Below are 82,171 nucleotides of genomic sequence, written 5' to 3'. Positions count from 1 at the left end.
GCGCTGTCTCTGGGGGGCCCCCCCCCCACCCGCGGGGGGGGGGGGCCCGGGGGGGGGGGGGGGCCGCCCCCCCCCCCCCCCCGGGGCGGCGGGGGCCCGCCCCCCCCCCCCCCCCCCGCCGCCCGTCAGGCCTTCTTCGGCGGGACCGCCGGCATTCCCAGGAACGGCAGGTTCAGCGCGCCGAAGGCGTCCGCCGGGACGGCCGGGGACTTCGGGGCGACGGGCGCGAGACGGACGTACGCCTCCCCCTGACGCGGGCGCGGGTCCTCCTCGCCCTTGTTCGGCCAGAAGGACATCGCGCGCTCCGCCTGGGCCGTGATCGTCAGCGAGGGGTTGACCCCGAGGTTGGCGGAGACCGCCGCTCCGTCCACGACCGAGATGCCCGGATGCCCGTAGAGACGGTGGTAGGGGTCGATCACGCCCGTGGCGGCGTCGGCGCCGATCGGGCAGCCGCCCAGGAAGTGCGCCGTCAGCGGGGTGCCCATCAGCTCGCCGATGTTGGAGCCCGCGAAGCCGTTGATCTCCTCCGCCAGCAGGGACGCGGCCCGGGTCGCCTCGGCGATCTGCGTCGGGTTCGGCGCGCCGTGGCCCTGGCGGGCCGTGAGCAGACCCTTCCCGAGACCTCCGGGCTTGCGGTAGGTCGTCAGGGAATTGTCCAGCGACTGCATGACGAGGCCGATGATCGTCCGCTCCGACCAGCGGCGGTTGGAGAGCGCGCGGAGCGCGAGGGACGGGTGCCTGGCCATGCGCAGGAGCCAGTTGCGCACCCGGTGCGCGCCGTAGGGCACCTGGAGGATGGTCATGCCGCCCATGGCGTTGGAGCCCTTGCCGTACCGCACCGGCTCGATGTGGGTGTTCTCGTCCGGGTGGATGGAGGACGTGATCGCCACACCGCGGGTGAAGTCGACCTTGGCCACGCCGTGCCGCTCGCGGTAGCGCCGGTCCGTGGTCTGCGAGCCGACCAGCGCCTCGGAATTGGTCCGGGTCAGCTCGCCGAGCCGGTCCGCGATCCGGGGCAGCAGGCCGGTGTCCTTCATCCGGTGGAGCAGCGTCTGCGTGCCGTACGTCCCGGCCGCGACGACCACCCGCCGGGCCGTGAACGTCCGCCCCTTGCCCCGCTTCTTGTTGTCCGTCGGCAGGGTCTTGACGGCGAAGCCGCCCCGCGAGTCCTCGGTGACCGCGACGACCGAGGTCATCGGGTGGACGACGGCGCCGGCCTTCTCGGCGAGGTGGAGGTAGTTCTCGTTGAGGGTGTTCTTGGCGCCGTGGCGGCAGCCGGTCATGCATTCGCCGCACTCGGCACACGCCTTGCGGGACGGGCCCGCGCCGCCGAAGTAGGGGTCGGGGACCTCCTCGCCCGGCTTGGCCCGCGTCGTCCCGTCCGCGTCGTCCCCGTCCCCGAAGAAGACGCCGACCGGTGCCATGTGGAAGGTGTCGCCGATGCCCATGGCCTCCGCGGTCGCCTTCAGATGCACGTCCGACGGGGTCGTGGTCGGGTTCAGGCGCACGCCGAGCATCCGCTTGGCCTGGTCGTAGTAGGGCGCCAGCTCGTCCCGCCAGTCGGTGATCCCCTTCCACTGCGGGTCGTCGAAGAACGGCGCCGGCGGTACGTAGAGGGTGTTGGCGTAGTTGAGCGAGCCGCCGCCGACCCCCGCGCCCGCGAGCACCATGACGTTGCCCAGCAGATGGATGCGCTGGATGCCGTAGAGGCCGAGGGCCGGGGCCCAGAGGAAGTTCTTCAGGTCCCAGGAGTTCTTGGGCAGCGTCTCGCGCGTGAAGCGGCGGCCCGCCTCCAGGACGCCGACGCGATAGCCCTTCTCCGTCAGCCGCAGGGCCGTGACCGAACCGCCGAAGCCGGAGCCGACGACGACGACGTCGTAGTCGTACAACGAGTCCAGGTCGTCGTCGTCCTGATTCCGGGCAGGGGGTACCGCGGTCATGGCTCTCCTCGTACGTGAAAGGGGCGGGAACGGGCAGGGGGTCAGCGCAGGCGCAGGGCCTTCATCGCCTTGAGGGACGCGCTCATGAGCGCGGCGTACTTCTCGTCGTCCATCCCGAAGGACGGCGCGAGCGGGAGCAGCCGCTGGTGGGCGACGGTCTGGGCCTCGGTGTACTTGAGGATGCCCTCCGATCCGTGGCGCCGCCCGAGACCGGAGTCCTTCATGCCGCCCATCGGGGCCCGGACGCTGCCGTACGCGGGGGCGTACCCCTCGTTGATGTTGACCGTTCCGGTGCGCAGCCGGGTGGCGACGGCGTGACCGCGGCGGGCGTCCTTCGTCCAGACCGAGGAGTTGAGGCCGTACGGCGTGGCGTTGGCGAGCTCGATGACCTCGTCCTCGTCCGTGAAGCGGTAGATCGAGACGACCGGGCCGAAGGTCTCCTCGGTGCAGACGGCCATCGGCGCCTCGACGCCGTCGAGGATGGTCGGCTCGTAGAAGAGGGGGCCGATGTCGGGGCGGGCGACACCGCCCGCGACGAGCTTCGCGCCCTTGGCGACGGCCTCCTCGACGTGCCGGGAGACGGTCTCCAGCTGCCGTTCGCCGACCAGGGAGCCCATGTCGGCGCCGTACGAGAGGGAGTTGCCGAGCCGCATCGCCTTCGTGCGGGCGGCGAACCGGGCGACGAAGTCGTCGGCGACCGACTCGTGGACGTACAGCCGCTCGATGGAGATGCAGAGCTGTCCGGCCGAGGAGAAGCAGGCGCGGACGGCGCCCGCGGCGGCCTTCTCGACGTCGGCGTCCTCCAGGACCAGCATGGCGTTCTTGCCGCCGAGTTCGAGCGTGACGCCGACGAGGCGGGCGGCGGCGCCCTGGGCGACCTCGCGGCCGGTCCGGGTGGAACCGGTGAAGGAGACGTAGTCGGCGTGCCGGACGATCTCCGGCCCGACCACCGGCCCCTCGCCGAGGACGACCTGGAAGACCTCGGCCGGCAGCCCCGCCTCGATCAGCAGGTCACGGGCCCACAGGGCGGTGAGGGCGGTCTCGGTGTCCGGCTTCATCACCAGGGCGTTGCCGGCGACGAAGGCGGGCAGCGCGTCGCCGACGGAGAGCTCCAGGGGGTAGTTCCACGGGGCGATCTGGCCGACGACCCCGCGCGGCTGGCGCAGCTCGGTGACCTTGGTGAGGGTCGGGACGACACCCGTGTGGCGCTTGGGGCGGAGGTAGGAGGGGGCCTTGCGGCCGTAGTGCCGGGCGGCGACGGCGACCGCCAGGACCTCCTCGTGCGCGTGCAGACGCGCCTTGCCGGTCTCCAACTGGATGAGGTCGAGCACCTCGGCCTGCCGCTCCAGGACCAGGTCGTGGAAGCGGAGCAGGACGGCGGCCCGGGCCTTGACGGGGGTCGCGGCCCAGGCGCCCTGGGCCGCGCGGGCGCGCGCGAAGGCCTCCAGGACGTCCTCGGGGGTGGACTCGGGCAGATCGGCCAGCTTCGCCCCGGTGAAGGGGGTGTGGTTCGCGGTACGGCCGGAGCCGATCACTCCGCGGGTGAGCTGGGCGACCACCTCGGGGGTGACCACGTCGGCGGCGGTGCGGGCACCGGCCGGCGAGGGCGCGAGGGGGTTCGTGCCGGTGGCGGCGGTGGCCGGGGCGGTGAGTGCCTGCGAGTCCGTCATGAGGGCGAGAGTAGGCCGCATTCAGTTCTTTGGGTACCCGTCGGTAACGCGTTTTCACCGGGTGCGCACATCGCGCCAGCGATCGCTGGCACATAAGCCCTGATCAGGGGCTTACGGTCGGACACACGGGCGATTTCCGGGATCCGGTGCCGCTCGTCGCCGGATCCGGGACCGCTCAGTCCACCTGCTCACCCGGCGCCCGCCAGTGCCTCAGGACGATGTCGAACTGCTCCCGGGTGACCGCCCAGCTCGACTCCGGCGAGGACATGTACAGGGCGTACTCGGTGCCGTCGTCCGTGAAGTACAACTGGTCGATGGCGTGTCTCGGGCCGGGGAACTCCTGCTTCTCGTACCAGGTGAACTCCCACCGGGCCGAGCGGACCTGGTCACGGTAGGTGTTCTGGTTGAGCTTGATCCGCTGGTACTGCATCCGCCTCTTGAGCGTCTTCTCCAGGTCGAGCACGTGCACGTACGGGTTCTCGAAGTCGGGGGTCGGATCGATGCTGATCCGGATCCGGTGGCGGCCGTTGTCCGGCGTGTAGTCGATGTTGTCGCCGTCGGTCTGCCGCTTCCAGCCGTCGGGGACGAGCAGGCTGAAGCCCTCGGGGTCCTCGACCCGGTGCCAGCCGGCCGGGACGGGGCCGGGGGTCTGCTCCGTCACGGCGGGCACCGTGGCGTCCCGGCCGGTGCTCCCGCCCTCGCCCCCGCCGGAGTACTGCATGGCGGCGAAGACGGCTCCGCCGGCGACCAGACCGGCGAGGACGGCCGCCAGGACCGCCGTACGCCAGCGTCCACGGCCCTTGGCCGCCGGGCCGGCGGGCCGGGGCACCACGGTGGGGGGCTGCGCCGGGGTGTGCGAGGGCGTGGACGCGGGGGTGGCCGTCGGGGTGGTGGTGGACGCGGAGTCGTCCTCGGCCGGCAGCGGGGTGGTGGCGGAGGTCAGCTCCTCCCGTCCCACCCGCTGTGTGGGGACGTACGCCTGGGCCGCCTGCGGCTGCCGGCCCTCCATCGCGTCGAGGAGCATCCGCTCGGCCTCGTCCGCGCGGGGCCGCTGCGCCGGGTCCTTGCGGAGCAGCGCGACGATGACCGAGGTCAGCGCCCCCGCCTTCCGCGGAGGCGCCGGCTCCTCCGTCACCACGGCCTGCATGGTGCCGATCGGGGAGGTCCGGCGGAACGGCGAGGTGCCCTCCACCGCCGTGTACAGCGTCGCGCCCAGCGACCACAGGTCGGAGGCCGGTCCGGGATCGCCGCCCCGTACCCGTTCCGGGGCCAGGTAGTCGATGGAGCCCACGAGTTCACCGGTACGCGTGATCGTCGAGTCGCCCTCGATCGCGGCGATGCCGAAGTCGGTGAGCAGGACCCGTCCGTCGCGGGCCAGCAGGACGTTGCCGGGCTTGACGTCCCGGTGCAGCACGCCCGCCGCGTGGGCCGCGCGCAGGGCGCCGAGGACGTGCAGCCCGATCCTGGCCGCCTCGCGGGGCTCGATCGTGCCCGCCTCCTTGGCGGCGTCGGCGAGCGAGGGCCCGTCGACGTACTGCATGACGATCCAGGGCCGGGCGTCGTGCTCCAGCACGTCGTGCACGGTGACCACGCCGGGGTGCGTGATCCGGGCGGCGGCGCGGGCCTCCTTCTGCGTACGGGCATGCAGCACGAGGCGGTCGGCTTCGGCCACGAACCGACCCGCCGTCAACTCCTTGACGGCCACGATCCGGTGCAGCACCTCGTCATGGGCGCGCCACACCTTGCCCATGCCACCGCGGCCGATGGTCTCGCCCAGCCGGTAGCGTCCGGCCAGCAGGAGGCCCGCTCCCGTGTCCGCTCCGGTCCCGGACCCCGTGTCTGCGCTCTGAGAATGTTCCACTTGCCCCCGCCCGTTCCTTCACAGGCCAGGTTACGGAGAGCACGCGGCCTGGGGAACCTCGGGGCGGGCAACGGAACATGCTTGTGACCGGTTCGGCGGAACCCAAGCCCCGGCGGGCGGGTCCGGGCGGCTGCTCCGGTGGGTGGTGTCCGCGTTGTGGGTGGTGTCCGCTTCGCGGGTGGTCCCGGCCGGTTCAGCGCGTGGCGCGGTAGGCCTTCACGGCCTGGTCGTAGATCCGCGACACCTTGTCCCGTTCGTTCTCCGGACCGATGACCTGCACCACGTGGTACCGACCGGCCTCGATCAGGGCCAGGTTGCGGACGAACACCATCCGGCCGGTGCTGTCCTGCCAGGTGAACTCCCCGACCGCCATGACCTGTCGGCCGACCTCGATGCGGCGCAGCCCGGACGCGCTGGACCAGGAGGAGTCCCGCCAGGGCTGGAGCTCGCGCTCCTTGGTGCGCTGGTACGCCATCGGGTCGGCGCCGCCGGCCTGCACGGTGTCCCGGCCCGGCACGACGATCAGGGTGAAGTCCCCGCCGACATAGCGGACTTGTCCGGCGTCGTTGATGGGGCTGCGCCGCCAGCCGTCGGCGACGCCGACCTGGAAGCCCTCCGGGTCGGTGCGGAGCGTGTACCCGGCCGCCAGTCCGGCGGCGGGCGGCGCCGGCGGGGGCGTGCGCCCGGGCTCGGCGCTGGGCTTCGGGGCGGGCTTCGTGCTCGGGGCGCCGGTCCTCGTCGGGCCGGGATCCGTCGGGGCGGACGGCTCGGCGGACCGCCCACCGGTCTGCCCGGCGGACCGCTGGCCCCCGGCGCCGTCCTTGGGCATGAACATCACGGCGTACGCGACGGCTCCGCCGAGCAGCAGCAGGATCAGCACCAGGAGCGTACGGCCGAGGGAGCGCGGGGAGCGGGGGGCTCCCGACCGCTTCGGGGCCCGGGGCGGCTTGGGGGCGCGCGGCGCCCGCTGCGGCAGCTCCTCGTGGAAACCCTCCTGCGCGGAGGCCCGGCGGGCGGCGGGGCGTGCGGCGCGGGCCGGGCCCTGCGGCTCGTGGGCACGGGCCGGCTGCTTGCCCTTCCGGTGGCGGTGGCGGCCGCCGGCCGCGGCGGCGCGGCGCCTGCGCACCAGCTCGCCGCGACGGCGCACGACGGGCAGCCGGGTGGAGTCGAAGGACGGCAGCGGTATGACGCCGACCCCGGCCTCCGGCTCCGGGGCCGAGCGGACGAGGGACCGGAGCCAGCCGCGCAGCTCCTCGAAGTCGGGGCGCTCGGTGGGGTCCTGGCGGAGCAGGGACTCCACGACGGGCCGCAGCGGCCCGCACTCCTCGGCGAAGGCCGGGGGCTCGGCGCAGACCAGCTGGACGAGTTCGGCGGCGCTGTCCTCCGGGTACGGGGCGTGGCCCTGGACGGCGCGGTAGAGCAGCGCGCCGAGCGCCCAGAGGTCGGTGACGGGGCCGATGGGCGGCGCGAGGCGCCAGTTGGCGTGGACGGGCGCGGCCTGTTCGGGGGCCCAGCGCTCGGTGACGGCGCCGACGACGGCGATCCGGGTCTGGCGGGCCCGTTCGGCGGCGAGCCGGGTGGCGGGGCCGCGGTACAGGTCGGCGGCGCCCGGCCCGTCCGCCGCGGGCTCGTCGTCCCAGCCTCCGGAGCGGTGTACGGGCACGGGGGCGGGGCCCGCGGCGGGGGTGTAGCCGGCGGGCAGGGCGGGGCGGCCCGAGCCGGGGAGCACCTGCCCGGAGCCGGAGCCTGAGCCTGAGCCGGAGTGACCACGGGGGCCGGAGCCGCCGGCGGGAACCGGTCCCGAGGCGTCGCGCGAGGCGTGCGGCCCGTCGCTCCAGGAGCCGGTGAGCAACGCGCGGGGCGGCCGGCCGCCGTCGTTCCCGTGCCCGCCGTGCCGGTCCTCGTCGTCGTCCTCGTCGTCCTCGTCGTCGACGGCCTGGGACCACCACCGCGGCTCGGGGCCGAGACCCTGCGCGGGCACGGGTGTGGGGTACGCCGGCAGTGCGGGGGCGTCGTCGTCCGGGCCGGGGCCTGAGTCGGGGCCGGGGCCGGCTGCGGGGCTCTGGTCGGGGCCGGGGTGCCGTTCGGCCCCGCGGGCGGGGTCGGGGCTGTGGCCGGCGGCGGGGTTCCGGTGGCCTGGGGGGAGCGCGCCGGACTCGCCGATCCGGGCGGCGGCACGGGCTCCCGCCCGGTACGCGGCGATGGCTCCCGCCCGGGCCGCCCGCACGTCCGCGGCCGGACTCGCCGCCGGAGGACCGCCCGGCAGGTCGGCGCCTTCGGCGCCTCGGTGCGGGGGCGCCGGTTCGATCTCCATCGGCCGGCGGGCCCCGGGCACGGCCACGCCCTGCCCCGGACGCTCGGTCGCCGGAAGGGGAAGGTACGGGTCATCGGAGGGCCCGCCCTCCTGCCACCCCGCCTCGCCCACACCATCGGGCTCGTCCGCCACGGGAAGGTAGGGGGCATCGGGGCGTCCCGGCCCGTCCGCGCCCTCAGGATCGGCCGTCCCCGGCAGGTACGGCCCGTCGGAGGGCCCGCCCTCCTGCCACCCCTCGTCATCCGTGGCGTCGGGCTCGGCGTCGTATCCCTGGTCGTCCTCCTCGGGCGACGGCACCGGGGCGTACCCGCAGAGGGCCTCTTCCGCCGCACCTGCGGCGAGGCCGGTCAGGACCACGCGGCCGTCGTCGCAGACGAGCACCGTGCGCGAGGTGATGTTCCGGTGGGTCCAGCCGTGGGCGTGCAGCGCCCGCAGGGCGGTGAGGACGTCCGCGCCGATCTCGGCCGCGCGGTACGGGTTGAGCGGCCCCTCGGCGAGGAGCGCGGCCAGCGGTCTGGCCGCCACCAGTTCGCTCACTATCCACAGCGACCCGGCCTCGGCGAAGACGTCGAAGACCTGGTCGAGCCGGGGGTGGTCGGGGATCTGCGCGGCGGCCTGCGCCGCCTCGACGGCCCGCCGCACGGCCGGATCGGCCGGCCGTCGGGTCGCCCGCCCCTCGCTCCGGTGCGAAGCGAAGGGGCCGCCGTGGCCCCGGCTGCCGTCGCCCCCGGTCTCGCCGTCCAGGAACTCGGCGTCGACCACCTCGGGCAGCGGTACCTGACGGACCAGCACCTCCTGGCCGCTGTAGGTGTCGAAGGCGCGCGTCTCGACCAGGTCGAGGGTGTCCGAGGGCGCGAGCGGCAGGCGGTAGCGGTCGGCGAGCACCCTGCCCGCGTAATCCTCCACGACGCCTCCCCGAGCGCGCTGTCCCCCGGGTCTCCCACGGACCTCCGGCGATCCATCCGGATCCCAAGGTCGCACGAAACCGTCAATTCCGGTCTATTCCTGGACCGTTATCGGCTCTGTCCGAATGCGTACGGTCCACGACCTCTCACGATACGTGCCGCGGGTCAGTCCTTGGGGCTGAACGTGGCGAACGCCGTCTCCCGCAGCGTCTTGCACTCCGCGGCGTCCCAGGCGTCGGCCTTGCAGCTGATCATGATCGAATAGCCGCGCTTGGCGTCCACCTTGAAGCCCCGGTTCAGTATCCGTACCCGGATCCCGCTCTGGTTGCGCTCGAACTCCCAGTCGGCGACCGTCGGATAGCCCTTGTACGAGACGGGCCTGATGCCGATGTGGCGGTAGCCGTTGCTCGTCGCGGACACCCCGGCCACGGCACCGGCCCAGGCGCTGGCCGCGTCGTCCTTCGGGCTGCCGTTGAAGTCGACCTGGACACGGGGGAAGCCACCGCCGGCGTTGAATATCCCGCCGGAGTTCACTCCGGCGATGGCGGTGAGCTTGAAGGACGCCGGCATCGCCATGCTGAAGTGGAAGCGGTCGTTCGTCACCATGACGTAGCCGGCGGGCAGTTGCGCTCCGCCGGTGCCCGGGGTGCCCGTGCCGGGCTTGCCGGACGGCGTGCCGCTCGGCTTGCCCGTCCCGCCCGGCTGGTCGCCGCCCTGCTGACCGGGGTCGCTCGGCGTCTGGCCCTGGCCCTGCCCCTGGGTCTGGGCCTGTTCGTCGCCGTTGCCGGCCGTGGCACCGGCGGAGGTCACCGTGTCGCCGGTTCCCTTGTCGCCGCCCGCGTTCCCCTTGCCGTCGTCGCCGCCGCTCAGCGCGACGGTCAGGATGGTGGCGAGCAGCGCCAGCACCACGACCGCGGCGATGATCACGAGCGTGCGGCGGGGCACCACGTCCGTGAGCGACGCCCGCGGGGAGGCGGGCCTGCCGCCGCCCTGGACGGGGGCCGGCCGGTCGCTGCCGGCCTTCTTCGGATCGGGCTTGGCCACGGCGGCGTTGCGCACGGACTTCAGCGCGCCCCGCATCCGCTCGGCGGCCGCCTCGGTGGACCTGCCGGCGGCGGCCTTGCCGGTGGTGGCGGGGCCGAACGGCGGCTCCGGCGGAGCCGGCGGCAGCGGGACGACCCGGGTCGCCTCCGGCGAGTGCTCGGGCTCGATCACGGGCGCCGGCGCGTCGAGCACGGCCCGCAGCAGCACCCGGGCGCCCGCGTCGTCGAGCCGCTGGGCCGGGTCCTTGGCGAGCAGGCCGTAGATGACCTTCTCCAGCAGCGGCCCCGCGTTCTTCGGCGGGTCGACCGGCTCGGTCATCACGGCGGTGAGGGTCGCGATCGCGGAGCCCTTGTCGTACGGCGGGCTGCCCTCGACGCTCGCGTACAGCAGTCCGCCCAGCGACCACATGTCGGCGGCCGGCCCCGGCTTGTGGCCCCGGGCCCGCTCGGGCGAGATGTAGGAGGGGGCGCCGACGAGCATGCCGGTGGAGGTGATCGAAGGGTCGCCCTCGACCTGGGCGATGCCGAAGTCGGTGAGGACGACCCGGCCGTCGTCGGCGATCAGCACGTTCGACGGCTTCACGTCGCGGTGCAGGATGCCCTCGCGGTGCGCGGAGCGCAGCACGTCGAGGATGGCGAGGCCGACCTCGGCGGCGCGGTGCGGGGTGAGCGTGCCGTCCTCGCGGACGGCGTCGGCGAGGGACTTGCCCTCGATCAGCTCCATGACGATCCACGGCCGGTCGTCCTCGTCGACGACGTCGTAGACGGTCACGGCGCCGTTGTTACGGATCCGGGCGATGGCCTTGGCCTCGCGCAGGGTCCGGGTGATGAGGCGTCGCTTCTCCTCCTCGTCGATGCTGGTCGGGAAGCGCAGCTCCTTGACGGCGACGGTCCGCCCGAGGGTCTCGTCGACCGCCCGCCAGACCGTGCCCATGCCGCCGCGTCCGAGCACGCCGCCGAGGCGGTACCGCCCGGCCAGCAGGCTGCCCTCGGCCGTCGCGGCCGCGCTCTGCGCCTTCGCGGTCCGCCCGGTCCCGCCGGCCTTCCTGAACCCCTGCCCCGGGCCGGAGGCCTTCGCCGCCGCCGGGGCGACCGGCTCGGCGTCGGCCGGCTTCCGGTCCGTCGGCGAGGCGTCGGTGGGCTTCCGTTCGGAGGACGAGGCGCCGGGCCGCTCCGCGCCGCGCGGTGCGGAGCCCTCGGCACCCGCACGCCCGGCCTCGGCCTCAGCCGCCACCGGCGGAGCTTCGGCCGCCGGGGCCGCGCCCGCCGGGCTCTCGTCCGCCGGCCCGGAGTCCTCGGCCGCCTTCGTCCGCGCGGCGGCTCCCGCCCCGCTCCCGGGCTTCCGGTCGTCCGCGTCCGCACGGGCCGGCGGCGCCGGCACCTTGCCCGCCGCACCCGCACCCGTGGCGGACGCCGATCCCGCGCCGGCACCCGCACCCGTGGCGGGCCTCGGTCCCGCGCCGGCGTCCGTGCCGGCACCCGAGTCCGTCTCCGCACGCGTGGCCGCCGGCACCGACCCCGAGCCCGGCGTCGTGTCCGTAGCGCCGTCCGTGTCCCGCTTCGTGCCCCTGGCCGCGTCCGTGCCCGGCTGTGAACCCGTGTCCGGCTTCGTGTCCGTGCCGGATTCCGTGTCCCGCTTCGCCTCACGCGCCGCTGGAACCACACCCCGGTCGCCGTCGGTTCCGGCACCCGCGCCGGCGTCCCGCCGAGGGTCCCGCGCCGTGCCCCGCGACTGCTCCGCCTCCGACATGCGTCCCCTCTGCGATCCCTGATCTTCGCCCGCGCCTGCCGCTTCCCGCGCGATGCGGTAACCCGCCCTGGAAGAGAGCCCATTGTCTCTCACGCCGGGACCCGTACTGCTCCGGGGTCCGCAGTCCGAGAGGACGGCCCCGGGGAAGGGCACTCCCACCATGCCACCCGACGCCCCGCCGCCGCTCGAAGGTTCCCCGGCCCTGCCGACAGGATGGCGCGCGGGCACCCCAACAGACCAGACCGCGCGCCGCGTTCGCCCTTTCTCCGGACGTTCCGTCAGATCGGGACGATGTCCGGGGCGCCCAGTCGCGCCGCGTCCGCCGTCAGGTCGTCCGGCTGCCGCTGGGACTCGCGCTCCGCCTCCACCCGCTTCTCGTAGTGCTCGACCTCCTTCTCGATCTGGTGGGTGTCCCAGCCCAGGACCGGCGCCATCAGCTCCGCGCACTCGCGGGCGCTGCGGGTCCCCCGGTCGAAGGTCTCGATGGAGATCCGGGTGCGCCGGGTCAGGACGTCGTCCAGGTGCCGGGCCCCCTCGTGCGAGGCGGCGTACACGATCTCGGCGCGCAGATAGTCGTCGGCCGCCGCCAGCGGCTCCCCGAGGCCGGGGTCGGCGGCGATCAGGTCCAGGATTTCTTCCGTCAGGGAGCCGTAGCGGTTGAGCAGGTGCTCGACCCGCACCACATGGAGCCCGGTCCGGGCGGCGATCCTGGCCCGGGCGTTCCACAGCGCTTTGTAGCCCTCGGCGCCGAGGAGCGGGATGTCCTCGGTGACGCAGGCGGCGACCCGCTGGTCGAGCGCGTGCACGGCCTCGTCCACGGCGTCCTTCGCCATCACGCGGTAGGTGGTGTACTTGCCGCCGGCCACGACGACCAGCCCGGGGACCGGGTGGGCGACGGTGTGCTCCCGCGAGAGCTTGCTGGTGGCGTCCGACTCCCCGGCGAGGAGGGGGCGCAGACCGGCGTACACCCCCTGGACGTCGTCGCGGCCGAGCGGGACCGCGAGGACGCTGTTCACGTGTTCGAGGAGATAGTCGATGTCGGCGCTGGAGGCCGCCGGATGGGCCTTGTCCAGGTCCCAGTCGGTGTCCGTGGTGCCCACGATCCAGTGCCGTCCCCACGGGATCACGAAGAGGACCGACTTCTCGGTCCGCAGGATCAGTCCGCTGGTCGAGTGGATCCGGTCCTTGGGGACCACCAGATGGATGCCCTTGGACGCCCGCACGTGGAACTGCCCCCGCTCGCCGATGAGCGCCTGGGTGTCGTCCGTCCACACCCCGGTGGCGTTCACGATCTGCTTGGCGCGGATCGCGTACTCGCCGCCGCCTTCGACGTCCTTCACGCGGGCGCCGACCACGCGCTCGCCCTCCCGCAGGAAGCCGATCACCCGCGCCCGGCTCGCCGCCTTCGCGCCGTAGCCCGCCGCGGTCCGCACCAGGGTGGCGACGAAGCGGGCGTCGTCCATCTGGGCGTCGTAGTACTGCAGCGCCCCGACCAGGGAGTCCTTCTTCAGGCAGGGGGCCACCCGCAGGGCGTTGCGGCGCGAGAGGTGGCGGTGGACGGGGAGGCCCCGGCCATGGCCCGACGAGACCGACATCGCGTCGTAGAGCGCGACGCCCGATCCGGCGTAGAACCGCTCCCAGCCCTTGTGGCGCAAGGGGTAGAGGAAGGGCACGGGCTTCACCAGGTGGGGGGCGAGCCGCTCCAGGAGCAGCCCGCGCTCCTTCAGCGCCTCCCGGACCAGCGCGAAGTCGAGCATCTCCAGATACCGCAGGCCGCCGTGGATCAGCTTGCTCGACCGGCTGGACGTGCCGGAGGCCCAGTCGCGCGCCTCCACGATCCCGGTCGACAGGCCTCTCGTGACGGCGTCGAGGGCGGTGCCGGCGCCGACGACACCGGCGCCCACGACCAGTACGTCCAGTTCACGCTCGGCCATCGCCGCGAGCGCTTCCGCGCGCTCGGCGGGCCCCAGTGCCGCTGTCCTCACCGCTGCCTCCCGTCGTCCCCCCGAGTGGTCGGGCTCACAGCCTCGATTCTGTCCCCGCCCCGCGACTTCAGCCACCGCCTGTGGATAACACTCGGCGACCTTCGGTCACCCAATGCCGCATATCGGTCATATTTACGCCTAGTCTGACATTGCACTCGCCCCGTTCTGTCCACCGGGCTTGCGCTTCTCGTCCCCTCCGGCTACTGGGAAGGACGGCCCACCTCCATGCCCGCTGATCTCGCCGTCATCGGCCTCGGCCACCACGGACTCCCCCTCGCCCAGGCCGCCGTCGCCGCCGGCGTCGACACCATCGGCTACGACACCGACCCCCGCCCGGTCGCCGAACTCGCCGCGGGCCGCCCGCCCGTCGACGGCTCGCTCACCGCGTCGGAGATCCGCCGGATGCTCTCGGGGGGCTTCCGGCCCACCACCAACCCCGCGGACCTCGGCCGGGTCCGTACGGCCGTCATCTGCGCCCCCACCCCGCCCGGCCCCGACCGGGCGCTCGACCTGACTGCCGTCGCCGACGCCGCCCGCGCGCTCGCCGCCCGGCTGCGCCCGCACACCACCGTCCTGCTGGAGTCGCCGGTCCCCCCGGGCACCACCGAGGGCCTGCTCCGCGACCTCCTCGAAGAGGGCTCCGGCCTGCGCGCGGGCCGGGACTTCCATCTCGCCCACTCCCCCGGCCGCCTCGACCCCGGCCGCCGCACCCACGGCTTCGCCGGCACCCCCAAGGTCATCGGCGGCCTCACCCCCGCCTGCACCGAGTCCGCCGCCGCCTTCTACGGCCGGCTCACCGACAAGGTGGTACGCGCGCGTGGCCCCCGCGAGGCCGAGACGGTCAAGCTCCTGGAGACCAACTTCCGGCACGTCAACATCGCCCTGGTCAACGAGATGGCGGTCCTCTGCCACGAGCTGGGGGTCGACCTCTGGGACGTCATCCGCTGCGCCGAGACCAAGCCCTTCGGCTTCCAGGCCTTCCGCCCGGGCCCCGGCGTCGGCGGCCACGGCGTCCCCGTCGACACCGTCGGCACCCACCGCCCGCTGCGCATGGTGGAGCTGGCGAGCCAGGTCAACGAACGCATGCCGCAGTACGTCATCCAGCGCTGCGCCACCCTCCTGAACGAGCACGGGAAGTCGGCGCGCGGAGCACGGGTCCTTCTGCTCGGCATCACGTACAAACCCGATCTCGCCGACCAGGAGGGCTCCCCCGCCGACGAGATCGCCCGCCGGCTGATGGACCTGGGAGCCGTGGTGAGCTACCACGACCCGTACGTCCCCGACTGGCGCGTCCGGGACCTGCCGGTCCCCCGCGCGGACTCCCTCTACGAGGCCGCCGCCCACGCCGACCTGACGATCCTTCTCCAGCACCACCGCACCTACGACCTCCAGGGCCTGGCGGTGAAGGCGCAGCTCCTCCTGGACACCCGCGGCGCCACCCCGGCGGGCGCCGCCCACCGCCTCTGACGGGCGCCGCGACGGAGAGCCCGGACAGCATTCGGCCCGGCACGCGCAGGGGCCCCGCACCACCCGGTGCGGGGCCCCTGTCCGTCGGCGGCGGCCGGTGGCCGCTCCGCTCAGCGCTTGTGCTGCGCGTCCGCGACCGTGACCTCGACGCGCTGGAACTCCTTGAGCTCGCTGTAGCCCGTGGTGGCCATGGCGCGGCGCAGGGCGCCGAAGAAGTTCATCGAGCCGTCCGGGCTGTGCGACGGGCCCGCGAGGATCTCCTCGGTGGTGCCGACGATGCCCAGGTCGACCAGCTTGCCGCGCGGCACGTCCTCGTGGACGGCCTCCATGCCCCAGTGGTGCCCCTTGCCGGGCGCGTCCGTGGCGCGCGCCAGCGGAGAGCCGATCATGACCGAGTCGGCGCCGCAGGCGATCGCCTTCGGCAGGTCGCCCGACCAGCCCACGCCGCCGTCGGCGATGACGTGGACGTACCGGCCGCCGGACTCGTCCATGTAGTCCCGGCGGGCCGCGGCCACGTCGGCGACCGCGGTCGCCATCGGGACCTGGATGCCGAGGACGTTGCGCGTGGTGTGCGCCGCGCCGCCGCCGAAGCCGACGAGGACACCGGCCGCGCCGGTGCGCATCAGGTGCAGGGCCGCGGTGTACGTGGCGCAGCCGCCGACGATGACCGGGACGTCCAGCTCGTAGATGAACTGCTTGAGGTTCAGCGGCTCGGCCGCGCCCGAGACGTGCTCGGCGGAGACCGTCGTACCGCGGATGACGAAGATGTCCACACCGGCGTCGACGACGGCCTTGGAGAACTGCGCGGTGCGCTGCGGGGAGAGCGCGGCGGCGGTGACCACACCCGAGTCGCGCACCTCCTTGATCCGCTGCCCGATCAGCTCTTCCTTGATCGGGGCGGCGTAGATCTCCTGGAGCCGGCGGGTCGCGGTGGACTCGTCCATCTCCGCGATCTCGTCCAGCAGCGGCTGCGGGTCTTCGTACCGGGTCCACAGACCCTCGAGGTTGAGCACGCCCAGGCCGCCCAGCTCGCCGATGCGGATGGCGGTCTGCGGCGACACGACCGAGTCCATCGGAGCGGCCAGGAAGGGGAGCTCGAAGCGGTAGGCGTCGATCTGCCAGGCGATCGAGACCTCCTTCGGGTCCCGGGTGCGCCGGCTCGGTACGACGGCGATGTCGTCGAACGCGTACGCCCTGCGGCCGCGCTTGCCGCGCCCGATCTCGATCTCAGTCACGATGTGTGGCCTTTCCCTCTACGTCTGCGCCTACCAGTATCCCCGACACAAGCGGGAGGGGCGGTTCCGGCCACATACCGGAACCGCCCCTCATCCACCCGTGCGGTTACTTCCTGCTGTAGTTCGGCGCCTCGACCGTCATCTGGATGTCGTGCGGGTGGCTCTCCTTGAGTCCCGCCGAGGTGATCCGGACGAACCGGCCCTTCGACTCCATCTCCGCGACAGTGGCGGCACCGACGTAGCCCATGGTCTGGCGGAGACCGCCGACGAGCTGGTGCAGGACGTTCGAGAGCGGGCCGCGGTAGGGCACCTGACCCTCGACGCCCTCGGGGACGAGCTTGTCGTCGGAGGCGACCTCGGCCTGGAAGTAGCGGTCCTTCGAATACGACCTGCCCTGGCCGCGGGACTGCATGGCGCCGAGCGAGCCCATGCCGCGGTACGACTTGAACTGCTTGCCGTTGATGAAGAGCAGCTCGCCGGGGGACTCCTCACAGCCCGCCAGGAGGCTGCCGAGCATGACGGTGTCGGCGCCGGCCGCGAGGGCCTTGCCGATGTCGCCGGAGTACTGCAGTCCGCCGTCGCCGATCAGCGGGACACCGGCGGAGCGGGCCGCGAGGGAGGCTTCGTAGATGGCGGTGACCTGCGGGACGCCGATGCCGGCGACCACGCGGGTGGTGCAGATCGAGCCGGGGCCCACGCCCACCTTGATGCCGTCGACACCGGCGTCGATCAGCGCCTGCGCGCCGTCACGCGTGGCGACGTTGCCGCCGATCACGTCGACGTCCACGGCCGACTTGATCTTCGCCATCCAGCTCAGCGCGTTGCTGTTGTGGCCGTGCGAGGTGTCCACGACGAGGAAGTCCACCCCGGCGGCGGCGAGCGCCTGGGCGCGCTCCAGCGCCTCCGGGCTCGCACCCACGGCGGCGCCGACGAGCAGCCGGCCCTCGGCGTCCTTGGCGGCGTTCGGGTACTTCTCCGCCTTGACGAAGTCCTTGACGGTGATCAGGCCCTTGAGGACGCCCTCGTCGTCGACCAGCGGCAGCTTCTCGATCTTGTGGCGGCGCAGCAGCTCCATGGCGTCGACGCCGGAGATGCCGACCTTGCCCGTGACCAGCGGCATCGGGGTCATGACCTCGCGCACCTGGCGGCTGCGGTCCGACTCGAAGGCCATGTCGCGGTTGGTCACGATGCCCAGCAGCTTGCCGTCCGGCTTGGTGACGGGGACGCCGCTGATGCGGAACTTGGCGCACAGGGCGTCCGCCTCGGCGAGCGTCGCCTCCGGGTGCACCGTGATCGGGTCGGTGACCATGCCGGACTCGGAGCGCTTGACGAGGTCGACCTGGTTGACCTGGTCCTCGACGGAGAGGTTCCGGTGCAGCACGCCGACGCCGCCCAGCCGGGCCATCGCGATCGCCATGCGGGACTCGGTCACCTTGTCCATCGCCGCCGAGAGCAGCGGGATGTTGACCCGGACGTTGCGGGAGATGCGGGACGAGGTGTCGACCGCGTTGGGGAGCACCTCGGAGGCGCCCGGCAGCAACAGCACATCGTCGTAGGTCAACCCGAGTGTCGCGAATTTCTCGGGCACTCCGTCGATGTTGGTCATGACACCTTCCCCAATAACCTTGATCGGTGCGGATGTCCATGCTAACGGCCTGCGGCGGTGTCTCATTCCACGGGCAAGATCACCCGGAAGCTTTGGACGTTCCTACGTGTACGGGAGGCGGGGGTCCGCGTGGGACACGGCGCCCCCGGCGGCGCCTACTGCTCGGCCAGCGCGCGGAGCCGGCTGAGGGCGCGGTGCTGCGCGACCCGTACGGCACCTGGGGACATGCCCAGCATCTGGCCGGTCTCCTCGGCCGTCAGGCCGACCGCCACGCGCAGGACCAGCAGCTCGCGCTGGTTCTCCGGGAGGTTGGCGAGGAGCTTCTTGGCCCATTCGGCGTCGTCGCTGAGGAGCGCGCGCTCTTCGGGGCCGAGGGAGTCGTCGGGCCGCTCCGGCATCTCGTCGGAGGGCACGGCCGTGGAGCCCGGGTGCCGCATGGCGGCCCGCTGCAGGTCGGCGACCTTGTGTCCGGCGATCGCGAAGACGAAGGCCTCGAACGGCCTGCCGGTGTCCTTGTAGCGCGGCAGCGCCATCAGGACGGCGACGCAGACCTCCTGCGCGAGGTCCTCCACGAAGTGGCGGGCGTCACCGGGCAGCCGGTTGAGCCGGGTGCGGCAGTAGCGCAGGGCCAGCGGGTGCACACGGGCCAGCAGGTCGTGCGTCGCCTGCTGGTCGCCGTCGACGGCGCGGTGGACGAGTGCACCGATCTCCCCCTGCCCTGCGGGCATGGGTGACCCCACGGTCTCGTCGTCGCGCATCGCTCCATGGTGCCTTGACGCCTGAGGATCCGTGGCACCGCGTCCGTAGTTGTGCACCGAAGCGTTATGAGCAGGTGCGCCGGCACTCATCTCCTGCGCCCTCCCCTCCCGCTCGATCGACTCGTCCCCGAGGAACTCCACATCTCAAGGATGCGGCATCCCGCGCGTTACTGACACAAGCCGCCCCGTCCGCCGGTGGCGGACGGGGCATGCGACCGGCCCGTGCCTGCCCGGAGCGTGTCTCGAAACACGCCCTAACGAACCAGGCCCCAGCGGAAGCCGAGGGCTACCGCGTGCGCCCGGTCGGAGGCGCCCAGCTTCTTGAACAGGCGCCGCGCGTGGGTCTTGACCGTGTCCTCGGAGAGGAAGAGCTCGCGCCCGATCTCGGCGTTGGACCGTCCGTGGCTCATGCCTTCGAGCACTTGGATCTCACGCGCGGTGAGCGTGGGCGCCGCGCCCATCTCGGCCGAGCGCAGCCGGCGCGGGGCGAGCCGCCAGGTCGGGTCGGCGAGGGCCTGGGTGACCGTGGCCCGCAGTTCGGCGCGCGAGGCGTCCTTGTGCAGATAGCCACGGGCACCTGCGGCGACGGCGAGCGCCACGCCGTCCAGGTCCTCGGCGACGGTGAGCATGATGATGCGGGCGCCGGGGTCCGCGGACAGCAGCCGGCGGACGGTCTCCACGCCGCCCAGGCCGGGCATGCGTACGTCCATCAGAATCAGGTCCGAGCGGTCCGCGCCCCAGCGGCGGAGGACTTCCTCGCCGTTGGCGGCGGTGGTCACGCGCTCCACGCCGGGCACGGTCGCGACCGCGCGGCGAAGCGCCTCTCGGGCAAGCGGGGAGTCGTCGCAGACGAGGACGGATGTCATGGCCGCCCTCCGCAGCTGATGCGCGTCACCTTGAGCCTCCAGGGCTGGTACGTATCGTCACCTGTGCGGTTGACGCCCTCGGACACCTGCCCGAGCGCTTGTTCCTTCAACCGCCTCCGCACTCTCAACGATGGTCACTCGAAAGAGTTACGGGTCGGACGGCCGCCTTCGGCACTCTACGTAAGGGCGCGTGCGCGGAGGAGAGTCCCGCAGGTCATCCGTCCTTCGCTGGAAGCTATGCCCCATTTAGCGGGTTTTCTTCCCTTTTTGTGGTGTCTGTGGCTAGATTCGCAATGAGTCATATTTACATCTACTAAGACAGTAGTTGTACGGTCGGATCGAACCCGCGAGAGCGGGTACCCGAGACCCCATGGGGGGCGAAGGGCCCCCGCGCATCAGCCAGCAACCCGCCCACCAATCCGTTCGACACGGTTTCAAGGGGACAAGCGCAATGGCAGATTTCTCCCGCCTTCCCGGACCCAACGCCGATCTGTGGGACTGGCAACTCCTCGCGGCCTGCCGCGGGGTGGACAGTTCCCTGTTCTTCCACCCCGAGGGAGAGCGCGGCGCGGCACGGAGTGCGCGTGAGAACTCGGCGAAAGAGGTCTGCATGCGGTGCCCGGTGCGCGCGGAGTGCGCGGCACACGCACTCGCCGTGCGGGAGCCCTACGGCGTCTGGGGCGGCCTCACCGAGGACGAACGCGAAGAGCTCATGGGACGAGCCCGCAACCGTCTGATCACCACGTCGACGGCATCGGCATCCAGTTCGGCAGGCGTGGGGCACGCCTGAAGGAACGTTTCTGCGGGTACGTGAGGGACCGGTTCGCGCCCCACCGGCCCCCGAGGCCGGTCAGCCTTCTCCGGTCACTCTTCTCCGCGGCCCTCCGGCCCTCCGCCGCGTCACGCGCGCGTGGCGGCGCGGCTCAGCTCGTCCAGGGTCGCCGCGACGGCCGGCACCTGGGCCAGGTCGGGCAAGGTCAGCGCCACGATCTCCCGCTCCACGGCCGGCTCCACGGCCACGGCGCGCGCCCCCTTGGGCCGTACGGACTCCAGGGCGAGCCGCGGCAGGACCGCGACGCCCAGGCCCGCGCCGACCAGGCCCACGACGGCGGGGTAGTCGTCGGTGGCGAAGTCGATGCGCGGGGTGAAGCCCGCCTCCTCGCAGACCTCCACGAGCTGACGGCGGCAGCGCGGACAGCCCGCGATCCAGGACTCCTCGGCCAGTTCGGCGATGCCCACCGACTCCGCACCGGCGAGCCGGTGCGTGTCCGGGACCAGGCCGACCAGGCGGTCGGCGAGCAGGGGGCGGACGACGAGGTCGTCCCATTCGGCGGGGCCCGCGCCGTAGCGGAAGGCCAGGGCCACGTCGCAGTCGCCCTCGCGCAGCATCTCCACGGAGCGCGGCGGTTCGGCCTCGACCAGGGAGACCCGGGTGCCCGGGTGGGCGGCACGCAGGGCGGCCAGGGCGGTGGGGACGAGGGTGGAGCTGCCGCTGGGGAAGGAGACCAGGCGCACCCGCCCGGCGCGCAGCCCGGCGATGGCGGCGACCTCCTCCTCTGCGGCGGTGAGGCCGGCGAGGATGCCGGAGGCGTGCCGTACCAGCGCTTCGCCGGCCTGGGTGAGGCGCATCTCCCGGCCGGTGCGGATCAGCAGCGGGGTCCCCGCGGAGGACTCCAGGGCCTTCATCTGCTGGCTCACCGCGGGCTGCGTGCAGCCCAGTTCGCGCGCGGCGGCGGAGAAGGAGCCGGTCGCGGCGACGGCGCGCAGGACGCGGAGGTGACGGGCCTCGATCATCCTTCGAGCATAAGCGAGTCTTGGAGTGAGTGGCACATCTTCGCGCTTCTCTTTGACAGGGGCGCGGCCTAGGGTTTCCCCATGAAGCTGCTGAGTGTGAACGTCGGACGGGCCAGGGCGGCGGGGTACACCGACTCGCCGACGGGGATGACGGGCATCGACAAGCGTCCGGTGGAGGGTCCCGTACGGGTCGGGGCGCCGGGGCCGCTCGGGGTCGGGGCGAGCGGGGTGGCCGGGGACACGGTGTGCGATCTGCGGTTCCACGGCGGCGACGACCGGGCCGTGTACGCCTTCGCCCGGGAGGACCTGGACCGCTGGGAGCAGGAGCTGGGCCGGCCGCTGGCGAACGGCTCCTTCGGCGAGAACCTCACCACCCTCGGGGTCGAGGTGAACGGCGCGCTGGTCGGCGAGCGCTGGCGGGTCGGCCCGGAGGTGGTGCTCGAGGTGACCGGCGGCCGCATCCCCTGCCGTACGTTCGCCGGGTTCCTCGGCGAGCGTGGCCACGACGTGCGGGGCTGGGTGCGGCGCTTCACCCTGTCGGACGCCGGTCCCGGCGCGATGCTGCGGGTGATCGAACCGGGCGCGTTCACGGTCGGCGATCCGGTGACGGTCGTGCACCGGCCGGACCACGACATCACCGTCTCCTTCCTGCACCGGGCCGCGACGACGGAGCGCGCGCTGCTCCCGCGCACGCTGGTCGCCGCCGCGTGGATGGAGTCGGGGCTGCTGGACCTCGCCCGGACGTACACGGAGAAGTACGGCGAGCGGGACGGTGGGCCGGCCGGGGGTGCGGGACCGGAGAGCGCCTCGCCCTGAGCCGGGGCACTAACGTGCCGCGTATGACGACTGCACTGATTACGGGAGCGACGGCGGGCATCGGGGCCGCGTTCGCGCGGCGACTCGCGGCGGACGGGCACGACGTCGTGCTCGTGGCCCGCGATGTGAAGAGGCTGCGCGAGCAGGCGACCGAGCTGCACGACCGGCACGGGGTGGAGGCGGAGGTCCTCGCCGCCGACCTGGCGGAGGAGAAGGGGATCGCGGCCGTGGAGGCCCGTCTCTCCGACCCGAGACAGCCGGTGGACCTGCTGGTGAACAACGCCGGGTTCGGCAACAAGGGCCGGTTCCTGGAAGTGTCCATGGCCGACGAGTTGAAGATGCTGACGGTGCACTGCGAGGCGGTGCTGCGGCTGACGTCGGCGGCGGCGGAGTCCATGCGGTCCCGGGGCCGGGGCGGGGTGGTGAACGTGGCGTCCGTGGCGGCGTTCGTGCCGCGCGGCACGTACGGGGCGTCGAAGGCGTGGGTCGTGCAGTTCACCCAGGGCGCGGCGCGGGACCTGGCGGGCACGGGGGTGCGGATGATGGCGTTGTGCCCGGGGTTCGTCCGTACGGAGTTCCACGAGCGGGCCGGGATGGGCACGGACAACATCCCGGGCTGGATGTGGCTCGATGCGGACAAGCTGGTGGCGACGGCGCTGGCCGACCTGGCGCGGGGGCGGACGCTGTCCGTCCCCGACCCCCGCTACAAGGCGCTGATGGGCGTGGTGAAGTTGGCGCCCCGCGGGCTGCTCGGCGGGGTGTCCTCCAGGGCGGGCCGCAAGTACGGCCCGAAGTAGCCCGCGGGGGCAGGCGGGCGGCGGCTCAGGGGCGCTCGTCGGGGTCGAGGGTGAGCCGGGTCGTGGTGCCGTCCCGCCAGGTCACCTCGACCGTGCGCCGGCCGGTGACCCGGACGGTCGCGAGGGTGGCGACGGGGGCGGGCCCGGGTTCGGCGGTGAGGGAGGCCAGGGCGACGAAGAGGCTCTCGGCGCCGCCGGTGGTGCCGTGGAGGGCCGTGGTGCGGGTGCGCGAGCCCTGGAGCGTGGGCCCGGTGGCGAGGGCGACGGCTTCGGCGGCGGGCGGGTAGCCGTGCGCCGGGTGGAGCTGTGCGACCGGGCCGTCGGGCGTGGTGGCCCAGCCCGTCTGGCGTACGGGCGTGCCGTCGGGTGCTCCGAGGACGAGATGGGCGCGGACCTCGGCGCGGCCGTGGGCGAGGGTCGCGGAGAGGATCCGGATGCCGGGCCGGGGGGTGTGCAGCGAGGCGGCCCAGCCGGGTCCCGTGCCGTGCGGCGTGGCGGGGCCGCGGTGGGTGAGGCGGCCGTCGACGACCAGGGCGAAGTGGTTGTCGGGATGGTCGGGCGCGGTGGTGGCGCCGGTGCGGGTGGAGTAGGCGTAGCGGGCGTAGCCGGAGTCGTCCTCCGCGGCTTCCCGGCTGGGGGCGTGGTTGCTGCCGTGGTTGTGGAGGCGTACGAGTCCGTCGGCGGCCGTGGAGTGGATGAGGAGCCCCGCCGGGGCCACGGGGCGGACGGTGTCGGCGCGTTCGGCGGGCAGGGGCTCCTCGGCGTCGGTCCAGGCGGGGTGGCCGGCCGGCAGGAGCAGGCCGAGGAACCCCTTGGACGCCCAGTAGGGGGAGCCCGGGCCGGAGTAGTCCTGGAGGACCGGCTCGTGGGGGCCGTGCCAGCCGAGGGTGAGCAGTCCCCGTCCGTCGCGGGCGCCCCGGTCGAGGAAGTAGCGCAGGGTTCCGGAGGCGAGGCGGCGGGTGGCGCCGGGGGTGAGCGGCGTGTGGCCGGTCAGCGCGCCGAGCCAGGGGGCGGCGGCCGCGGCGAAGCGGTAGGTGAGGGAGCGGCCGAACGGCAGGGGCGCGCCGTTGGCGTCGAAGAGGTGGGCGTAGTCGCCGAGGTGGGCGCGCAGCCGGGGGCCGTAGCGGTCGAGGAGCGTCCGGTCGCCGGAGAGGTGGGCGTGCAGCACGGGGTAGAAGTGCAGGGCCCAGGCGTTGTAGTGGTCGAAGGCGCGGTTGTCGCCGTCGCTGTACCAGCCGTCGCCGAGGTACCACTCCTCCACGCGGGCCAGGGAGCGGTCGACGGTGGCGGCGGCCCGGTCGGTCGCGACGCCCGCGTCCTGGAGGAAGCCGGCGACGGTGAGGCCGAAGAGCCACCAGTTGTTGTCGACGGGGGACGGGGCGAGGGCGGGCAGCAGCCAGTCGGCGACCCGTGCGCGGGTGCGGTCGTCGAGGCGGTCCCAGAGCCAGGGGCGGGTCAGGCGCAGTCCGAGGGCGACGGAGGCTGATTCGACGACCGCCTGACGGACGTCGGTCAGCAGCGGCCACGCCTCGGGGCCGTCGGTGCCGGGGGCCTCGGTGCCGGCGGCGAGGCCTTCGGCGTAGCGGGCGAGGTGGCCGTGCGGGTCGTCGCCGTGGGCTCCGGCGACGCGCAGGGCGGCCAGGAGGAAGGTGCGGGCGTGGCCTTCGAGGCCGTCGGAGCGGGTGCCCGACCGGCTGGGCCGGGGACCGGGGAGGTGGACGAGCCCGCCGCGCGGGGTGGCGTAGAGGCGTACGGCGAGGAGGAGCCGGTCGGCGGTGTGCTCCCAGTGGGCGCGGGTCAGGCCGGTGTACTGGCTGAGCTCGCGGTTCTCGGGCGGCGTGGGCATGAGGCTCCCTGGGGATCCGGCCGGGGAAGGCGCGGCGCCCGGCCGATGAGGTGCGCGGCGGCCGGGCCGGGGCCGGGGTGCCCCCGTCGCCGGAATCATGGACAGGCCGGGATCGAGCGTCAAGACGATCGGACCGAATGATCGAAACTTCTGTCGTTCGATCATTCCGCGTGAGAGGGTCTGCCCACGGAGCCGGCGCACCGCCGGACCACCACACCGCGAGGGGATGCGCACGTGCGCGAGAGTGCCGCCGAACGACACGACCGACTGCTGGCCCTGGTGCGCGAGCGGGGCACCGCCCGCGTCTCCGAGCTGGCCGACCGGCTGGGGGTCTCCCCCGTGACCGCCCGCCGAGACGTGGAGGCGCTGGCCTCGAAGGGCCTGCTCGACCGGGTGCACGGCCAGGTGTCCTGGCCGGGGCGTCAGGGCGATGCGGGGGCCGTGCGCCCCGGCGAGGGTCTGGTCCTGGGCCTCCTCGCGCCGTCCGCGACGTACTACTTCGCCGAAGTCATCCGGGGCGCGCACGAGGCGGCGGCGCGGGCCGGCGCCCGGTTGATCCTGCGGATCTCGGACTACCGTCCGGAGGAGGACCGGGCGCGCGCCGAGGGGCTGCTGGCCGCGGGCGCCGAGGGCCTTCTGGTGGCGCCCGGCTGGCGCGGGCCCGAGGACCGGCTCGCGTACGGCGACTGGCCGGCCCAGATGCCCGTGCCGGCCGTGCTCCTGGAGCGCCGCGCCGAACCCGGCACCGCGCTCGACGGCGTGGACCGGGTGGTCTCCGACCACGGCCACGGCGTCCTGCTCGCCCTGCGCCACCTGATCGGGCTCGGCCGGGGCACCCCGCTGCTCGTGGCCCGCGGCGACAGCCCGACGGCGCTCGCGGTGCGCACGGGATACGCGGAGGCGCTGATCACCCTGGGCGCGGCGGCGCCCGGGCCGGTGATCGCCTCCGTACCGGCCGACCAGGACCCGGAGGGGTTCGAGCGCGCGGTACGGGCGCTGCACGAAGCGGTCGTCTCGGGCCGGGCGGGCGCGGCCCTGGTCCACAACGACGTGGACGCGATCCAGATCGTGCAGCGCCTGGCCGAGCTGGGCCTGTCGGTCCCCGGCGACCTGGCCCTCATCGCGTACGACGACGAGGTCGCCGCCCTCGCCGACATCCCCTTGACGGCGGTGGCGCCGCCCAAGCGTCAGGTGGGCCGGTACGCCACCGAGCTGCTGGTGGAGCGGCTGACGGAGGCGCGGGAGGCGCTGGACGAGGAGCCCGCCCGGCGCCATCTGAGCCTGCTGCCCCGGCTGCGGGTGCGGTCCTCGTGCGGCGCTCCCCCGGAGGGGTCCGCCTCCTGACCGCACCGCGCCCGGCGCCCCAGCCCACCTCCTGACCGCACCGCGCCCGGAGCTCCTGCCGGTCCCTGACCGCGCCGTACCCGCAGCTCCTGCCCGGCCCCTGACCGCGCCTCTTCCGCCCCGCCCCGTCCCGCTCCCGTCGCGTGCCCTCTCACGATCGAATCGATCTTTTTTCGATCATTCAATCTTTCGCTCTTGACTTCGGTCATGGACGGTCACAGGATCACGGCCACATCCCCCCGTGCCGCCGTCCCTGGAGCCGCGCCGTGAGCCGTACCCGGAACAGAACCTCCCGTGCCATAGCCGTCGCCGCCGCCGCCCTCGCCGTCCTCACGGCCTGCGGCGGAGGTGGTGACACCGGCACCGACACCGCGAACAAGCCCGTGACCATCACCTTCTGGGGATGGGCCAAGGGGACCAAGGACGTGGTCGACGCCTTCAACGCCTCGCACACGGACATCCGGGTGACCTTCGAGGAGATCCCCTCCGGCACCGCCGGCGGCTACGCCAAGATCTCCAACGCCGTGAAGGCGGGCAACGCCCCCGACCTGGTCTCCATCGAGTACCCCTCGCTCCCCGAGTTCGTCAGCTCCGGCGCCCTGCAGGACATCGGGGGCGAGTTCACCGAGGCCGACCGCGCCAAGCTGCTCCCGCAGGCGGTGGAGCTGACCACCCTCGGCGGCAAGACCTGGGCCGTCCCCTTCGACGCCGCCCCGCAGGCCTTCTACTACCGCAAGGACCTCTTCGCCCGGCACGGCATCGAGGTCCCCCGGACCTGGGACGCCTTCCGAGCCGCCGCCGAGAAGGTGAAGAAGGCCGACCCCAAGGCCCGTATCGGCACCTTCTTCCCGGACGACCCGACGACCTTCGAGGCGATGGCCTGGCAGGCGGGCGCCCAGTGGTTCAAGGCCGAGGACGACACCTGGAAGATCGACACCACCGACCCCGCCACCACCAAGGTCGCCGCCTACTGGCAGGGCCTGCTCGACGCCGACCTCGTCCACAAGAACGCCTCCTTCAGCCCCGAGTGGACCGGCTCGCTCAAGAACGGCACCACCCTCGGCTACCTCGGCGCCTCCTGGGGCGCCGGCGTCCTCAAGGGGACCCTCCCCGAGCAGAGCGGCAAGTGGGCCGTGGCGCCCCTGCCCAGCTGGGACGGCAAGCCCGCCAGCGGCATGCTCGGCGGCTCCACCTTCGCGGTGACCAAGGACAGCGACCACAAGGCGGCGGCCGTCGAGTTCGCCGCATGGATGTCGACCACCGAGGCGGGCGTCAAGGCCCGCATCGCCTCCGGCACCTCCAGCGCCTTCCCCGCCGCCACCGCCCTGCGCCCGGTCGCCAAGCAGGCCTTCGACGCCGGCTTCTACGGCGGCCAGGACATCTACGCCCTCTTCGAGGAGGCCGGTGCCTCCATCGGCCCGAACTGGGCCTGGGGGCCGACCACCGGCACCACCAACACCGCCGTCAAGGACCGGTTCGGCACGATCAGCCGCGGCGGCCCCACCATCGCCGACGCCGTCAAGGCCGGCCACGACGCGACCGTCGCCGAGCTGAGGAAGCGCGGACTGAAGGTCGAGGGCTGACCCGGTGAACGCCCGCACCCGTGCCGCAGCCGTCCTGCTGACCCCGTTCTTCGCCCTGTTCACCGCGGTGATGGTGGTGCCGATCGGCTACGCGGTCTGGCTCAGCCTCTTCACCGAGAAGCAGTCGGGGCTCGGTTTCGGCGGCTCCGAGACCGTCTTCACCGGGCTCGACAACTACACCGCGGCGCTGGGTGACCGGGCCTTCCGCGAGGGCTTCGGCGTCCTGCTCGGATACTGCCTGCTCTACATCCCGCTGCTGCTCGCCGGGGCCCTCGGCCTCGCCCTCCTCCTCGACTCGGCGCTCGCCCGCGCCCGTCGCTTCTTCCAGCTCGCGCTCTTCCTGCCGCACGCCGTCCCCGGCATCATCGCCGCGCTGATCTGGGTCTACCTCTACACCCCGCAACTCAGCCCCGTCGTGCGGGCGATGGAGGCGGGCGGCATCGGCTTCGACTTCTTCTCCCCCGAGGGCGCCCTGCCCTCCGTGGTCAACATCGCGCTCTGGGAGTGGCTCGGCTACAACATGGTGATCTTCTACGCCGCCCTGCAGGCCATCGACCGCTCCGTCCTCGAAGCCGCCACCGTCGACGGCGCCGGAGCCTGGCGCATCGCGTTCGGCATCAAGGTCCCGCTGATCCGCGCCTCGCTCGTGATGGTCGGCCTCTTCACCGTCATCGGCTCGCTGCAGCTGTTCACCGAACCGCTCATCCTCAACAAGGGCACCGGTTCCGCCGTCACCTCGACCTGGACGCCGAACATGTACGCGTACACCGCCGCCTTCGACCGCAACGACTACGGCCTCGCGGCCGCGGCCTCCGTCCTCCTCGCCCTGACCGCCGCCCTGCTCTCCTTCGGCGTCACCCGGCTGACCGGCCGCCGGAAGGAGAAGACGGCGTGAGCAAGCCCCGACCCCGCAGCGTCTGGCTCTCCCGGACCGCCGTCAACGGCGCGCTCGTCCTCGCCGTCGTCTACATGCTCTTCCCGCTCGTCTGGCTGGTCACCGCGGCCACCAAGGACGCCGGCGGCCTGCTCGCCGGGGACGCCTTCTCCTTCGAGGGCTTCGACCTCGGCGGCAACCTCTCCCGGCTCACCGAGTACAACGACGGCATCTACTTCCACTGGTACCTCAACAGCCTCCTCTACGCCGGGATCGGCGCCCTCGCCTGCTCGCTGATCAGCGTCGCCGCCGGGTACGCCTTCGACAAGTACGACTTCCGGGGCAAGGAGAAGCTCTTCGGCGTCGTCCTCCTCGGCGTCCTGGTCCCCACCACCGCGCTCGCCCTGCCCCTGTACCTCCTCGCCAGCGAGGTCGGCGTCGTCAACACCCACGCCGCCGTGCTGATCCCGGTCCTGGTCAACCCCTTCGCGGTCTACCTCTCCCGGGTCTTCAGCGCCGGGTACGTCCCCGACGAGGCGCTGGAGGCCGCCCGCATCGACGGCGCGGGCGAGCTGCGCGCCTTCCGGTCGATCGGACTGCCCATGATGATGCCCGGCTTCGTCACCGTCTTCCTCTTCCAGTTCACCGCGATCTGGAACAATTTCTTCCTGCCCCTGGTGATGCTCTCGGACCAGAGACTGTTCCCGTTGAGCCTCGGCCTGTACGCCTGGAACAGCAACGCCCACGCGGAACCCGACTTCTATCCCCTCGTCGTCACCGGATCCCTCCTCGCCGTCGTCCCGCTCGTCGTCGCCTTCGTCTCCCTCCAGCGCCACTGGAAGGCCGGCCTGACCGCCGGCAGCGTCAAGTGAGGAGCACCCGCCCCGCGATGACCGCCACTCCCCACCCCCGGCCCGCACTCCTGCTCGCCATGGAACCCGGCGTCGCCGGCCGCCTGCTGACCGACGCCCACCGGCGGCGCCTCGCCGCCCTCACCCGTACCGACCCCCACCTCGTCGCCCACGACCTGACCGCGCCCGCGCCCCGGGTCGCCGCCGCCCTCGCCGAGGCCGAGATCCTCCTCACCTGCTGGGGCGCGCCGCCCCTGACCGCCACCGTCCTGGACCGCGCCCCGCGCCTGAAGGCCGTCGTCCACGCGGCCGGATCGGTCAAGCACCACATCACGGACGCCTGCTGGGAACGCGGCCTCGTCGTCTCCTCCGCCGCGGCCGCCAACGCCCTGCCCGTCGCGGAGTACACCCTGGCCGCGATCCTCTTCGCCGGGAAGGGCGTCCTCGACGCGGCCCTGCGGTACGGCCGGGTCCGCGGCGACGAGGCCTGGACGGCCGAGTCGGCGACGACGGGCAACTACCGCCGTACGGTCGGCCTGGTCGGCGCCTCCCGGATCGGCCGCCGGGTCATCGAGCTGCTGCGCCCCTTCGACTTCGAGGTGCTGCTCCACGACCCGTACGTGGACGCGGCGGAGGCGGCGCGGCTGGGAGTGGAGGGGACGGGTCTCGACGACCTGTGCGCGCGCAGCACGATCGTCTCCGTCCACGCGCCCCAACTTCCCGCCACCCACCGGATGATCGGGGCGGCGCAGCTGGCCGCGATGCCGGACGGCGCCACCCTCGTCAACACCGCGCGCGGCTCCCTGGTCGACGAGACGGCGCTCCTGGCGCACCTGCGCACCGGGCGCCTGCGGGCGGTCCTGGACGTGACCGACCCGGAGGTGCCGCCTCCGGACTCGCCGCTGTACACGCTGCCGAACGTGCTCCTCACCCCGCACGTCGCCGGCTCGCTCGGCAACGAGCTGCACCGGATGGCGGACCACGCGCTGGCGGAGGTGGCGCGGTACGGGCGGGGTGAGCCGTTCGCCGAGCGGGTACGGCCCTCGGATCTGACGCGCTCGGCGTGACCGGCCGCCGGGTGGGGGCCGCGCCTAGACTGGAAGGGTCCCACCCGGTCCGGGAGGCGCCATGACTTTCGTACAGATCATCGATTGCAAGACCAGCCGGTTCGACGACCTCAACCGGCTCATGGACAAATGGGTCGAGCAGACCAAGGGCAAGCGGACGGCCACGCACAGCGTCATCGGCAAGGACCGCTCCGACGGGGACCATCTCGTGGAGATCGTCGAGTTCCCCTCGTACGAAGTGGCCATGACCAACTCGCAGCTCCCCGAGACCGACCGCATCTTCCGGGAGATGGTCGCGCTCTGTGACGAGATGCCGACGTTCACGGATCTGGACGTCATGCGGGACGTGCAGATGTACAAGGCCGCCTCCCGCCGGCTCTTCGAGCTGATCGCCACCGAGGGTGAGCTTCCGCCGCTCGACGAGGTCCTCGCGGAGGGGTGCCACGACCACCAGCCGAGCGGGCAGGAGGACGCCCTGGGCATGGACGCGATCCGCCGTGAGGTGGAGGTGTGGCGGGGCGGCTTCGACTTCGCCTTCACCGTCCAGGACCAGATCGCCGAGGGCGACCGGGTGTGCACGCGGTGGACGTGGGTGGGGACGCACACCGGCGATTTCATGGGGCTCCAGCCGACGGGCATGCGGGTCGCCATGACCGGCACGACCATCCACCAGTTCCGGGACGACGGCAAGATCGTCGAGGCGTGGTGGCAGTACGACCTGCTGGGGCTGATGGGGCAGCTCGGCGCCGTCGAGGCCTGAGCGGCCCGGCGCTCGCGCACTGAGGTCCGGCCCTCCGCGCGGCGGCTCACGCACCGAGGCCCGGTGCCCCCGCGACGGGGGCACCGGGCCTCGGTGGTCGTTCAGTCCTTCCGGGCGGTCGGCCCGTCAGGCGTGGTGGTGCCTCAGTGCGAGTGGCCGTGGCCGTGACCGTGGCCCGCGTCCGCCGGCTCCTCTTCCTTCTTCTCCACCACGAGGGTCTCGGTGGTGAGGAGGAGGGAGGCGATCGAGGCGGCGTTCTCCAGCGCGGAGCGCGTCACCTTCACCGGGTCGATGACGCCGGCCTTGACCAGGTCGCCGTACTCGCCGGTGGCGGCGTTGAAGCCCTGGCCCTTGTCGAGCTCCGCCACCTTGGAGGTGATGACGTAGCCCTCGAGGCCGGCGTTCTCCGCGATCCAGCGCAGCGGCTCGACGGCGGCGCGGCGGACGACCGCGACACCCGTGGCCTCGTCGCCGGTCTTGCCGAGGTTGCCCTCGAGGACCTTGACGGCGTGGACCAGAGCGGAGCCACCACCGGAGACGATGCCCTCCTCGACCGCGGCGCGGGTCGCGGAGATGGCGTCCTCCAGACGGTGCTTCTTCTCCTTCAGCTCCACCTCGGTGGCGGCGCCGACCTTGATCACGCACACGCCGCCGGCCAGCTTCGCGAGGCGCTCCTGGAGCTTCTCGCGGTCCCAGTCGGAGTCGGTGGACTCGATCTCGGCCTTGATCTGGTTGACGCGACCGGTGACGTCCTCGGACTTGCCGCCACCGTCGACGATGGTGGTGTCGTCCTTGGTGACGGTCACGCGGCGGGCGGAGCCCAGCACGTCGAGACCGGCCTGGTCGAGCTTGAGGCCGACCTCCTCGGCGATGACGGTGGCACCGGTGAGGGTGGCCATGTCGCCGAGCATCGCCTTGCGGCGGTCGCCGAAGCCGGGGGCCTTGACGGCCACGGCGTTGAAGGTGCCACGGATCTTGTTGACGACCAGGGTCGACAGGGCCTCGCCCTCGACGTCCTCGGCGATGATCAGCAGCGGCTTGGAGGAGCCGGCCTGGATGACCTTCTCGAGGAGCGGCAGCAGGTCCTGGATCGAGGAGATCTTGCCCTGGTGGATCAGGATGTACGGGTCGTCGAGGACGGCCTCCATACGCTCCTGGTCGGTGACCATGTAGGGCGAGAGGTAGCCCTTGTCGAAGGCCATGCCCTCGGTGAAGTCGAGCTCCAGGCCGAAGGTGTTGGACTCCTCGACGGTGATGACACCGTCCTTGCCGACCTTGTCCATCGCCTCGGCGATGAGCTCGCCGACCTGCTGGTCCTGCGCGGAGAGCGCGGCGACGGCGGCGATGTCCGACTTGTCGTCGATCGGGCGCGCGGTGGCGAGCAGCTCGTCGGAGACGGCCTTGACGGCGGCGTCGATGCCCTTCTTCAGGGCGGCCGGGGAGGCGCCGGCGGCGACGTTGCGCAGACCCTCGCGGACCAGGGCCTGGGCGAGCACGGTGGCGGTGGTGGTGCCGTCACCCGCGATGTCGTTGGTCTTGGTCGCCACCTCCTTCACCAGCTGGGCGCCGAGGTTCTCGTACGGGTCGTCGATCTCGACCTCGCGGGCGATCGTGACACCGTCGTTGGTGATGGTGGGGGCGCCGAACTTCTTGTCGATGACGACGTTGCGGCCCTTGGGGCCGATCGTCACCTTCACCGTGTCGGCAAGCTTGTTGACGCCGCGCTCAAGGGCGCGACGGGCGTCCTCGTCGAACTTCAGGATCTTCGCCATGGAGCGATTCAGCCCTCTCGGAATTCGTGGTGAAACTCGTGAAACGAACCGCGCCCCCGGACGCCCAGTGCGGGGTCAAGGGGCGCGGCTCAAAACATCTGGCGTCGGTGAATTACTTCTCGACGATCGCGAGCACGTCGCGAGCCGAGAGGACGAGGTACTCCTCGCCGCTGTACTTCACCTCGGTGCCGCCGTACTTGCTGTACAGCACGATGTCGCCGGTCTTCACGTCGAGCGGCAGGCGCTCGCCGTTCTCGAAGCGGCCCGGGCCCACGGCGAGGACGACGCCCTCCTGGGGCTTCTCCTTCGCCGTGTCCGGGATGACCAGGCCAGAGGCGGTGGTCTGCTCGGCGTCGAGCGGCTGGACCACAATGCGGTCCTCGAGCGGCTTGATGGCAACCTTGGAGCTGGTGGTCGTCACGATCCGACCTCCCCCTTCGGAGATCTCACGGGGTTAACTGTCTGAGGTGGCGACCAGGTGGATCCGTCGTCGCGGGTGCCGGACCTGCCCGTCGCTGTGTTGGCACTCTCCGGTGGGGAGTGCCAGAGCCGAGACTATGACCGCGATTAGCACTCGGTCAAGCGGAGTGCCAATTACGTGCGCGTGGCGGTTCGGTTCCGGTACGGGGAACGGTGCGAAGGACCCGATGGTTCCGGACGGCGGGGGGCGGGTCTCCGGCCGGTGTACGGCGCCGGGGCGGGCCGTCAGCGGCCCGTACGGTCCACGCCGTGGAGCACCCGGGCGGCGGTCCGGGAGAGGGCGCCGTCCGGTGCGGCGACCCGTTCCGCCGCCTTGCGGCCCAGGCGCTCGAAGGGGTCGACGGACGGGGCGCAGGCCGCCGTGGCCAGCAGCGCGCCGGCCAGGGCCAGTCCGGCGACCGGCCGGCGCGCGCCGGTCATACGTAGTCCTCCAGCTTCGCGACCGCGTACCCCTTGTCCGTGATGGTCTTCATCACGCGGCGGATCATGTCGGGCATGGAGCCCTTCCACTCCCCCTTGCCCCGGAAGTGGGTGAGGACGATGTCGCCGGGGTGCAGGTCCCGGTCCCACTCGCGCCACTCCATCCGGTCCGGGAACGCCTCGGCGGCCCACAGCGGGACCGCCTTCACGCCGCACTTCTGCGCCGCGCGCAGGGTGTCCTCGTCGTAGTTGCCGTAGGGCGGGCGGAAGAGCGGCGGCCGCTTGCCGTACTTCTTCTCGATCGTGTCCTGCATCCCGCAGATCTCGCGCTTCTGCTCCGCGTAGGACAGCTTCGGCATGTAGCGGTGGTTGAGGGTGTGGTTGTGCAGGGCGACGCCGGCGTCCTGCATCTTCCGGAAGTAGCCGTAGTCCTCCTTGACCAGGTAGTCGCTGAGGAAGGCGCTGTACGGGATCCCCAGCTCGCTCATCATGCGCAGCAGCTCCGGGTCCTTCTCGGAGCCGTCGTCGATCGTCAGGAAGACGACCTTCTCCTTGGTCGGCACGGTGGTGAAGACCGGGGGCAGGCCCTCGCCGTCGGTCTCGAACCCCTTGCGCGTGGTGATCGTCGGCTTGACGGCGGGCGGAGCGGGGGCCTCCAGCGGAGGCCGGTCGAGGCCCCATCTCTTCGCGGCGAGGGCCCGGGCTGCGCGCCGTTCGCGGAGCTTCGAGACGTACGCGTTGAGGGCGCCGGAGGCGCCCTGCACCTGGCTGCCGGGCTGCCCGGCGGCGGGCCGGGCCGGGGAGCCCGGGGCGCCGCCGGCGCCGTCGCCCGGTCCGGCGCAGGCCGCGCCGAGGGCGGCGACGAGCAGCGCCGCACCGACCGATCGCCACAGGTGACGGGCGCGCCGGGAGCGGCCGGACGGGGGGCGGGCGGACCGGAGGCGGGTACGCCGGGGGCGGTCGTCCCGCGGGGTCATTTGTTCTGTTTGTCGTACTAGCTGCATGGCGCCGCATCCTTTCAGCGGCGAGCCCTCCCGCCCCGGCGACACCGCCGTGCCGCGCGCACCGTCCCCCGGCCGGCCCACACCCGGCCAACCCGCACAATGGGGCGGGTGACCGACCTCGCCGCCTTCACCGCCCTGCTCACCCCGGAGGGCCAGGCCCTGCTCGCCGCCCTGCGGGACCACGACCCCGCCCAGGAGCTGGCGGTCGTCTCCAGGCTCCGCCGCGACCATCCCGCCGAGCTGGTCACGGCCGCCGTCGGGCAGGCCAGGCTGCGGCAGCGCGCGGTGGCGAAGTTCGGCGCGGACGACGCGTACCGGATGTACTTCACGCCCCACGGCGTGGAGCAGTCCACGCGCGCGACGGTCGGCGCCCACCGCGCCCGCCGTCTCGCGGAGCTGGGGGTGCGGTCCGTCGCGGACCTGTGCGGCGGGATCGGCGGCGACGCGATCGCGTTCGCCCGCGCCGGGATCTCCGTCCTCGCCGTGGACCGCGACCCGCTGACGGCGGAGGCGGCCCGCGCCAACGCCGAGGCGCTGGGGCTGGCCGATCTGATCGAGGTGCGCCGCGCGGACGTGACGGAGATCGACACGGCTCCGTACGACGCCGTGTTCGTCGACCCGGCGCGGCGCGGCGGGCGCGGCCGGATCTTCGACCCGGAGGCGTACTCGCCCCCGCTGTCCTGGGCGATCGAGGCCGCCCGCCGGGCCCCGCACGCGGCCCTGAAGATCGCCCCGGGGGTGCCGCACGAGGCCGTCCCGGAGGACGCGGAGGCGGAGTGGATCTCGGACGGGGGCGACGTGAAGGAGGCGGTGCTCTGGTTCGGCACCACGCCCGGCGCGGTCCGCGCCACCCTCCTGCCGTCCGGGACGAGCCTGACCGGCCGCGGCCTGCCCGACCCGGCCGTCCGCCCGGTCGGCCGCTACCTCTACGAGCCGGACGGCGCGGTCATCCGCGCCCACCTGGTGGCCGAGGTGGCCGAGGGGCTCGACGGCGGCGGCCTGATCGACGAGACGATCGCGTACATCACGGCGGACTCCCTGACCCCGACGCCGTTCGCCACCGCGTACGAGATCACCGACCGGCTCCCCTTCAACCTCAAGAAGCTGAAGGCCCTGCTGCGGGAGCGCGAGGTCGGCACCCTGACGGTGAAGAAGCGCGGCTCGGCGGTCGAACCGGAGGAACTCCGCCGCAAACTCAAGCCGAAGGGCCCCCACTCCGCCACGGTCTTCCTCACCCGGACCACGGGCGCCCCGACGATGCTGATCGGGCACCCAGCGCGGTAAAGCTTCCGAAGAGGGTCCGTCAGGCCGGGGGAAGTGTCCGGGCGCGGTCCAATAGGAGGGCGCGTTCGCGAGTGTTGCGGGTCAGGGAGGCCGCGCGTTCGAATTCCGCGCGGGCTTCGGCGGGGCGGCCCAGGCGGGACAGCAGGTCGCCGCGGACGCTCGGCAGCAAGTGGTAGTGCGCCAGGGCCGGTTCGGCGGCGAGGGCGTCGACGAGCGCCAGGCCCGCCGCCGGTCCGTCCGCCATCGAGACGGCGACCGCGCGGTTCAGCTCCACCACCGGGGAGGGCGCCACGGCCGCCAGCCGGGCGTACAGCGCGGCGATGGTCCGCCAGTCCGTCTCCTCGTACGTCACCGCCCGCGCGTGACAGGCGGCGATCGCGGCCTGCAGGGCGTACGGGCCGAAGTCGGCGCCCCGGCCCGCCCGTTCCAGGGCGGCGAAACCGCGCCGGATCAGCAGCCGGTTCCAGCGGCCGCGGTTCTGCGCGGAGAGCAGGACCGGCTCCCCGTCGGGGCCCGTCCGCGCCGCCGTCCGGGACGCCTGGATCTCCAGCAGCGCCGCCAGGCCGTGGACCTCGCCCTCCTCCGGCATCAGGCCGGCAAGGACCCTGGCCAGCCGCAGGGCGTCCTCGCAGAGCGCCGGCCGCAGCAGGTCGTCACCGGCCGTGGCCGCGTACCCCTCGTTGAAGATCAGGTAGATGACCTCCAGGACGGAGCCGAGCCGGGCCGCCCGCTCCTCCCCGTACGGCACCTCGAACTCCACCCCCGCCTTCGCCAGGCTCCGCTTCGCCCGCACGATCCGCTGCGCGACGGTCGGTTCCGGTACGAGGAAGGCGCGGGCGATCTCGTCCGTGCGCAGCCCGCCGACCAGCCGCAGCGTGAGCGCCGCGCGCGCCTCGGCGGAGAGCACGGGATGGCAGGAGGTGAAGATCAGCCGCAGCAGGTCGTCGTCGATGTCCCCGGGGCCGGACGGCTCGGGGTCGTACGTCTCCTCGGTCAGCTCGCGGCCGACCTCGGCGAGCTTGCGGGCGTACGTCTCACGGCGCCGTACGAGGTCCACGGCGCGGTTCTTCGCGGCCGCCGTCAGCCAGGCGCCCGGCCGGTCGGGGACCCCCGTCAAGGGCCACTGTTCGAGGGCGGCGACGAGCGCGTCCTGGGCGATCTCCTCGGCGATGCCGACATCGCGGACGATCCTCGCCGCGGCGGCGATGATCCGCGCCGACTCCATCCGGAAGACCGTCTCGACGCTGCCCGCGGCGTGGTGTGCTGTCACGGCTCACCATGACAGCACACCCGGCCGCCCGGACGTCAGGACTCTTCGATCTGGCGCACCTCGGCGGTGACCTTCCAGCCCGCCGGGTGCAGCTCCAGGAACCGCCGGGTCCACTCCAGCGCCTCGGCCTTGTCCTTGCACTGGCTGAGGGAGTAGCCGCCGACGACCTCCTTGGTCTCGGTGAAGGGGCCGTCGGTGTAGCTGATCTTCCCGTCGGCCCAGGTCACCCGGGTTCCCTCGGAGGTCGGCAGGAGCCCGGCGGTGTCCAGCATGACGCCGGCCTTGGTGATCTCCTCGAAGAGCGCGCCCATGCGCTCGCCGAACTCGGGTCCTGCCTCCTCCATGTCGATGGTGTTCTCCTCGACGCGGATCATCGTCAGGAAGCGCGGCATGGTGACTCCTCGGTGGTGCGGCGGCGGGGCCGTTCCCCGCCTCTCACTCATACGTCGACCGGGGCGACCCCGCATCGACACGTCCGCCGAAGTTTTTTTCCTGAACCGCTCCGGAACCGCGCCGGACCCGCGCCGGACCCGGTCCGGCGGCCTTTCCGGGGGGGGGCTCCGCCGGGCTCAGACGTAGTCCTCCAGGCGGGCCACCGTGAAGCCCTGCTCCTGTATGCGGCGCAGCATCGTCGCCGTCATCTCGGTCATCGTGGTGCCCTTGAGCTCGGCCGGTCCCCGGAAGTGGGCCAGGATGATGTCGCCGGGGTGCAGCTTCCGGTCGCCGCGCTGGTACTGCAGGTTCTTGATCTGCATCGACTCGCGCCACAGCACGATCGCGTCGACCCCGCAGCCGCCCGCCGCGGCCCGCGTGTCCTCGTTCCAGTTGCCGTACGGCGGGCGGAAGAGCCGGGGGGCGGTGCCGTACTTCTCGGCCAGCCGGGTCTGCTGGCCGCAGATCTCGCGCTGCTGGGCGGCCCGGCCGAGGGTGCGCAGGTTGGGGTGGGTGAGCGTGTGGTTGGCGACGCCGTTGCCGAGGGCGGCGAGCGGCTCGAAGTAGGTGTAGTCGGTGCGTATCGCCGAGTCGGTGAGGAACATGGTCACGGGGACCTTGAGCTCCTTCATCAACGCCACGAACTCCGGGTCCTTCTCCGCCCCGTCGTCGATCGTGACGAAGACGACCTTGTCGGTCGTCGGTATCTCGCTGATGACCGGTACGGGTCCGCCGGCCAACCGACGGACCGGCTTGACCTTCGGCGGGGCCGGCGGCGCGGCGAAGGGCTCGAGCCCCCACTTGCGGTACGCGGCGGCGGTCGCCCGCTCCGGTCGCGCCGCCTCCTCGCCGCCCGCCGGGGGCGCCGTGTCCGCCCCTGCGGAGGGCGCCGCCGTCGGGGGCGTCCGGGGGGCCGCGTCGGCTCCCGACGTACACCCCGTCCCGAGCAGAGCCGCCACCGTCAGTACCGCCCACGCCACGATCTTCTTGTCCACGCCGTGTTTGATGCGCGACCGGGTCAGGAGGTTGCGTCCGCGCCAGGCGTGACCGGTGTGAGCCGTGTGACCAGGGCGACCGGCAGTGACCGCGGCGAGCGGTATCGGCTCAGGACGCGGGCCGTGTCGGCTCAGGACGCGGGGACGTCCGAGGAGACCGATTCGAAACGCCAGCGGTGCACCGGCCGGGTGACCATCTCCGCGTCGGGCTCCGGCAGTTCCGGCAGGTCCGCGTCGACGGCGTCCGCCTCCCACCAGGTCAGCACGAGGACCCGGTCCCCCTCGGCGCGGAAGGTCTCCCGGCGCAGCGGCTCGGCCGGCAGCGTCCGCGCCCGCGCCCAGTCGAGGAGCGCCTCGCCCCGGCCCTCGGCCGCCCGCGCCTCCCACATGAGGGTCACGGTCGTCACGAGTACAGGTTCTCCTTGCTGATCTCGTGCACGTGGTCGTGATCGTGCCCGTGGTGGGCGCCCGGCACGTGCGGGTCCGTCACCGGCAGGGACGAGTCCGCCGACAGCTCCAGGTCGGAGGCCGGCCGGTTGCGGGCCACCATCTCCGCGCCGAGCGCCGCGACCATCGCGCCGTTGTCCGTGCACAGCCCGGGGCGCGGCACCCGCAGCCGGATCCCGGCCCGCTCGCACCGCTCCTCGGCCAGCGCCCGCAGCCGCGAGTTGGCCGCCACGCCGCCGCCGATCATCAGGTGGTCGACGCCCTCGTCCTTGCAGGCCCGGACGGCCTTGCGGGTCAGCACGTCGACGACCGCCTCCTGGAAGGACGCCGCCACGTCCCGTACCGGCACCTCCTCGCCCGCCGCCCGCTTGGCCTCGATCCAGCGGGCCACGGCGGTCTTCAGACCGGAGAAGGAGAAGTCGTACGCGGGGTCCCTGGAGCCGCTCAGGCCGCGCGGGAAGGCGATCGCGTTCGGGTCGCCCTCCCGGGCGAGCCGGTCGATCACCGGGCCGCCGGGGAAGCCGAGGTCGAGCACGCGCGCGATCTTGTCGAAGGCCTCACCGGCGGCGTCGTCGATGGTGGCGCCCAGCGGCCGCACGTCGGCGGTGATGTCGGGCGCGAGCAGCAGCGACGAGTGGCCGCCGGAGACCAGCAGCGCCATCGTCGGCTCGGGCAGCGGCCCGTGCTCCAGCTGGTCGACGCAGATGTGCGAGGCCAGGTGGTTCACGCCGTACAGCGGCTTGCCGAGGGCGTAGGCGTACGCCTTGGCCGCCGAGACGCCGACGAGCAGCGCGCCGGCGAGACCCGGCCCGGCGGTGACCGCGATGCCGTCGAGGTCCCGCGCGGAGATCCCGGCGTCCTTCAGGGCGCGCTCGATGGTGGGGACCATCGCCTCCAGATGGGCGCGGGAGGCGATCTCCGGCACCACTCCGCCGAAGCGCGCGTGGGTGTCCACGCTCGACGCGACGGCGTCGGCGAGCAGGGTCGTGCCCCGCACGATGCCGACGCCGGTCTCGTCGCAGGAGGTCTCGATGCCGAGTACGAGCGGTTCGTCAGCAGCCATCAGTCTGTCGTCTCTGTTCCTTGAACGGTCAATCGCATGACAAGCGCGTCCACGTTGCCGGGCTGGTAGTAGCCGCGCCGGAAGCCGATGGGCTCGAAGCCGAAGCGCGCGTACAGCTTCTGGGCCCGGGTGTTGTCCACCCGTACCTCCAGCAGCACCTCCTCGCACTCGAAGGCGGTGGCGTGCTGGAGCAGGTCGGTGAGCAGCCGGGCGCCGAGCCCGGTCCCCCACTGGTCGCGGGCGACGGCGATCGTCTGGACGTCGCCGAGGCCGCCGGCCGCGGCGAGCCCGGCGTAGCCGACGACCCGGCCGTCCGCCGGGTCCTCGGCGGTGACGTAGCGGCGGGTGGCGCCGGGGCCGCGCGCGTGGGCCAGCTCGGACCAGAACATCCCCTCGGACCAGGCGTCCTCGGGGAACAGCTCGTGTTCGAGTGCGAGCACGGGCTCGATGTCCCACCAGCGCATCTCCCGCAGTACGGCGGCGGTGACGGCGGTCACTGGGGAGTGACCACCTTGTAGTTCTTGGGCACCTGCGCGTCGGGGCGGCGCAGGTACATCGGCAGCGGGTCGAGGAAGTCCGTCCCGGCGGCGAGCTTCTCCGCCGCGAGGGCGGCGAGCGCCGCGGCGGACTGGTGCTCGGGGTCGCGGGCGTCGGCGAAGACCTCGGGGTAGAGGCGCGCCCCGGCGCCGACGGCCGGCAGTCCGGTGACGTCCGCGGCGATCTCCGCGGGCCGGTCGACGGCGGCGTCGGTCACCCGCGTGCGGGAGTCGTCGTACCGCGCCCAGTAGACCTCCTTGCGGCGCGCGTCCGTCGCGACGACGAACGGCTCCTCGATCCCGGAGGCGTACGCGAGCCCGTCCAGCGTGCACAGGCCGTGCACCGGCACGCCGAGCGCGGAGGCGAAGGTGGCGGCGGTGACCAGGCCGACCCGCAGTCCGGTGTACGGCCCCGGTCCGACGCCGACGACGACGCCGGTGACGGCGTCGAGCTTGAGCCCGGCCTCCTTGAGGACCCGGTCGACGGCGGGCAGCAGCAGCTCCCCGTGGCGGCGGGCGTCGACCTGGCGGGACTCGGCGACGACGGAGTCGCCGTCGTGGAGGGCGACGGTGACGGCGGGTGTGGCGGTATCCATGGCGAGCAAGAGCACGCAAACAGCCTACGGCTCCCGGCGCCCTGGCACGGCGCCCCGTGCCACCTGCCCGCTGCTGCTACCGTCACCACCGATACATACGTACGGAGGAGGCCACGGTGGCACGGAGCAGCTCGGGATTCGTGGCCGGGCTCACGGCGGCGGCGATCGCCGCGGTCGCCTTCCTCGCCTATCAGGCGTCGGCGAACGCCCCGGCCGACGTGTCGGCGAAGCCCCGGACGCCCCACGCCGCGCCGTCGGCCGCGCCCACCGGCGGGCCGAAGCAGAAGCCCAAGGACCCGCTCGCCGTGCCGGGGAACTCCGGCAGCGGCGCCCGGGTCGTCTACGGGCTGAGCGAGCGCCGGGTCTGGCTGGTCGACGAGAAGGGCCAGGCCACGCACTCCTTCTCGGTGATGCCGAGCACGGTGAATCCGCCGCCGGGGGCGTACAAGGTGACCTCGCGGTCGGGCTCGGTGACCGGCTCCGACGGTGTGCGGATCGAGCACGTGGTGCGGTTCGCGACGGTGCAGGACGTCACGGTCGGCTTCAGCGCTGCCGTCGACGGCTCGCTCCCGGCGCCGGACCCGAAGCGGAAGACCGGCGGCATCCGCATGAAGCGGGCGGACGGCGACGCGATGTGGACGTTCGCCGCGATCGGCGCGAAGGTCGTCGTCGTCGCTTAGCGGGGGCGGAGCGGCGGGTGCGGCGGAGCCCTTACCGTCGGCGCGCGGCCGCCCGTCGAGGTCCCGGCGGCCTCATCACTCGTACGGGTCACGCCTCCGCGGTCGCGACGGCCGGCCGCTTACGCGGCTTCGCGCCGGGCCGGGCCCTCGGGCTCGATGTCCGGGACAGCGGCGGACTCCGGCTGCTCGTCCGGCTCGCGCGGCGGGGTCGAGACCGCGCTCGCCGCGGCACAGGACGCCAGCAGATCGCTCATAGGGATCCGGTCCGCTGCGCGTGCCCGCTCTGGCGTCGCCATGAATGCCTCCCGTAGGTTAGGTACACCTAACCAGCTCGTGCCTCCATGTCACCACGGCTCGTACGACCGACGCAACATCTTCCCGACAGCTTGTCGGAAGCTACGTACGTTCCCCTACCCCGTCACCCCCCGAGGTCAAGCCTCGCGTCCGCCCACCGGTCGCCGATCCCGCGCAGCACGACCGTGCGCCGGTCGTCGTCGGTGGCGCCGACGACCCGGTGGATCAGCACGTGCAGCCGGTCGTCCGTCAGGTCCTCGACCTTGCCGTCGCCCCACTCCACGACCACCACCGACTCGGGCAGCGAGACGTCGAGGTCGAGGTCCTCCATCTCGTCCAGGCCGCCGCCGAGGCGGTACGCGTCGACGTGGACCAGGGCCGGGCCGTCGACCAGGGAGGGGTGGACGCGGGCGATGACGAAGGTCGGCGAGGTGACGGCGCCCCGGACGCCGAGACCCTCCCCCAGGCCACGGGTCAGCGTCGTCTTGCCCGCGCCCAGCTCGCCCGTGAGCATCACAAGGTCGCCGGGGCGCAGGAGGCCGGCGAGGCGGCGGCCGATCTCCCGCATCTCCTCGGCGGAGTCGACATCGAGCGTGGCGGCGTTGTGCGGTGCTTCCATACGGGCCAATTTATCCGTTGCCCGAGCCCGCCTTCGCGCCCGTCGCCGAGGGGACCGCGCCGACCCGGGCGAGGAGGTCCGCCAGCCGGTCGGTGACCGCCTCGGGGTGCTCCAGCATGACCAGGTGCCCGGCGTCGGGGACGATGACCAGCTCGCTCTCCGGCAGCAGGTCGGCGATGGCCTCGGTGTGCGAGCTGGGGGTGACCAGGTCGCGTTCGCCGGCCAGCGCGAGCACCGGCACCTCGCGGAAGACGGGGAGCACCGCCGCCTTGTCGTGCTCGCTGAAGGCCGGATAGAACTCGGCGACCACGTCGATCGGGGTGGCCTCGATCATCCGTTCCGCGAACCGCGCGACCGCCGGATCGACGTCCCGGGAGGAGAACGAGTACTTCTTGATGAGCCCCGCGAACAGGTCGGCGGTGGCCCTGCGGCCGCGTTCGACCAGCTCCGTCTGCGAGCCGAGCGCCTTCAGCACGCCGGGCAGGACACGCCGTATCGCGTTGACCCCGGCGGTCGGGAGCCCGTAGTTCACCTCGCCGAGCCTGCCGCAGGAGGTGCCCACGAAGGCGACCCCGACGACCCGTTCCCGGATCAGCTCGGGGTAGCGGTCGGCGAGCGCCATGATCGTCATGCCGCCCATGGAGTGGCCGACCAGGACCAACGGCCCCTCGGGCGCGGCCGCGTCGATGACCGCCTTCAGGTCGCGGCCCAGCTGGTCGATGGTGACGGGCACGCCGCCTGGTCCGGCCTGGGAGACGCCGCGGGCCGAACGCCCGTGGCTGCGCTGGTCCCAGTGGACGGTACGGACCAGTCCGCGCAGCGCGGCCCGCTGGAAGTGCCAGGAGTCCTGGCCGAGGCAGTACCCGTGGCTGAAGACGACGGTGACGGGGGCGGGCGCCTTGCGCCCGAACAGGCGCCGTTTACGCGGGGCACCGGCCTCCGCGTCGACCTCGTCGGTCTCGTAGTACAGCTCGGTGGTGTCGTCGGCGAGCGCCTTGCCGGGGGTGCCCCGCACGGACCCGTAGGGGGCGGAGGCGTCGAGGGCGAGCCGCGCCTTCTGCCGCATGCCGCGCCCGACGGTGAGCCGTTCGAGGGCGACGCCCGCGGCCGCGCCGGCCGCGAGCACGCCTATCGCGGCACCGGCGAACCCGGCGCGGCGCCAGTGGTCGGTGCTGGACTCGCTCACTCCCGCTCCCTGATGACTCGTATCCGTATCCGTATCCGTGTCCATACCGTGCCCGTGCCCGCATCCTGTCCGGATGCGCGCCCGAGTCGCGGATGTACCCGTTTCCGTACCGGTGCGTTCAGTCCGTCTCGTTCAGAAAGACGCGTGGGACGCGGGCGCCGATGCGGGTGACGATCTCGTACGCGATGGTGCCGGCGGCCACGGCCCAGTCCTCGGCGGTCGGCTCGCCCCGGTCGCCGGGGCCGAAGAGCAGCGCCTCGGCGCCGGGTTCGACGGTGTCGCCGCCCAGGTCGACCACGAACTGGTCCATGGCGACCCGGCCGGCCACCCGGCGGACCGAGTCGCCGACGAGGACGGGCCCGCGGCCGGAGGCGTGGCGGGGGACGCCGTCGGCGTAGCCGAGGGGGACGAGGCCGAGGTGGGTCTCGTCCTCGGTGACGTAGTGGTGTCCGTAGCTGACGCCGTGCCCGGCCGGGACCTGCTTCACCAGCGCGACGCTCGCCTTGAGCGACATCACCGGACGCAGGCCGAAGTCGGCCGGAGTGCCGACCTCGGGGATCGGCGAGACGCCGTACATGGCGATGCCGGGCCGGACGAGGTCGAAGTAGCTCTCGGGGAGGGTGAGGGTGGCCGGGGAGTTGGCGATGTGCCTCACCTCGGGGTCGACGCCCGCCTTCTCGGCGTACTCCAGCACGGTGTGGAAGACGTCGAGCTGGGAGGCGATGGAGGGGTGGCCGGGCTCGTCGGCGCAGGCGAAGTGCGACCAGAGGCCGGTGATCCGCACCAGGCCCTGGCCCTCGGCCTTGAGGGCCTCGCCGACGAGTTGGGGCCAGTCGGCGGGCTGGCAGCCGTTGCGGCCGAGACCGGTGTCGGCCTTGAGCTGGATCCGCGCGGGCCGGCCGGTGGCGCGGGCCGCCTCGACGACCTCCCGCAGGGCCCACAGACCGCTGACGGTCATGTCGAGCCCGGCCTCGATGCCGTCCGCCCACGGGTCGCCGGGGGTCCACAGCCAGCACAGGAGGCGGGCGTCGGCTTCCGTGATCCCGGCCGCGCGCAGGGCCAGCGCCTCGTGCGGGGTGGCGGTGCCGAGCCAGGTGGCACCGGCCTGGAGAGCGGCGCGGGCGCAGGGCACGGCGCCGTGTCCGTACGCGTCCGCCTTGACCACGGCCATGACCTGGGCGTGGGGCGCGACGCGGGCACGGAGCGTGCGGACGTTCGCACGCAGCGCACCGAGGTCGATCTCGGCGCGGGCTCGGCGGGGCGGCGGTGTCTCAGTCATCGCGCCCAGTCTCTCAGGTGTCGGCTCCCGGCCCGCTTTCCCGGCCTGTCGGGCCGGTCACGCGGGGTGGGGGGTGGGGCGGGGGTGGGGCCCTTGGGGCGGGGGGCTCGGGGCGTGGGGGCTCGGGGCCTCGGGGCGGGGGGTCGGGGCTTGGGGCGGCGCGCGGCGAACCGGGTGCGGGCCGGGGCTGATGCCGGGGGCGGCCGGGGAACGGGAGCGCGGGCGGGTGGTGTTGGGGCGGCGCCGACGGTTTCACCCGGCCGGAGTCGCCCGTTCGGCCGGGCGGGACACGCGCTCAGGACCGGTCCGACGGCGCGGGAAAGCCCTCCCCACGCCCCTGACGGCACCGCGCGCGCCCCTGATGGCGATCCCGACGGCACCCGCGCGCCCCTGATGGCGCCCCTGACGGCCGGTGCGCCTACGTCCCGGACTCCGACTCCGCCCCTGACGGTCGGTCCGCCTACGCCCCGGGCTCCGCCCCTGACGAGGTCACGTCGCGCCATGCGCCGGGCAGGGCCTCCGCCACCTCGGCCGCCGTGATCGGGCCGCCGCCGGACGCGCGGCGGGCCGCGAGACCGTGGAGGTACGCCGCCACCGACCCGGCTTCCAGGGCCGGGAGGCCCGCCGCGAGCAGCGAGCCCGCGAGGCCGGACAGGACGTCGCCGCTGCCGGCCGTGGCCAGCCACGACGTCCCCGTCGGGTTGACCCGGACCGGCCCCGCGACCCGCCGCACGTCCCCCCGCGCGCCCGCCCCCGCGGAGCCGGCCGCTCCGGAGGACCCTGCCGGCTCCCGCTCCTCGCCCGGTTCCGCCACCAGCGTCGTCGAGCCCTTGAGCAGCACCGTCGCGCCGAAGCGCCCCGCCAGTTCCCGTACCGCCGCGAGCCGGCCCGACTCGACCTCCTCCCGGGAGACGCCGAGCAGGGCCGCCGCCTCCCCGGCGTGCGGGGTGAGCAGGGTCGGAGCCGTACGCGCGCGCACCACCCCTACGGGAAGGTCCCGCAGCCCGTCCGCGTCGACCAGGACCGGTACGTCCGAGGCGAGGACCTCCTCGACGCCGGGCCCGTCCCCGATCCCCGGGCCGACCACCCACGCCTGGACCCGCCCCGCCTTCCGCGGCGGCCCCGCGTGCACCAGCGTCTCGGGGAAACGGGCGATCACCGCGTCCGCGGCCGGGCCGACGTACCGCACCGCGCCCGCACCGCCCCGCAGCGCCCCCGCCACCGAGAGGACCGCCGCGCCCGGATAGCGCGCGGATCCGGCGACGACGCCCACCACCCCGCGCCGGTACTTGTCGCTCTCCGCACCCGGCACGGGCAGCAGCCGGGACACGTCCTCGTGCTGGAGCGCCTGGAGTTCGGGGAGCGAGGGCAGATGGTCGCCGAGCCCGATGTCGACGAGCCGCAGGGCCCCCGCGTACTCCCGGGCGGGGTCGATCAGCAGCCCCGGCTTGTACGCGCCGAAGGTCACCGTCGCGTCCGCCCGCAGCGCCTCCCCCGCCACCTGACCGGTGTCCGCGTCGACACCGCTCGGCAGGTCGACGGCGACGACGACCGCGTCCGAGCCGCGGGCCGCCCGGGCGACCGGGACGGCGTCCGGCCGCAGCCCCCCGCGCCCGCCGATGCCGGTGATCCCGTCGAGGACGAGATCCGCGACGGCCAGCGGCTCGAACGGATCCTCCGCGACCCGCCCGCCGGCCGCCCGCAGCGCGGCGAGACCGCCTTCGTGGGCGCGGGCGCCCAGCAGCACGGCCGTCACGCCCGCACCTCGCCGCGCGAGCCGCGCACCGGCGTAGAGGGCGTCGCCGCCGTTGTCCCCGCTGCCGACGAGGAGGACGACTCTCGCTCCGTACACCCGTCCGCGCCCCAGGAGCGAGACGCAGGCGGCGGCGAGCCCGGCCGCGGCCCGGTGCATCAGCGCGCCGTCGGGCAGACGGCTCATCAGCTCGGCCTCGGCGGCCCGTACGGTCTCCACGCGGTAAGCGGTACGCATGCCCCGCAGTCTGCTCTGCCGCGCGGCCCGGCCCAAGCCCCGGCCCACGCCCGCGCGCCGCCGCCCCCGCGCGCGGACCACACCACGGGCATGACGGGGCACGTCCGCTCCCCCGCGCGCGGGTGGACCGGCCTCGCTCGAACGGAACGGCCGGCCCCCGCCCGTCACCCTTCCGCGATCACCACCGCCGACGCCACCCCCGCGTCGTGGCTGAGCGAGACGTGCCAGTGCCGCACGCCCAGCTCCGCCGCGCGCGCCGCCACCGTGCCGCGCACCCGCAGCCGGGGTCGGCCGCTCTCCTCGACGTACACCTCCGCGTCCGTCCAGTGCAGACCGGCGGGCGCGCCGAGCGCCTTCGCCAGCGCCTCCTTCGCGGCGAACCGGACCGCAAGCGATGCGGGCCCCCGCCGCTCACCGCTCGGCAGCAGCAGCTCCCGGTCGACGAAGAGGCGCCCGAGGAGCCCCGGGGTCCGCTCCACCGATGCCGCGAAGCGGTCCACCTCGGCCACGTCGATCCCCACCCCGATGATCATTCACTCACTCCACGGTCACGGATTTCGCCAGGTTGCGCGGCTGGTCCACCTCGTTGCCGCGCGCCGTCGCCAGTTCGCAGGCGAAGACCTGGAGCGGCACGGTGGAGACCAGCGGCTGGAGCAGCGTAGGCGTTGCCGGGATGCGGATGAGGTGGTCGGCGTAGGGGGCGACGGCCTCGTCGCCCTCCTCGGCGATCACGATGGTCCGCGCGCCGCGGGCCCGGATCTCCTGGATGTTGGAGACGACCTTGTCGTGGAGGACGGAGCGGCCCTTGGGCGACGGCACCACCACGACGACCGGCAGGTCCTCCTCGATGAGGGCGATCGGCCCGTGCTTGAGCTCCCCGGCGGCGAAGCCCTCGGCGTGCATGTACGCGAGTTCCTTGAGCTTCAGGGCGCCTTCCAGGGCCACGGGGTAGCCGACGTGCCGGCCGAGGAAGAGGACGGTGTTCTTGTGGGCGAGGGAGCGGGCCAGCGCGCGTACCGGCTCCATGGTCTCCAGGACCCGCTCGACCTCGTCGCCGATCCGGGCCAGCTCCCGGATGACGGCGCCGATCTCGTCGCCCCACTTCGTCCCCCGTACCTGCCCCAGGTACAGCGCGACCAGATAGCACGCCACGAGCTGCGTCAGGAACGCCTTGGTGGAGGCGACGGCGACCTCGGGGCCGGCGTGCGTGTAGAGGACGGCGTCCGACTCGCGGGGGATGGTGGAGCCGTTGGTGTTGCAGATGGCGAGCACCTTCGCGCCCTGTTCGCGGGCGTGCCGCAGGGCCATCAGGGTGTCCATGGTCTCGCCGGACTGGGAGATGGCGATGACGAGGGTGCGCCGGTCGAGGATCGGGTCGCGGTAGCGGAACTCGCTGGCCAGCTCCACCTCGCAGGGGATGCGGGTCCAGTGCTCGATGGCGTACTTCGCGATGAGACCGGAGTGGAAGGCGGTGCCGCAGGCGATGATGACGACCTTGTCGGCCTCGCGGAGCACGGTGGCGGGGATGCGCACCTCGTCGAGCCTGAGGCGGCCCTCGGCGTCGATGCGGCCGAGGAGGGTGTCGGCGACGGCCTTCGGCTGCTCGGCGATCTCCTTGAGCATGAAGTAGTCGTAGCCGCCCTTCTCGGCGGCGGAGGCGTCCCAGTCGACGTGGTACGCCCGTACGTCCGCGGGTGCCCCGTCGAAGTCGGTGACGGTGACGCCGTCGCGGCGCAGTTCGACGACCTGGTCCTGGCCGAGCTCGATGGCGGCGCGGGTGTGGGCGATGAAGGCGGCGACGTCCGAGGCGAGGAAGAACTCGCCCTCGCCGACGCCGACGACGAGGGGGGAGTTGCGGCGCGCGCCGACGACCACGTCGGGGTCGTCGGCGTGCACGGCGACCAGCGTGAAGGCCCCGTCGAGGCGGCGGCACACCATGCGCATCGACTCGGCCAGGTCCCCGCAGGAGGAGAACTGCTCGGCGAGGAGGTGGGCCACGACCTCGGTGTCCGTCTCGGACGCGAGGTCGTGGCCGCGCTCCTGCAGCTCGGCGCGGAGGGCGGCGAAGTTCTCGATGATGCCGTTGTGGACGACGGCGACGCGGCCCGCGTTGTCGAGGTGCGGGTGCGCGTTGGCGTCGGTCGGGCCGCCGTGGGTGGCCCACCGGGTGTGCCCGATGCCGGTGGAACCGCTCGGCAGCGGGCGGTCCACGAGTTCCTTCTCCAGATTGACGAGCTTGCCCGCCTTCTTGGCGGCGGCGAGCCCCCCGTCGGAGAGCACCGCGACACCGGCCGAGTCGTAGCCCCGGTACTCGAGCCGCTTGAGACCCGCGATCACCACATCAAGCGCCGACTGCCCGCCGACGTAACCCACGATTCCGCACATGGCGGCAGCCTACGACCGACGGCCGCCGGGGGCCCGTACTCAGCGCAGCTTGGCGGCCTGCGCGTCGACGACGGTCTTCGGGAGTTCCTTGACGGTGCCGGAGAGGCTGAGGGAGGAGAAGGAGGCCAGCGTGTTGCCCTTGCGGAAGACGACGAGCTTGGTGACGAAGGGCTGGCCGTTCATGTCGGCGGTGACGGTCCAGGCGAGCGCTTCGTCACCGGCGGTCAGACCGCTCTCGGGGGCGACCTTGGAGACCTTGGTCTTCGCACCGCTCGCCATGGCGGTGAACCCGCCGGCGCAGTCGGTCCCGGCCGTCTTCAGCGAGGCGAACGCCTTCTCGGCACCCTGCCCGCCGTACGACCCCAGGGTCACATTGGTCACCGGAGCCCCGAGGGCCCCCAGGATGTCGTCGGCGGAGGTCGCCTTGCCCTTCTTCGCCTCGATGGCCTTGCGCTGCACACTGGCGCCCGGGTCACCGGGAGCGACGTGCGACAGGGCCTCGGCGAGCGGCTCGCAGGCGGGCTTGTCGGCGCCGACGTCCCCGGAGTGCAGGATCTCGGCGGCCTTCGGCTTCTGCACCTGGTAGCCCTTGAGGTCGGCCTGCTCGACGATCAGCTTCTCCAGCTCACCGGCGGACAGCGCCTTCACGTCCGGCTTCGCGGCGGCGGAGGCGGACGCGTCGTTCTCGCCCTTCGGCTTCCCGTCGTTCGCGTCCCCGCTGCACGCGGTGAGCAGCAGCGCCAGGGACGCGGCGGTGGCGGCGACGGCGGTGGTACGACGGAGGGCGGTCGACTTCATGGTCCAACTCTCTGCTCAGGCTCGTGAATCTGTGCGAACCCTATGCGCGCGGGCGGCCGTGGGTCCGTTGGGGGTGCGTATCGCCCTCCGCCGCGCCGGGCCCGCTTCGACCCGCACGGTCCACGTCGACCTCGCCCCGGCCCGGGGTGGGTTTTCTCACCCGCCCGGGCCACCTTCGCTCCGCCGCGCCGGGCGACCACAGCGGGCACCCGTGAGCGGTATTCCCGCAATACCGACCAGGAGCTCAAGTCGATCACTCGACTTTACCGATCATCAATCGGCCGGAAAACCCTTCTTTCCCGGGACGTTGGAATCCGATGCCGTTCCACGAATTCCGACCGCGAACGAAACGGCCTCGCAATCCGCGAGAGGGCCGCAAGGGACCGGACACCCGCGACGCGCCCCTCCACCTGGCCGGACATCCGATGAAAATTCCCCTGTGTGCCGATTTGACCGGCGTAGTGCCGTACACCGGCATTACGACAGACGCCGATGTGACGACCCACAGATCTTGTGGCACCGTGACTGGTTCCCGGCACGGAAAAATTTCATTTTGAATCGACCATCGGCCCGGCCGTCGACATTCTCCGCACGGCACGAGGGCTCGCCGACCCTCCATTGGTGATCACGCATCGGGCACCCACGCCTTCTGTCACCTGGAGGCTTTTAGGGGTGCGGAATTTCTACTGTCACTGAAGACCGAGGCCTGTCCGGAGCGGGCACGGCCATAGCGACCGACGCGGTGCGCCCCTCGCGCCCCCGCGAGGAGCGCCGGGCCATGCCCCTCGGCGGCACGCGCGTGGACTCGCTGACCGGACTGCGCTGGTTCGCCGCCCTGGGCGTGTTCTTCTTCCACGCGCGGTGGTACTTCGGCGAATCCGAGGCCCTGCTCCACTTCTCGGCGATCGGCTACGAAGGCGTCCCGTTCTTCTTCATCCTGTCCGGTTTCGTCATGGCCTGGGTCGCCCGCCCCGGGGACACCACCCTCAGCTACTACTGGCGGCGATTCGCCCGCATCTGGCCCCTGCTGGCGGTGACCACGGCCGCGGTGGTCGTGCTGCTGAAGTGGTGGTGGCACCTTCCGGTGTCGAAGGCGGACATCCTCTACACGCTCACCTTCGCCCAGGCGTGGAGCGCGGACCATTTCATCTCGCTGAACGCCGTCACCTGGACCCTGTCCGTCGAGGCGTTCTTCTATCTGTGCTTCCCCCTGCTCTACTGGGTGCTCTCGCGCTGCTCCTCCCGGCTGCTCATGGCCTTCTCGGTGCTCTCCGTCGCCGCCACGGCCGCGACGCGTCTTCTGACGGTGCGCTACGACTTCTCCCCCGAGACCGAGCGCTTCATCGTCGCCTCCCCCCTCTCCATGACCTCGATGTTCGTCATGGGGCTCTGTGCCGCCCTCCTCGTGCGCCGCGGATGGAAGCCTCCGTTCGGCGTCGGCGTGGCGCTCGCACTGACAGCAGGATCGGTTCTGCTGTGCTGGTTCTGGCTCCGCCACCCTGACGCCGTCCCGGGGATCGCCCCCAAGTACGGCGTCTTCGACACCCTCCTGATGCCGGCGTTCACCCTGCTGATCGTGACCACCACGCTGCGCGACGTCCGCGGCGGGCGTTCGCTGCTCCGTTCCCGGCCGCTGGTGAAGCTCGGCGAGTGGTCCTTCGCCTTCTACATCTCCCACGTGGTCGTCCTGCGGGCGCTCAGTCACCTCGGGATGGTGCCGAGCCCCGGACTGCGCCGCGACGCCGTGGAGGTGCTGACCGTGGCCGTCGCCACCGTCGTCGTCGCCGCGATCCTGCACGAGTGCGTCGAGAAGCCGGCCGAGCGGCGGCTGAGGGGTCTGCTGTCCTCCCGTAAAACCGGCTGAGAGCCTCCCCGGCCCCCTTCCGCCACGTGACCCACCCCACCACGCCCCGCCGCCCACAACCGGCCCCGACCCCCGACAATGGCCGTGTGATCACTTCGCCGCCACGAAGCGCCCCCGCCCCCGGAAACGGCCACGGCCACGGCCACGGCCATGGAAAGGGGAACGGCAAGGGGAACGGTGCCGCCGTTCGCCGGGCCGAGGTTTCGCCGTACGTGGATCTGACGCGGGACGAGTGGAGCGCGCTGCGCGACAAGACGCCGCTGCCGCTCTCCGCCGACGAGGTCGAGCGGCTGCGCGGCCTCGGGGACGTCATCGACCTCGACGAGGTGCGGGACGTCTATCTGCCGCTGTCCCGGCTGCTCAACCTGTACGTGCAGGCCACCAGCGGCCTGCGAGGCGCCCTCAACACCTTCCTCGGGGAGAACGCCGAGCAGCGCGGCACGCCCTTCGTCATAGGCGTCGCCGGCTCCGTCGCCGTCGGCAAGTCGACCGTCGCCCGTCTCCTCCAGGCCCTGCTCGCCCGCTGGCCCGAGCACCCCCGCGTCGAGCTGGTCACCACCGACGGCTTCCTGCTGCCGATGGAGGAGCTGAAGGCCCGCGGGCTGCTCTCCCGCAAGGGGTTCCCCGAGTCGTACGACCGCCGGGCGCTCACCCGGTTCGTCGCCGACATCAAGGCCGGGAAGGACGAGGTCACCGCCCCCGTCTACTCCCACCTCATCTACGACATCGTCCCCGGCGAGCGGCTCGTCGTCCGCCGCCCCGACATCCTGATCGTCGAAGGGCTCAACGTCCTCCAGCCGGCGCTCCCCGGCAAGGACGGCCGCACCCGGGTCGGTCTCGCCGACTACTTCGACTTCTCCGTGTACGTCGACGCCCGCCCCGAGGACATCGAGGGCTGGTACCTCAACCGGTTCCGCAAGCTGCGCGAGACCGCCTTCCAGAACCCCTTCTCGTACTTCCAGCGCTACACCCAGGTCTCCGAGGAGGAAGCCCTGGACTACGCCCGCACCATGTGGCGCACCATCAACAAGGTGAACCTGCTGGAGAACGTGGCCCCCACGCGCGGCCGCGCCACCCTCGTCGTCCGCAAGGGCCCCGACCACAAGGTGCAGCGCCTCTCCCTGCGCAAGCTGTGATCCCCCGTTAGGGTGCGGCCATGCTGCATCTGCGGATGATCGTTCCGGCCGATCGTACGGACGCCGTTCTCGCGCTCATCGGTGAGACCGTGGGCACCACCCACGTGGTGGTGGTCGCCGGCGCGGCCCGCGACCCTGCCGGGGACATCGTCCTGTGCGACGTGGCTCGCGAGGCCTGTGACGAACTCCTGCACCGGCTGCGGAGGCTGGGGATCGACCAGGACGGCTCGATCGCGGTCTCGGACATCGACGTGTCCCTCTCCGAGCGGGCCGAACGCGCCGAGAAGGAGGCGCCGGGCGAGGGCGCGGACGCGGTGGTGTGGGCGGAGCTGACCGAGGCGACCCACGAGGAGTCCACCCTCTCCTTCACCTATCTGCTGTTCCTCTGCCTGGCGACGATGATCGCCGCCTGCGGTGTGGTCCTCGACAACGCGGTCCTGATCGTGGGCGCGATGGCCGTCGGCCCGGAGTTCGGCCCGCTCGCCGGGATCTGTACGGGTCTCGTGGGGCGCGCCCCGAGGCTGGCCTGGCGCTCGCTGGTCGCCCTCCTGGTGGGCTTCGCGGTCGCGATCGCGGCGACGACCCTGCTCAGCCTGGCGATGGACGCGGCGGGCCAGTTCGAGGTGTCGATGCTCAACGATCCGCGCCCCAACACGGACTTCATCTGGCAGCCCGACCCGTTCTCCTTCGTCGTCGCCGTGCTCGCCGGGGTGGCCGGCATGCTCTCGCTGACGTCGGCGAAGTCCGGGGCGCTGGTGGGCGTCGCCATCTCGGTGACGACCGTCCCGGCGGCCGCGAACGCGGCGGTGGCCCTCAGCTACGGCGAGCTGGGCCAGATGTGGGGCTCGACCGAGCAGCTGCTCCTGAACCTGCTGGGCATCATCCTCGCCGGGGTCGTCACCCTCGTGCTCTGGAAACTGCTGTGGCGTACCCAGCGGGGACGGATGTCCCGCCCCCCGGGTACGCCACAGGTCACACAGGCTTCTCGCGGGAGGGGCTAGCCGAGCGCCGACTTCACGACGTCCGCCAGTCGGCCCGCCACCGCGCGCGCCTGCTCGATGTCGGCGGCCTCCACCATCACCCGTACCAGCGGCTCGGTGCCGGAGGAGCGCAGCAGGACGCGGCCGGTGGTGCCCAGCTCGCGCTCGGCCTCCGTGACGGCGCCGGCCAGTTCGGCGGAGGTCGTGACGCGGGACTTGTCGACGTCCGGCACGTTGATGAGGACCTGCGGCAGCCGCTCCATCACGGCGGCCAGCTCCGCGAGGGACCGGCCGGTGGCGGCGACCCGGGCCGCCAGCATCAGGCCGGTGAGGGTGCCGTCGCCGGTGGTGGCGTGGTCGAGGACGATCACGTGGCCGGACTGCTCGCCGCCGAGGGCGTAGCCGTGCTCCTTCATGGACTCCAGGACGTACCGGTCGCCGACCGCCGTCTGGACCAGCTGCAGCCCCTCGCGCTCCATGGCGAGTTTGAAGCCGAGGTTGGACATGACCGTGCCGACGACGGTGTCGCCGCGCAGCGTCCCGGCCTCGCGCATGGCGAGGGCGAGCACCGCGAGGATCTGGTCGCCGTCGACCTCCCGGCCCGCGCCGTCGACCGCGAGGCAGCGGTCGGCGTCGCCGTCGTGGGCGATGCCGAGGTCGGCGCCGTGCTCGACGACGGCGGCCTTCAGCAGCTCCAGGTGGGTCGAGCCGCAGCCGTCGTTGATGTTGAGGCCGTCGGGGCTTGCCCCGATGGTGACGACCTCGGCGCCGGCCCGCGAGAACGCCTCGGGCGACACGCGCGCCGCGGCCCCGTGCGCCTCGTCCAGGACGACCTTCAGCCCGTCGAGCCGGTTCGGGAGGACGGCGATGAGGTGGGCGACGTACTTGTCGAAGCCCTCGTCGTAGTCACGGACCCGGCCGACGCCACCGCCGGTCGGGCGGGACCACGGGGCGCCGGTGCGGTGCTCCTCGTAGACGGACTCGATGCGGTCCTCCAGCTCGTCGGCGAGCTTGTGGCCGCCGCGGGCGAAGAACTTGATGCCGTTGTCGGGCATGGCGTTGTGGCTCGCGGAGAGCATGACGCCGAGGTCCGCGCCGAGCGCGCCGGTGAGGTAGGCCACGGCCGGGGTCGGCAGCACGCCGACGCGCAGGACGTCCACGCCCGCGCTGGCCAGGCCCGCCACGACGGCGGCCTCCAGGAACTCTCCCGACGCACGCGGGTCGCGCCCGACCACCGCGGTCGGGCGATGGCCTTCAAAGGTGCCCGCCTCGGCGAGCACATGCGCCGCGGCGACCGACAGGCCGAGCGCGAGCTCCGCCGTCAGATCCGCGTTGGCAACACCGCGCACACCGTCCGTGCCGAAGAGTCGTCCCACCACTGTCCTCCGAACTGCTACGAAAAATTGCGTTCCCATACGGATTCCTTGACGGTCGATGCCCGTTTGACCGCCGAATCCGTCCAGAAGTGCCCGAGGTGATGAAAAGACGTACGCCCCGGCAGCACGGGCAGTGCCGCCGGGGCGTACGTACGAGCAGGCCGAGCAGGCGATTTAGCGCTTGCTGTACTGCGGGGCCTTACGGGCCTTCTTGAGACCGGCCTTCTTGCGCTCGACCGCACGGTCGTCGCGGGAGAGGAAGCCGGCCTTCTTCAGGGCGCCGCGGTTGTTCTCCACGTCCGCCTCGTTCAGCGCGCGGGCCACGCCGAGGCGCAGGGCGCCGGCCTGACCGGACACGCCGCCACCCGCGATGCGGGCGATGACGTCGTAGCGGTTGTCGAGCTCGAGCACCTTGAAGGGCTCGTTGACTTCCTGCTGGTGCACCTTGTTGGGGAAGTAGTCCTCAAGGGTGCGACCGTTGATCTTCCACTTGCCGGTGCCCGGGACGATCCGGACGCGGGCGATGGCGTTCTTGCGACGGCCCAGGCCGGCGGCCGGCTGCGGGTCGCCGAAGCGGGACGCCGCGGACTCCGAGGTGTACTCGCCCTCGACGGGCGCCTCGGACTCGAAGGTGGTGACCTCGGCGTAGGTCTCCTCGCCCTCGATGGGGTTCTCAACAGTGGTCTCGGCCACGATGCTCCTCAGATTTCTTTTCGTCTTAGGGGGTGGCCGGAACTACTGCGCGACCTGGGTGATCTCGAACGGGACCGGCTGCTGAGCAGCGTGCGGGTGGTTCTCGCCCGCGTAGACCTTCAGCTTCGAGAGCATCTGACGGCCCAGGGTGTTCTTGGGGATCATGCCCTTGATGGCCTTCTCGACGGCCTTCTCGGGGTTCTTGGCCAGCAGCTCGTCGTAACGGACGGAGCGCAGACCACCCGGGAAGCCGGAGTGGCGGTAGGCCAGCTTCTGGGTCTTCTTGTTGCCGGACAGGTGAACCTTGTCGGCGTTGATGATGATGACGAAATCGCCCATGTCCATGTGGGGGGCGTAGATCGGCTTGTGCTTGCCTCGGAGGAGGTTCGCAGCCGTGGTCGCCAGACGACCCAGGACAACGTCCCGCGCGTCGATGATGTGCCACTGGCGAGTGACATCGCCGGGCTTAGGGCTGTACGTACGCACTTCGTAGCCTTCGCTTCTTCAGTGGATGGAGTCCAGACACACCTGAAGCGATCATGCAGCTGGGGCCTGCACTGCCGGGACGCACTGCCCGTATGCGAGCCACTGGTAACTGCTCCAGGGAACCTGCGCAAGGGCCCTCGCCGGAGAACGACGAAGCCACTACGCATAACAAACCGCAACAGTACCCGCGGCACCCCGGAGGGGTCAAAACGCGCCGACCTACCGTGCCCGGTCCACCCGCCGCTCGTCCCACACCGGCTCCGTCGACTCGCGTACGACCCCGTCCGAGCCGAAGACCAGGAACCGGTCGAAGGTCTTGGCGAACCACCGGTCGTGCGTGACGGCCAGGACCGTCCCGTCGTACGACTCCAGCCCGTCCTGGAGGGCCTCCGCAGACTCCAGGTCCAGGTTGTCCGTCGGCTCGTCGAGGAGGAGCGCCGTCGTGCCCGACAGCTCCAGGAGCAGGATCTGGAAGCGGGCCTGCTGGCCGCCGGAGAGCTTCTCGAAGGGCTGGTCGCCCTGGCCCTCCAGTTCGTAGCGGCGCAGCACCGACATCGCCCCGCCGCGGTCCTTGGCGTGCTCCGACCAGAGGATGTCCACGAGGGTCCGGCCCTGCAGCTCCGGATGGGCGTGGGTCTGGGCGAAGTGGCCGGGGACGACCCGCGCGCCCAGCTTCCACGTGCCCGTGTGGGCGACCGACGGGTCCCCGGCGAGCAGCCGCAGGAAGTGCGACTTGCCCGAGCCGTTGGAGCCGAGGACGCCGACCCGCTCGCCGTAGAAGATCTCCAGCGAGAACGGCTTCATCAGACCGGTCAGCTCCAGGTTCTCGCAGGTCACCGCGCGCACCCCGGTCCGGCCACCGCGCAGCCGCATCCGGATGTCCTGCTCGCGCGGCGGCTCCGGCGGCGGCCCGGCCTCCTCGAACTTCCGCAGCCGCGTCTGGGCGGCGGCGTAGCGGGAGGCCAGCTCGTGGCTGACCGCGGCCGCCTGCCGCAGGGTGACCACCAGCTTCTTCAGCTGCGCGTGCTTCTCCTCCCAGCGCCGCTTCAGCTCCTCGAACCGGGCGAACCGCTCCCGCCGCGCTTCGTGGAAGGTCGCGAAGCCGCCGCCGTGCACCCAGACGTCCGAGCCGGCCGGTCCCGGCTCGACCGCGACGATCTTCTGGGCGGCCCGGGCGAGCAGCTCCCGGTCGTGGGAGATGAAGAGCACGGTCTTACGGGTCTCCCGCAGCCGCTCCTCCAGCCACCGCTTGCCGGGGACGTCCAGATAGTTGTCCGGCTCGTCGAGGAGCAGCACCTCGTCGGTGCCGCGCAGCAGCGACTCCAGGACCAGCCGCTTCTGCTCGCCGCCGCTGAGGGTGCGCACCTCGCGGAACTGCGCCTTCTCGTACGGGACGCCCAGCGCCGCCGTCGTGCACATGTCCCAGAGGGTCTCGGCCTCGTACCCCTGGACCTCGGCCCAGTCGCTGAGCGCCTGCGCGTACCGCATCTGGGCGGCCTCGTCGTCGACGGTCATGATCAGGTGCTCGGCCTCGTCGACCGCCTTCGCCGCCTCGCGGATCCGCGGCTGGGCCACGGAGACCAGCAGGTCGCGGACCGTGCGTTCGTCGCGGACCGAGCCGACGAACTGCGGCATGACGCCGAGTCCGCCGCTGACGGTGACCGTGCCGCCGTGCGGCTGCAGCTCACCGGCGATCATCCGGAGCAGCGTGGTCTTCCCGGCGCCGTTGGCGCCGACGAGGGCGACCACAGCGCCCTCGCCCACCCGGAAGGAGGCGTCGGCGAGCAGCACCCTCCCGTCCGGAAGGTAGTACTCCAGATGCGCGGCCTCGACATGTCCCATGGAGGGCATTGTCGCCGCCCGTACCGCCGTCTCCCAACCGGTTTAGGATGCGCGGCATGAGCTTTGGGGGGCCGCAGTGGCCGCAGGAACCGCAGGAGCCGCGGCCGCAGCCGTTCGGGCAGCCGTCGCACGGGCAGGACGAGCGGGGACAGGACCCGTACGGACATGATCCGTACGGGCAGCGGCCCTACGGGCAGGACGGGACCGGACACGACCCGTTCGGACAGCAGCCCTACCGGCAGGAGTCGTACGGGCAGCCGTCGTACGGTCAGCGGCCGGACCCGTTCCCGGGGGCCCAGGGCGGGGACACGCCGGACTGGGGCGCCCTCGCCGACGCCTCGGCGGCGCGCGGCCGCCGCAAGCGCCGGCTGATGATCGGCGGCGGCGCGCTGGCGACGCTCGCGGTCGGCGCGATCGTCGCGGCCGCCGTCGTGGGCGGCGGCGGTGACGACACCGCCAAGAACGGCGGCACCACCCCCACCGGCGCCGCGACCGCCGACGGCTCCCCCACGCCGGAGCCGACCTTCTCCTCCGTGGCGCCGCCGCCCCCGCCGGACCCGATGGACTTCATCTCCGACGAGAGGAAGGACAAGGCGCCGCTGAGCGCCGAGGGCCTCTTCCCGGGCAAGAAGTTCACGATGAACGGCCGCGCCTACACCAAGGGCGCGACCTCCTCCACGACCTCGTGCGCGAGCGTCACCCAGGGCGCCCTGGGCTCGGTCCTGAAGAGGAACGGCTGCGACCGCGTGCTGCGCGCCACCTATGTGAAGGACGGGGTCGCCATCACGGTCGGCGTCGCCGTCTTCTCCACCGAGGCGGAGGCGCTGAAGGCGAAGGGGCAGGCCCAGGGCGGCATCGCCCCGCTGGCCGGCTCCGGGGTCGCCGACTTCTGCCGCGCCACCGTCTGCCTGCGCCGCACCAACGCCATCGGCCGGTACGCCTACTTCACGCAGGCCGGCTACACCAGCGGCAAGAAGGTCACCTCGGCGGCGAAGGACAAGGCCATCTACCAGACCAGCGACGACCTGGGCAGCTTCGCCTTCAACCAGATCTACGCCCGCGGCCGCACCCAGGCCGCGGCGGCGGCCGGCGCGCCCGGGGAGTGACGGCGGCGCCCGGGCGACGTCAGCAGCAGCCGCTTCCGGGCAGGGTCCGCTTGTTGCGGGCCTCCAGGTTCCGGGCGGCCAGCAGCTCGTCCGCCGGGTAGCCGACCTCTTCGAGCGTCAGCCCGTGCGGCCGTACGACGTGCACGGCCGAGTCCCGCACCCCCGCCGCGAGCACCTTCGCGGGCCACTCCACCGGCCGGTGCCCGTCGCCCACGAACAGCAGCGCGCCCACCAGCGAACGGACCATGTTGTGGCAGAAGGCGTCCGCCTTCACGGTCGCCTCCAGCACCCCGCCGGGCCGCCGCTCCCAGCGCAGCTCCTGGAGCGTGCGGATGGTCGTGGCGCCCTCGCGCCTCTTGCAGTACGCGGCGAAGTCGTGCTCCCCCACCAGCCGCTCGGCGGCGGCGTTCATGGCGTCCATGTCGAGGGCCCAGTCGTGCCACAGGACATGGCCGCGCAGCAGCGGGTCGACCCCGCCGGGGTTGTCGGTGACGCGGTAGGCGTAGCGGCGCCAGACGGCGGAGAACCGGGCGTTGAACCCGGCGGGCGCCTCGGTGAGCCGCCATACCCGGACGTCGTGCCGCAGCCGTCCGGCGAGCCGGCGCAGCAGCTTCTCCCGGTGCTCGGCCCACAGCTCGACGGGCAGGTCGACATGGGCGACCTGGCCCCGCGCGTGCACTCCGGCGTCGGTGCGGCCGGCGACCGTCAGCTCGTACGTCTCCGTGGAGCGGGTCACCGTCTTCAGGGCCTCCTCGATGTCACCCTGTACGGTCCGCTGCCCCCGGGGCTGCTTGGCCCAGCCGGAGAAGTCCTTGCCGTCGTAGGACAGGTCGAGCCGGATGCGTACGAACCCGGCCTGCACGTCGTCGCTCACGCGCTGCTCCCTCTCGAAACCCTCTGCGTACGGGAGCGGGCCCGTACCCCAGGGGTACGGGCCCGCCCACGAGAAAAACGGAAGAACGCTTACGCGTCCTTCGCCTCCTCGGCCGGAGCCTCGGTGGTGTCCTCGGCCTTGGTCTCCTCGACCTTGGCCTCGTCCTCCTTGACCGCACGCTTGGTGGCGGCCTCGGCCTCGGCGACGGTCGCCTTCTTGGCGATCTCGCCCTCGACCAGCTCGATCACGGCCATCGGGGCGTTGTCGCCACGACGGTTGCCGATCTTGGTGATACGGGTGTAGCCACCCGGGCGCTCGGAGTAGCGCGGCGCGATCTCGGTGAAGAGGGTGTGGACGATGCCCTTGTCGGTGATCGTCTGCAGCACCAGGCGACGGTTGTGGATGTCGCCCTTCTTCGCCTTGGTGATCAGGCGCTCGGCGACCGGACGCAGGCGGCGGGCCTTGGCCTCGGTCGTCGTGATGCGGCCGTGCTCGAAGAGCGACTTCGCCAGGTTGGCGAGGAGCAGACGCTCGTGAGCGGCGCTGCCGCCGAGGCGGGCACCCTTGGTGGGACGCGGCATGGTGTTTCTCCTTGTGATCTGCACCGGCCGTATGAGGTACCGGTGTCAGTGTCCGCGCGGGCGTCTGCCCGACGGAGATCCGGCCGGAGCCGGAGGCCCGGGCCGCGAACGGCCCGGAAGGCGTGTCACCGCGACGAGGCCGGGCCTCCGAGGAGACCCGGCCCGCCGGTGGGGCTGGGCGTGTTTCGAAAGTAGCGTTCCCGGCCAGACGGGACTTTCGAAATACGACCTAGTACTGCTCGGTCTCGACGAAGCCCGCGTCCGCGTCGTCGTCGGCGCCGAAGGCGTCGGCGGCGGCGGTCGGGTCGAATCCGGGCGGGCTGTCCTTGAGGGCCAGGCCCATGCCGGCCAGCTTCGCCTTGACCTCGTCGATCGACTTCGCACCGAAGTTGCGGATGTCGAGCAGGTCGGCCTCGGAGCGCGCCACGAGCTCACCCACGGAGTGGATGCCCTCGCGCTTGAGGCAGTTGTACGAACGAACGGTGAGCTCGAGCTCCTCGATCGGCAGCGCCAGGTCGGCGGCGAGGGCGGCGTCCGTGGGGGACGGGCCCATGTCGATGCCCTCGGCGTCGATGTTGAGCTCGCGCGCCAGACCGAACAGCTCGACCAGGGTCTTGCCGGCGGACGCCATGGCGTCACGCGGCCGCATGGCCTGCTTGGTCTCGACGTCGACGATCAGCTTGTCGAAGTCGGTGCGCTGCTCGACACGGGTCGCCTCGACCTTGTACGTGACCTTGAGCACCGGGGAGTAGATGGAGTCGACCGGGATGCGGCCGATCTCCTGGCCCAGCTGCTTGTTCTGCACGGCGGAGACGTAGCCGCGACCGCGCTCGACGGTCAGCTCCATCTCCAGCTTGCCCTTGCCGTTGAGCGTGGCGAGGACTAGGTCGGGGTTGTGCACCTCGACACCGGCCGGGGGCGCGATGTCGGCGGCGGTGACCAGGCCGGGGCCCTGCTTGCGCAGGTACATCACGACCGGCTCGTCGTGCTCCGAGGAGACGACCAGCTGCTTGATGTTGAGGATGAGGTCGGTGACGTCCTCCTTGACGCCCGGCACGGTGGTGAACTCGTGCAGGACACCGTCGATGCGGATGGACGTGACGGCCGCACCCGGGATCGAGGAGAGGAGCGTACGACGGAGGCTGTTGCCGAGCGTGTAGCCGAAGCCCGGCTCCAGGGGCTCGATGACGAACCGCGAGCGGAATTCGTCGACGACCTCTTCGGTCAGCGAGGGACGCTGAGCGATCAGCATGGTGTGAATCCTTCGGTTGTGGACGCCCACTATTTGACGTCCGACAGATACTGCGTACTGCAAGGGTACGGGCGGTACGTCTCTTGCGAGGCGTACCGCCCGTACTCAGGTCAAGCAGCGGTCGCCGAGATCAGACGCGACGGCGCTTGGGGGGACGGCAGCCGTTGTGCGGCGTCGGGGTGACGTCCTGGATCGAACCGACCTCGAGGCCCGTGGCCTGGAGGGAACGGATCGCGGTCTCGCGGCCGGAGCCCGGACCCTTCACGAAGACGTCGACCTTGCGCATGCCGTGCTCCTGCGCGCGGCGGGCGGCCGACTCGGCGGCCATCTGCGCGGCGAAGGGGGTGGACTTGCGCGAGCCCTTGAAGCCGACGTGGCCGGCGGAGGCCCAGGAGATCACGTTGCCCGAGGGGTCCGTGATCGAGACGATCGTGTTGTTGAACGTGCTCTTGATGTGCGCGTGGCCGTGAGCGACGTTCTTCTTTTCCTTGCGGCGCACCTTCTTGGCAGCGCCCTGACGACCCTTGGGGGGCATCTATATCTCCTACGGGAGGTGGTCGGTCCTACAGCGAAGACCGTGTGGTCAAGCGTCCGCTGAGGACTACTTCTTGCCCGGCTTCTTCTTACCGGCGATGGCGCGACGCGGGCCCTTGCGGGTACGGGCGTTCGTGCTGGTGCGCTGGCCGTGGACCGGAAGGCCACGACGGTGACGCAGACCCTGGTAGCAGCCGATCTCGACCTTGCGGCGGATGTCGGCCTGGATCTCGCGGCGGAGGTCACCCTCGGTCTGGAGGTTGGCGTCCACGTACTCGCGGATCTTGACCAGGTCCTCTTCGGCCAGGTCACGAACGCGGGTGTTCGGGTTCACGCCGGTGGAGGCGAGGATCTCCTTGGACCGGGTGCGCCCGATACCGAAGACGTAGGTGAGTGCGATCTCCACGCGCTTTTCACGCGGGATGTCGACACCGGAAACGCGTGCCATTCAATGGCTCCTGTGTGCTCGGGGGTCTTACACAGAGCCGCTCCCGATCCGCCGACCTCTCTGCTGAGAGGTGGTACGTAACGGGTCCCCGGCCCCCGCCGGAGGTGCCGCCGGCCCTTGCGGGCTGGGCGGGCTCTGCGTATGTACGTTTGCTTGCGTCGCGCGAAGAACTGCGGAGGTGCAGGTCGGTCGGCGTGCGTCAGCCCTGGCGCTGCTTGTGGCGCAGGTTGTCGCAGATGACCATGACCCGGCCGTGACGGCGGATCACCTTGCACTTGTCGCAGATCTTCTTGACGCTCGGCTTGACCTTCATGGGATGTGAGGTTCTCCGGGTCAGTGCCACCACCCGCGCACGGAAGATGCGGGGTGCGGGCAAGATCTACTTGTATCGGTAGACGATCCGGCCACGCGTCAGGTCGTAGGGAGAAAGCTCCACGACGACCCGGTCGTCCGGAAGGATTCGGATGTAGTGCATCCGCATCTTGCCGGAGATGTGCGCGAGGACCTTGTGACCGTTCTGGAGCTCCACCTTGAACATGGCGTTCGGGAGGGACTCGATCACGGTGCCCTCGATTTCGATGGCACCTTGCTTCTTGGCCACGCTTCGCCTTTCGAATCGGCTACCTTGATCGACTCTCGCTCCGGGTGAGGACACACGGGTACACGAGAGCCGACGCATCAGTCTACGACAGCCCCTTGGAAAAGACGAATCCGGGAAGTTTGCCCACCCGGCAAGATCCTTACGCAAGGAGCCACGCCGCAGAATCCCCGGAACCGCGGCGACCATGCAGGCGCTCCGGGCGCCCGCGGGCCCCGGCTACGCCAGCGGGTCGGGCGCCGCGGTCACGCCCAGCGACGCCAGCTTCGCCTTGCCGCCGTCGGGGGCGGTCAGGACGAGCGGGCCCTCCTCCGTCAGGGCGACCGAGTGCTCCCAGTGGGAGGACCAGGTCCCGTCGGTGGTGATGACCGTCCAGTCGTCGCTCAGGACCTCCGTGCGGGGCGTACCCAGGGAGACCATCGGCTCGATCGCCAGACAGAAGCCGGGGACCAGCTTCGGGCCCTTGCCGCGCTTGCGGGCGACGTAGTTCAGCAGGTGGGGGTCCATGTGCATCTCGGTCCCGATGCCGTGGCCGCCGTAGTCCTCGACGATGCCGTACTTGCCGCCGCCGGGCTTCGGCTGGCGGCGGATGTACGTCTCGATGGCGCGCGAGATGTCCACCAGCCGGTTGCCGTTCCGCATGGCGGCGATGCCGGCCCACATCGACTCCTCGGTGACCCGGGAGAGCTCGATCAGCTCCGGGGCGTGCCCCGAGCCCACGAAGGCGGTGTAGGCCGCGTCCCCGTGCCAGCCGTCGATGATCGCGCCGCAGTCGATCGAGATGATGTCCCCGTCCTTCAGGACGGTCTTCTCGTCGGGGATGCCGTGGACGACGACCTCGTTCACCGAGGTGCAGATCGTCGCGGGGAAGCCTCCGTACCCCAGGAAGTTCGACTTCGCGCCGTGGTCCGCGATCACCTTGCGGGCGACCTCGTCCAGGTCCTTCGTCGTGGCGCCCGGAACGGCCGCCTCACGGGTCGCCGCATGGATGGCGGCGACGACCAGCCCCGCCTCGCGCATCTTCGCGATCTGCTCGGGGGTCTTGATCTGCACCATCGTGACGGGGGCCTTTCCATCGAGTACGGGTCGTCGGAACAACGATACGGCCGCGGCGCCCCGAGGGGCACCGCGGCCGTATCGCACGAACCGGGGGTTACTTCTTGAGCGCGGCCATCGCCTTCGCGGTGACCTCGTCCACCTTGCCGAGCGCCGAGATCGTCACGACCAGGTTCTGCGCCCGGTAGTAGTCGATGATCGGCTCGGTCTGCGTGTGGTAGACCTCCAGGCGCCGGCGGACGGTCTCCTCGGAGTCGTCGTCGCGCTGGTAGAGCTCGCCACCGCACACGTCACACACGCCCTCGGCCTTCGGCGGGGTGTACGTGACGTGGAAGACGTGCGCGCTGTCGTTGCGGCAGATGCGGCGGCCCGCGATCCGCTTCACGACCTCGTCCTCGGGGACCTCCAGGTCCAGGACCGCGTCGAGCTGCATGTCCTCGGCCTTCAGGACCACGTCCAGCGCCTCGGCCTGGGCCACGTTGCGCGGGAAGCCGTCGAGCAGGAAGCCGTTGGCGGCGTCCGACTGCTCCATGCGGTCCTTGGCCATCCCGATGGTCACCTCGTCGGGCACGAGGTCGCCGGCGTCCATGAACGCCTTGGCCTTCACGCCCAGCTCCGTGCCCTGACTGATGTTGGCGCGGAACAGGTCACCCGTGGAGATGTGCGGGATGTCCAGGTTCTTGGCAAGGAACGCGGCCTGCGTACCCTTACCGGCCCCGGGCGGTCCGACGAGGACGATTCGCATCAGCGGAGGAACCCTTCGTAATTACGCTGCTGGAGCTGGCTCTCGATCTGCTTCACGGTCTCCAGCCCCACACCCACGATGATGAGGATGCTCGTCCCACCGAAGGGGAAGTTGGCATTGGCGCCACCGAAGCCTGCCAACGCCATCGTCGGCACAAGAGCGATCAGACCCAGATACAGCGAGCCCGGCCAAGTGATCCGGTTGAGCACGTAGCTCAGATACTCGGCAGTAGGTCGACCAGCCCGGATACCCGGGATGAAGCCACCATACTTCTTCATGTTGTCCGCGACTTCCTCGGGGTTGAACGAGATCGCCACGTAGAAGAAGGCGAAGAACACGATCAGGAGGAAGTACGTAGCGATGTAGTAGGGGTGGTCACCCTTGACGAAGTGGGCTTCGATCCAGGTCTTCCACCCCGAGGTGGAGCTCGAGAACTGCGCGACGAGGGCCGGGATGTAGAGCAGCGACGAGGCGAAGATGACAGGAATCACACCTGCCTGGTTCACCTTGAGCGGGATGTATGTGGACGTTCCGCCGTAGGACCTGCGGCCGATCATCCGCTTCGCGTACTGCACCGGGATGCGGCGCTGGGCCTGCTCGACGAAGACGACGAGGGCCACCATCACGAAGCCGATCAGGATGACGGTGCCGAACTCGATCCAGCCCTTGGCGAGCTTGCCGCTCTCCTTGATGGCCCACAGGGCGCCCGGGAAGCCGGCGGCGATCGAGATGAACATCAGGATGGACATGCCGTTGCCGATGCCGCGGTCGGTGATCAGCTCACCGAGCCACATGACGAGGGCGGTACCGGCGGTCATCGTGATGACCATCGTGGCGATGGTGAAGATGGACGGGTCCGGAACGACCTGACTGGCCACCGTGCAGCCGCTGAACAGCGCACCGCTCTTGGCCGTGGCGACGAGGCCGGTGCCCTGGAGGACGGCGAGCGCGATCGTCAGGTACCGCGTGTACTGCGTGATCTTGGCGGTGCCGGACTGTCCCTCCTTCTTGAGGGCCTCGAGCCGCGGGATCACGACGGTCAGCAGCTGCAGGATGATGCTCGCCGTGATGTACGGCATGATGCCGAGCGCGAAGATGGTGATCTGCAGCAGCGCCCCGCCACTGAACATGTTCACCAGGCCGAACAAGGAGTTGTTGCCCTGGCTGGCCTGGTCGACACACTGCTGGACGGCCTCGTAGCTGACGCCGGGGACGGGGATGTGCGCCCCGAGCCGGTACAGCACGATGATGCCGAGCGTGAAGAGCAGCTTCTTGCGCAGGTCGGGCGTCTTGAACGCCCGGGCGAACGCGGTAAGCACGGTGCCTCCTGCGACCCCCGCGTTACGCGCGTGAGGTGACGGTCTTGAGGTTCGACGAATAGGTAACGGTCACGAAATCCGTGCGGGCATACCGCACGGAGCCTAGACAGTGCACGCCACCTTACCGGCGACCATGCCCCCCTAGGAACGACCAACCGGGGATGCCCCTTTTGGGAGGCATCCCCGGTCGGATGTTCAGGCCATCGAGTCGTCTCAGACGAGCTCGGTGACGGTGCCGCCGGCGGCGGCGATCTTCTCCTTGGCGGAGCCGGAGACGGCGTCGACCGTCACCTGCAGCGCCACGGAGACCTCACCGGCGCCGAGCACCTTGACGAGGCTGTTCTTGCGCACCGCGCCCTTGGCGACCAGGTCGGCCACCGTGACCTCTCCACCCTCGGGGTAGAGAGCGCCGAGCTTGTCCAGGTTCACGACCTGGTACTCGGTGCGGAACGGGTTCTTGAAGCCCTTCAGCTTCGGCAGACGCATGTGGAGGGGCATCTGCCCGCCCTCGAAGCGCTGCGGAACCTGGTAACGGGCCTTGGTGCCCTTGGTACCACGACCAGCGGTCTTACCCTTGGACGCCTCACCACGACCCACACGGGTCCTGGCGGTCTTGGCGCCCGGGGCAGGCCGGAGGTTGTGGGCCTTCAGCGGGTTGTTCTCCGCCATGTCAGTCAACCTCCTCAACCGTCACGAGGTGGCGGACGGTGTGCACCATGCCGCGGAACTCGGGGCGGTCCTCCTTGACAACCACGTCGCCCAGGCGCTTGAGCCCGAGCGAACGCAGGGTGTCGCGGTGGTTCTGCTTGCTGCCGATGTACGACTTCGTCTGCGTGACCTTGAGGCGAGCCATTACGCACCCGCCCCAGCACGCGCACGGAGCAGAGCCGCGGGGGCGACGTCCTCGAGGGGCAGACCACGGCGAGCCGCGATCTCCTCGGGACGCTGCAGGCCCTTGAGGGCCGCCACGGTCGCGTGCACGATGTTGATCGCGTTGTCGGAGCCGAGCGACTTCGACAGGATGTCGTGAACGCCGGCGCACTCGAGCACGGCGCGCACCGGGCCACCGGCGATCACACCGGTACCGGGGGAAGCCGGCTTGAGCAGGACGACGCCCGCGGCCTTCTCGCCCTGGATCGGGTGAGGGATGGTGCCCTGGATGCGCGGAACCTTGAAGAAGTTCTTCTTGGCTTCCTCGACACCCTTGGCGATGGCCGCGGGAACTTCCTTGGCCTTGCCGTAACCGACACCTACCGTGCCGTCACCGTCGCCCACCACGACCAGCGCGGTGAAGCTGAAGCGGCGACCACCCTTGACAACCTTGGCGACGCGGTTGATCGCGACAACGCGCTCAACGTACGCGGTCTTCTCGGCGGCAGCGCCACCGTCGCGGCCCTTCCGGTCCCGCCGCTCGCCGCCACCGGCACCGCTTCCGCGGCGCTGGGGTCCAGCCATTGGATTACCTCTCTCTGTTACGTCCGTTAGTCCCGGAACCGGGGCTTAGAACTTCAGCCCGGCTTCGCGGGCGGCGTCAGCCAGAGCGGCAATGCGCCCGGCGTACCTGTTGCCACCACGGTCGAACACGACAGCCTCGACACCGGCGGCCTTGGCGCGCTCGGCGACCAGGGAACCGACCTGCTTGGCCTGCGCGGACTTGTCACCCTCGCCGCCGCGGATCGACGCGTCCAGGGTCGACGCCGACGCAAGGGTGTGACCCTTGAGGTCGTCGATGACCTGAGCGGTGATACCGCGGTTGGAACGCGTCACGACGAGGCGCGGACGCTCCGCCGTACCCGACACGTTCTTGCGGATGCGGATGTGGCGGCGCTTCTTGGCGGCGCCCTTGTAGGCGTCGCCCTTGGCGATCTTCACACCGTATGCCATGGCTTACTTACCAGCCTTTCCGACCTTGCGGCGGATGACCTCACCCGCATACTTCACGCCCTTGGCCTTGTAGGGGTCGGGCTTGCGAAGCTTGCGGATGTTGGCGGCGACTTCGCCGACCTTCTGCTTGTCGATGCCCTCGACCGAGAACTTGGTCGGCGACTCGACCTTGAACGAGATGCCTTCGGGCGCCTCGACCAGGATCGGGTGGCTGTAGCCGAGCTGGAACTCCAGGTTGGAGCCCTTCGCGGCGACGCGGTAACCGACACCGCTGATCTCGAGCGCCTTGATGTATCCCTGGGTCACACCGGTGATCATGTTGGCCACCAGCGTGCGGGACAGGCCGTGGAGGGCCTTGTTCTGACGCTCGTCGTTGGGGCGGGTGACGTTCAGAACGCCGTCCTCACCCTTCACGATCTCGATCGGCGCGGCGACGGTGTGGCTCAGGGTGCCCTTGGAACCCTTCACCGTGACCGTGCGGCCCTCGATGGTGACGTCCACACCGGCGGGAACCTGGATAGGCAGCTTGCCAATACGCGACATTAGCTATTCCTCCGTTCCCGACTACCAGACGTAGGCGAGGACTTCCCCACCTACGCCCTTCTTGCCTGCCTGCTGGCCGGTCAGGAGACCGTGGGACGTGGAGATGATCGCCACGCCCAGGCCGCCGAGGACCTTCGGCAGGTTGGTGGACTTCGCGTAAACACGGAGGCCCGGCTTCGAGATCCGCTTGATGCCCGCGATGGAGCGCTCACGGTTCGGACCGAACTTGAGCTCGAGGACGAGGTTCTTGCCGACTTCGGCGTCCTCGACCTTCCAGCCCGTGATGAAGCCCTCCTGCTGGAGGATTTCCGCGATGTGAGACTTGATCTTGCTGTGCGGCATCGTCACGGTGTCGTGGTATGCCGAGTTCGCGTTACGCAGACGAGTCAGCATGTCCGCGATCGGATCAGTCATGGTCATGAATTGGCCTTCGGCCTCTCTCGCCGGGGTTTCCTGTATGCGCCATCCCTCTCCCCACACAGGGGCGGGACGGGTGCGGCGCGGGGACCTACGGCGTAGTAAGTCGTACGGGCGCAGACGCCCAACCCTCCTAGCCTAAGCCATGGAGAGGTGGGCCTCTGCAACCCTCTGCTTACCGAGAGACTCCGGAATCCCTGATGAAGGGGATTACCAGGAGCTCTTGGTCACGCCCGGCAGCTCGCCACGGTGAGCCATCTCACGAAGGCACACGCGGCACAGGCCGAACTTGCGGTACACGGAGTGGGGACGGCCGCAGCGCTGGCAGCGCGTGTACGCACGCACACCGAACTTGGGCTTGCGGGCAGCCTTCGCGATGAGAGCCTTCTTCGCCATCTCGCTTACGCCTCCTTGAACGGGAAGCCGAGGTGACGGAGAAGGGCACGGCCCTCAGCGTCGTTGGTCGCCGTGGTGACCACGGTGATGTCCATACCCCGGACACGGTCGATCTTGTCCTGGTCGATCTCGTGGAACATGACCTGCTCCGTGAGACCGAAGGTGTAGTTGCCACGCCCGTCGAACTGCTTGGGGGACAGACCACGGAAGTCGCGGATGCGCGGAAGCGCGAGCGACAGGGTGCGGTCCAGGAACTCCCACATGCGGTCGCCACGGAGGGTGACGTGGGCACCGATCGGCTGTCCCTCACGCAGCTTGAACTGCGCGATGGACTTGCGGGCCTTGGTGACGGCCGGCTTCTGACCGGTGATCGTGGTGAGGTCGCGGATGGCGCCATCGATCAGCTTGGAGTCGCGGGCGGCGTCGCCCACACCCATGTTGACCACGATCTTGACGAGGCCGGGAACCTGCATGACGTTCTCGTACGAGAACTCCTCACGCAGCTTGCCCGCGATCTCCTCGCGGTACTTCGTCTTGAGACGCGGAGTGGTGGTGGTAGCCATCAGATGTCCTCACCCGTCCGCTTGGCAACGCGGATCTTGTTGCCCTCGTCGTCGAAGCGGTAACCGACACGCGTGACGACCTTCTTGCCGTCCTTCTCCACGACGAGCTGAACGTTGCTCACGTGGACCGGCGCCTCGGTCGTGACGATGCCACCGGCCTGCTGGGGGCCGGCCTTGGTGTGCTTCTTGACCCGGTTGACACCCTCGACCAGGACACGGTCCTCGCGGGGGAAGGCCGCGATGACCTTGCCCTGCTTGCCCTTGTCCTTACCGGTGATGACCTGGACCAGGTCGCCCTTCTTGATCTTCATGCTTACAGCACCTCCGGCGCGAGCGAGATGATCTTCATGAACTTCTTCTCGCGCAGCTCACGGCCCACCGGGCCGAAGATACGGGTGCCGCGAGGGTCGCCGTCGTTCTTCAGAATGACGGCGGCGTTCTCGTCGAAGCGGATGTACGAGCCGTCCTGGCGGCGGCGCTCCTTGACGGTGCGAACGATGACCGCCTTGACGACGTCACCCTTCTTCACGTTGCCACCGGGGATCGCGTCCTTGACGGTGGCGACGATGACGTCACCGATGCCCGCGTAGCGGCGACCGGAACCACCGAGAACACGGATGCAAAGGATCTCCTTGGCACCAGTGTTGTCGGCGACACGCAGTCGCGACTCCTGCTGGATCACGTCTATCTCCTGTTTGTCTGCCGGTTCCCGGCGAGGGGTCCGTTACCGGAGCCCCTCGCCGAGCCTGGCGGAACTGACCTGAAGGAAACCCCTCAGGTAATTACTTGGCCTTCTCGAGGATCTCGACGACGCGCCAGTGCTTCGAGGCGGACAGCTTCCGGGTCTCCATCAGGAGGACGCGGTCGCCGACGCCGGCAGCGTTCTGCTCGTCGTGAGCCTTGAGCTTGTTCGTACGGCGGATGACCTTGCCGTACAGCGCGTGCTTGACGCGGTCCTCGACGGCGACGACGACGGTCTTGTCCATCTTGTCGCTGACGACCAGGCCCTCGCGGACCTTGCGGGCGTTGCGCTCGGTCTTCTGCTCAGTCACATTGTTCTCGCTCATCAGGCGTTCTCCACCGTCTCGATGCCCAGCTCGCGCTCACGCATCAGGGTGTAGATCCGGGCGATGTCCTTACGGACGGACTTGAGCCGACCGTGGTTCTCGAGCTGGCCCGTCGCCGCCTGGAAGCGGAGGTTGAACAGCTCTTCCTTGGCCTCGCGGAGCTTGTTGAGAAGCTCCTCGTTGCCCAGCTCGCGCAGCTCGGACGCCTTGGTACCGGCCGACATCACAGCTCACCTGCCTCGCGCTTGACGATCTTGCACTTCATCGGCAGCTTGTGGGCGGCACGAGTCAGGGCCTCACGCGCGATCTTCTCGTTCGGGTAGGACAGCTCGAACATCACCCGACCGGGCTTGACGTTCGCGATCCACCACTCCGGCGAACCCTTACCGGAACCCATGCGGGTCTCGGCAGGCTTCTTGGTCAGCGGGCGGTCCGGGTAGATGTTGATCCAGACCTTGCCGCCACGCTTGATGTGGCGGGTCATCGCGATACGGGCCGCCTCGATCTGGCGGTTGGTCACGTACGCCGGCGTGAGGGCCTGAATGCCGTACTCGCCGAACGCAACCTGCGTACCACCCTTGCTCATACCCGAGCGCTTGGGGTGGTGCTGCTTGCGGTGCTTGACCCTACGGGGGATCAGCATTTCGGTCAGGCCTCCGTTCCGGTGCTCTCAGCCGGAGCGGCAGCGGCGGCGGGAGCGTCGGCCTTGGGGGCCTCGGCAGCCGGCGCGGACTGCTGCTGCGGCTTGCGGCCGCGGCCGCCACGCTCGCCACCGCGGCCACCACGGCCGGCGGGACGGTCGCCAGCGCCGGCACCACGGGCCGGGCGGTTACCCGCACGGGCCGCAGCGTTCTCGGCGCGGACCTCGGCGATGTTCTTGACGTCGCCCTTGTAGATCCAGACCTTCACGCCGATGCGACCGAAGGTGGTCTTGGCCTCGAAGAAGCCGTAGTCGACGTTCGCGCGGAGCGTGTGCAGGGGCACACGACCCTCGCGGTAGAACTCCGAGCGGGACATCTCGGCGCCGCCGAGACGGCCGCCGCACTGGATCTTGATGCCCTTGGCGCCGGCCTTCATCGTGCCCTGCATGCTCTTACGCATGGCGCGACGGAAGGAGACGCGGGAGGAGAGCTGCTCGGCAACGGCCTGGGCGACCAGCTGAGCGTCCATCTCGGGGTTCTTGACCTCGAGGATGTTCAGCTGGACCTGCTTGCCCGTGAGCTTCTCGAGGTCGCCGCGGATGCGGTCGGCCTCGGCGCCACGGCGGCCGATGACGATGCCGGGACGCGCGGTGTGGATGTCCACCCGCACGCGGTCACGGGTGCGCTCGATCTCAACCTTCGAGATGCCGGCGCGCTCCATGCCGGACGTCATCATCCGACGGATGGCGACGTCTTCCTTGACGTAGTCCTTGTACAGCTTGTCGGCGTACCAACGGGACTTGAAGTCCGTGGTGATGCCGAGCCGGAACCCATGCGGGTTAACCTTCTGGCCCATTACCGGGTTCCTTCCTTGCTGCTGACGACCACGGTGATGTGGCTGGTCCGCTTACGGATCCGGTAGGCACGGCCCTGGGCACGCGGACGGAACCGCTTCAGGGTCGGGCCCTCATCCACGTACGCCTCGCTGATGACCAGCGAAGAGGCGTCCGTGTGGTCGTAGTTGTGTGCAGCGTTGGCGATGGCGCTGTCCAGCACCTTGCCAACCGGCACGCTCGCGGCCTGCGGGGCGAAACGCAGGACCGCCTGAGCCTCCGTGGCGTCCATGCCACGGATAAGGTCCACCACGCGGCGGGCCTTCATGGGCGTGACGCGGATGTACCGCGCCTGGGCCCTGGCTTCCATGGTTGTCCTTCCAGTGTCTGTCATGGTCATTCCACCCCGCTACTAGCGGCGCTTCGACTTCCGGTCGTCCTTCACGTGACCCCGGAAGGTGCGCGTCGGCGAGAACTCGCCGAGCTTGTGGCCGACCATCGACTCGGTGACAAACACCGGAATGTGGGTCTTGCCGTTGTGCACCGCGATCGTGTGGCCGAGCATGGCCGGGATGATCATCGAGCGACGGGACCAGGTCTTGATGACGTTCTTGGTACCGGCTTCGTTCTGTACGTCCACCTTCTTTACGAGGTGTCCGTCGACGAAGGGTCCCTTCTTGAGACTGCGCGGCATCTAAACCCGCTCCTAGCGCTTCTTGTTCGTCTTGCGGCGGCGGACGATGTACTTGCTCGAAGCCTTCTTCGGCGAGCGAGTACGACCCTCCTTCTGACCCCACGGGGAGACCGGGTGGCGACCACCGGAGGTCTTGCCCTCACCACCACCGTGCGGGTGGTCGACCGGGTTCATCGCCACACCGCGAACGGTCGGGCGAACGCCCAGCCAGCGCTTGCGGCCGGCCTTGCCCCAGTTGATGTTCGACTGCTCGGCGTTGCCGACCTCGCCAACAGTGGCGCGGCAGCGGGCGTCGACCAGACGGATCTCACCGGACGGCATACGAAGGTGGGCCATCGTGCCCTCCTTCGCCAGCAGCTGCACGGAGGCACCCGCGGAACGGGCGAACTTGGCGCCACCGCCGGGACGGAGCTCGATCGCGTGGATCGTGGTACCGACCGGGATGTTACGGAGGGCCAGGTTGTTGCCGGGCTTGATGTCGGCGCCGGGGCCGTTCTCGACCCGGTCACCCTGCGACAGGTTCTTCGGGGCGATGATGTAGCGCTTCTCGCCGTCCGCGTAGTGGAGCAGCGCGATGCGCGCGGTGCGGTTGGGGTCGTACTCGATGTGAGCGACCTTGGCCGGCACGCCGTCCTTGTCGTGACGACGGAAGTCGATCACGCGGTAGGCGCGCTTGTGGCCACCGCCCTGGTGACGGACAGTCACACGACCGGTGTTGTTACGGCCGCCCTTGCTGTGCAGGGGGCGGACCAGCGACTTCTCCGGCGTGGACCGCGTGATCTCGACGAAGTCGGCTACGGAGGAGCCACGGCGGCCCGGCGTAGTCGGCTTGTACTTGCGGATTCCCATTTCTCAGTCCTCGTCCGATTCCGGACGACTCGACCTCCGTCAGGAGGTCGGGCCGCCGAAGATGTCGATACGGTTGCCCTCGGCAAGGGTGACGATGGCGCGCTTGGTGTTGGCGCGCTTACCGAAACCGGTGCGGGTGCGCTTGCGCTTGCCCTGACGGTTGATCGTGTTGACCCCGGTGACCTTGACCGAGAAGACCGCCTCGACGGCCTGCTTGATCTGGGTCTTGTTGGAGCCGGGCGCCACGATGAACGTGTACTTGTTCTCGTCGAGCAGGGCGTAGCTCTTCTCGGAGACAACCGGCTTGACGAGGATGTCACGCGGGTCCGTGAAGGTCTTGCTGGTGATCGTGGCCTCGGACATCAGGCCTCGCTCCCTTCGGTCTCAGCGGTCTGGGGGCCAGACACGAAGGACTCGAAGGCGGCCTTGGTGAAGACCACGTCGTCGGAGACGATCACGTCGTACGTGTTGAGCTGGCCCGGCTCCAGGATGTGAACCTGGGGCAGGTTGCGGGCGGAGAGCCACGCGGCCTCGTCGGCGCGGTCGACGACCAGGAGCAGGTTCTTGCGCTCCGAGATCTTGCCGAACAGCGTCTTCGCGGCCTTGGTGGAGACCTCACCCTCGACCACGCCGGTGACGACGTGGATGCGGGAGTGGCGCGCCCGGTCCGAGAGGGCACCGCGCAGGGCGGCGGCCTTCATCTTCTTCGGGGTGCGCTGCGAGTAGTCACGCGGCACGGGGCCGTGGACGACGCCACCGCCGGCGAACTGCGGCGCACGGGTCGAACCCTGGCGCGCGCGGCCGGTGCCCTTCTGGCGGTAAGGCTTCTTGCCACCACCGCGGACTTCGCCACGGCGCTTGGTCTTGTGCGTGCCCTGACGGGCAGCGGCCAGCTGGGCGACGACGACCTGGTGGATCAGCGGAACGCTGGTCTTGGCGTCGAAGATCTCCGCGGGGAGCTCGACGGTCCCGGCCTTGTCGCCTGCCGGCGAAAGGATGTCAATGGTGCTCATCGGTTCCTCAAACCCCCTTGGCCGCGGTACGGACCAGGACGAGGCCACCGTTCGGGCCGGGGACCGCGCCCTTGATGAGCAGCAGACCCTTCTCCGCGTCAACGGCGTGGACGGTCAGGTTCTGGGTGGTGACCCGCTCGTTGCCCATACGGCCAGCCATCCGGAGGCCCTTGAACACACGGCCCGGAGTGGCGCAGCCACCGATGGAACCGGGGGAGCGGTGCTTGCGCTGCGTGCCGTGACCGGCGCCGAGGCCCTTGAAGTTGTGACGCTTCATGACACCGGCGAAGCCCTTGCCCTTGCTCTTGCCGGTGACGTCGACCTTGACGCCCGACTCGAACACGGCGGCGGTGATCTCCTGGCCGAGCGTGTACTCGCTGGCGTCAGCGGTACGAAGCTCCACCAGGTGGCGGCGCGGGGTGACGTCTGCCTTGGCGAAGTGACCCTTGAGGGGCTTGTTCACCTTGCGCGGGTCGATCTCGCCGAAGGCGATCTGGACCGACTCGTAGCCGTCGATGTCGTTGGTGCGCACCTGGGTGACGACGCACGGCCCGGCCTTGACGACGGTCACCGGGACGACCCGGTTGTTCTCGTCCCAGACCTGGGTCATGCCGAGCTTCTCGCCCAGGACGCCCTTAATGTTCTTTGCCATCTCGCGCGTCACCTCAGAGCTTGATCTCGATGTCGACGCCCGCCGGCAGGTCGAGACGCATGAGCGAGTCGACCGTCTTCGGCGTGGGGTCGAGGATGTCGATGAGGCGCTTGTGCGTGCGCATCTCGAAGTGCTCGCGCGAGTCCTTGTACTTGTGCGGCGACTTGATGACGCAGTACACGTTCTTCTCAGTGGGCAGCGGCACCGGGCCCGCGACCGACGCACCAGTGCGGGTCACCGTCTCGACGATCTTCTTCGCCGAGGAGTCGATGACCTCGTGGTCGTAGGCCTTGAGCCGGATGCGGATCTTCTGTCCCGCCATGGCTACTCAGTAGTCCTGTCTCTCGTAACGCTCTGGAACTCGGGGCTTCTCTTGACTCCGCCTCCGACCCACGCGGTCGGGCGTGTCGCACTCCCTCTACGCAGAAGTCCGTAAGACTTCCCAACCAAGGGGGTGCGGTCCCTGGACCGCGAGCCGGGGGCAGAACACCCGCCGAGTGCCTGGTCGGTACCCCGCTGACGCTTCCCAGAAGATTCCCGTACGTCCGACCCGCGTGGGGTCGACGAGTACTGTGGGACTCGCTTCCGGTCCTCCCGACGGGAGGCGCGCAGCATCGGCACTCAACCGAGCAACCCCGACAGTCTGCCATACGGGGGCATCCGGCCGCCAATCGGGGCGGAAGACTGTACCCCACGTCACGTCTGGCTACACGCAGGGTCGCGGTGGGCGCCGCCCGCCCCGGGCGGTCCGATCAGGTACGGGTGGCGGTGCCGCACTCCCCCGGCAGGTCGTCGAGGCTCTTGCTGCGGTCGTAGGGATCCGTGGCGGGGCCGGAGGGCGCGGGGGCGGGCTGGGCGCGCAGGTCCTCCGGGAACGTCGGGTGGAGGAAGCCGTCCGGCGCGCGGTCGCACGTGCTGTTGCCGATGGACGAGTGCCAGTACGAGATGCCCAGCTTGCCCGGCGTCACGCGGAACCTGCCGGGTTCGGCGAAGCTGAACGTGATCTCGCGGCGGACGATCGTCCGGGCCACCTCGTCGGCGCCCGGCCTGGTCTTCACCAGCGGGTAGACGAAGGTGTAGTCGGTGCGGACCAGCACCGTGCCGGCGTCCTTACCCTTGCCCTCCTCCACGGTCATCCGCCCGCGGAGCTTCACCACGCGGCCCACGAGCCGCACCTCGCTCGGGTCGAAGCGGCTGAAGACCCGCGTGGGGTCCCCCTTCTCCGTGGGGTGGGCCAGCCACGTGTCCACCTCGGACCGGAGACCTCCCTGCTCCGGGTCGAGGAGCGCGAGCGCGGCGGTGGGCTTCCCGCCCTTGATCACGGCCGGATCGAGGTTCGCGGCGACCAGGAAGCCCTTGGCCCGCTTGAGCGCCGCGGCCGTCTGCTTCTTCGACATCCAGCCGACGGCCTTGGCCGGGGGCGGTTCGATGCCCGCGGCCCCGTCCGCCCAGCGCAGGGCCGGGGAGCCCTTGAAGGGCTCCTTCAGGGTCGGGGTGTCGGGGAACGTCTCGGCCGCCGGCGCCGCGGAGGGCGGCGCGGTCTCGGCGGCCAGCGGAGTCGTCTCCGTACCCGGGAGCCAGCCGTCCGGAAGCCGGTCGGTCAGCAGCTCCGGCCGGAACGCCACGAGCCCGAGCGCGACCACCAGCACCATCCCGATGACGCCCTTCACCTGGCGCCGGGCCTTGCCGCGCCCGTTCATCTCCTGCCAGGCGGGCCCGGTACGCCACCCTTCCGGCTGCACCGGCGTCCGTGCGGGCGCGGCCCGCCGCGGAGCACCCGCGCCCCCACGCCGGAACCTCCACCGCCGCACCTTCGGCACCCCCACCCCGACGCCGTCCGCCCGCGCGGCTTCGACGATCGCGGCCCACTCGTCGTCGGAGACCGACGGTTCCTTCTCGCTCATGTTCCCCACCCCTGTCGAACGTTTTCGAACGGGAGAGTCTCACGATCCCCACGGGTCCTCCGCACCGTCTTCGCACCCGCCCGCACCGCATGCCGGGCATGTACGGATAACCCAGGCGCGACTGGTGGCGGCCTCCGGAGCTGTGCCAGGGTGGCGCGGTGATCGATTTCGGGGGCGGCTCGGACACGCCGGTACGGCGGTCTCGGCTCGCTGACTACGCAGGACCGCCTGTCGAACCGCAGGGCCCGCCGACGGGGGCGGCCGGCGCATCCGCGCCGGATCCTTCTCCGGGGGCATGGTCGCCCTCTCCCTGGTCGCCCTCTCCGTGGTCTCCCTCTTCCCCACCTCCCGACGCGCGGGGGGCCGTCCCGTCGTCCGCGCTCTCCGGTGCCCGTCACCCGGACGGGCCGGATGCGCCGCTGGACCCGGGGGCCGAGTCCCGGCGACGCGAGTTCGAGGCGGTCCTGGCGCTCTTCCGTACGACGGCGGTGGTCGTACCGCGCCGGGACCAGGCCTGGCTGACCGTCGATCTCGGCGGCGTGCGGTGGATCCTCGCGTTCTCCGACGAGGCCGCGCTGGTCCGGTACGCCCATGCCCGGGGCGAGGCCGAAACCGAGTGGGAGTACGAGACGGTGCTCGGGTCGCGGCTGCTGGACGTGGCCGTGCCGAGCGCGGGCATGCCGTGCGGGGTGGCCCTGGACGCGGCGGACGGCGCCGAGCACGCGGTGCTGTTCCCGCCCGTGGCCGGAGTCGTACCGGACGGGGCGGCGGTGGATCGGAACGTCACGGGAGCCGAGAAGTGGGGGGCCGCACGGTGAGCGGGGTCGGGGGCGAGGCCGGTGAGGACCTGGCCACGAGCGGGCTGAACGAGATCGCGAACGGCCTGACGCTGGCACTGGGCGAGCTGAAGGAGCTCGGCGCGGACAGCATGGCGGCGGAAGGGCGTGGCTTCGGCGGCATCGCGCTCTCGGGCTTGGCGATGGGCCACGAAGGGTTGACGGGGACGTTCTCGTCGTTCTGCGAGCGCTGGGAGTGGGGGGTGCGTGCCCTGATCAACGAGGGCAACTCGTTCGCCGTCGCCACGGGTCTGTCGGCCGGGAGCTACCACGAGACCGAGCAGTACGTGGAAGGCACGTTCAAGATCGTGACCAATGCGGCCATCGGCAATCCGTACGCCTCCGAGGACGAGGTCACGAAGCAGGGGTGGGGTGACATCGCCTCGTCCGGGGCCTACGGCGGGGTCGACTACAGCCAGGAGTCCTTCGACCAGGCGAGGGCCAATTCGGCCCAGGGCTGGAAGGACGCGGGCCGCGATCTGATGACCTCCCAGACGATCGGCCTGCCCGGCGTGAACCCACAGACCCTGCACTCCTCCGTCGGCGTCTCCGACGCTCAGTACGAGGAGATGCTCGACGACACGTTCGGCCCCTCTCCGGAGGAACGGGCCGCCGCCGCCCAGCAGCAGCAACCACAGCAGGGCGCGACGTCCCCGCAGCAGAGGGGTGACGAGGGCTGATGGGCGGCCTGCTCGACGACATCGGCAACGGTCTCGGTGATCTGGGCAAAGGCATCGAGGACGGGATCAACGAAGGCCTTGGGGCCGTCGAGGACGGCATCGACTCCGGCAAGAAGGCGCTGGGCGAGACCGTCGACTGGGCGAGCGACAGAGCCGGGGAGCGGCTCGACTCCTACGGTCTGCACGGCGCCGCCGACGTGGTCACCGACTGGGGCGACGGTGTCGCGTCGAACCTCGGAGCGACCCCCGGCGAGAAGCAGCTCGGCCAGACCGAGGAGGCGAACGAACTCGTCCGCGGGAACCCCACCACGATCCTCGAGAGCGCGGCGCACCTGAAGGACTTCCGGGCGGCCTTCGAAAAGGTCGGCCAGGGGATGAGGAAGGTCGATTCGTCACGCTGGAAGGGCGTGGGCGGCGACGCCTTCCGCGAGAAGTTCGGGGTGCATCCCACGAAGTGGCTGCACGCGGCGGACGCGTGCGAGGCGGCGGCCGGCGCTCTGGAGGCCTACGCCCACACGGTGAAGTGGGCCCAGGGCGTGGCGTACGACGCCATCGACCTGTACCGCGAGGGAAAGCGCGTCTCGGAGGAGGCCAAGGCGGCCGCGAAGGACAAGGACGCCGGCAACGCCACGACCGAGGACCCCGGAAAGGCGGTCGTCAAGGAGGCGGAGGCCCTGCTCGCCCACGCCCGTGAGCAGCGGAACACCGCCGCGACCGAAGCCCAGGCGAGGGTGGAGAAGGCTCTGGCCCACGCCCCGGCCGAACCTCCGCCGCTCAGCCGTCTGGGCGACGACCTCGTCGACGGATACCAGGCGTACAACACGGAGCTGACCCACGTGGTGGGCGGCGCCCTCAAGGGCACGGCGGGACTGCTCAACTTCGCCCGCGGCCTCAACCCGACCGATCCGTACAACCTGACGCACCCGGCCGCGTACATGCAGAACGTCTCGATGACGCTCTCCGGCCTGGTCTCCACGGTCGCCCACCCCGAGCGCGTGGTGACGGCCGCGGTCGAGGGGTTCAAGAAGGACCCGGCGGAATTCATCGGCCGCCTCATCCCGGAGCTCTTCGGCACGAAGGGCACGGGTTTCGCCGGCGGCGGCCTGCGGGCCGCGGCCCGGGAGGGGCTGGAGGCAGCGGCGTCGAATCCGGCGACGCGGGGTCTGAAGTACGGGGACGACGTCGCACATGCGCCGTCCTCGCCGCCGACGGGGCTGGTGGACGAGGCGGCCCCGCACTGGCCACCGTCCGCGGTGCCCGACAACGGGGTCTCCCAGCTGCCTCCCGGCTGGACGATCGACGACGCCGCCGCACACCCGACTCCGACGGGTCTCGTCGACGACACGGCCGCCGCCAAGGACTGGGACGGCCTGGCCCAGGCCACGGATCACGTGGACCAGGGGGCCGTCCACGCGGATTCGGTGGACGGCCCTACGGCGCAGGAGTTCCTGGACGATCAGTATCCGGAGCTTCAGGGGGTCAACGACGGGCCTGGTGGGCACGCCGACAACGGTTTCACGCATGAGCCGCACGTGTCGGCGGACGAGTTCCATGGGCTCGATGTCGCGCAGAAACACGAGGTCGCGGCAGCGGAGATCAGCGACGGCGCTGTTTCGTTCCCGAACGACGATGCGGCGATCGCGTACG

At 71.4% G+C, this 82,171-nt stretch carries 86 protein-coding genes (1 of these 86 cut by a window edge); 19 read left to right on the top strand and 67 right to left on the bottom strand.

The window, feature by feature from the left end; all coding sequences use genetic code 11:
* Positions 1–125 precede the first annotated feature (125 nt).
* From ACZ6RC_RS07725 to ACZ6RC_RS07700, 6 genes are all read right to left on the bottom strand, one after another.
* Positions 126–1,940, bottom strand: a complete 1,815-nt coding sequence (locus tag ACZ6RC_RS07725; RefSeq protein WP_469579943.1) for a GMC oxidoreductase — start codon at positions 1,938–1,940, stop codon at positions 126–128.
* Positions 1,941–1,981: 41 nt separating this feature from the next.
* Entirely contained in the window at positions 1,982–3,610 is a 1,629-nt protein-coding gene (locus ACZ6RC_RS07720) for a succinic semialdehyde dehydrogenase (RefSeq protein ID WP_469579941.1), read from the bottom strand.
* Positions 3,611–3,785: 175 nt separating this feature from the next.
* The gene (locus ACZ6RC_RS07715; protein ID WP_469579939.1) at positions 3,786–5,471 is read right to left on the bottom strand and encodes a serine/threonine-protein kinase; all 1,686 of its coding nucleotides are present in this window, start codon (positions 5,469–5,471) and stop codon (positions 3,786–3,788) included.
* Positions 5,472–5,664: 193 nt separating this feature from the next.
* Positions 5,665–8,691 carry a protein kinase gene (locus ACZ6RC_RS07710; protein ID WP_469579937.1) on the bottom strand — a complete coding sequence of 1,009 codons (3,027 nt, stop codon included), beginning with the start codon at positions 8,689–8,691 and terminating at the stop codon, positions 5,665–5,667.
* A 164-nt stretch (positions 8,692–8,855) separates the two neighbouring features.
* The gene (locus ACZ6RC_RS07705) at positions 8,856–10,715 is read right to left on the bottom strand and encodes a serine/threonine-protein kinase (RefSeq protein WP_469580786.1); all 1,860 of its coding nucleotides are present in this window, start codon (positions 10,713–10,715) and stop codon (positions 8,856–8,858) included.
* A 1,046-nt stretch (positions 10,716–11,761) separates the two neighbouring features.
* On the bottom strand, positions 11,762–13,468 hold the full coding sequence (locus tag ACZ6RC_RS07700) for a glycerol-3-phosphate dehydrogenase/oxidase (RefSeq protein WP_469579935.1): 1,707 nt from the start codon (positions 13,466–13,468) through the stop codon (positions 11,762–11,764).
* Positions 13,469–13,693: 225 nt separating this feature from the next.
* Between ACZ6RC_RS07700 and ACZ6RC_RS07695 the strand changes: the two genes are divergently transcribed.
* Entirely contained in the window at positions 13,694–14,935 is a 1,242-nt protein-coding gene (locus tag ACZ6RC_RS07695; RefSeq protein WP_469579932.1) for a nucleotide sugar dehydrogenase, read from the top strand.
* A 110-nt stretch (positions 14,936–15,045) separates the two neighbouring features.
* Here the strand turns inward: ACZ6RC_RS07695 and ACZ6RC_RS07690 are convergent, their stop codons facing one another.
* The 4 genes from ACZ6RC_RS07690 to ACZ6RC_RS07675 form a co-directional block, all read right to left on the bottom strand.
* Positions 15,046–16,170, bottom strand: coding sequence for a GuaB3 family IMP dehydrogenase-related protein (locus ACZ6RC_RS07690; RefSeq protein WP_391144317.1), 1,125 nt, complete (start codon positions 16,168–16,170; stop codon positions 15,046–15,048).
* 106 nt (positions 16,171–16,276) lie between these two features.
* Complete coding sequence (gene guaB / locus ACZ6RC_RS07685) at positions 16,277–17,776, bottom strand: IMP dehydrogenase (protein ID WP_391144314.1); 1,500 nt, start codon at positions 17,774–17,776, stop codon at positions 16,277–16,279.
* Positions 17,777–17,931: 155 nt separating this feature from the next.
* The gene (locus tag ACZ6RC_RS07680; RefSeq protein ID WP_391144311.1) at positions 17,932–18,534 is read right to left on the bottom strand and encodes a sigma-70 family RNA polymerase sigma factor; all 603 of its coding nucleotides are present in this window, start codon (positions 18,532–18,534) and stop codon (positions 17,932–17,934) included.
* Positions 18,535–18,788: 254 nt separating this feature from the next.
* Positions 18,789–19,400 carry a response regulator transcription factor gene (locus tag ACZ6RC_RS07675; protein WP_003948568.1) on the bottom strand — a complete coding sequence of 204 codons (612 nt, stop codon included), beginning with the start codon at positions 19,398–19,400 and terminating at the stop codon, positions 18,789–18,791.
* Between the two features lie 451 nt (positions 19,401–19,851).
* Between ACZ6RC_RS07675 and ACZ6RC_RS07670 the strand changes: the two genes are divergently transcribed.
* The gene (locus tag ACZ6RC_RS07670) at positions 19,852–20,190 is read left to right on the top strand and encodes a WhiB family transcriptional regulator (RefSeq protein WP_391144310.1); all 339 of its coding nucleotides are present in this window, start codon (positions 19,852–19,854) and stop codon (positions 20,188–20,190) included.
* Positions 20,191–20,300: 110 nt separating this feature from the next.
* On the opposite strand, the gene ACZ6RC_RS07665 is transcribed toward ACZ6RC_RS07670, so the two are convergent.
* Positions 20,301–21,194, bottom strand: a complete 894-nt coding sequence (locus ACZ6RC_RS07665) for a LysR family transcriptional regulator (RefSeq protein ID WP_469579929.1) — start codon at positions 21,192–21,194, stop codon at positions 20,301–20,303.
* An 81-nt stretch (positions 21,195–21,275) separates the two neighbouring features.
* On the opposite strand from ACZ6RC_RS07665, the gene ACZ6RC_RS07660 reads away from it, so the two are divergent.
* Positions 21,276–22,010 (top strand): MOSC domain-containing protein, encoded by a 735-nt coding sequence (locus ACZ6RC_RS07660; protein ID WP_469579927.1) that lies wholly within the window; start codon positions 21,276–21,278, stop codon positions 22,008–22,010.
* A 23-nt stretch (positions 22,011–22,033) separates the two neighbouring features.
* Entirely contained in the window at positions 22,034–22,807 is a 774-nt protein-coding gene (locus tag ACZ6RC_RS07655) for an SDR family NAD(P)-dependent oxidoreductase (protein ID WP_391144303.1), read from the top strand.
* Between the two features lie 25 nt (positions 22,808–22,832).
* On the opposite strand, the gene ACZ6RC_RS07650 is transcribed toward ACZ6RC_RS07655, so the two are convergent.
* A complete protein-coding gene (locus ACZ6RC_RS07650; protein WP_469579924.1) occupies positions 22,833–24,653 on the bottom strand; it encodes a DUF2264 domain-containing protein in 1,821 nt (606 codons plus the stop codon).
* A 234-nt stretch (positions 24,654–24,887) separates the two neighbouring features.
* On the opposite strand from ACZ6RC_RS07650, the gene ACZ6RC_RS07645 reads away from it, so the two are divergent.
* From ACZ6RC_RS07645 to ACZ6RC_RS07620, 6 genes are all read left to right on the top strand, one after another.
* A complete protein-coding gene (locus tag ACZ6RC_RS07645) occupies positions 24,888–25,997 on the top strand; it encodes a LacI family DNA-binding transcriptional regulator (RefSeq protein WP_469579922.1) in 1,110 nt (369 codons plus the stop codon).
* 266 nt (positions 25,998–26,263) lie between these two features.
* A complete protein-coding gene (locus ACZ6RC_RS07640) occupies positions 26,264–27,580 on the top strand; it encodes an ABC transporter substrate-binding protein (protein ID WP_469579920.1) in 1,317 nt (438 codons plus the stop codon).
* 4 nt (positions 27,581–27,584) lie between these two features.
* The gene (locus ACZ6RC_RS07635) at positions 27,585–28,475 is read left to right on the top strand and encodes a carbohydrate ABC transporter permease (protein ID WP_469579918.1); all 891 of its coding nucleotides are present in this window, start codon (positions 27,585–27,587) and stop codon (positions 28,473–28,475) included.
* A complete protein-coding gene (locus ACZ6RC_RS07630) occupies positions 28,472–29,326 on the top strand; it encodes a carbohydrate ABC transporter permease (RefSeq protein ID WP_469579916.1) in 855 nt (284 codons plus the stop codon). Before ACZ6RC_RS07635 ends, ACZ6RC_RS07630 begins: the two co-directional genes overlap by 4 nt.
* Before the next feature lie 17 nt (positions 29,327–29,343).
* Complete coding sequence (locus ACZ6RC_RS07625) at positions 29,344–30,372, top strand: hydroxyacid dehydrogenase (protein WP_469579914.1); 1,029 nt, start codon at positions 29,344–29,346, stop codon at positions 30,370–30,372.
* Between the two features lie 61 nt (positions 30,373–30,433).
* On the top strand, positions 30,434–31,132 hold the full coding sequence (locus ACZ6RC_RS07620) for an ester cyclase (RefSeq protein WP_391144291.1): 699 nt from the start codon (positions 30,434–30,436) through the stop codon (positions 31,130–31,132).
* Between the two features lie 143 nt (positions 31,133–31,275).
* Here ACZ6RC_RS07620 and groL read toward each other — a convergent pair whose 3' ends face one another.
* From groL to ACZ6RC_RS07600, 4 genes are all read right to left on the bottom strand, one after another.
* Positions 31,276–32,904, bottom strand: coding sequence for a chaperonin GroEL (groL, locus tag ACZ6RC_RS07615; protein WP_391144290.1), 1,629 nt, complete (start codon positions 32,902–32,904; stop codon positions 31,276–31,278).
* Between the two features lie 112 nt (positions 32,905–33,016).
* Positions 33,017–33,325, bottom strand: a complete 309-nt coding sequence (gene groES / locus ACZ6RC_RS07610) for a co-chaperone GroES (RefSeq protein WP_010471835.1) — start codon at positions 33,323–33,325, stop codon at positions 33,017–33,019.
* A 284-nt stretch (positions 33,326–33,609) separates the two neighbouring features.
* Positions 33,610–33,804 (bottom strand): hypothetical protein, encoded by a 195-nt coding sequence (locus ACZ6RC_RS07605; RefSeq protein WP_453612996.1) that lies wholly within the window; start codon positions 33,802–33,804, stop codon positions 33,610–33,612.
* Positions 33,801–34,808 carry a polysaccharide deacetylase family protein gene (locus ACZ6RC_RS07600; RefSeq protein ID WP_469579910.1) on the bottom strand — a complete coding sequence of 336 codons (1,008 nt, stop codon included), beginning with the start codon at positions 34,806–34,808 and terminating at the stop codon, positions 33,801–33,803. The genes ACZ6RC_RS07605 and ACZ6RC_RS07600 overlap by 4 nt, the downstream gene beginning before the upstream one ends.
* 99 nt (positions 34,809–34,907) lie before the next feature.
* Between ACZ6RC_RS07600 and ACZ6RC_RS07595 the strand changes: the two genes are divergently transcribed.
* Positions 34,908–36,092 carry a THUMP-like domain-containing protein gene (locus ACZ6RC_RS07595; protein WP_453612991.1) on the top strand — a complete coding sequence of 395 codons (1,185 nt, stop codon included), beginning with the start codon at positions 34,908–34,910 and terminating at the stop codon, positions 36,090–36,092.
* Positions 36,093–36,111: 19 nt separating this feature from the next.
* Here ACZ6RC_RS07595 and ACZ6RC_RS07590 read toward each other — a convergent pair whose 3' ends face one another.
* From ACZ6RC_RS07590 to tsaB, 7 genes are all read right to left on the bottom strand, one after another.
* Positions 36,112–37,317: an RNA polymerase sigma factor gene (locus ACZ6RC_RS07590; RefSeq protein ID WP_469580783.1), complete on the bottom strand. Its 1,206-nt coding sequence runs from the start codon at positions 37,315–37,317 to the stop codon at positions 36,112–36,114.
* 80 nt (positions 37,318–37,397) lie between these two features.
* Positions 37,398–37,754: a YciI family protein gene (locus ACZ6RC_RS07585; protein WP_391144281.1), complete on the bottom strand. Its 357-nt coding sequence runs from the start codon at positions 37,752–37,754 to the stop codon at positions 37,398–37,400.
* Between the two features lie 177 nt (positions 37,755–37,931).
* Entirely contained in the window at positions 37,932–38,789 is an 858-nt protein-coding gene (locus ACZ6RC_RS07580; protein ID WP_469579907.1) for a polysaccharide deacetylase family protein, read from the bottom strand.
* A gap of 131 nt (positions 38,790–38,920) precedes the next feature.
* Positions 38,921–39,178, bottom strand: a complete 258-nt coding sequence (locus ACZ6RC_RS07575; protein ID WP_469580781.1) for a hypothetical protein — start codon at positions 39,176–39,178, stop codon at positions 38,921–38,923.
* Between the two features lie 14 nt (positions 39,179–39,192).
* Positions 39,193–40,299 (bottom strand): tRNA (adenosine(37)-N6)-threonylcarbamoyltransferase complex transferase subunit TsaD, encoded by a 1,107-nt coding sequence (tsaD, locus tag ACZ6RC_RS07570; protein ID WP_469579905.1) that lies wholly within the window; start codon positions 40,297–40,299, stop codon positions 39,193–39,195.
* The gene (gene rimI, locus ACZ6RC_RS07565; RefSeq protein ID WP_391144412.1) at positions 40,299–40,763 is read right to left on the bottom strand and encodes a ribosomal protein S18-alanine N-acetyltransferase; all 465 of its coding nucleotides are present in this window, start codon (positions 40,761–40,763) and stop codon (positions 40,299–40,301) included. The genes tsaD and rimI overlap by 1 nt, the downstream gene beginning before the upstream one ends.
* Before the next feature lie 29 nt (positions 40,764–40,792).
* On the bottom strand, positions 40,793–41,446 hold the full coding sequence (tsaB, locus tag ACZ6RC_RS07560; protein WP_453612983.1) for a tRNA (adenosine(37)-N6)-threonylcarbamoyltransferase complex dimerization subunit type 1 TsaB: 654 nt from the start codon (positions 41,444–41,446) through the stop codon (positions 40,793–40,795).
* Positions 41,447–41,547: 101 nt separating this feature from the next.
* Between tsaB and ACZ6RC_RS07555 the strand changes: the two genes are divergently transcribed.
* Positions 41,548–42,111 carry a hypothetical protein gene (locus ACZ6RC_RS07555; protein ID WP_391144274.1) on the top strand — a complete coding sequence of 188 codons (564 nt, stop codon included), beginning with the start codon at positions 41,548–41,550 and terminating at the stop codon, positions 42,109–42,111.
* A gap of 119 nt (positions 42,112–42,230) precedes the next feature.
* Here ACZ6RC_RS07555 and ACZ6RC_RS07550 read toward each other — a convergent pair whose 3' ends face one another.
* The 8 genes from ACZ6RC_RS07550 to ACZ6RC_RS07515 form a co-directional block, all read right to left on the bottom strand.
* Positions 42,231–42,365 (bottom strand): hypothetical protein, encoded by a 135-nt coding sequence (locus ACZ6RC_RS07550; protein ID WP_453612980.1) that lies wholly within the window; start codon positions 42,363–42,365, stop codon positions 42,231–42,233.
* Positions 42,366–42,529: 164 nt separating this feature from the next.
* Positions 42,530–43,024, bottom strand: coding sequence for a tRNA (adenosine(37)-N6)-threonylcarbamoyltransferase complex ATPase subunit type 1 TsaE (tsaE, locus tag ACZ6RC_RS07545; protein ID WP_469579902.1), 495 nt, complete (start codon positions 43,022–43,024; stop codon positions 42,530–42,532).
* Between the two features lie 10 nt (positions 43,025–43,034).
* The gene (locus ACZ6RC_RS07540) at positions 43,035–44,210 is read right to left on the bottom strand and encodes an alpha/beta fold hydrolase (RefSeq protein WP_453612978.1); all 1,176 of its coding nucleotides are present in this window, start codon (positions 44,208–44,210) and stop codon (positions 43,035–43,037) included.
* A 118-nt stretch (positions 44,211–44,328) separates the two neighbouring features.
* On the bottom strand, positions 44,329–45,489 hold the full coding sequence (alr, locus tag ACZ6RC_RS07535) for an alanine racemase (protein ID WP_469579899.1): 1,161 nt from the start codon (positions 45,487–45,489) through the stop codon (positions 44,329–44,331).
* Positions 45,490–45,949: 460 nt separating this feature from the next.
* Entirely contained in the window at positions 45,950–47,479 is a 1,530-nt protein-coding gene (locus ACZ6RC_RS07530; RefSeq protein ID WP_469579897.1) for an NAD(P)H-hydrate epimerase, read from the bottom strand.
* A 164-nt stretch (positions 47,480–47,643) separates the two neighbouring features.
* Positions 47,644–48,012 carry a holo-ACP synthase gene (locus ACZ6RC_RS07525; protein ID WP_391144259.1) on the bottom strand — a complete coding sequence of 123 codons (369 nt, stop codon included), beginning with the start codon at positions 48,010–48,012 and terminating at the stop codon, positions 47,644–47,646.
* A gap of 4 nt (positions 48,013–48,016) precedes the next feature.
* A complete protein-coding gene (glmS, locus tag ACZ6RC_RS07520) occupies positions 48,017–49,864 on the bottom strand; it encodes a glutamine--fructose-6-phosphate transaminase (isomerizing) (protein ID WP_469579895.1) in 1,848 nt (615 codons plus the stop codon).
* 39 nt (positions 49,865–49,903) lie between these two features.
* On the bottom strand, positions 49,904–50,662 hold the full coding sequence (locus ACZ6RC_RS07515) for a hypothetical protein (RefSeq protein ID WP_469579893.1): 759 nt from the start codon (positions 50,660–50,662) through the stop codon (positions 49,904–49,906).
* Positions 50,663–51,440: 778 nt separating this feature from the next.
* Here ACZ6RC_RS07515 and ACZ6RC_RS07510 point away from each other — a divergent pair.
* From ACZ6RC_RS07510 to ACZ6RC_RS07500, 3 genes are all read left to right on the top strand, one after another.
* A complete protein-coding gene (locus tag ACZ6RC_RS07510) occupies positions 51,441–52,526 on the top strand; it encodes an acyltransferase family protein (RefSeq protein ID WP_391144242.1) in 1,086 nt (361 codons plus the stop codon).
* Positions 52,527–52,738: 212 nt separating this feature from the next.
* On the top strand, positions 52,739–53,662 hold the full coding sequence (gene coaA, locus ACZ6RC_RS07505) for a type I pantothenate kinase (protein ID WP_391144240.1): 924 nt from the start codon (positions 52,739–52,741) through the stop codon (positions 53,660–53,662).
* Between the two features lie 20 nt (positions 53,663–53,682).
* Complete coding sequence (locus tag ACZ6RC_RS07500; RefSeq protein WP_391144238.1) at positions 53,683–54,663, top strand: DUF389 domain-containing protein; 981 nt, start codon at positions 53,683–53,685, stop codon at positions 54,661–54,663.
* On the opposite strand, the gene glmM is transcribed toward ACZ6RC_RS07500, so the two are convergent.
* From glmM to ACZ6RC_RS07480, 4 genes are all read right to left on the bottom strand, one after another.
* A complete protein-coding gene (gene glmM, locus ACZ6RC_RS07495) occupies positions 54,660–56,018 on the bottom strand; it encodes a phosphoglucosamine mutase (protein ID WP_453612964.1) in 1,359 nt (452 codons plus the stop codon). The two genes, ACZ6RC_RS07500 and glmM, sit on opposite strands and share 4 nt — an antisense overlap.
* Positions 56,019–56,192: 174 nt before the next feature.
* Positions 56,193–56,711: a 30S ribosomal protein S9 gene (gene rpsI, locus ACZ6RC_RS07490; RefSeq protein ID WP_391144234.1), complete on the bottom strand. Its 519-nt coding sequence runs from the start codon at positions 56,709–56,711 to the stop codon at positions 56,193–56,195.
* Positions 56,712–56,753: 42 nt separating this feature from the next.
* Positions 56,754–57,197, bottom strand: coding sequence for a 50S ribosomal protein L13 (rplM, locus tag ACZ6RC_RS07485; protein WP_391144232.1), 444 nt, complete (start codon positions 57,195–57,197; stop codon positions 56,754–56,756).
* 219 nt (positions 57,198–57,416) lie between these two features.
* Positions 57,417–59,039: an ABC-F family ATP-binding cassette domain-containing protein gene (locus ACZ6RC_RS07480; protein ID WP_391144230.1), complete on the bottom strand. Its 1,623-nt coding sequence runs from the start codon at positions 59,037–59,039 to the stop codon at positions 57,417–57,419.
* 56 nt (positions 59,040–59,095) lie between these two features.
* On the opposite strand from ACZ6RC_RS07480, the gene ACZ6RC_RS07475 reads away from it, so the two are divergent.
* Entirely contained in the window at positions 59,096–60,145 is a 1,050-nt protein-coding gene (locus ACZ6RC_RS07475; protein WP_469579889.1) for a hypothetical protein, read from the top strand.
* 19 nt (positions 60,146–60,164) lie between these two features.
* On the opposite strand, the gene truA is transcribed toward ACZ6RC_RS07475, so the two are convergent.
* From truA to ACZ6RC_RS07315, 32 genes are all read right to left on the bottom strand, one after another.
* Positions 60,165–61,019, bottom strand: coding sequence for a tRNA pseudouridine(38-40) synthase TruA (gene truA / locus ACZ6RC_RS07470; protein WP_469579887.1), 855 nt, complete (start codon positions 61,017–61,019; stop codon positions 60,165–60,167).
* A gap of 89 nt (positions 61,020–61,108) precedes the next feature.
* Complete coding sequence (rplQ, locus tag ACZ6RC_RS07465) at positions 61,109–61,600, bottom strand: 50S ribosomal protein L17 (RefSeq protein ID WP_391144222.1); 492 nt, start codon at positions 61,598–61,600, stop codon at positions 61,109–61,111.
* 229 nt (positions 61,601–61,829) lie between these two features.
* On the bottom strand, positions 61,830–62,852 hold the full coding sequence (locus ACZ6RC_RS07460; protein WP_069171149.1) for a DNA-directed RNA polymerase subunit alpha: 1,023 nt from the start codon (positions 62,850–62,852) through the stop codon (positions 61,830–61,832).
* A 130-nt stretch (positions 62,853–62,982) separates the two neighbouring features.
* Entirely contained in the window at positions 62,983–63,387 is a 405-nt protein-coding gene (gene rpsK / locus ACZ6RC_RS07455) for a 30S ribosomal protein S11 (protein ID WP_003956432.1), read from the bottom strand.
* Between the two features lie 66 nt (positions 63,388–63,453).
* Positions 63,454–63,834, bottom strand: coding sequence for a 30S ribosomal protein S13 (gene rpsM / locus ACZ6RC_RS07450; protein WP_365718491.1), 381 nt, complete (start codon positions 63,832–63,834; stop codon positions 63,454–63,456).
* Positions 63,835–64,033: 199 nt separating this feature from the next.
* Positions 64,034–64,147: a 50S ribosomal protein L36 gene (rpmJ, locus tag ACZ6RC_RS07445; RefSeq protein ID WP_003956441.1), complete on the bottom strand. Its 114-nt coding sequence runs from the start codon at positions 64,145–64,147 to the stop codon at positions 64,034–64,036.
* Between the two features lie 66 nt (positions 64,148–64,213).
* Positions 64,214–64,435: a translation initiation factor IF-1 gene (infA, locus tag ACZ6RC_RS07440; RefSeq protein ID WP_003956442.1), complete on the bottom strand. Its 222-nt coding sequence runs from the start codon at positions 64,433–64,435 to the stop codon at positions 64,214–64,216.
* A 216-nt stretch (positions 64,436–64,651) separates the two neighbouring features.
* Entirely contained in the window at positions 64,652–65,488 is an 837-nt protein-coding gene (gene map / locus ACZ6RC_RS07435) for a type I methionyl aminopeptidase (RefSeq protein WP_391144219.1), read from the bottom strand.
* Between the two features lie 97 nt (positions 65,489–65,585).
* Complete coding sequence (locus tag ACZ6RC_RS07430; RefSeq protein WP_391144216.1) at positions 65,586–66,233, bottom strand: adenylate kinase; 648 nt, start codon at positions 66,231–66,233, stop codon at positions 65,586–65,588.
* Positions 66,233–67,552 carry a preprotein translocase subunit SecY gene (gene secY / locus ACZ6RC_RS07425; RefSeq protein WP_391144215.1) on the bottom strand — a complete coding sequence of 440 codons (1,320 nt, stop codon included), beginning with the start codon at positions 67,550–67,552 and terminating at the stop codon, positions 66,233–66,235. Before secY ends, ACZ6RC_RS07430 begins: the two co-directional genes overlap by 1 nt.
* Before the next feature lie 213 nt (positions 67,553–67,765).
* The gene (gene rplO, locus ACZ6RC_RS07420; protein WP_391144213.1) at positions 67,766–68,221 is read right to left on the bottom strand and encodes a 50S ribosomal protein L15; all 456 of its coding nucleotides are present in this window, start codon (positions 68,219–68,221) and stop codon (positions 67,766–67,768) included.
* Position 68,222: 1 nt separating this feature from the next.
* Positions 68,223–68,405 (bottom strand): 50S ribosomal protein L30, encoded by a 183-nt coding sequence (gene rpmD, locus ACZ6RC_RS07415; RefSeq protein WP_041130781.1) that lies wholly within the window; start codon positions 68,403–68,405, stop codon positions 68,223–68,225.
* Entirely contained in the window at positions 68,405–69,007 is a 603-nt protein-coding gene (rpsE, locus tag ACZ6RC_RS07410; RefSeq protein ID WP_017239585.1) for a 30S ribosomal protein S5, read from the bottom strand. The genes rpmD and rpsE overlap by 1 nt, the downstream gene beginning before the upstream one ends.
* 45 nt (positions 69,008–69,052) lie before the next feature.
* The gene (gene rplR, locus ACZ6RC_RS07405) at positions 69,053–69,436 is read right to left on the bottom strand and encodes a 50S ribosomal protein L18 (protein ID WP_056651228.1); all 384 of its coding nucleotides are present in this window, start codon (positions 69,434–69,436) and stop codon (positions 69,053–69,055) included.
* Between the two features lie 3 nt (positions 69,437–69,439).
* On the bottom strand, positions 69,440–69,979 hold the full coding sequence (rplF, locus tag ACZ6RC_RS07400; RefSeq protein WP_391144208.1) for a 50S ribosomal protein L6: 540 nt from the start codon (positions 69,977–69,979) through the stop codon (positions 69,440–69,442).
* A gap of 21 nt (positions 69,980–70,000) precedes the next feature.
* Positions 70,001–70,399, bottom strand: coding sequence for a 30S ribosomal protein S8 (gene rpsH / locus ACZ6RC_RS07395; protein WP_030209003.1), 399 nt, complete (start codon positions 70,397–70,399; stop codon positions 70,001–70,003).
* Positions 70,400–70,606: 207 nt separating this feature from the next.
* Entirely contained in the window at positions 70,607–70,792 is a 186-nt protein-coding gene (locus ACZ6RC_RS07390; protein WP_003956452.1) for a type Z 30S ribosomal protein S14, read from the bottom strand.
* 5 nt (positions 70,793–70,797) lie between these two features.
* Entirely contained in the window at positions 70,798–71,355 is a 558-nt protein-coding gene (gene rplE / locus ACZ6RC_RS07385; RefSeq protein WP_147987686.1) for a 50S ribosomal protein L5, read from the bottom strand.
* A complete protein-coding gene (gene rplX, locus ACZ6RC_RS07380) occupies positions 71,355–71,666 on the bottom strand; it encodes a 50S ribosomal protein L24 (protein WP_391144204.1) in 312 nt (103 codons plus the stop codon). Before rplX ends, rplE begins: the two co-directional genes overlap by 1 nt.
* 2 nt (positions 71,667–71,668) lie before the next feature.
* Positions 71,669–72,037: a 50S ribosomal protein L14 gene (gene rplN / locus ACZ6RC_RS07375; RefSeq protein ID WP_003956455.1), complete on the bottom strand. Its 369-nt coding sequence runs from the start codon at positions 72,035–72,037 to the stop codon at positions 71,669–71,671.
* A 100-nt stretch (positions 72,038–72,137) separates the two neighbouring features.
* A complete protein-coding gene (gene rpsQ / locus ACZ6RC_RS07370; protein ID WP_158989424.1) occupies positions 72,138–72,422 on the bottom strand; it encodes a 30S ribosomal protein S17 in 285 nt (94 codons plus the stop codon).
* Positions 72,422–72,646 carry a 50S ribosomal protein L29 gene (rpmC, locus tag ACZ6RC_RS07365; protein WP_017239580.1) on the bottom strand — a complete coding sequence of 75 codons (225 nt, stop codon included), beginning with the start codon at positions 72,644–72,646 and terminating at the stop codon, positions 72,422–72,424. The genes rpsQ and rpmC overlap by 1 nt, the downstream gene beginning before the upstream one ends.
* Entirely contained in the window at positions 72,646–73,065 is a 420-nt protein-coding gene (gene rplP, locus ACZ6RC_RS07360) for a 50S ribosomal protein L16 (protein ID WP_015035580.1), read from the bottom strand. The genes rpmC and rplP overlap by 1 nt, the downstream gene beginning before the upstream one ends.
* A 5-nt stretch (positions 73,066–73,070) precedes the next feature.
* Positions 73,071–73,919: a 30S ribosomal protein S3 gene (gene rpsC / locus ACZ6RC_RS07355; RefSeq protein WP_017239578.1), complete on the bottom strand. Its 849-nt coding sequence runs from the start codon at positions 73,917–73,919 to the stop codon at positions 73,071–73,073.
* Positions 73,919–74,266: a 50S ribosomal protein L22 gene (gene rplV / locus ACZ6RC_RS07350; RefSeq protein ID WP_004571827.1), complete on the bottom strand. Its 348-nt coding sequence runs from the start codon at positions 74,264–74,266 to the stop codon at positions 73,919–73,921. Before rplV ends, rpsC begins: the two co-directional genes overlap by 1 nt.
* A gap of 42 nt (positions 74,267–74,308) precedes the next feature.
* The gene (gene rpsS, locus ACZ6RC_RS07345; RefSeq protein ID WP_024755409.1) at positions 74,309–74,590 is read right to left on the bottom strand and encodes a 30S ribosomal protein S19; all 282 of its coding nucleotides are present in this window, start codon (positions 74,588–74,590) and stop codon (positions 74,309–74,311) included.
* A gap of 12 nt (positions 74,591–74,602) precedes the next feature.
* On the bottom strand, positions 74,603–75,439 hold the full coding sequence (rplB, locus tag ACZ6RC_RS07340) for a 50S ribosomal protein L2 (RefSeq protein WP_391144198.1): 837 nt from the start codon (positions 75,437–75,439) through the stop codon (positions 74,603–74,605).
* A gap of 39 nt (positions 75,440–75,478) precedes the next feature.
* Positions 75,479–75,802, bottom strand: coding sequence for a 50S ribosomal protein L23 (gene rplW / locus ACZ6RC_RS07335; RefSeq protein ID WP_355105121.1), 324 nt, complete (start codon positions 75,800–75,802; stop codon positions 75,479–75,481).
* Positions 75,802–76,452 (bottom strand): 50S ribosomal protein L4, encoded by a 651-nt coding sequence (rplD, locus tag ACZ6RC_RS07330; protein ID WP_158989419.1) that lies wholly within the window; start codon positions 76,450–76,452, stop codon positions 75,802–75,804. Before rplD ends, rplW begins: the two co-directional genes overlap by 1 nt.
* 7 nt (positions 76,453–76,459) lie before the next feature.
* Positions 76,460–77,104 carry a 50S ribosomal protein L3 gene (rplC, locus tag ACZ6RC_RS07325; protein WP_147980750.1) on the bottom strand — a complete coding sequence of 215 codons (645 nt, stop codon included), beginning with the start codon at positions 77,102–77,104 and terminating at the stop codon, positions 76,460–76,462.
* Positions 77,105–77,117: 13 nt separating this feature from the next.
* Positions 77,118–77,426, bottom strand: a complete 309-nt coding sequence (gene rpsJ / locus ACZ6RC_RS07320) for a 30S ribosomal protein S10 (RefSeq protein WP_003948644.1) — start codon at positions 77,424–77,426, stop codon at positions 77,118–77,120.
* A gap of 430 nt (positions 77,427–77,856) precedes the next feature.
* Positions 77,857–79,008, bottom strand: coding sequence for a hypothetical protein (locus ACZ6RC_RS07315; protein ID WP_469579880.1), 1,152 nt, complete (start codon positions 79,006–79,008; stop codon positions 77,857–77,859).
* Positions 79,009–79,496: 488 nt separating this feature from the next.
* Between ACZ6RC_RS07315 and ACZ6RC_RS07310 the strand changes: the two genes are divergently transcribed.
* The 3 genes in view from ACZ6RC_RS07310 to ACZ6RC_RS07300 are tightly spaced (each overlapping or abutting the next) and all read left to right on the top strand, a layout consistent with a single transcriptional unit that may run on beyond the window.
* Positions 79,497–79,826, top strand: coding sequence for a hypothetical protein (locus tag ACZ6RC_RS07310; RefSeq protein WP_469579878.1), 330 nt, complete (start codon positions 79,497–79,499; stop codon positions 79,824–79,826).
* Positions 79,823–80,524: a hypothetical protein gene (locus tag ACZ6RC_RS07305; RefSeq protein WP_391144188.1), complete on the top strand. Its 702-nt coding sequence runs from the start codon at positions 79,823–79,825 to the stop codon at positions 80,522–80,524. Before ACZ6RC_RS07310 ends, ACZ6RC_RS07305 begins: the two co-directional genes overlap by 4 nt.
* Positions 80,524–82,171: the 5' portion of a putative T7SS-secreted protein gene (locus tag ACZ6RC_RS07300; protein WP_469579876.1), read on the top strand. It continues 539 nt past the right edge of the window; 1,648 of the gene's 2,187 nt are visible here — the first part of the coding sequence; the start codon lies at positions 80,524–80,526; its stop codon lies off the right edge, out of view. Before ACZ6RC_RS07305 ends, ACZ6RC_RS07300 begins: the two co-directional genes overlap by 1 nt.

It is taken from the genome of Streptomyces sp. NPDC048353, assembly GCF_055587165.1.
The sequence above is the reverse complement of the archived record's forward strand: the minus strand, read 5'-3'. Positions and strand labels throughout refer to the sequence as shown.

Bases quoted from the DNA above. Each gene is read 5' to 3' on its own strand.
- ACZ6RC_RS07725 (WP_469579943.1), bottom strand. From the start codon at position 1,940: ATGACCGCGGTACCCCCTGCCCGGAATCAGGACGACGACGACCTGGAC.
- ACZ6RC_RS07720 (WP_469579941.1), bottom strand. From the start codon at position 3,610: ATGACGGACTCGCAGGCACTCACCGCCCCGGCCACCGCCGCCACCGGC.
- ACZ6RC_RS07695 (WP_469579932.1), top strand. From the start codon at position 13,694: ATGCCCGCTGATCTCGCCGTCATCGGCCTCGGCCACCACGGACTCCCC.
- guaB (WP_391144314.1), bottom strand. From the start codon at position 17,776: ATGACCAACATCGACGGAGTGCCCGAGAAATTCGCGACACTCGGGTTG.
- ACZ6RC_RS07680 (WP_391144311.1), bottom strand. From the start codon at position 18,534: ATGCGCGACGACGAGACCGTGGGGTCACCCATGCCCGCAGGGCAGGGG.
- ACZ6RC_RS07675 (WP_003948568.1), bottom strand. From the start codon at position 19,400: ATGACATCCGTCCTCGTCTGCGACGACTCCCCGCTTGCCCGAGAGGCG.
- ACZ6RC_RS07670 (WP_391144310.1), top strand. From the start codon at position 19,852: ATGGCAGATTTCTCCCGCCTTCCCGGACCCAACGCCGATCTGTGGGAC.
- ACZ6RC_RS07665 (WP_469579929.1), bottom strand. From the start codon at position 21,194: ATGATCGAGGCCCGTCACCTCCGCGTCCTGCGCGCCGTCGCCGCGACC.
- ACZ6RC_RS07660 (WP_469579927.1), top strand. From the start codon at position 21,276: ATGAAGCTGCTGAGTGTGAACGTCGGACGGGCCAGGGCGGCGGGGTAC.
- ACZ6RC_RS07655 (WP_391144303.1), top strand. From the start codon at position 22,034: ATGACGACTGCACTGATTACGGGAGCGACGGCGGGCATCGGGGCCGCG.
- ACZ6RC_RS07650 (WP_469579924.1), bottom strand. From the start codon at position 24,653: ATGCCCACGCCGCCCGAGAACCGCGAGCTCAGCCAGTACACCGGCCTG.
- ACZ6RC_RS07625 (WP_469579914.1), top strand. From the start codon at position 29,344: ATGACCGCCACTCCCCACCCCCGGCCCGCACTCCTGCTCGCCATGGAA.
- ACZ6RC_RS07620 (WP_391144291.1), top strand. From the start codon at position 30,434: ATGACTTTCGTACAGATCATCGATTGCAAGACCAGCCGGTTCGACGAC.
- groL (WP_391144290.1), bottom strand. From the start codon at position 32,904: ATGGCGAAGATCCTGAAGTTCGACGAGGACGCCCGTCGCGCCCTTGAG.
- ACZ6RC_RS07605 (WP_453612996.1), bottom strand. From the start codon at position 33,804: ATGACCGGCGCGCGCCGGCCGGTCGCCGGACTGGCCCTGGCCGGCGCG.
- ACZ6RC_RS07600 (WP_469579910.1), bottom strand. From the start codon at position 34,808: ATGCAGCTAGTACGACAAACAGAACAAATGACCCCGCGGGACGACCGC.
- ACZ6RC_RS07595 (WP_453612991.1), top strand. From the start codon at position 34,908: ATGGGGCGGGTGACCGACCTCGCCGCCTTCACCGCCCTGCTCACCCCG.
- ACZ6RC_RS07590 (WP_469580783.1), bottom strand. From the start codon at position 37,317: ATGGAGTCGGCGCGGATCATCGCCGCCGCGGCGAGGATCGTCCGCGAT.
- ACZ6RC_RS07585 (WP_391144281.1), bottom strand. From the start codon at position 37,754: ATGCCGCGCTTCCTGACGATGATCCGCGTCGAGGAGAACACCATCGAC.
- ACZ6RC_RS07575 (WP_469580781.1), bottom strand. From the start codon at position 39,178: ATGTGGGAGGCGCGGGCGGCCGAGGGCCGGGGCGAGGCGCTCCTCGAC.
- tsaD (WP_469579905.1), bottom strand. From the start codon at position 40,299: ATGGCTGCTGACGAACCGCTCGTACTCGGCATCGAGACCTCCTGCGAC.
- rimI (WP_391144412.1), bottom strand. From the start codon at position 40,763: ATGCGCTGGTGGGACATCGAGCCCGTGCTCGCACTCGAACACGAGCTG.
- ACZ6RC_RS07550 (WP_453612980.1), bottom strand. From the start codon at position 42,365: ATGAGCGATCTGCTGGCGTCCTGTGCCGCGGCGAGCGCGGTCTCGACC.
- tsaE (WP_469579902.1), bottom strand. From the start codon at position 43,024: ATGGAAGCACCGCACAACGCCGCCACGCTCGATGTCGACTCCGCCGAG.
- alr (WP_469579899.1), bottom strand. From the start codon at position 45,489: ATGACTGAGACACCGCCGCCCCGCCGAGCCCGCGCCGAGATCGACCTC.
- ACZ6RC_RS07530 (WP_469579897.1), bottom strand. From the start codon at position 47,479: ATGCGTACCGCTTACCGCGTGGAGACCGTACGGGCCGCCGAGGCCGAG.
- ACZ6RC_RS07525 (WP_391144259.1), bottom strand. From the start codon at position 48,012: ATGATCATCGGGGTGGGGATCGACGTGGCCGAGGTGGACCGCTTCGCG.
- glmS (WP_469579895.1), bottom strand. From the start codon at position 49,864: ATGTGCGGAATCGTGGGTTACGTCGGCGGGCAGTCGGCGCTTGATGTG.
- ACZ6RC_RS07515 (WP_469579893.1), bottom strand. From the start codon at position 50,662: ATGAAGTCGACCGCCCTCCGTCGTACCACCGCCGTCGCCGCCACCGCC.
- ACZ6RC_RS07510 (WP_391144242.1), top strand. From the start codon at position 51,441: ATGCCCCTCGGCGGCACGCGCGTGGACTCGCTGACCGGACTGCGCTGG.
- ACZ6RC_RS07500 (WP_391144238.1), top strand. From the start codon at position 53,683: ATGCTGCATCTGCGGATGATCGTTCCGGCCGATCGTACGGACGCCGTT.
- ACZ6RC_RS07480 (WP_391144230.1), bottom strand. From the start codon at position 59,039: ATGGGACATGTCGAGGCCGCGCATCTGGAGTACTACCTTCCGGACGGG.
- ACZ6RC_RS07475 (WP_469579889.1), top strand. From the start codon at position 59,096: ATGAGCTTTGGGGGGCCGCAGTGGCCGCAGGAACCGCAGGAGCCGCGG.
- rplQ (WP_391144222.1), bottom strand. From the start codon at position 61,600: ATGCCGCGTCCCACCAAGGGTGCCCGCCTCGGCGGCAGCGCCGCTCAC.
- ACZ6RC_RS07460 (WP_069171149.1), bottom strand. From the start codon at position 62,852: ATGCTGATCGCTCAGCGTCCCTCGCTGACCGAAGAGGTCGTCGACGAA.
- rpsK (WP_003956432.1), bottom strand. From the start codon at position 63,387: ATGCCCCCCAAGGGTCGTCAGGGCGCTGCCAAGAAGGTGCGCCGCAAG.
- rpsM (WP_365718491.1), bottom strand. From the start codon at position 63,834: ATGGCACGCGTTTCCGGTGTCGACATCCCGCGTGAAAAGCGCGTGGAG.
- rpmJ (WP_003956441.1), bottom strand. From the start codon at position 64,147: ATGAAGGTCAAGCCGAGCGTCAAGAAGATCTGCGACAAGTGCAAGGTG.
- map (WP_391144219.1), bottom strand. From the start codon at position 65,488: ATGGTGCAGATCAAGACCCCCGAGCAGATCGCGAAGATGCGCGAGGCG.
- ACZ6RC_RS07430 (WP_391144216.1), bottom strand. From the start codon at position 66,233: ATGCGAATCGTCCTCGTCGGACCGCCCGGGGCCGGTAAGGGTACGCAG.
- rplO (WP_391144213.1), bottom strand. From the start codon at position 68,221: ATGGCGGAGAACAACCCGCTGAAGGCCCACAACCTCCGGCCTGCCCCG.
- rpmD (WP_041130781.1), bottom strand. From the start codon at position 68,405: ATGGCTCGCCTCAAGGTCACGCAGACGAAGTCGTACATCGGCAGCAAG.
- rpsE (WP_017239585.1), bottom strand. From the start codon at position 69,007: ATGGCTGGACCCCAGCGCCGCGGAAGCGGTGCCGGTGGCGGCGAGCGG.
- rplR (WP_056651228.1), bottom strand. From the start codon at position 69,436: ATGGCATACGGTGTGAAGATCGCCAAGGGCGACGCCTACAAGGGCGCC.
- rplF (WP_391144208.1), bottom strand. From the start codon at position 69,979: ATGTCGCGTATTGGCAAGCTGCCTATCCAGGTTCCCGCCGGTGTGGAC.
- rpsH (WP_030209003.1), bottom strand. From the start codon at position 70,399: ATGACCATGACTGATCCGATCGCGGACATGCTGACTCGTCTGCGTAAC.
- ACZ6RC_RS07390 (WP_003956452.1), bottom strand. From the start codon at position 70,792: ATGGCGAAGAAGGCTCTCATCGCGAAGGCTGCCCGCAAGCCCAAGTTC.
- rplE (WP_147987686.1), bottom strand. From the start codon at position 71,355: ATGGCTACCACCACCACTCCGCGTCTCAAGACGAAGTACCGCGAGGAG.
- rplX (WP_391144204.1), bottom strand. From the start codon at position 71,666: ATGAAGATCAAGAAGGGCGACCTGGTCCAGGTCATCACCGGTAAGGAC.
- rpsQ (WP_158989424.1), bottom strand. From the start codon at position 72,422: ATGAGCGAGAACAATGTGACTGAGCAGAAGACCGAGCGCAACGCCCGC.
- rpmC (WP_017239580.1), bottom strand. From the start codon at position 72,646: ATGTCGGCCGGTACCAAGGCGTCCGAGCTGCGCGAGCTGGGCAACGAG.
- rplP (WP_015035580.1), bottom strand. From the start codon at position 73,065: ATGCTGATCCCCCGTAGGGTCAAGCACCGCAAGCAGCACCACCCCAAG.
- rpsC (WP_017239578.1), bottom strand. From the start codon at position 73,919: ATGGGCCAGAAGGTTAACCCGCATGGGTTCCGGCTCGGCATCACCACG.
- rplV (WP_004571827.1), bottom strand. From the start codon at position 74,266: ATGGAAGCCAGGGCCCAGGCGCGGTACATCCGCGTCACGCCCATGAAG.
- rpsS (WP_024755409.1), bottom strand. From the start codon at position 74,590: ATGCCGCGCAGTCTCAAGAAGGGACCCTTCGTCGACGGACACCTCGTA.
- rplB (WP_391144198.1), bottom strand. From the start codon at position 75,439: ATGGGAATCCGCAAGTACAAGCCGACTACGCCGGGCCGCCGTGGCTCC.
- rplW (WP_355105121.1), bottom strand. From the start codon at position 75,802: ATGTCCGAGGCCACGATCACCAGCAAGACCTTCACGGACCCGCGTGAC.
- rplD (WP_158989419.1), bottom strand. From the start codon at position 76,452: ATGAGCACCATTGACATCCTTTCGCCGGCAGGCGACAAGGCCGGGACC.
- rplC (WP_147980750.1), bottom strand. From the start codon at position 77,104: ATGGCAAAGAACATTAAGGGCGTCCTGGGCGAGAAGCTCGGCATGACC.
- rpsJ (WP_003948644.1), bottom strand. From the start codon at position 77,426: ATGGCGGGACAGAAGATCCGCATCCGGCTCAAGGCCTACGACCACGAG.
- ACZ6RC_RS07315 (WP_469579880.1), bottom strand. From the start codon at position 79,008: ATGAGCGAGAAGGAACCGTCGGTCTCCGACGACGAGTGGGCCGCGATC.